Genomic DNA, 81168 nt, shown 5'->3' with positions numbered 1-81168 from the left:
CTCATTGATCGGTTTCGATCAATGAGGTTGGGTATTAACGTGTTTTAAAACGGATAATGGCGTTTACCGTTTTGAATGGTGATCCAGCGCATTTCGGTAAACTCATCAATTGATGCCTTGGCACCAAAGCGGCCATAGCCACTGGATTTAACCCCGCCAAACGGCATTTGCGCTTCGTCATGCACGGTTGGGCCATTGATGTGGCAAATGCCGCTTTCAATTTGCCGGGCAACCTGCATGGCGCGTGAAATATCGCGCGAGAATACGGCGGATGACAGGCCATATTCGCTGTCATTGGCAATGCGGATGGCTTCGTCTTCGTCGCCTGCGCGCATTACGCACACCACGGGGCCAAAGCTTTCCTCGCTGTAAATCCGCATCGATGATGTGACATGGTCCAGCAATGTGGCGTCCATCAAGGCACCATCGGCTTTGCCCGATCCTGCCATTAATTTGGCCCCCTTTGATACGGCATCAGCGACCAGTTCCTCGATCCGGCGGGTGGCTTCAACATTGACAACACCGCCTAAAATATGGTCGCCCTTGGCCGGGTCGCCTGCGGTCAGGGTTTTGGCCTTGGCGGCCAGTTTGGCGACAAAATCATCGCCAATGGCATTATCCACAATCAACCGTTCGGTCGACATGCAAATTTGGCCCTGGTTCATATAGGCCCCAAAGGCGGCCGCATTTACCGCTTCGTCAATATCGGCATCGTCAAGCACCAAAAATGGTGCCTTGCCGCCCAGTTCTAACAAAACCGGTTTTAAATGCTGTGCGGCCAACCCGGCAATGATGCGGCCCACCCGGGTGGAGCCGGTGAAATTAATGCGGCGTACAGCAGGATGGGCGATCAGGGTTTCAACAATTTCCGGCGCGTCTTCGGGGGCGTTGGTAATCACGTTAACCACGCCTTCGGGCGCACCGGCTTCGCGCAAACATTCGCCAATCAAATGGTGAATGGCGGGGCAAAGCTCGGATGCCTTTAAAACAACGGTGTTGCCGCACGCAAGCGGCATGGCAATGGCGCGGGTGCCCAAAATAACCGGCGCATTCCAGGGCGCGATGCCCAAAACCACACCGGCGGGCTGGCGAATGCCCATGGCAAAGCTGCCCGGCACATCGGATGGAATAACATCGCCGGTGATTTGCGTTGTCATGGCACCGGCTTCGCGCAGCATATTGGCGGCCAGATGGGCATTAAACCCGCCCCACATGGCGGTGCTGCCGGTTTCGGCCAGCACCCGGCGGCCAAATTCATCGGCTTTGCTTTCCATAATGTCGGCAGCCTTTAGCAAAATGGCCCGCCGGGCACCTGGCCCCGTTTTTGACCATGCCGGAAAGGCAGCGGCAGCGGCATCGGCGGCGCGCATGGCATCGGCACTGCTTGCGGCGGCGGCTGTGGAGGCAATGTCGCCGGTAACCGGGTTTTTGCGGCTAAAGGTGCGGTTTTGGCTGGCGGGCGTGTCGGTATTATTGATCAACAGGGGGATATCATACATGGCGACGGTTCCTCGCTGGCGGCGGGCGGTTTGTGGCCTGCCGGTTTGTTTGTGATGCGCGATCTGGCGTCGCGCTGGTGTGGTGTAACGGCGTTTGGGCCGGTTGATGTGCCCGGTTTGCGGGCGACAGGGTTTGTCGGTTCGCGGTCCGGGTTCAGTAAGCGGCGGAACCGGCGCGATGTAAAGATTGCTAAATTGACCTTTTAAGACAAAAAATTGTACAATTTGACCTATTCCAAACTGTTATATTTGAGGGCGAAAAAGGAATGGTTGCGAACCGCGAAGCCCTGAATAGCCCAATGCCCGCCGATAGCCCCGCAGACGTTTCACCAAGTCTGACGCCGTCGCCGCAAATAACGGTTAACCGGTTTGACGGCGGGCTGGGGCCGCGAAAATGGGTGATGGAAACATCGGCCCGGCGCGAAAGATGCCATGCGGTTTTGCTGCAAGCCGGGCAGGCCACGGCGACATTGCGCCACGGCACCCTGGCGGGCGACGGCCCGGCCCTGTTGTGGTTGCCGGTGGGGGAGGGGCGCGGGCTTGAGGTGTCGGCCGGGGCGCGGGGCTATTTTTTATCGGTGCCCGATGATGTGATAGCCCGCCATCTAAGCCAGCTTGCCCCTGTTGAAACGATGGTACTTGCGCCAGAAGTGCCATTGGCCCGTGGTGCCGCGCCCGATGGCGGGTTGGGGTTACGGTTTGTTGCCGATACCGTACATGGTGTGGATTTGCAACATCAGCCCGATAATTTACGGGTGGCAGAACACGCCTTTGGCGTTATCGCAAACGAAGTTCGCAGCAATCAGCGGGGGGCGGGGCTGGTGATTGGCGCGCAGATGCTGGCGGTGTTAACCATCATTGCCCGCCTGGCCGAGGACTGGATGGACCATCGCCACCCGCACGGGTCGGGGTCGGTAACGTTGCAACGGTTTTTACATGTGCTGGAAACCCATTTTCGCGAACACTGGAACGTGGCAAATTATGCCACGGCATTGGCCACCAGCGAAAAGCGGCTGGCATCGGCGACCCTGCGGGCCACGGGCAAACCGCCGTTGCACTTGATCCATGACCGGGTCATTCACGAAGCCTGTTTGCGGCTGGAGCAATCGCCGCTGGCCGTGGCCCAGATTGCCTATGGGCTGGGCTTTCGCGACCCTGCCTATTTCAGCCGGTTTTTCAAACGGTATACGGCAATGGCCCCCGGCGCGTGGCGGCGGCAAAAACGGGCCCGTCAGCGCCCCGATGATACCAGCTTTGCCGCGTGGCCCTGAAGGTTGCGGGCGTTCTGACATTATTGTGAAATGGCAATAAACCGGCAACGCGGTAATCTGGCATTAAATGCAGCACAGCAGCACAGCAGCAAACGGGATGAAACATTTGAAACGTAGAACGACATTGTTATTGGGCCTGGCAATGGTGCTGATTTTGCCGTTTGGCATCAGCCTGGCGCAAAACCCGCCCGGTGCGCCCGATGCAAGCCAAAGCTGGCGCACCGCCCCGCGCCATTCCGCCGGGCTGGCCCCCGACCCGGTTGCCAATGCCGATACCGCCATTATCGAGGTTTACGCCGCGCCAACTTATAGCTGGCGGCGGTATTTTGCCGTTCACACCTGGATTATTGTCAAACATAGCGGGGAAACCGCCTTTACCCGCTATGACGTTGTGGGCTGGGGCGGCGGCAATGTTATTCGCACCAATTACGCCCTGCCCGACGGATTATGGTTTGGCGCGCAGCCGCAAATGCTGGTGGATCTGCGCGGCAAGGGCGTGGATGCCATTATTGATGATGTCAAAAAGGCAGTGCAAAGCTATCCCTATCCGCAGCAATATCGCAGCTATCCCGGCCCCAACAGCAATACGTTTATTGCCCATATTGGCCGCGAAGTTCCCGCTCTTGACCTTGATATGCCCGCCAATGCCATTGGCAAGGATTATCGCGATATTTCAAACCCTGTTGGCCTGTCGCCATCGGGTACCGGGGTGCAGGCCAATTTGTTTGGCGTGCTGGGCTTTACCGCCGGGCTGGAAGAAGGTTTGGAAATTAACTTTCTGGGGCTGAATTTCGGCATCGATTTTAACCGGCCCGCCATTCGCCTGCCCTCTATCGGTCGCCTGGGCCTGCCCAATACCGGGTCGCTGGCGGCAAATGCCGATACCCCATAATATTCACCTGAAACAGTCATGGGTGCAGCAAGCAGGCCACCTGGTATGAAAAACAGCCGAAACATTGGACGTTTCGGCTGTTTTTTATCGCGTCTAACCATCTCTCCATGAGTTATGCTCGTAGAAAGCCGTTATTATTCTGCCAGTTTAACCAGCATTTTGCCGGTATTTTTGCCGTCAAACAGGCCGATAAAGGCATCTGGTGCCTTTTCAAGGCCCTCATAAACGGTTTCGCGCCATGTCAACGCGCCGGAACGGACAAGCTCAATCCCTTCGCGAACAAATTCGGGATAGGTGGCCCAATGGTCGGTAACGATAAAGCCTTCCATGCGGGCGCGCTGGGCTGTCAGGCGGAACAGGTTGCGTGGCCCGGTGGCCTTTTCCCTGTTGTTATAAACTGAAATCATGCCGCAGACGGCGATGCGCCCGTTGATATTAATGTTATCAAGGGCCGCTTCAAGATGAGCACCGCCAACATTTTCATAATAAACATCAACCCCGTTCGGGGCCGCGTCCGCCAGTGCGGCAGACAGATCGCTGGTGTCGCGGTAATTGATAACAGCGTCAATGCCGATGGTATTTTTAAGCCAGTCGGCCTTTTCGGGGTCACCGGTGCTGCCAATAACGCGGCATCCCTTGGCCTTGGCCAATTGACATACGACCGAGCCAACGGCACCCGCCGCGGCCGAAACAAACACTGTTTCACCGGGCTGGCATTGGGCAATTTTGTTTAATCCGATCCATGCCGTCATGCCGGGCATGCCAAGCGGGCCAAGAAATGCCTGGGCAGGAATATCGGGGGCATCGGGCAGGGAATGCAGATAGTCGCGTTCGAGCAAGGCGTGGCTGCGCCAACCGGTCATGGAGGTAACCAGATCGCCCTCGGTAAAGCGCGGATCGCGCGAGGAAATCACCCGGCCAATGGCGTGGCCTTCCAGCGCAGCGTTAAGCGAAAAGGGCGGAACATAGCTTTTGCGCGGGCTCATGCGGCCACGCATATAAGGATCAACCGACATCCAGGTATTTTCGACCAGAACTTCCCCGTCCAGCGGTTTTAACACCGGCACATCGACAATGGAAAAGTCATCAGGGGTGGGAACGCCATCGGGATAGCGCAGTAAATGAATTTCCCGGGCTGTTTCGGGAATTTTTGAAAAATGGCTGATATCGGTCATGAATCCTCGGCAGGTTTTCGGCGTTTTGTCGGGATGCGGTGTGTAAACCGGCATCCGGCCTGCATCGGACCTAGGGAATTTAACCGCTATGCGCAACCGTTTTTCCCGGCAAAGAACAGAGATTTTTTTACCGGTTTAGCCACCAAATCGCCGAATTTAGCATGGTCGCATAGCCCACCCAAACGGCATAAGGCACCATTAACCAGCCTGCCAGCCGGTCTATCGGCCAAAAGAGGACGATATTGGCAATGATCAGCATCAGTAATGGAACGATATCGATCAATCCTGCCAGCGGGGATTGCGCGCCGAAGAACAAAAACGACCATAGCAGGTTTAATACCAGTTGCGCGCCATACAGGGTGAAAACCGCGCGCCCGCCGGTGTTTGCCTGCAAACCCACCTTGCACCACACCCGCCAGCCGGAAATGGCGATCAGGGCGTAAATGAGGCTCCATGCCGGGCCAAACAACCAGTTGGGCGGATTGAAAAACGGTTTGATCAGGGTTGGGTACCAGTCGCTAACGCTGGTTGCCGTGGCAGCCCCGCCGGCCGATGAAATGATCAGGCACAAAACCAGAAACGCAATCAGGGCAAAGAATTTGGTGCGATGGTTCGGGGCGAAGCCCGCCGTGGTCCGGGGTGTTTCCGGATCGGGGGTGGGGGATGGGAACGACATTTGCAAACCCTGCGCTGTGGTCAAAACACGAACGGCAACCTGATGTTTTTCAGGTTGCCGTCAAGTATAACGCTGCAAACGATGTAACAGGGTAAACAATTTCACGGCTGTTCGCAGGCCGTGAAATTAAAACTGTTCAATTTCGGCTCAGGCCGCGACGGTGGCAGGCACATCTTCCATCAGATCAAAGGCGACAATCGCGGCCATCACATCTTCATACATATGCAAATGATGAATTTTGCCGTCGCTGATCACCAGATGAAAGGCAACATCGCGCACTTTGCGTTTCGATGACGGTGTTGCTTTTTGCGCGATCTGACCAAACAGGGCGACATGGCGATCGCTGATCATAAGGCGTGTTCCCATCGACCGGCTTTCGACCGGCGCACCATTGGGCCACAAGCTGCTAAAAAGTGCGGATCGGGCCGAAATATTATCGACCGGTTCGGCATGGTCATAGCTGTTGTCGCCGGGCAGGTTCCACTGCATATCGGCAGATAAGATATCAACGACTGTTGGATCCTGGGCAGCAAGCCGGTCAAAAAAGGCTTCTGCGGTTTCTTTAGCATTCAACATGGCAGCCTCTGCGCATGGGTAAAATTGGTATCACTGATTATGTGCATCATAATGATGGAGAAATAATGGTGATAGCAGGCAATATCGTGACAATGCGTTCTGTAGCGTGAACGCTGCCATGGTTTGATCTGCAAATTTCCCAAACGCGCGCGGTTCTGTAAACCGGGTGCCGCCTTAATCCAGTGTGGTTAACACCATATCGACATAATCGCGCATTGTGTCTTCATCGGCGGCGCGGCGGGCCATTAATTGCACGCCCTGGACGGACCCGGCAAGAAACCGCGACATGGCACGAATGTTTTTGCTGCTATCAATGGTTTTCTGGTTTTGCGCACGGATCAGTGCTTCGGCAAACATCACTTCGATCCGTTTAAAAGACTGCCGGGCAATGGCGGCGGTTTCGGCATCGTGCGGGGCCAGTTCCATGCCGGAATTCACCATCAGGCAGCCCATGCTGCGTCCTTCGGCCAACCCGTTGCGCATGACATTGCGAAATGTTTCGCAAATCGCCTGCCGCCCGTCTGTCGTTTCAACCAGTTTTGCAAAACGTGCGGCCGAAATCGTTTGCACATAATGATCGAGAACCCGCAGGAACAGGGCCTTTTTGTCGCCAAAACTGGCATACATGCTGGCCCGGTTCAGGCCGGTTTCCGTCACCAGATCCTGCACCGAGGTTCCTTCAAACCCCTTGTGCCAGAACACGTTCATGGCATTTTCAAGAACGCTTTGTTCGTCAAAGGCACGAGGGCGGGCCATGTTTGCTGTTTCTCACATTTGGAATGAATGTTCCGGAAAAACTATACATAAGATGCCCGCCTGTCAGGATCAAGCCCTCAGCCAGTTCTTACAACGCTTTGCGCGTGTTTCTTTCCCATGTGACAAAGCTGTATGCGGGGCCGGTATCGGGGGCCGTATGGTCTTCGCGGTTAATTTCCTGCCAGTCGCTGGCGGGCAGTTGTGGCAAAAACGCATCGCCGTCAAATTCGCCGTGAACTTCGGTAATTTCATAGCGGGTGGTAAAGGGCAGCGCCAATTGGTAAATTTGCGCGCCCCCGGCAATAATCACTTCATTCACGCCATCGCGACGGGCAATGTCGTCGGCGGTTTGGATGGCACTTTCAATATCGTGGCAAACAATCACCCGCGCATCATCAAACGACCAGTTTTTATCGCGGGTTACCACAATCGATGTTCTGCCGGGCAACGGTTTGCCAATGGCATCAAACGTTACCCTTCCCATCACCATCGGCTTGCCCCGTGTTAGCGCCTTGAAGCGTTTCAGATCCTCGGGGATATCCCACGGCATCCAGCCATTGCTGCCAATGGCCCGGTTTTGCGAAACGGCCACAACGGCAACGCGGTTGATTGTCGGGCTGGGGGCTGTGCTGGTCATTATACCGCAACCTTCCCGGCAATATGGGGGTGCGGGTCATAACCGGTCAGCGTGAAATCATCAAATTTGAAATCAAAAATCGATTTTACATCCGGGTTGATCTGCATGTGCGGCAGGGGGCGCAATGCGCGTGACAGCTGCAATTCAACCTGTTCAAGATGGTTGGTGTATAAATGCGCATCGCCCAGCGTATGGACAAAATCGCCCGGTTCAAGGTTGCACACCTGTGCCACCATTAATGTCAGCAGGGCATAGGATGCAATATTGAACGGCACGCCGAGAAAAATATCGGCACTGCGCTGGTAAAGCTGGCACGACAATTTGCCATCGGCCACATAAAACTGGAACAGGCAGTGGCACGGCGGCAACGCCATGTGGGGCACATCGGCCACATTCCATGCCGATACAATCAGGCGGCGGGAATCGGGCGTGGTTTTGATCTGGTTGATCAGGGTGCTGATCTGATCAATGGTTTCGCCGTTCGCGCCGCGCCACGAGCGCCATTGCCCGCCATAAACCGGGCCAAGGTCGCCCTTGTCGTCGGCCCATTCATTCCAGATCCGAACACCATTGTCTTGCAGGTATTTAACGTTGGTGTCCCCGGCCAGAAACCACAGCAATTCGTGAATGATCGATTTTAAATGCAGCTTTTTGGTTGTCACCATCGGAAAACCTGCCGACAGGTCAAACCGCATCTGATGACCAAAAATGGAGATCGTGCCAGTGCCGGTGCGGTCTTCCTTGCGGGTGCCGGTGTCGCGCACCAGACGCATCAGATCAAGATATTGCTGCATGCTGTGTCTATCCTGGCTCGTGGTATTTTGGGGGACTCTATTTTGGCGCAGGATAGACACGACCGCGCCCATGTGCAACGCCTGAGCGACCATATATATCGCGCCTTTGATTGTTCCATGTTTGTGACAAAAACTTTTCGGCCAAACCCCCTTGTGAAGCAGGGGGTGTTTCCCCTATATATGGGCTGTCGGCGCAAGCTGACTATGGCGTTACACGACTTGACAGAATAGACATTACGGACCCGGGGGCGGTACCCGGCGGCTCCACCAACTTTTCGACTTCGCCCAACTCAGGCGGTGTTCGTGGGGCCGAAATAGGATCGACGTGTGTAGTAAAAGTCTTTGTTGGCGCTCGGCATGGTACCACCGATATCGGGCCAATGTTTGTAAACGCAAACGATAATAATGCTCAGGTTGCTGTTGCTGCGTAAGCGGCACTAGCACCAAAGCGAAATTCCGGTTGCCGGGAGCGGTAATTTGGTGGGGGACGGGGCACCTAGCAACAGAACGCCCCATTTTTCCCCATTTTGAATTGTTGATTGCGTGAAGTGATTGCCACGCTCTTGTAATTCTCTCACGCTTGTTTATGAATAGAAGCTGACAAATGCCCCATTGGGAATAATGGCGCATAGGAGTGACGGGCGGTGGCCCGCCAGCAACAGGATTTTCGATGCACGAACCGGAAGAATTCCGATATGATCTGATGGTCGATCAGGCGCTGCGCGGCGTGGTAAAACAAATTCTGAACCGCGTTGCCAAAGAAGGCCTTTTCGGCGAGCATCATTATTATGTCACGTTTCAAACCAATCATCCCGGCGTAGAGCTGCCGATAAACCAGCGCAATGCGCACCCCGATAATATCACCGTGGTTGTGCAGCATCGCTTTTGGGATATGACCGTTACCGACGATTATTTTTCTGTCGGAATGAGCTTTGATGGCATGCCCACCGTGGTGGTTGTTCCGTTTGATGCCATGCTGGCCTTTGTCGATCCCTCGGCCAACTTTATGCTGACCTTCAGCGTTGAAGAAGAAATGGACGACGAGGATTTCGAAGACGCCGAAGAACTTGAAGAACCGGCACAATTAAGCGCCGAACCGTCTGCCCGATCCAAGCCTGCACCCGAATCGGGTGAAAGTGGCGAAGTGATCGCGCTTGATGCGTTTCGTAAAAAATAACCAGACATTATCGCAAGGGCGGGCCATCGGGTTCGCCCTTGTTGTTTTGGTCCCGGTTAATTCTGTCAGTCTGCGTTTCCCGCCATCGGTCAAAAGTCGCATGACGCTTTGTTGTGCTTCTATTTGCGACCAAAAAATCCTATGGTCGCAGCCAAACCCGCTACCCATCTAACCAAAATATAAACAATCCCACCTTGTTTTGAGAGACGGAAGCCTTCCATGAGTGATTTTGTCTATAAAGCCATGTTCGAGCAGGGCAAGGATGCCACGCCATATCGCAAGATTGGTGATGAAGGCATTGAAACCCTTGATGTTAACGGTGAAACCTTTTTGAAGGTGGCCCCCGAAGCAATTGAAAAGCTGACCCTGCAGGCGTTTTTTGATTGTTCGCATTTGTTGCGCCCTGGCCATCTTGAACAGTTGCGTAAAATTCTGGATGACCCGGAAGCAACGGAAAATGACAAATTTGTCGCCATGGATTTGCTGAAAAACGCCAATATCGCCTCGGGCGGGGTGTTGCCCATGTGCCAGGATACCGGCACCGCCATTGTCATGGGCAAACGCGGCGGCCGCGTTATTACCGATGGCAATGATGAAGAAGCAGTTTCAAAAGGCATATGGCGGGCTTATCAGGAACATAACCTGCGTTATTCGCAGGTTTCCCCGGTAAATATGTTTGAAGAAAAAAACACCGGTTCCAACCTGCCAGCCCAGATCGATTTATACGCAACCCCGGGCAATGAATATAAATTCATGTTCATGGCAAAGGGCGGTGGGTCGGCCAACAAAACCTTCTTGTTTCAGCAGACCAAGGCGCTTTTGAACCCCGAAAGCCTGCGCAAGTTTCTAGACGAAAAAATCCGCACGCTTGGCACCTCGGCGTGCCCGCCTTACCACCTTGCCATCGTTATTGGCGGCACATCGGCCGAAGCCACCCTTAAAACCGTTAAAATGGCATCGTCACACTATTACGATAACCTGCCGACCGAAGGTGGCACCGACGGCCAAGCCTACCGTGACCTTGAATGGGAACAGAAGGTTTTGCAAATGACCCGCGAAATGGGCATTGGCGCGCAGTTTGGCGGCAAGTATTTTTGCCATGATGTGCGGGTTATTCGCCTGCCGCGCCATGGGGCCAGTTGCCCGGTGGGGATCGGCGTTTCGTGTTCTGCCGACCGTCAGGTGCTGGGTAAAATTACCGCCGACGGGATTTTCATCGAGGATCTGGAACATAACCCGGCGAAATATCTGCCGGAAGTTTCCGACGAACATCTTGATGATAATGTTGTCCATGTTGACCTTAATCGCCCGATGGACGAAATCCGCAAGCAGCTGTCGCAATATCCGGTTAAAACCCGTTTGGCCTTGACCGGCAAAGTGATTGTGGCGCGCGATATTGCCCATGCCAAAATCAAGGAACGCCTTGATGCCGGTGAAGGTATGCCCGAATACCTTAAAAACCACCCGGTTTATTATGCCGGTCCGGCCAAAACACCGGCAGGGATGCCGTCTGGCTCGTTCGGGCCGACCACGGCGGGGCGCATGGATGCCTATGTTGACATGTTCCAGGAACATGGCGGGTCATTTGTAATGTTGGCCAAGGGCAACCGGTCCAAACAGGTTAAGGATGCCTGCCAGAAATATGGCGGTTTCTATCTTGGCTCCATCGGTGGTCCCGCTGCCCGTCTGGCACAGGACTGCATTAAAAAGGTCGAAGTGCTGGAATATCCGGAACTGGGCATGGAAGCCGTTTGGCAGATCGATGTTGAAAATTTCCCGGCTTTCATCGTGATTGATGACAAGGGCAATGACTTCTTCGCCGAATTTGGCATCTGATAACGCCGCTTTCGCGACATGTATGATCAAACGGGGCAGAAACATTTTCTGCCCCGTTTTGTTTTCAGGCCGCAGCGATTTGGGCGCGGGGCCAGCCCCGTGCTGCTGCACGTTCAAGGTTTGATTTAATCACCAGCTTATGGAACGGGCTGATCGCCCTAAGGTAAGACCGCCCCAGCAGGTTGTGGCAATGAACAACGGTGGTTGCCACTAGTTCGGTGTGACGGGTGCCAGGGCTGGGACGTAGCAAAAGCGATGCCTGAAAATCAAGATGGCGATCCTTTTCCCCCAGAACCAGTTCAGTCTCCGTTTGCTGCAGGATCGCGAAGAAATCGATTTGGCCTGTCGCGGTCGACGAATGATTTTCTGTTGTCTGGCGGATGGTTCGCGATGTTTTAAGGCCAAGCGGCCCCACCACGCCATCGCGTATCGCCAGTAAACCTCTAAACCACAAAGACGGGTTTCCCATCACCTCGCGTGCCAATGTTCCGATGTCGGTTATGCTGTCATCGGGCAGGGCAATGGCAAAGGCATCAACCAGATTTGCCCCGGTGTAGGATGAAACCAGCACGCTTTCGCCCGGTGCCGAAACGGCGGTGGCGCGGCGCATGTTAACAGGCATTATCTTGTCCTTTGTGCGGGGGCGGGGGGATGTTGATATCCGTTATCCGTGTTCAAAATGGTTGCCGCGATCATTTGCCATTTTGCCCCGGCGGGCAACAGGGATTACCGGTTTGGTGATTGGGGTGGCTTTTGGCTGCAATGTTTGGGCCGTTCTCGTGCAATTGCAACCATAAGTCTGTCTGTGATACTTGCCTTGTGCCATGCGCCATGATTTGTTGGCCGCCATTCATTATTTCAGGATACGCCCATGTCCCGCCTTTCTGCGCCACCAAGCCAATCTGGCCCATCCGTCACGCCCGCCCCTGCTGAAAACCGGTTGTTGGGAATCCTTTGCGCCATTGTCACGGTGACCATCTGGGCATCTTGGGTGGTGGCAACGCGCTATGCTGTGACAACGCGTTTTACCGCCGTTGATCTGGGGCTGATCCGTTTTATTGTGCCGTTTGTGGTGCTGGCCCCGGTCTGGATCAAGCGCGGCATATGGCCGCGCGGCTTGCCGGTTATAACCGGCTTGCTGATTGTTGGCGGCTCGGGCGTTACCTATTCGCTGGTGGTGGCAACTGCGCTTAAATTTGCCCCGGCATCGCATGTGGGCACGTTGTTGCCCGGCGTGATGTCGATCTGGGCGGTGTTAATTGGTGTCGCTGTGTTTGGTGAAAAGCCCGGTGTGATCCGCTGGGTGGGCTATGGCGTTATTGCGGTGGGCATTGCCATTTTAACCGCGTTGCAACCGGGCGAGGCCGACCGGGCATCTGTCATTATCGGTTATGCCTTGCTGGTCGGCGCTGCTTTGATGTGGGCCTGTTATACCCATGCGCTCCGCCGGTCCGGGTTAACCGCGATTGATGCCGCGGCCTTTACCGGCTTTTGGTCCTTTGTCAGCTTTGCTGTTATTGCGCTGTTTACCGGCACCACCATCGCTGACGCCCCGTTAAATGACCTGTTGGTGCAATTGTTGTTTCAGGGGGTGTTGTCGGGCGTGGTGGCGGTTGTCACCTATGGCATTGCGGTGCGCAATATTGGCTCTACCGGGGCGGCGGCCTTTGGCGCGCTAACACCGGCCTTTGCTGCGCTTGGCGGTGTTTTTCTGTTAGGGGAACTGGGCAGCATCAGCCTGATACTGGCGGTCGCCCTGGTTATTGTCGGGGTGATGATTGCCTCGGGCGTTGCAAGCAAGCTGTTGCGGCGTTAACCCGCCGATATAACCTTGGAAAACGTAAACGGCTGGCGCGGTGCCAGCCGTTTTGTTTTGCGGGCGATGTGATATCGCGATTGTCAGCTTTGCGGGGTAAAGCGCGCCACGGCCTTTGCCAGCGGCGGACCAATCAGCAACACCATAAAAAACCGCGCCGATTGCATCACCAGAATAAACGGCAAATCGACATGGGTGCTTGCAGCAATAATGGCAACGGAATCAAGCCCGCCGGGGCTGGTCGCCAGATAGGCGGTTAACGGGTCCACGCCAAGGTAATGCACCAGAAACACCGAGATACCGGCGCAAAACCCGATCAGCACCACAATGGAAAGCAGAATTTTGGGCAGGGCATGGGCCGCATGATGCAGCACAGAGGGGGTAAATTTTAACCCGATGCTCCAGCCGATCATGGCATAGGTTAACCCTAAAAACCATTCGGGCAATTCCACATCCAGCCAGCCATTGATATGGAGCACCATCACCACAATAATTGGCAACAGCAACGCGCCCGACGGGATGCGCAACAAAACGCCAATGGTGGCGGCGGCCCCGGCCACCAGCAATGTCAGGCCGAAATTACCCAGGTCAAACGCCGGGAACCACTCATGCACCGGCACCGTTGCGCCGGGCGGCAAGCTGCTGGTAACCCAGAAATTCGCCACCATCGAGGCCACGGTAACCACGCACACCACGCGCACATATTGCATAAAGGCCACCAGCCGCGCATCGGCACCAAAGGCCTCGGCCATAATCACCATGGCCGAAGCAGCACCGGGTGATGAGCCCCAAATACCGACCGTGCCGGGCAATACCCGGCGAATGCATAAAATCCAGCCCAGAAAACTGCTGGCCAGCAGGGTTAAAAAGGTAATGCCAATCACCAGCGGCCAGTCATCGGTAAAGGATGTAATGATCGCCGCCGTCATTGACCCGCCAATCATCGCACCTAAAACCGATTGCGCCGATAAAAAGCCAATTTTCGGAATGCGGATGGTGGCGCTGTTAGTACCCATCACAATGCCGACAATCATCGGGCCCAGCAGCAATGCCGCCGGAATATGCGCCTGATGCAAAACAATGCCGACGATAACGGAACTGCCCAGCAAAATTGCCCATTGCGCGGCATCGGGCAATTTCCCCAGCCGTTTTATCGGCGACGGGTGGGGCTGGTGGGGCTGGTGAGGCGGATGGGGGGCATCGTTCCGGGGGCTGTTCAGGTTTGGGGCCGGGTTTTCGGGCGGTTCCTGGTTCTGCGTTTGGGCGGTGCCGGGCGTAGGCGATGGTGTGGGGGCGGCGGGGCGCGCTTGCGACGGGTCTGTTAAACCGGGCTGGTGCGGGGGATGGGGCGGCTTTGACATATCGTGGGGCAATTTCATATTCCGTATTGGGGCGCAAATCGGGTGGCCTTTGCGCAGTGATATCGGACAATTGTTTTAGCCGGTCTCTGTCATGGGCTGACAGGGCAGGATGTTCAAATTATGTGATGCACAATGCCATAAAAATTGGCAAAGCCCTTAGGGGTAATATGCCAGATAACATATCGTCGGGCGTGTAAGTATAACCATTATTTGGCCTTTGCGACCTATGCCGGTGCAAGAGGGGGCCATTGCCCAATCCGGTCTCGCAATGCAAAATTATAAAAAGGTAAAGTTCCCGATATGGGGGCGTTGTTATCTTTGCTGCCGCGCGCGGGCAAAACCGTGCGGGTTGGCGGGGGTAAGCCCGCTGCCGATATCCCCCAACGCCACATGGTGGTCGGGTGTGCATTGCCGTGGCATTGGGGAATACCGGGCAAGGTGATGTGGGGTGATGTCGGGTTATGCCGGATGATGGCATACGGCCTCAATGTTGTTGCCATCGCGATCGCGGATAAAGGCGGCATAATAGTTTTCATGGTAATCCGGGCGCAGGCCGGGTGCGCCATTATCCGTGGCACCTGCGCTTAGGGCTGCATGATAAAATGCGTCAACCGCAGCACGGCTTTGGGCGGAAAATGCAATATGTGTTGTGGTTGTTTCGGCCATGGTGGCCGCCCGCCCGCTGATCCAGAAAAACGGTTTGCCCTGATTGCCAAAGCCCGTATGGGCGGTATTGCCGGTTTGTTGTGCGGTCACTTCCATAACAATGGAAATGTCCAGCGGAGCCAGGGCAGACAGGTAAAACCCGCGCGATTTTTCATGGTTGCCCACGCTTATGCCGATGTGGTCAATCATTGCATTCCTCCTGTTATTTTCAAGGTGATGCCAGATATTACCATACCCCTCCTGACAGGAGCCTGTCAGGAGGGGTATGGTAGCGTGATGTCATGTTGATCAATAGCGGATACCCGATATGAGACGCGCCGACAGATTGTTTCGCCTTGTTCAGATTTTACGCCGCCGCAAACTGAGCCGGGCGCGTGAGCTTGCCGAGGAACTTGAAGTTTCCGAACGCACCATTTACCGCGATATCCGCGATCTTGCGGCATCGGGGGTGCCGGTGGAGGGCGAGGCCGGGGTTGGCTATATCCTGCGTGATGGCTATGATTTGCCCCCGCTGATGTTTGATGCCGACGAAATCGAGGCGCTGGTGGTGGGCGCGCGCATGGTGCAAAGCTGGACCGACCCGCAGATGGCGCGGGCTGCCAGTGATGCGCTGTCGAAAATCGAAGCCGTGGTGCCCGAACGGTTGCGCGGGTTGATTGGCGGTATTCCCATTGCGGTTGCCGATATTCCCCAGGAACCGATCTCGGTGTCGATGCCGGTTTTGCGCCGTGCCATTCGCGAACGCAGCATGATCAATATTGATTATGGCGATGTTAAAGGTGATTTGACGCAACGACGGGTCTGGCCGCTGGGAATGTTGTTTTTTGGTTCGGTCTGGTTGTTGGCGGGCTGGTGCGAATTGCGCAATGCCTTTCGGGTTTTTCGCGCCGACCGTATTTTAAAGATGGATGTGTTAACCGAACGCTATCGGCCCACACCGGGGCGCACATTGCGCGATTACCTTATTTCCGAAGGTGTCGAAGGCGAGGTGTTAAATGGCCTTGGTCGCTAATGAATTTGTCACAATGGTTGCCGATTTGTTGTCGCCTTTGGGGCAAATAACGGCAAAACGCCTGTTTGGTGGCTGGGGGCTTTATTGTGATGGCACGGTATTTGCGCTTGTTTTCAAAGATGTGCTGTTTTTAAAAGCCGATGATTTGTGCCGCACCCGGTTTGAGGCAAAAGACCTGCCCCCGTTTCGTCCGCACGGGCCCGATGGTATTTGCATTGCCTATTTTGAAATACCGGGCGACTGGCTGGAAGATGGCGACGATATTTTGCCATATGCCCGCATTGCGCTTGATGCCGGGTTGCGGGCATTGGCAGCAAAAAACGCCAAAGTGAAAAAACCGCGCAAAAGAAAAGCGGCGAAAATCAGCGAAAATTCGCGATAAAACTTTATAACGGCGCGCCTTTCTTGCCACAGCACCTCTCCTGTTTGTCTCCCATATCCGCCGGTGTTTTCCTTTAACGCTGCCACGGTGTTGCCTGCGGCGGCATCCCCTCCCCCGGCGCGGAGCAGGCCCTTGTCTGGCGGGCCGGTATGGCGCGTGCCTTCTTTCTTGGGTATAGGTTGACCTGTTCTTGATGGTCGTGATCGGGGCGTGGTGGGGCAATATGGGGGCATCCGCGCGCGAAAACAGGGCGTTTCCGCTGTTTTTAGGGCGGGAATGGATTATTTTGTTGGGGGAAAAGCTGGCAATCCTTATGATCGTAACTATTGCAATGAAGAAATGTGGCAGTGCGACGAACAACGATGACTGCACTGATAACGTGTTTATGAGTGCCCATAAAATGAAAGCAAATCGGTGCGACTGACGGAGCAGGTTAAAAGCTTTGTTGATTTATTTCGGTTGCATCGCGATCGTCCGGAACTTTTACGGGCGCAAGTCACCGGGCTGACTCAACAAATACCAATGATGTATTTGCTGCTGGTCATTAATTCATTGGCCCTTAGCTATACCCATTACGATCAGGCACCCGCATTCCTGACGCTTGTCTTTCCCGGCATTTTGACCGTTATTTGTGTGGTTCGATCGATCCACTGGATCCGGGCGCGGAACCAACTTGACGATACCGATGCCGCCATCCGGTTGCTGCAGCGCATTCGGGTTGTGGCTGTGGCCGTCAGTGTTCTATTTACCGCCTGGTGGCTGGCTCTTTATTCCTATGGCGATGATTTGCACCGCGGGCATGTGGCCTATTTTGCCGCGGTAACAGCGATTGGTTGTGTTTTTTGTTTGTTGCAGTTTCCCGCTGCCGCACTCAGCGTTGTTATTGTGGCATTGGGCAGCAACGTGATCTTTTTTGCGTTTAACGGGACGCCGGTTTATTTTGCCATTGCCCTTAACCTGGCCACCGTTTTTGCCGTTATTATCTATTTCATCCGCAATTATTATACGACCTTTTCAGGGCTGTTATCTTCGCAACTGGTGCTTGAAGAAAAACACCGCCAGACGCTTGAACTTAGCCAGCAAAACGAAAAACTGGCCCATTGTGATGCGCTCACTGGCCTGGCCAACCGCCGGGATTATTTCAACTGCCTCAATAACATGATTGTCGCGGCGGAAAAGCTTGCCGGGAAAATGGCGGAAAATATCGCCGTGGATGCATATAAATCGACGCGCTTTGCCGTGTTCCTGATTGATCTGGACGGGTTCAAACCCGTCAATGATGTGCATGGCCATCTGGTGGGCGACGAAATCCTGATCCATGCCGGAAAACGCATTTGTGATGTTTTGGGCGAGGAGGGATATGTTGCGCGGTTGGGGGGCGACGAATTTGGTGTGATTTTGCGCAACTATGACAGTGAAACCACGCTGGAAACATTGTCCGCCCGAATTTGCGAGCGGTTAAACGCCCCGTTTGAAAGCAAGGGCGGCCCCGTGCAATTGTCGGGCACTGTGGGCATTGCAACCTTTCCTGCCGCAGCGCGCACCGCCAATGGCCTGTTCGAGCGGGCCGACTTTGCCCTGTATCATGCCAAGCGAAACGATCGCGGCACGGCTGTTTTGTTTGCCGCCCGCCATGAAACCATCATCCGCCAGGAATCGCGTATCGAACAGGGGTTGCGCCAGGCTGATCTTGAGCGCGAATTATCGCTGGTTTTTCAGCCGGTTTATGATTTGCAAAGTGGTGAAATATATTCGGTCGAGGCGCTGGCACGCTGGAACAGCCCCGAACTTGGCCTGATTGCCCCCGATATATTTTTCCCCATGGCCGAAAAAACCGGCCGGGTAAACGGTTTGACGCGGGTGTTGTTTAACCGGGTTTTGCAAGACGTTGCCACCTGGCCTGCCCATATTGGCATTTCGTTTAACCTCTCGGCCCGCGACCTTGCCGTGTCCGAGATGGTAAACTGGCTTATCACCCGGATCGGGCAATCGCATATTGAACCGCGCCGAATTACATTTGAAGTCACCGAAACCGCAATTTTGCGCGATTTCGATGCCGCCCGCGAACATATCGATTTGTTGCGCCAATGCGGGGCGCGGGTGGCACTGGATGACTTTGGCATCGGCTTTTCCAGCTTGCGCTATATCCACGAGCTTGAAATTGACTGCCTGAAAATTGACCGCAGCTTTATCAACCCGATTGTTACCAACCCGCGCAGCCAAAGTATCGTCAAGACGGTGTTTGATATGTGTGAAAATTTCGGGATCGATTGTGTTGTCGAGGGGGTGGAAACCGCAGAACAATGCGATGTGCTGCGATATTTCGGCGCCCGCTATGCCCAAGGTTACCTGTTTGCCCGTCCCGCTGCCGATTTCTCGTTCGATCCGCTGGCCGATATCGGGAGCCAGCCCGTTCTTTTTTCGCGCTAGAGCATATTTCCTTTCATAAGACCCATTCTGCCCGCGCATTTTGCTGCTCGGCAAGGAGAAGTCCGCAGGGCGTAACGGGGTTACGGACAAGGATTTCGACGTAGCCGAGCAGCAAAATGCGCGGGCCCGGAGGGTTCAATTTTGACGGCGTTTGACGGCGTTACACCGCTTGCCCGATGCGCCGCCTCGCGCGGCGCGCTGTGCCTTGCCAAACGGCACGTCAAAATTAAACAAAATGGGTCTTATTAAAGGAAACATGCTCTAGATGATAAAGACTGATCGGGGCGGCTTTTGTGCCGGGTGGATTGCCTGTGGGTGGAGAGAACTGCTTTTTTCAGGCGCGCTTGGGAGCATTATATAAAAATTTGAATAAAATTTGAATTTTGGCGGGTTTTGCCGATGCGCTGTCGCGTCGTTTTGCTTTTGGTCGAGGGCGGCCCGACCCGCACGGTATAAGGTGTTGATACGACTCGCTGATTTTTTCGTGGTTGCTTGATTTCTGCCGAGTCGTTACGATCCCACATCTTTCTTTGCATGCGGGAAGCCTGACGCAATGGCGTATATGCAGCCGGTTGTTCCTTCAATTTCAACCCCCACCATGGCACAGATGGCCGATCTGGCACCGGAAACGCTTGGGCGTTTGCGACAGATGATTGGTGCCTTGCCCGATATCCCGGCCCGGTTGCGGGTTATGGGGCATGGTTTGCTTGATTTGGGGCTGAACGATCTGGCGCGGGATTGTTTTGGTCGGGCGTTGCTGGCCGACGACCTTGACAGTGCGACCCATCTTGGCCTTGTGCGGGCCTATTTGCAAAAAAACGAACGTGCCCCGGCAATGGAACATTTAAAAATTGCCATTGGCCTGCGCCCGGAAATACGCGATTTGCGCGTGGTGCTGGCCGATTTGCTGCGCGACGGGCGGCAATTACACCGCGCACTGGACCAACTGGCACAGGTTTTAACCGACGAACCGGCCCATGCAGGGGCCCGTCGGGGCCTGGCCGATTTGTTGCGCAGCGCGGTTTTAAAACCGCAAGCCGCGCCGTTAAATCAGGTGTTTGCAGCAACCAGCGGGGATGCTGTTGTTATTCCCGCGGGTAATGAAGCCGCAAATCACGCCACCATAAATAATGGTGCCAAAAGCGCGCAGAGTGCGCCGCACCCGCATCAGCCGGATCAATTTCCCGCCATGGTATGGGGCCGCGACACAGGCCAAGCTGGCGCAACACTTTATGATGCCAGCATGACGATGGCGCAAAACTGGTATTGGATGGAGCCGAACCATCCGGCGCTGCAATAGGTGCCAACAGGTGCCAACAGGTACGAAGACGTTTGGTTTATATGGCGCGATTGCCCGTCACGGCTATGCTTCTCGCTGCGATTGCAAGGTTACCAGGGTAAAGTCATCGCCAAGTTCGCGCGGGGTGTGATCGTAAAAATAGTCGGTCACCTGGGATGCAAGGTCGCTATTGCCGCCGGGCCGGGTCATGATGTTGCGCAAGACATCGCATAACCTGTCGGGGTCGAGCATATTGCCGTCAGTCAAGGGCGTTTCAATCAGCGCGTCGCTGTAAAGCATCAGGAAACAGTCATCGGTAAAGGCCGTTTCGCGGGTGTCATAATGTGCATCTGCCGTCACCCCCAAAGGCACGCCAGAACCGTCGAGAAATTCAAAGCTTTGGCCATGGTTGCGGCCAACGATCGGGGCGGTCGAGGCGGCACAGGCATATTGAAAACGCGCATTTTTGCGGTCAATAATGCCATACATCATGGTGGCATACTGGCCCACCGGCAAAAGCCGTTTAAGATGCACATTCAACGCTGCCAGATAAGCGCCCGGATCATTCAGCACATCGCCGTCTGACCACATCAGCGAATGCAGGCGAAAGGTGTTAAGGGCAGCCCCGATGCCATGCCCGGCAAAATCAACCAGATAAACCGCCAGCCTGTCCTTATCAAGCGGGGCCAGCCCCCACATGTCCCCGCCCAGTTCCGACGACATTTGAAACGCCGCACTGATTGACAGGCCATAATCACGGCCGATCGGGCGGTAATAGTCAGGCCGCGGGATTAGCATTTCTTGCATGTCATGGGCCAGAATAAGTTCAGACTGGGTTCTGTCACGATAGGCGCGCAGCTGTTTGACCAGAATTCGATGTTCAAGATGGATTTTAACCCGCGCCAGCAATTCGGATTTGTTGAGCGGCTTCAAGATCAGGTCGGTGGCACCATCCTGAAAAATGCGGGTGCGGCCTTCGTTTTCTTCAAGGGCTGTCTGGGCAATGATCGGAAGGTCAATATAGGCCGGGTCGCTGCGCAATTCCTTGCATACGTCGTATCCATCCATTCCCGGCATGATGATGTCGAGGATCAGCAGGTCGACCTGATGGCGGTGGACCTGTTCAATGGCGTCGTTGCCATCGCGGGCAAAAAGCAAATTGGTAAACCCGGCAGCCCGCAAATAGGATGCCACGATTTCACGCGAAATCATGGTGTCGTCAGCAATCAGGATATGGGCCTGATGGACTTCGTCAGGGGTGTCTTGCGGGCTGTCTTCAACAGGGGAGGCCGCAGGTTCGGCCGCCGATGCCGCCAAGGAAGGACGGGCCGAGGTTTGGCTGCGTTCCTTGTCCGCTGCGCGGGGCAAGGGGCGGGGCTGGGCTGTTTCAAGCGAATTTGACAACGAAATTTGCGCACCGGTGCCTGAGAAGCGCATGCGAATGGTGCGACCCTCACGCTCGAATTTAAGGTCATGGCATAAGGTTTTTATCAACGACAGGCCCCGGCCAAAGGTGGATTCACCGCCGGGCATTGTTGCCAGGTCGGTTTTGGCGGGAATGGCAAAACCGCGCCCCTGATCGTGGATGAAAATTTCAACGCCGCCATCGTTTAACCCGCGTGCCGCCAGAATAATGGCGCGACGGCCATAGGTGGTGTCAGCCAGGCGGTCCCGGGTTTTTTGCTCCAGCGCATGGAATTTTTCCATCGACAGGTGGCCCGATGTGTCGATTTCCATATTGCCGTGCAGCAATGAATTGGAAAAGGCTTCCTGAACCGCAATTTCAAGGGTGGGGGCAATTTTGTCGTCCAGCACATTGCGGCGGCGCAATGCCGTGACAAATTTGCGCGCGATTGGCAAATGATAGGCGCTTTGTGTGGAAAGGCACGCCAACAAATCCCATTGCGGGCCGGGATAGGGCCTGCGAAGCGGGCTAAGATCGCCCAGATCAAGGCCTTCATAGGCCTCGATGAAATAATTGCAGTTCAGGCGCGTTAACGCACCCAACCAGTCCGGCGTCACCAGACTGGGCAAAAAACAGGCTTGAAACCGAACGTCTCTGGGAAAGTCCTCAATGCCCGAACCATGCAAGAACCGGACTTCCGCATCGTTGTCCGGGGTGAACAGGTCGGGGCCAGCGGTAATGCGCTGTGCGGTGCGAAGGTCGGCACTGCCGGCAATGGCAACACGATGAAAAAGGGGCATCTGTGCGGTCAAGTCGGCAGAAGCTGGCATGGGTCAGTCTTCCATCTGAAACAAGGTGTCAAAACGGGCAACTTCCAGCATCCGTTTTACCTGGCCTTTGGCACCGCGTAGCACCACGGTGGTCCGGTTTTTTTCGCCTTCGTCACGTGCCAACAGCAACATGCCCAAACCGGCTGAATCAATAAATTCGATGCCAGCCAGGTCAAATATCTGGGTTTCGGCGGGCAGGGCGGTGATTTCGTCAATCAGTTTGCGAAAAACGGTATGGTCGCTAAATGTAAAGCGGCCTGCCATTTCGGTGGTGATGGTATTGTCTTCCTGCCGGGTTTTGTAGTTCACACTGTTGTCCTCCTGATCGGATCACGCTACGAAAAACGGGTTCGCAAGCTTTAAGACGGGCTGTTTTGTTTTAGCCGACTTTCGCCTTGCCGCATACAGTCGCCCGTATGAAGATTTGGTTCACGCGGGATCAAGATACCAAAATCGCAGATTGCCAGAATTTAAGGCGGACAGGTATATGATTTTTATCAATTTTTGCTGCAAAATATCCCCGTTCGATGTTGCTGTTTGATATTGTTGTGCTCAACCCTGCCTGACAAGGATGTGATTAAAAGGATGGTCGAAAACAAGGCGCGTATTCTGGTCGTGGAAGACACCCTGTCATTGGCGCGGGTCTATCAGGACTATTTGCGTGCCGATGGCCATCATGTTGAACATGTTGGGACCGGGCGCGATGCGATCAACCATTTGCGGCGAAATTCCGTTGATATTGCCGTTGTTGATTTGCTGCTGCCCGACATGGATGGCCGCGAAGTTTTGCGTGTGGCCCATGAAGCATCGCCGTCAACCCAGGTTATTGTTATTACCGCGCACGGCTCGGTTAATGTCGCGGTCGAGGCGATGCGCGACGGGGCCTATGACTTTTTGTTAAAGCCGTTTACGGCTGAAAAGCTGCGCTCCACCGTGATTGATGCCCTTAAAGGGCGGCTTGTTGCCTCAAAACGTCATGATCTGGTGGTTTCAGAGCCAGCCAGCGGAACGCCATCGGCCAGCGGGGCCGAGGCGGATGATCGTAAATATTTCGATATTATCGGCGGCTCCGATACGATGCGCAGTATTTACCGCATCATTGAATCAGCCGCCCCCAGCCGCGCCACCGTCTTTATTACCGGCGAAAGCGGCACCGGCAAGGAACTGGCGGCCGAGGCCATTCACATGCGCAGCGAACGGACCAATGCGCCGTTTATTCCGCTAAACTGTGGTGCAATCCCCAAAGACCTGATGGAAAGTGAAATTTTTGGTCATGTGAAGGGGGCGTTTACCGGGGCTGTGGTTGACCGCGAAGGGGCCGCGCACCGGGCGGCCAATGGCACGTTGTTTCTCGATGAAATTTGCGAAATGGACCTGGAACTGCAAACCAAGCTGTTGCGGTTTATCCAGACCGGCAGTTTCCAAAAGGTTGGTGGCAGTTCGCTGGAAACGGTGGATGTGCGCTTTGTGTGCGCCACCAACCGTGATCCGCTAGAAGAAGTGCGCGGCGGCCGTTTTCGCGAGGATTTGTACTATCGTTTGCACGTAATCCCCTTGCATATGCCGCCCTTGCGCGATCGCGGGTCGGATATATTGCAGATCGCCAATTTTTACCTGCATCGCTTTACCCGTGAAGAAGGCCGCGATTTTACCCGCTTTGCCCCCGACGTCGCCAACCTGTTTACCCGCTATTCCTGGCCCGGCAATATTCGCCAATTGCAAAACATTATTCGCAATGTCGTGGTGTTAAATAACGGCCCCGAAGTGGTGATGTCGATGGTGCCTCGACCGGTCAGCAATTTTGATTTCGAGGATGGCCAGTTCGCCAGTGGCTCGATCGAGGCACCGCCCCCGCATCCGGTGATATCGCGCGGCATGCCGGAACAAGATCGCATGTGGCTTGATGACCCCGAAGCCCTGGCGTTTCTTTCGGGCAAGCAATCGACGGGGGGCTTGGGTATTTTTGCCGCTCGGCCCCTGCGCTCGCGTGAACGGCATGGCGCGATATCGGACCAAAGTGCCGAAAACATCCGCCCGTTATGGCTGGTCGAAAAAGACGCAATCGAAGATGCAATCGACCGTTGCGACGGCTCCATTCCCCGCGCCGCCGAGGCGTTGGGGGTCAGCCCTTCGACCATTTATCGTAAAAAACAGTCGTGGGAAGAAATCGGCTAGTGCTGTCGTCTGGGGTTTATCGTGTTGCCGGGCTAAATTCGTCTAAGGCGGATTGCAGCCTGTGCCAATCGGTTTCGCTGCCGGGTAAACCAAGGCGAAGCCAGTTTGGTGTGCGGTGAAACCGCCGTCCCCAAATGCCGTTTGTTGCCAAATGGTGATGAAGGGCAGGCAGGCACGCCCCGCTATAAAGCTGCAGCAGGCCGGTGCCGCCAACCAGATGGCAATCAGGCAACGCACAAATCAGGCGATCCAGGCGGCTGGCATCGCGGGCCAGTCTGGTGCGGGTTGCGGTTTGCCAACTGGTATCTGTCAGCGCCCGTGTGGCGATGTGCAGGGCCGGGCCCGGTATGGCCCACGGCCCCAGCCGGTCGCTGATCTGGCGAGCAAGGGGGGCAGCGGTAATGGCAAAACCAACCCGGGCGCCCGCCAGACCAAAAAACTTGCCAAAGGACCGTAAAACAACGGTATGGGTCAACACGTTGATCTTTGAGCATAGCGATATGCCCGGCACGGTATCGGCAAAGGCCTCGTCAATAATCAGATATTTCCCCTGATCTTGCAGTCGCTTGGCAAAATCAAACAGGCTGGTGGCATCGATCATGCCGCCATCGGGATTATTGGGGTTAACGATGACGAAAACATCATGGCTGGCAATGATATCGCCCGATTTGTCGTGGCTTTGAACAAGGCTTAGCCGGGTGTGGGCGGGGTAAGATATTTCGGTGGTTTTAACCCCGGCACGTTCCCATGCGCGTGCATGCTCGCCATAAGTCGGGCCGAAAATGACGGCTGTTTTGACGCTGCCGGTTTGTGCCAGCAAAAAAGGAACCAGCTGGATCAGCGCCTGTGTCCCCGGTGCGCTGGCAATATGGGCCGAGGATGGCACGTTATAGCAGGTTTGCGCGGCATCGACCAGGGCGTCATTATCGCTTTTTAACGGCAGGCGATGCCAGCTTTCGGGCGACGGCGTGCCAACCGGATATGGCACAGGGTTGATCCCGGTTGACAGGTCAAGCCACTCATCAAGCGCGATGTTGTAATGCGCAGCCGCCAGATCGATAGCCCCTCCGTGATGAAAGATATCATCCGACATTTGCGTGTTGCTCCGTTTCTGGCAGTCACATCCATGGTATGCCCCTTGCCTATCCTGCCTTGTGGCGACTGGCAAGGGGATGTGGCACGGGGAGGGCTAAAGGGATAGATGAAGGGATATGACACGGCGCATATCATTGCATATCATTTGCCCGCCACGCCAAACCCGGTTTCCCCGCCTTATGCTGGTTGCGTGTAATTCTTGCGCGCGTGCGAAACCAGCCGTATCGTCCGCCGCAGCTTGATTTGCGACAGATTAGGATGCACGGCAATGATTTCGCCTGAACAGGCACAAAAAGCCGATTTTTGGCGCCAACTTAACCCCGATCTGCATATAGACGGGCACGCCGGTGCGGCAAACGGGCATGACACCGGCCCTATGGCCGCAGGAATGCTGTTTGACCCTGCCAAAATCGATTTTTCCACCTTGTCAGACCGTTTCTGGGATGAAGGTTATTTTTTGTTAAGTGACGTTCTGGCGGTCGATGTTCTTGCTCGCGTGCGCAATGCCATTGAACGGCTGGTGGCGGCACGCTTGCCACCGGCGATGATATATTTGTATGACGAAGCCTGGCAGGTATTTGCCGCCCTGAGCCCGTTGTTAAGCCATTTTCTGGGCGATCGGGTTGCGTTGCTGCCCCATTTCTGGGCGTGGCATATTGATCCGGGTGCGCAGGGCAAAGGGTGGCCGCCGCATCGCGATTATCAGGGCGAAAGTGTGATTGGCGATGACATGCTGATCAGCCTTTCGCTGTGGGTGCCCTTGTCTGATGCAACACCGGAAAACGGCTGTATGTATGTGTTGCCGCGCAGTTTTGAACGGTGGTATAAATCACCGGTAAGCAAACCACAGGATGTGCTGTTACAAGATGTGCGTGCCCTTCCTGCTGTGCCGGGGGCCGTTATGGGGTGGCGTCAGGATGTGTATCACTGGGGCGGGCGGGCATCCTCTTATGCCGCATCGCCGCGGATCAGCCTGTCGCTGGAATTTCAAAATGCGGCTTTTGATCCGCTGGGGGAACCGTTACTTGATATGACATCACCCCCGCAGTTTAAAACACGCCTGGCCTTGATTGGCGCGCAATTCGCCAAATATCAGCATATGCAGGATATGGATAAGGATGTGCTGGCGTGGGCAGAAGGGCTTGTGTCGATTTGACGGGTTTGGCCGGTTTAACATGTGCCGGGCCGATGCTGGGCGGGCATCAGGGGCAGGTTTGATATCTGGTGGTGCCAGGTATGATTTGAATAAAACGCGCTGTATACAGCTGGTTTGTATCCACTTTGTTGTCGGGCGTTGCTGGCGGCAAAAAGGCTATCTTTAGGGCGACAAGGCCGAATATCACTATTCCGGGGGTGGATTAAATGCTTCGATTGGCTGTGATTTGCGTCGTTGCGTTTGGATTTATCGCCGGTGTTTATTCTGTGCTTCCGGCTGCTGTGGGGTCCCTGTCGACCGAGCTTTCCTTTGCCATCGCCTTTGTTGTTGAGTTTATGGCGATTTTTTCTGTCGCCATCGGCTGGGTTATTTATGACACCACCCGACGCCAGCAGCTTTTATATATCGCCCTGGGACTGCTGACCCTGTTTATTGGCGACGGGGTGGGGTTAATTGCTCCGGTCATAGTGCCTTATGCCAGTGACGGCTGGTGGCGGGTGCTGTTGTCCGATATTTCGTGGTTCGGCATGTTGACCCGCGTGGTGGCGGGGTGCTTTTTTCTGGCCAGTGTGGTGCGTGCCAACTGGCGCGATAACCTTTGCCGAAACGAGCAGATCTGGGTTGCCATGCCTGTGGTTTTTGCAGGCGTTGTCGTGCTGCAGTTCGGCCTGTCGGTTTTTTCCCCGTTATTTGGTCTTGATGTGTCGCATGTCTTTGAACATGCCATGATGCTGCCCTTGCTGATGAGCACACTTTTGATGATTGCCGTGCTGTCGGGGTATCTTCAGCGCATGATCCGCCGCCCGACGGCGTTTGAAGTGCTGTTCACCGGATTTTTGATCAATTCGGTTTATCATCACATGGCATTTGTTGTTTTTGATGTCGGTGGCCGCGATATTACCCGCGATTTTTTAATGCCGTCCCGCCTGCTTAGTTACGGGTTGGTGCTTGTGGCGATGGTGGCGGCATTGCGCGATCTTTATCGTTCCGCCTCGCAATCAAGTTCCGCCAAAAGCGCGTTTCTGGCCACCATGAGCCACGAAATAAGAACGCCGTTGAACGGTGTTTTGGGGATGGCGCAATTGCTGCGCCAGTCAAATCTTGATGGTATTCAACGCGAACGGGTCGATGGCATTTTGTCATCGGGGCGGGCCTTGATGTCGCTGTTAAATGACATTCTTGATATGAGCAAAATTGAAGCAGGCCACGCCGAAATTGAAAACCGGCCGTTTCGCCCGTTCGATATTACTTGTGATCTTTCCAATGCCATTGTTGCCCTGACCCAGGAAAAGAATTTGAAACTTGTCTGGGATGACAAGGTGCTGCGCAACAAGGTGTTTATTGGCGATGAAGTGCGGTTTCGCCAGATATTATGGAACCTGCTCTCAAACGCGGTGAAATTCACCAGCAAGGGCTCTATTCATCTGGTTGTTGAGCATGATTCCAGCAGGGCCGGCGGGCGGATTGGTGGCAATCGCAACAGTGAAGTGTACCGGTTTTCCGTTATTGATACCGGTATCGGCATTGCGCCGGAACGTCAGGCGCGGATCTTTCAGGCCTTTACCCAGGGCGATAATTCGACCATGCGCCAGTTTGGTGGCACCGGGCTTGGCCTGTCGATTTCGCAAAGCCTGATTGCCATGATGGGCGGGCATATTGGCCTGCATAGTGTCCCGGTGCAGGGAACCCGGTTTGATTGCTGGTTACCGTTTGATGTTCATACGGTCAGCGACGGTGAAACGGGGCAGGATCTGGAACAGGCCGATGAAAATACCGGTGGCATTTTGGCCGAAAAGCGGGTTCTGGTGGTCGAAGACAATGAAATAAACGCCAATGTTATTCAGGCGTTTCTTGAGCGGTGGGGGTTGCAGGTTGATATTGTTGGCAATGGCCGACTGGCCGTGCAGGCGTTCGAGGCGCAGGATTATGATGCGATTTTGATGGATGCCCACATGCCGGTTCTCGATGGTGAAGGGGCAACCCGCCACATTCGCGAGCTGGAACGCAGTGCCAGTGGCGGGCGTATTCCCATTATTGGTGTAACAGCCGATGCCTTTGCTGACCGCCAGCGCGATTTTCTGGCCGCCGGTATGGACGAAGTTTTGACCAAGCCGATTGAAGAACGCCGGTTATATGCCAGCCTGATCCATCACTTGCGGGGCCGGGAAAGTTTGACAAGGGGGCTTAATGGTCTGAACGGCGGCAATGGTCGCAATCGTGCGCTGGGCGATCTGGCCCGTGCCGAACCCGTTGCTGACGACAAGGCGGATATCGGCGGGGCAGCGTCTGACCATCGCCATATGGCACAACCTGCATTTGCCAGTGCCCGCCCGCTTGATGAAAGCCGGGTAATATCAGGCGCAGAAGGAAGCAATTCCCCGGAAAAACAGCAACAAATCACCCCCGGCGGAGCGGCAGAGGCGGACCAGCCCCGCCGCAGTCCGAGTGCAGAGCATCCGCAGGGCCCTGATTTTGACCATGGGGACGGGGCTAAATTCCCGTCGGGGGCGGAGGACATGCCAGTGAACACAGGCCCGGTCGATATAGGGGGAAATGTCCAGCAAGCGCGCCCGCAACGGCATTTTTCAGCCGAAAAACTGGTTAATCTGGTGCGATTGCGTGAAATGCAGGATGCCTTGGGGACGGATCAGATGGTCATGCTGATCGAAATGCTGCCCGGTTCATATCAGGATGAACGAACCCGCATGGTTCACGCGATAGAAAGTAACGACACAGAAAGATTTCGCCGCTCGGCCCATTCGCTCAAGGGGATGGCGGCCAATCTGGCGGCTGATGAACTGGCCAAAAAAATGCGTGAACTGGAAAAATTCGACGGCGACCTAAACGATATCATGCACGAAATAGCCCCCCTTGATGAGTTGATGCATCAAAGTGCCGATGCGTTGTTGTCATCATTGCAATAAGTCATTGTTTGTAAAATATGTCGGCGATATTTGACCCAATTTGGCTTTGATTGATTTGAAATATTTCGGGTTTTATTTTGAAATTCGTAATCCAAGGGTGGTTTTGTTTCAAATATCGCAATGTTGATCGTGTAATATTTCTCGTGTTAGGTGGGCAAGGTTGAGGGGCCATAACAGGAGAAGTAATTTATGATACGCGTTCTGTCCCGGTCTGTTTTATGTGCCATTGCTGCGACGTTTATGTTGTCGGGCGGTGCCATGGCCGAAAATTCTACCGCAGCTTCATCTGATGATGCTTCTAGTGCCGCCGCACCGGCGCGCAAGCAGGTGCAGATCCTTGATACCCGGAAAAATATCAAGGTAAGCGGCCAAAAAGGCCAACTGGCCCATTTGACCAACCCCGATACCGGTATGAAAGAAACGGCCGTGGTTATGGAAACGGCCGATCTTGAAAGCAAACCGATTATGATCGCGATGCGGCTTGCGCACCCGCTGGGGGAAGCCGAGCTTGAATATTTTGATAAAAACAAACCGGCGGCTGTCGCTTTGTCGGCGAAATGCGACGAAGTGCTGGTGGCGAAAATGCCCAGCGGGCGGCACATTGCGCAGGGCAATCACTGCAGTCTTGTCGATTTCAAGTGATCGATTTGTGCCGGGTTTAAAGAACCCCGGCAGGGTTTCCCATCGGCGGCGGCAATTTTTTTGCCGCGCCGACGGGGTTTGGTCTGATTGTTTCTGAGATATGCTGCGTTAACGCGATATCAGGTCCAGCGTGTGGCGCGATACGGCCTCGTTGCCATTGTCGGTAACAATGACCGAATGACCGGGGCACATGGCAAAGCCGGTTTCGCTGTCCATCAGGATCATATGGAGGAAAAACACCATGCCGGGCTGCACAATAACCGGGTTGGCATGGTAAAACATCGGCCAGTCCATCCAGTTCGGGGCAAAGGTGGTGCCCATCGAATAACCACAGGCATTAAGGCGGTGGTTGAACATATTGTTGTCATCACAGACCCTGGCATAGGCATCAAATACCGCGCCAACCGGCTCGCCGGGTTTTAAGGCCGACCGGCAGGCCTGCATGGCGGCGGTTGCGATCTTGTGCATTTCAATATGGCGCGGCGTTGCCCCACCCACCGGAATGGTGCGCATCATGGCGGCATGATAATGGCGATAGGCCCCGGCCCATTCCAGGGTGATCTGGTCTTTTTCGGCAATGTGTTTGCGGCCCGAAAAATACCGGCACAACAGTGCATCCTGCCCCGCGCCGATGATAAACTCATTGCCGGGATAATCCCCGCCGCCCGCAAAAACAGCCCCTTGCATGGCGGCCAGAATATCGCCCTCAAACGCCCCGCCATGCACGGTGTTAAGGGCGGCATCCCATGCGTCATCGGCCAGTTCCCCGGCGCGGCGAATATATGTCAGCTCAGCCGGGCTTTTCACCACGCGCAATTCCGATACCAGGCGCGAGGCATCCCACAAGGTGCAAAAACCATCCAGTGCCCCATCCAGCTTTTTGCCATTGGCAGCGGTTAAGCCATAGGCATCATATTCAACACCCAGCTTTTTGTTGGCCATGCCAAATTCGGCCAGCATATCGCGCAATTGCAAGGCCGGGTTCACATCAGGCCCATCGACCCAGATGCGGATGTCGTTGATATCGGATGTATGGCGCGCCTGGCGCAGGTCGGGCGCGCGGGTGATCAGCGCGACAGTGCCATCCACACCCAGATACAGGCACTGAAAAAAGACATAGCCAAATGTGTCATACCCCGTCAGGTAAAACATGCTTTCCTGGCGAAACATCAACAAACCATCCAGCCCTGCGGCTTCCAGCCTGGCAATGGTGTTGGCCCGGCGTTGCGCCAGTTCGGCGCGTTCAAAATGCAAGGCCATCTGGCGGCTCCCGTCCCTGATAAACATATGAAAATGATGGTGTAACGCTATCAAGTTTCTACAATCGGGCACAGGATATTTTATAAAATCCGCACCAGGAATGATGTGCCAGCCGTGGCTTGTGGTTGATCAGGCGTGTGTGTCGGGATTGGGCGGGCATCATCGGCATCCAGGGTGCGTCGTGGCGCGATGTTTTTGGGAACAGCCGGGTACCGGGTTCGTTATAATTATATCGCAACAATTGACGGAGGATATCATGGTTCAGGACCACGGACCGTCGATAAAAGATGATGAAACCTATCAGCGGCTACGCGAAGACGGGGCCAGCAAGGAAAAAGCCGCCCGGATCGCCAATGCCGGGTCAGAAGCCAGCAAAAAAGGTGGCAAACATCCGCCTTACGAAGACTGGACCCGTGACGATCTTTATGAGCAGGCGCAAAAAGTGGGCATCGAGGGCCGGTCTGACATGACAAAAGACCAGCTGATTAAGGCATTGCGCAATCACTAGAGCATATTTCCTTTAATAAGACCCATTCTGCCCGCGCATTTTGCTGCTCGGCAAGGAGAAGTCCGCAGGGCGTAACGGGGTTACGGACAAGGATTTCGACGTAGCCGAGCAGCAAAATGCGCGGGCCCGGAGGGTTCAATTTTGACGGCGTTTGACGGCGTTACACCGCTTGCCCGATGCACCGCATCGCGCGGCGCGCTGTGCCTTGCCAAACGGCACGTCAAAATTAAACAAAATGGGTCTTATTAAAGGAAATATGCTCTAGCGCCTGCTATCGGGCTGATTTCCCGTCCCGTTGTTTCCCGCTGGTCTGAAACCTTTTGGCTGATGTGGCAACGAACCTGCGGCGATGGCGCAGGTTCGCCTTTGTTGTCGCGATTTTTGCCTGACGGGTTGGAATCTTGCAGATTTATTACCACATCATGTTTTCGCCCTTGTGACACGGGGATCACGAGACGGTTTTTTAATGCCTTGAACATGTCACTGTTTTTGAAAGGAGCACAAAATGGCAAGTTACAATGACCCCAAGCGTTATGCGACCTCCCCAAACGATTCAAAAATGGCAGGTCCGCGTTACGAAAAATGGAACCGCGACGACCTTTATCATCTGGCAAAAATGCGGGGCATCAAAGAACGCGCCGGCATGAGCAACGAAGAGCTGATAGAGGCCCTGCGCACGCACGCCTGATGACGGCTGCTTTGCCAGTTTATCGATGCAGGATGTATCGATTTGCCCGAACAAGATGTGACGGGCCCCGTCGTGTTGGGGCAGGCAGTTTCAAGGAAACAGTGTTTTCATTGCCTGCCCGGTTATTTTCGTGCTGCAACTTCCCTGATTTTTTGACATATGAAACCGGCTTCCGGGATGTGCATCTTTTTGGCTGCCCGGTGCAAACTACATCCTGGTGCTCTGGTTGCGAACTGTCAGACCCCATACGGGTGGGGAGATTTTTGTCCTTCCTTGCCATGAGCGCGAAAACAGCAATAGCAGACCTGATGGTCTGTGGGGAATGTCGCCAGAGCCGATAGTGATGGCATGACAGCAATGTATTATATTTTGGTTGAAATTTAAGATAAAATCACAACTTGCAATGTCGACCTATTCGATCGTCTGATGGTACGTTTACGGGAAAATATCGCGAGTAATTCTTAAAATTATTCCATTATTAACGCGCGGTACAAGGGGTTTACAGGGGGTGGGGTTGTTTTTGGACAGGGCCTCATTCCGGCATTTCGCCCGTGAATGTTGATTGATCCCACGTCAGGTTTAGGTCGCACTATTCTAAAGAAGGGTTTAACCGTGTTTGACCCGGGGATCGGAATTGATTAAGGGCTTGGTGGCCGTTTGTTGGGACGGGGAAATCTCTGTGAAAACAGGGTTGCAAATGGGACGGGCCGGGTGAAGTTAATACGACGGACAGCACATTTGATGGTGGTAACGTTTTTGGCGCTGGGCAGCGGGCAGGCATGTGCCGCGCCCGACAAGCAGCCACGCGTGGCCTTTATCAATCCGGGATACGGAACGCATGGCTTTTGGAAAGATGTCAGCGACACCATGCACGCCGCCGCCCGGCAGTTTGGTTTTGATATCGTTGAATTTGACAGTGACCGGCGGTGGCCTTTGATGGCCGAAAATGCCAACCGTGTTTTCATGATGGACCCGCCGCCCGATTATATTATTGCGGTGAATGAACACCAGCAGGGCGGCCGCATTGTGATCGAGGCCAATGCCCGCCATATTCCTATTTTCATGTTGCTAAATGATCTGACCGAAGAACAGAAAAGCCGACTGGGGCGCGCGGGGCATAATTTGCCCTACTGGATTGCGACATTGACGCCCGATAACGAAAAAGCCGGGTTTGATATTGCCCGTTCGCTGGTTGAGGCAGAACAACAGCTTCATCCCGGCACGAAAAAACGTGATATCTGCCTGCTGTCGCTGGCGGGGGATAGCAATACCCCGGCCTCGCTTGACAGGATGGAGGGGCTGGACGTTGCCTTGGGTAAATTCCCGCAATTGAAGGAAAAACGGCGTCTGGTGGTTAACTGGTCCTATGACGAGGCCTATAAACGAACGGCAACATGGTTACAGGATGGCTGCCTGGACGCGGTGTGGGCCGCAAATGATGATATTGCACGCGGCGCAATCGCGGCCATTGTGAAGGCGGGCAAGGTGCCGGGAAAAGATGTTGTCGTCGGGGGCTTGAATTGGTCGGCCAAAGGCCTGAAACTGGTGAAAGACGGCCAGATGACCATGACCCATGGCGGGCATTTCCTTGCCGGGGCGTGGATCATGGTGATGTTGAATGATTTTCATCACGGGATTGATTTGCAGGGCAGGGGGCCAAATTATTCTTTTCCAATGCAGGCCCTGACCCGTGATAATGTTGACAGGTTTGAAGCCGTATTTGGCCAGCGAAACTGGGATGTCGTGGATTTTTCCAAATTCGGGCTGGTCGGGCAGAAAGATAAAAACGCAGGTTATCATTTCGATCTTGATCATTTGTTTGCGGCGGTCAAAAATTGAATAAACCAAAAATGACAAGGACAATTGCCTGTGCATTCGACACCCCCGACACGGGAAAATGATGAATTGGCCAAACTGAAGCTTGGGAGTTCGCTTTTTGCGCGCCAGCTAAAGTGGGGGCTTTTAATCGCGTTGTTGTCGGGTTTGCTGATTATGCTTTATCAGGGGGTGTCTGATTATCGCTCGTTGCTGACAATATATAATCAAACCAATCAACGGGTGATCAATTCGGCGTTGCTGGTGGCCAATTCTGCGGTATTGAACCGCGATGTGGAATTGGCAAATGCCGTGGTCGGCAGTGCGCTGGTGCAGCGTTCTGTGGCATCCGCCCGCCTGATCGATGCCAACGGGGATGTTCTGGTCGAACAGCGCCGCAATCTTGATGAATTGCCGCAAAGCATTTGGGTCGACCGGTTGTTTGGCGGCATTTCGACACAGGAAGTCGCGCTGCATGTTCCCGGTGGAAATTTGGCTGATCAGCGTGTGATTGGCGAATTGCAAATTACGTTTTCACCACATGTTTATATCGCAGCACTTTATCGGCGCATGGAAATATCGTTTTTTGGCGTCCTTGTGTTTGCCTTGGTCATTACCTGTGGCCTGGTTGGTGTCACTTACCTGATTGTGACCAAACCCATTTTGGAACTGTCGGCCTATATGGTGACGGTCAACCCGGTGGATGTGGACAAACATTTGCCCATGCCGCCGCCTTACCGCCACGATGACGAAATTCAGTTGCTGGGATCAAGCATGATCGGCTTGTTTGGTCTTATTCGCAACAAGGTGCAAAAACTGGGCAGGGCGACCGATGCCCTGCAGGCCGCCAACCAGACGCTTGAAATGCGGGTTGAGCAACGAACCCATGAATTAAATGAAGTGGTTGAAAAACTGGAACTTCTGGCCGCGACCGACCCGTTGACCGGCCTTGCCAATCGGCGAGCCCTGATGGGCCGTCTTAAAAACGCCATTGCGGTCTGGAAACGGCGCGGGACGCGGGTCGGGGTTATCATTCTTGACCTTGATCATTTTAAAACCCTGAACGACACCTATGGCCATCAGGCTGGCGATACGGTTTTAAAATCGCTGGCCAGTGTTTGTCACAAGGTGCTGCGCGAAACCGATCTGCCGGGCCGTATGGGCGGCGAGGAATTTGCCGTTCTGGTCAATGACGAAGACGAAAAGGGCATGATGGTTGTTGCCGAGCGGCTGAGAAAGGCGATTGAAGCTGACACGATCAGTGCCAATGGCCAGACCATTCACTATAGCGCCAGTCTTGGCGTTGCCTGTTTGCCCGCAGTCGGCGATATGGCACTGTCGGATGGCGAGGGGATGGAAGCCTTGTTACGTCAGGCCCGCGAAGTCGAGGCCATTATCGACATGCTTTATTCCGTTGCTGACCGGGCATTATACAGTGCGAAGGAAAACGGCCGAAACCAGTGTGTTTTCGGGGCATTACCCGCGTCTTTTTCCAAGGCTGGTGAATAACTTCACCCGATGGCCTTCGGAATGGCTGTCTTAAAAAGCGGCGCATTTTTGTATCACGCGGAACTCCTTTCCCAAAAAAACAGAAAACTGCCGTATGCGCGTTGCTTGCGGTTCATTACACCACCCGTTACACCGCGAAGCGAAAAGGTTTGCCATGAATTCGATTGATCATAATTCGTCTGGCACCGCCGACCCGTTTGGCAATATTTTGCTTAATGTCGACAGCTACAAAGCCAGCCACGCCTTTCAGTACCCGCCTGGCACCCAATATGTGTACAGCTATATTGAAAGCCGGGGCGGGAAGTGGAACCAAACGGTTTTCTTTGGCTTGCAGATGTTTCTCAAGCAATATCTTTGCACCCCGGTCACACGCGACATGATCGACGCGGCAGAAGCCTTCTGGAAGGCGCACGGCGAGCCGTTTTATCGGCAGGGCTGGGAGCATATTGTTGATGTGCATACTGGTTATTTGCCGGTTTTGATCAAGGCGGTGCCTGAGGGTGAAATTGTGCCGGGTCACAATGTGCTGGTGACCATCGTTAATACCGACCCCGAATGTTTCTGGCTGACATCGGCCCTGGAAACCGCGTTGTTGCGCGCCGTGTGGTATCCCACAACGGTTGCGACCAATTCTTGGCATTGCAAACAGGTGATCGCACAATATCTGGATTTAACCTCGGACGACCCGGCGCAGATCGCGTTCAAGCTGCATGATTTTGGCGCGCGCGGGGTTTCCAGCCTGGAAAGTGCCGCCATTGGCGGTGTGGCCCATCTGGTTAATTTTTCGGGCACGGATACGGTTAGTGGTGTTCTGGCTGCGCGTAAGTTCTATGGCGAAGACATGGCCGGGTTTTCCATTCCTGCCGCAGAACATTCCACCATGACCGCCTGGGGGCGCGACCACGAGGCCGATGCCTATCGCAACATGATCCGCCAGTTTGGCGGCACAGGAAAGCTGGTGGCGGTTGTTTCGGACAGCTACGACCTGTTTAACGCTGTCGACACCATCTGGGGCGAACAATTGCGTCAGGAGGTTATCGATAGCGGGGCCACCATCGTTATTCGACCGGATTCTGGCGACCCTGCGGTGGTGCCGGTGGAATGCGTTGTGCATCTGGGCGAAAAATTCGGCTATCGCGTTAATGCCAAAGGTTACAAGGTTCTTGCCCCGTGTGTGCGGGTTATTCAGGGTGATGGCATTAACATTGATACCATCGGGCTTATCTTGCGCAATCTGGCCGACAAAGGCTGGGCCGTAGACAATATCGCCTTTGGCATGGGCGGTGGCCTGTTGCAGCAGCTAAACCGTGATACCCTGAAATTTGCCATGAAATGTTCGGCCGCACAGATTAACGGGCGCTGGGTCGATGTTTACAAAGACCCGGTTACCGACCCGGCAAAACACAGCAAGCGCGGGCGACTGGCGCTGATCTGTGAAAATGGCACATACGAGACTGTTGCCCTTGAAACCGCCGGATCGCGCGACTTGTTAGAACCGGTCTTTCGCGATGGTAAGTTGCTGCGTGACTGGACATTCACCGAAATTCGCGAACGGGCCAACCGGCCCGCCGGTGCTTGATGGCGATGTCGTATGGCACGTAAATGTAAGCCAGACGAAGCCGGTGCGGTTTGCGGGGAAAGCCGATAATTTATACCAGTTCTCTATGAGGAAGACTCATGGGGAACTGGTTAGGCGCGACGGCGCCGCGCGGCTTGTGAAGCGATTGGCAAGGGGTTCAGAGAAGCCCGCCCGCCGACTGAGGGCCTCATTGATCGGTTTCGATCAATGAGGTTTGGTATTACGGGCGACAGTGGCACCACAAAAGAAAAAGGCCTGGGCAATGAAGCCCAAGCCTTTGAATTCTTGGTGGGCGCACGGGGATTCGAACCCGGGACCCGCTGATTAAGAGTCAGCTGCTCTACCAACTGAGCTATGCGCCCATCATAAGATGGCACACTTGATGGTACGTGTATTGTTCAAGTGCGGAGCGGGTTATAGCGTTGTCGTAGTGGGCTTGTCCAGATTAAATTGGCCGCAATGCCATTTTTTACGGTTTTGTTAATGGCGCCCGTCATCATTTCCCTGCCGCGAGATGCGAACATCGCGGTGGATGCTGATGCTCATCAGCAGGCCAAAGCTGACCAGAATGGTCATCATCACCGTGCCACCATAAGACACCAGCGGCAAAGGCACGCCCACAACCGGGATCAGGCCCATCACCATGGCAATGTTAATAAACACATACAAAAAGAAGGTGGTGGTCACCCCGATGGCAACAAGGCGGCCAAACTGGTTCGCACAGCGCAGAGCGATGACATAGCCATATACAATCACCAGCGTGTAAAGCAGCAGGAGTGCAATGCCACCGACCAGCCCAAATTCTTCGCCGAGCATGGTGAAAATGAAGTCGGTTTGTTTTTCGGGCAGGAAGTTAAGGTGGCTTTGCGAGCCCAGCATAAAGCCCTTGCCAAACAGCCCGCCCGAGCCCAGCGCAATTTTAGACTGGGTAATATGATACCCGGCGCCCAGAGGGTCGTTTTCCGGGTTCAGGAAGATCAGAACACGGTTCTTCTGGTAATCACGCAGGAATTGCCAGCCGACCGGTATCGCCGCCAGACAGCCCCCCAGCACCAGGCCGAATTTCCACATCCGAACCCCCGACAGCCAGAATATCACCCCGCCCCCGGCGACAAGCAGCAAGGCCGTGCCAAGGTCAGGCTGGCGCAAAACCAGTGCGGCGGGTGCCATCACCATCAAAAGGGGCGGAATAAGCAAGGGAATGCGCCCGGTTTCCTCGATTGTCAGGCCGTGAAAATAGCGCGCCAGCGATAATACCAGCGAGATTTTCATTAATTCGGAGGGTTGGAGCTGAAAAAAGCCAAGATTGATCCAGCGTTGCGCGCCCATGCCGATATCACCCTTGATTTCCACCGCGATCAGCAAAATCAGCGAGATGACATAGGCCGCATAGGACATGCGCAGCCAGATGCGGATGTCGGTAAGGGCAATCAGGATCATAAGGACCATGCCCGCGGCAAAGCGCATCATTTGCCGTTCCGCCCACGGCTGCAGCGACCCGTTGGCAGCAGAATACAACATGGCAAAGCCAATGCCCGACAAGATCGACAGCAAAAGCACCAGCGTCCAGTTCATTAATAATAAACGACGCCCCAGCGGCACATAATCGGGGTCCTGGCCGATGCGATAGCGGGCTGCCATTTAGCTTTCCTGTTTTTTCGTTGTCGTGCGCAAGATTTGCGAGGCCGACTGAATGTTGACGGCCGAAACCCCGGGCCGGCTGGATTTAAGTTCCTGGGCCTTGGTTAAAAGGTCGCGCGCAATGGGGGCGGCCACGCCAGAGCCCGATCCGCCATGTTCCACCACCACAGCACAGGCATAGCGCGGGTTGTCGACCGGGGCAAAGGCAATGAACAAGGCATGGTCGCGGTATTTCCACGGCAAATCATCGTTGCCGATAATGCCGGTCTGGCGTTCATGCATGGAAATACGCCGCACCTGGCTGGTGCCGGTTTTACCCGCCATTTCCAGACCTTTTATTTTGATGCGCGACCGGTATGCCGTCCCGCGGACCTCGTTGGTCACCCCGTTCATGCCATCATGAATATGTGCCAGATGGGCGCGCGCCACCCCCAGATCGGGGAAATCATCATCGGTGCGGGCGGCAACGTCATCCGGGGCGACACGATCGCGTGTCAGATGCGGCTTTACCGCCTTGCCCGATGCCAGACGTGCGGCCATGGTTGCCAGTTGCAATGGTGTGGTCAGCACATAGCCCTGACCGATAGAACAAATAAGGGTTTCGCCGCCCTGCCAGCGTTTGCCAAGGTTGGTTTCCTTCCATTCGCGGGTCGGGATCAGGCCGCTGCGCTCGGAAGGTAAATCCACCCCGGTTACATCGCCCAGCCCCAAACGACGGGCCATGGCGGCAATTTTGTCGATGCCCAGTTTTTGCGAAACCTCGTAATAATAGACATCGCAGGAATGTTTCATCGAGTCATGCATATTGACCCAGCCATGCCCGCCGCGTTTCCAGCAGTGAAACCGCGAATTTCCCAAATCCAGATGCCCCGGGCAAAAGAACCGCTGTTCGGGTGTAATTACCCCGGCCTCAAGGGCGGCCAGTGCCACGCAGGTTTTAAAGGTGGAGCCGGGGGAATAAGACCCGTTGATGGCCTTGTTCGATAGCGGTGAATATTCGTTATTAATCAGGCTGTCCCATAATTTATGGGAAATGCCGTTGGTAAAACTGTTGGGGTCATAGGTCGGATGCGAGGACATTGACAATACATCGCCATTGTAAACATCCATCACCACCGCTGCGGCACTTTCATAATCGGAAAGGCGCTGATTGGTATAGCGTTGCAGTTCAATGTCGAGGGTCAGAACCACGGTTTCGCCGCTTTGGCCTTCTTCGCGGTCCAGTTCGCGAATAACCCGGCCCAGCGCATTGACTTCTACCTGGCTGGTGCCGGCACGACCGCGCAGGGACATGTCGTATATTTTTTCAATGCCGCTTTTGCCAACACGAAACCCCGGTAATTCCAAAAGCGGATCACCGGTCAGTTCCTTTTCGGAAACGGCGGCAACATAGCCCAGTGTATGGGCCAGATGTGGCCCTTCGGGATAATCGCGCGACCGGCCCGCATCAATGATAATGCCCGGCAAGTCGGGCGCGTTGACGCCGACATGCGCGACTTCATCCCATGTCAGATTGTCACGCACGGTAACGGGCACAAAGGACCGGCGGCGTTTGACATCATTTTCCACCCGGTCGATGGTTTCGTCATCAATTTCGATAATTTGCGACAGGATGGTCAGGGTTTTACGCACATCGGGGCTTTGTTCGCGCACGATCAGAATATGGTAATTCTGCTTGTTAACAGCCAGTGGTGCGCCGAAACGGTCGGTGACGATGCCGCGTGGCGGCGGCAACAAACGATGTGAAATGCGGTTTTCATCTGCCAGTGTCGAATAGCGGTCACGTTCCATAACCTGCAGATAATACATCCGCGCAGCCAGTCCGGTCAGCAACACGCCCTGACCGGCGCCCAGCATGATGGCGCGGCGGGTAAACATGCGGTATCTGTCTGAATCTCGGTGCCACATCGGTTGGTCAATGTCCGTATTGGGCTGCCATCGGTCGGAACCGGTGGCGTGGAAGGGATTTCATTTTATCGTTAGCAATGCGCGATGGAAACCGTCTTGTCCGCAATGGGCCGGCTTTTTCGCGGTTATCTTTTTTGTCGGTTTGTGTGGCGATACGCGCCGTTGCGCGCATGCCACGATAGCGGGGTCTTTTGCCGCGTTGTGCCTTGCCTGTCCCTTTTCCCTGTTACGGCCTTTATGGTGGCTCTGTTCGGGGAATGATCCCGGCGACAGGCGGGCATGCGCCCGGCCCTGAACGGCCTAAAGGTTACGTAGCAGACTGTTTTGAAGGCGCACCAGCAACCACGCCACCAGCGGAAAGACTGCAGCTGTGATCAGATAACTAATCACCAGCGGTTCAAATGGCAACAGGGCACCTGTCAGCGCCGAGCTAAAAAGCCATTGAAGCAAAAATGCCGGACCCGAAACAATGGCAAAGCCCCACCACATCACCGTGAAGGCCTTGTTATGAAAAAAACGGCCCTGATTGGCGCTGGCGGCCTGCACCAGCAAGAACACCAGCGAACTGACACCCAGCGGCAGGCCGGTGAGCAAGTCCTGTATCAGCCCCAGCATAAAGGCCGCCAGACCGGTCATCAGATCAGGGCGATTAACCGACCAGTAAAACACCGCCATCAAGGTTAATGCCGGGGTGACATCGGCCAGCTTGGGAATGCTGTAGGGCAAAAGACCAATCAGCAGCAAAACAAAAACGCTAAACGCTGGAACCGTCGATCGTGCGATGACGTCAAGCCGTTGCCATACGCCAGGTTTCACGGTCGGGCGTCCGGCGTGGCGGCGGGCGAAGAACTGAAGGTGGGCGGTTCGGCCATGTCTGGTTCGGCCGGGACGGGGCCAACCCCGACGCCGGTGGGCAAATTATTGTCGCTGGTCGCGTTGCCCTGATCAAGATGGGGCATGTTATGCAGGGCGTCCGGGTCTTTGAGGATGCCCGCCAGCCCGTAATTGACAACCCGCAAATATTCCACCTGATGGCGGCGAAACAGCGGCGCAACGCGAACGGCGTTTTCCGAAACCGACGACACAACCCCGACCGGAATACCTGGCGGAAATGCGCCGCCGTGGCCAGATGTCAAAACCCGGTCGCCCGGGGCGACGGTGGCATCGGCGGTTAAAAATGTCAGAAGCGGTCGGTCGGTATTATCGCCCGACAAAAACGCACGGTCGCGACTGCTTTCAATCATGACCGGGATGCGGGAATTTATGTCGGTAATCAGCAAAACGCGTGATGCCTGATATCCGGCATCGGCGACACGGCCAATCAGCCCTTCATCCGATAACACAGCCTGACCTTTAAGCACACCATCACGGGTCCCGGCACTGATCATCATGCTGTGCGCAAAGGCACCGCCCATATCGGCAATCACGCGGGCACTGACTTCGTGCTGGGATGGCGGGTTGGCATAGTGGCTTAATTCGCGCAACCGGCTGTTTTCATAGGTCAGATTACGGGCGACTTGCTGCCATGCCAGCAATTCACGATTTTCCTCGTGCAGGCGGAGGTTTTCTTCGTAAAGGCTGGCAAAACTTTCGATCCGGTTGGTAACGTCGTCAATGCTGGCTGCCGGGCGCGAGGCCAGGTTCATGAAGGGTGAAACCAGATCAACAGCTGCTCCGCGAATGCGCTCAATCAAAACTGTGTCGGCTTTGCCCAGCAACATCAGGGCGAAACACGAAACAATCAGTAAAATGAACGCAAAACGATGAAGCGCCGTACGGATCGGCGAAAAAATGCGTTGTTGTGGGCCACCGTGCTGAGCCACTCTGTTCCCCGTATTCGCCGCGTGTCGTCGAAAAAATCTTTGTCACGAACAATAGTAATAAAAACGCCGAGTCGCGTCCAGTAAGGATGCGGCCCGGCGATGATTTTCTCACACAAACCTTAATAGGCGGTGTGTAACACGTTCCGCAGCATTTTCTTTTCTTCCAGTGCGCGGCCTGTACCAAGCGCAACACATGAAAGCGGATCGTCAGCAATTGAAACCGGAAGGCCGGTTGCATGACGCAGAACGTAATCAAGATTACCCAGCATCGCGCCACCACCGGTCAGAACAATGCCCTTGTCGACAATGTCGGCGGCCAGTTCAGGCGGGGTCTGTTCCAGGGCAACCTTAACAGCCTCGATAATGGCTGAAACAGGTTCGGCAAGGCTTTCGGCGATCTGTCGTTCGGAAATCAGAAGTTCCTTGGGCACGCCATTCATCAGGTCGCGACCACGAATTTCCATGGTTGCGCCATCGCCATCGTCAGGCGCACAGGCAGAACCGATTTCTTTTTTAACCCGTTCAGCCGTGCTTTCGCCGACCAGCAGGTTATGGGTGCGACGGATATAAGCGATAATCGCTTCGTCCATCTTGTCGCCGCCAACCCGTACGGATCGGGCATAAACAATACCACCCAAAGACAGAACAGCGACCTCGGTGGTGCCGCCGCCAATATCAACAACCATTGAACCTGTCGGTTCGGTAACCGGCAGGCCTGCGCCGATGGCGGCAGCCATTGGTTCGTCGATCAGCCATACTTTGCGGGCGCCGGCACTTTCAGCACTTTCCTGAATGGCGCGGCGCTCAACAGCGGTGGACCCTGAAGGAACACAGATGATGACTTCCGGGCTGGCAAAGCTCCGACGATTATGCACTTTGCGAATGAAATGTTTGATCATTTCTTCGGCAATGTGAAATTCGGCGATAACACCGTCCCGTAACGGGCGAATAGCCTGAATATATCCAGGGGTACGGCCCAACATCAACTTGGCTTCTTCGCCAACCGCGAGAACCTGTTTTTTACCTTTCTCGTCGGTGATTGCAACAACCGATGGTTCGTTCAGGACGATGCCGCGTCCTTTGACGTAAACCAACGTGTTGGCGGTACCAAGATCGACCGCCATGTCGGAGGATAATAGCCCAAGCAGCTTGGAAAACATTCCTGCCCTATGCCCCGGTAATAGAAAACTTTTAAACGCGAATGTATCGCTCTAGATAGCGCAGCGAGAGCGCCTATGCACGAATAAACTGCAACGGATTGCGGAATAGTTAAGGTCGCCTCTGCCTTTGGTGTGCTTAACGTGAATTTGCAGCAATTGACCAGCCCAAAGGTGGATAACAGATCGACCTTGCAGTGGTATTCAACTTTTAGTATGCATCGCTCGGGCGGTGTCGCGAGGGCTTCATTCCAAAAATGTGACAGACTCGCAAAAAACCGGCGAATCGTCATTTTAGACCTGGTGACCGGGGCGACAAAAGCGACCGGGTGGTGAAATTGCGGTCCGGATTTAATCGGTACTGGTACGGCAGGCAGCAGAAAATTGCGATTTTTGGGATCTTTCCAAACAGATCTGATGGACCGGGATCCTTATCCCTGAACGTGCTATCTGGGTGTTGAAGGCATTTTGCGAACGGCACCCGGTGCGCTTGAAAAAGGCACCTGACCAAATTTTTCTGGCCCCCGTGTTCGTTTGCGGGCAGGAGGATTTATTGGCGAAAGGTTTTTATTTTCAACTTCAGGTCGTTGCACTTTAATTTGATCTGGTCGTGGGGAAAACGGTGTTGATCCCGTTGTGACATGTCCGGGTCGGGGCAAGGTTTTTCAACTATCACACAGGGTTGCGTGCTTGAAAAAAGGGCATTGCCGGGGCCATCACAAATCAGCAGGCCTTGTTTCCAGCCTTTTGAACTCTGTGGCGAATCGCACTGTTTGGGCAGGTGTGGGGGAAAATTCTGGTGCGCTATGTGCGGGTTTTATAAAAAAGGCCTCAAATTTTCGCGGACCATTGTTTGTTTTCGTTTTGATATCGATGCGCTGTGCGCGCCGGGGTTGTCGTTACGCGCGGACAACACGTAAATATCACCGGAATGGTGGCATATAATATGCGATTCGGCGGTGCGCGGTTTTGGGTCATACAAAAGCAGACGTGGCCCGATTGCGTGCAAAGGGGGCATTCTGAAAACATGTGCGCAAAAATTCGCCCCGTGTCGCCCCATAACGAAAAAGGGAGAGCCCGCTGGCTCCCCCTGATCGCACAAGATTTGGTAATGCTGTGTGTTTTTGCTTATGACGCCATGGCGTCGGGTGCGGTTTTCTGGCTTTTGAGGATCAGTTTATTAACGGCGGTGACATAGGCCATGCAGGACGCGACCACGGTATCGGTGCTAGACGCATTGCCAATAACGGTGCGGCCATCACCTTCCAGTTTAACGGTAACCTGTGCCTGGGCATCGGTGCCTTCGGTTACAGCGTGAACCTGATACAGTTTCAACTGCCATTCAGTATGCGGATAAATTTCCTGAATGGCGTTAAAGGTAGCATCAATCGGCCCGTCACCAGTGGTTTTGGCGGTTTTGGTTTCGCCATTTACCGTCAGTTCCAGTTCGGCCACCTGCGGGCCTTTTGACCCGCAAATAACGCCCAGCGACACAAATTTAATGTGTTCATTGTCGCGCAGGCCGTCATCGACCAAGGCGACGATGTCGTCGTCATAAACTTCTTTTTTCTTGTCAGCCAGTTCCTTGAAACGGTCAAACGCATCCTGAATGGCGTTGTCGCCCATTTCGGCAAAGCCCAGTTCTTTCAGCTTTTCCTTAAAGGCATGACGGCCGGAATGTTTGCCCATCACCAGGCTGGATTTGTTCAGCCCGATGCTTTGAGGTTTCATGATTTCATAGGTTTCGGCGTGTTTCAAATAGCCGTCCTGATGAATGCCGCTTTCATGGGCAAAGGCGTTGGCACCAACAATGGCCTTGTTGGGCTGCACAACAAAACCCGATACCGCCGATACCAGGCGCGACGCATTCATGATTTTGGTCGAATCCAGCCCGGTCGAATAGGGCATAACGTCGTTGCGGGTTTGCAGCGCCATCAGAATTTCTTCGAGTGCGGCATTGCCAGCCCGTTCGCCCAGACCGTTAATGGTGCATTCAATCTGGCGGGCACCGGCCTGAACCGCGGCCAGCGAGTTTGCAACCGCCAGCCCCAAATCATTGTGGCAATGAACCGACAGGATCGCTTTGTCGATATTGGGCACCCGGTTAAACAGCATTGTCATGATGGCGGCATATTCGCCGGGCGTGGTGTAACCCACCGTGTCGGGAATATTAATGGTGGTGGCGCCGGCATCAATCGCGGCTTCGACGCAGCGACACAAAAAGTCATGCTCGGTGCGCGACCCGTCTTCGGCGGACCATTCAACATCATCGGTAAAGCGCCGCGCAAAGGCGACACTTTCGCTGACCTTTTCCAACACCCGTTCCGGTTCCATCTGCAATTTGTATTTCATATGCAGCGGGCTTGTGGAAATGAAGGTATGAATACGTTTGTTTTCTGCCGGAACCAGGGCTTCGCCTGCGCGTTCGATATCGCCCTTGGTGGCACGCGCCAGCGAGCAAATGGTCGGGCCTTTGATTTGTTTGGCAATTTCATTGACCGAACGGAAATCGCCGTTCGAGGCAATGGCAAAACCGGCCTCGATCACATCGACCTTCAGTTCGGCCAGTGCATGGGCAACGCGCAGTTTTTCATCGAGTGACATGGATGCGCCGGGAGACTGTTCACCGTCACGCAAGGTGGTGTCAAAAATGATGACGCGGTTGTCTGAACTTACCATGGCTTCGTTTCCTGTCTTGGTCGGGCCTGAACGCCCTTGAATAATCTGGTGATTTTTGGAAATTCAATGCGGGCCTGAAGTGCGGCGCGACTGGTTCCCCTGAGCTGCGAGGCGGCACATACCTGTTTCAGGTTGCGGGGGCCTCGGGTGGAACGCTCAGGGGCGGGTAAGTCGTAGCGACCCGCGAGCGGCACAACCTGGAAGACCCGATAGGAGAAGCGCATCAGACATAATCGCACGACCAAATGCCGCAATAGCCGAAACGGCCATGGCATCTTGTGCGCGATTAATGTGAATGGTCTGATTTGCGAACATCGGTCTTCGATCAGGTGAAAGCACAGTTGGTTTGAAGCCCTAATCTTGACGTCATAGGCGTGCAGGTCAAGTAATTTTTGTACCCGCATCGGGTATTTTTTAACTGTTTTTGCCAAAAGGCTACGCTCGGCACGGGGCAAACCGGTTTCCCCGCGTCAATTTCAGCGGGCCGGTTTGGCGTTGGCGGGGCCGTTTAACACGCTTGGCGATGGGCCAGCGCCGCCGCGACATAATTGTTATAACGTATTTTTGCGCCGTGTGCGTGCTGGTCTTGGGCAGTGTGAAAAAGTTCATCGCGCTGTGTCATGCAGGCAATTGGCGAATGGTGCGAGTTGGTATATGCGGGGGGCTGCGTGTTTTGTTAAAATGGATAAAAAGATGGAACTGTCGCTTTTGGCAGCATTTGTGCCGACTGCCTTTTTTGTGTCGATCACACCCGGATTGTGCATGACCCTGGCCCTGACCATGGGCATGACCATCGGGGTGCGCAAAACGATGTGGATGATGGCCGGGGAACTGATGGGGGTGGCGATTGTGGCTGTTTCCTCGGCCCTCGGGGTCGCGGCGATCATGCTGCAATATCCGGCGGTTTTTGCCATTTTCAAATATGTCGGCGGGGGGTATCTGGCGTATCTGGGGGTGCAAATGTGGCGGTCGCGCGGGCGCATGGCCCTGTCATTTGATGCCGCGGCCAGCATCGCACCTGGCAAAACCGCAACCCCGGCGGCCCTTGCCACCCAAGGTTTTGTGACCGCCATTGCCAACCCCAAGGGCTGGGCCTTTATGATTTCGCTGTTGCCGCCCTTTATTCATATTGGCCAGCCGGTAATGCCGCAATTATCGGCTTTGGTGGCAATTTTGCTGGTGATGGAGCTGATCTGTTTGATCCTGTATGCCTCGGGGGGGAAATCTTTGCGGCACTTTCTGGAAAAAAGCGGCAATGTCCGTATTTTAAACCGGATCGCCGGAACGTTGATGATTGGCGTCGGCATTTGGCTTGCCACCAGCTAAGCCAGCCTTCGCGGGCTCTTTCCAGGACATGCGAAAGGTTTGGCGGTAAATTGTCGCCGGGATAGCGGTGTTTAAGCTATCGGCGGGACGTTGAAATAGTTTAAGCTTTTCAGCTGGTTGATTTTTCGATGCGGGAATTGCATCGTTTGATGATGCTATGCCTGCTTCATCTTGCGCCGCCATCACGAAGGGTGGGCAAGGGCAGGTTTCCCGGTGCCGGGATAAAACATTACCGCCGATAAGGGCTGCAAACGCCGCATCCGTTATCCAAAAGCCCGGAAAGAGCAAAGCATATGCGTGAATTGCGCTGTATTATTTTTGAAAATGTCGAAATCATCCGGGCCATTACCGGGCATCGTCGCAAAACGGGCAAACCCTTGCCGCCCGGCCAGATCGGTAAGCTGACCATCAGCACCAGCCCCGACATTGTCGTGACACTGGAACTGGTTCCCGACGATGGTCATTCGTTATTCATCCCTTCGTCGGGGGCTGAACTGGCGGCGTCATTAATTTCCTATTGTATCGAGCTGCGCGTACCCATGCCCGCATCGGCGAAAAAGGCCCTGACGGTGCTCGATGGCCATATCGCGCTTAAAATCACAAAATCCTGAGATCCTGAAAATTTGAAAATCCGGTTATAGCCGGGGCGGGCGTTTTAAAAAGACGCGCTTGAAGGCATGACGACATGATGCAGCAATTACCACTGCATCATTTTGCCTTTCAGGGCATTCATGCGGTCTTTTTCATCCTTGAAATGCTGGCCCGAGGCAATGCCATCCTGCACCTTGGTCATCAGCAGCCATTCCTTAACCTTCATAAAACGCGGTGCCAGAAACTGGTAGGTTTCGCGCACCAGTTTTACCGTCTCGGGGTCGCGTTCCGGGGTCAGGGCGCTCCATTGCTCAAACAAGGGTTCCCACGCGCGCAGCCGACGAAACAAATCGTCGCGTTTGGTGCGAATATATTGGCGCTGGGTGGTAAAGTTACGCAGAACCGACATGATTTCACCGGTATTGGCGTCAATTTCGTCAAATGATGTTTCAAACCGTTTCATGGCATCGTCAATCAGGCGGATAACCTGGGTAACGGTTTCCAATACGCCTTTTTCATGGGCGTATATCCGGCGCAATTCCTGCAATTTACTGTCTACCATCTGCACCAGACGGTATTTTTCGCGCAAGGTTTCAATATAGGCCAGTTCATCGGCGACCTGATGCACCAGATTGATCACTTCTTCGCGGTTTTCCTTGCCCATGCCCAGCTTCTCCGAAACCTCGTCAAAGGCTTCGTTGATTTTGCGTTTGGTGCCGGGGTCTTCGGCAATTTGCAGCAGTTTTTCCGGGTCCGTGATCAGCTCTTCGCTGCCCGACATCCAGGTGACAAGCTGCATGGTGACGCGGTTATAGGCGATCTGGCGGTGATTGTTGTCTACCGCCCAGGATGCTTCACCGGTCAAAACTTCTAACGGCAAATCGTCACCGGGGCGCAGGACATTGATAAAATCCAGTGCCTTGTCAACCAGCCCGATCAGTTCGCCATCGTTGGAATCTTCGTCAATTCCAAATTCGCGACAGACTGCCCGCAAAGGCAGCGACACGGTTGATCCTTCGCTCATTTGCAGGACAAATAACGATTCTTGTGAAATGTCCGATTTTTGAAAATGGCATTCATCGAATGTGCGAAAAATTTTGTGCTGCAGGTCCAGTTTGCGTTCGCGTGTCTGCTTGTTCATTTTGCTGGCTCCGCCCATTCAAGGCCCGTCATCGCAGATATTGCTCTTTATATGGTTCTGCCGCTAACGGCATAATGTTTTTAACTGTCGTCGCGCGTGACGTCGTCTGCAGTATCGAAACGAAAATAGCTTGTTCGCGCGAAGTATTGCAATCGCCATATTCGCAAACCTGCCCGTTGATGATGCCGGGGCTATCGGGGCAGGCCATGACACGGCATTTGTATGGATGTGGGAACGTTATGCCGCGCAACAACCACTTCGGGCGGTCTAATTTGGAAAAACACAAGCATAAACCCGTTTTCCTTAATGAAAACCGCGATGTGACTACGTTGTCATCATCGCACGGGGAACTGCCGAAATAAAACTGGCCATCGGTATATGGTTGTCAGGTGTGGTTAATCCAGCCGGATGCAGGTGTTTCGTCCGGCCTGCTTGGCGCGGTACAGGGCTTCGTCGGCGCGATCAATGAATTCCAGAATGTTTTCACCCAGCTTCAGGCCGCTTAATCCGATCGATACGGTAAGCTGGCCAAAATCCTTGCCGGTTTTTTTGTTGCGAATGCGGCGAGACGACACATTCTGACGCAGCTTTTCAGCCAGTTTTTCGGCATTTTCCGGCGTGGTGTCGGGCAGAATGATCGAAAATTCCTCGCCGCCATAGCGCGCCACCGTATCAGCACCTTTGGTCGAATTAACCAAAACCCGTGCGACTTCTTTTAACACGCCATCACCGGCACGGTGGCCGTAATTGTCGTTAAAATGTTTAAAACGGTCGATGTCAATCATCAGCAAGGTCAGGGGCTCGCCGGTTTCCATACTGTTGGTAACCGCTTCGCGCAAGGACGCATCAAACATTTTACGGTTGGCAATGCCGGTTAAGGTGTCGGTCAGGGCGTCGCGGCGCACCAGTTCAAGTTCATTGCGCACGCGGCGAACTTCGCCGTGATATTGTTGCAAGGATCCCTGAAAATCAACACAGCGCTGGCGCGTGCTGTTGGTGGTGTTCACCAGGCTCGTCGTGATACCGCGCACTTCCTCAATCGAGATTTCCTCATCCTCGAAACGGGTGGCGGCATCGCCCAGATGGCCGCAGAAATCCTCGGTTTCGCGTAAAACCTCGTCCACCGCATCTTCAACCCGTTCAACTGCCGCCTGCAGCCCGGCAACACCCGCCGTCAGTTGCCGGTCAACCGCGCTAAGACCAAAATATTTATGGTAAAGCCGGTAAACGGTTTCCTCGTTCAGGTCCTGGGTGTTACGCACAAGAACACGGATGATCTGGCTGAGTTCAGAAATCTCGTCGGCGAGATAGGCATAGAAAACGTGAAAAACCTGTGGCGTTGGCTGCAAGTTCAAATCCGTGATCAGGGCCATGGCATTTTGAGCGATTTCACGCGGGTTGGCTATCTTGGTCGCTGCGGTCACTTGCTAATTATCCGATCCGGTATCGTAAAAATCCAAACTGGTTCTAAATCCCGCAGCGCTCGTGTGGTGCGCGTATCTGTTCCGTCGCGGTCGATATGTAAAATTTGCAAAATGTGCAAAAAAACAACCGCAGAACTTATTATTTCTTCGTACCAGAAACTAATGCACGCTTATTGATCTTATTGCAATTGCCGATCACCAGATTGGGCGGGGGTTTGGCAGCAAGATGGCGTTCTTATTATGCAAAGGTAGCACATATGGTTTCGCAAGGGGGATGTGGCCCATCGCTAAGTCTATGATTTCGTATAGGGACTTTTCGCTGACCTGTTCTAAAGAATAATCAGCCGATAAAGAATCCTTAATATATGATTTCGTTGCGCGGGCGGCGTTTTTCGCGTAATTATTGAAACAATGCAGCATTTCAAGGGCCGGGCTGATTGCCTTGTGGTTGAGGGAAGGAAGCCCGTATCGGGGAATCGTTGCAGAGACTTGCAGTAGTGCCTTTCCGAGACGAAAGGCATGCATATCAAACTTAAGGACGACTATTGATATGGCTACCGGAACGGTTAAGTGGTTCAACGCGACCAAGGGATATGGCTTCATTACCCCGGACGAAGGTGCAAAAGATGCATTCGTGCATATCACCGCGGTTCAGCGCGCTGGCCTCCAGGGTCTTGATGAAGGCCAGAAGATTCAGTTCGAGCTGATTGAAGGTCGCAATGGCCGCCTGTCGGCAGAAGATCTTGCTCTCCTCTGATATCGATTTGGATTGCAGCATTGCTGACAAACCGTTAACGCGCCGGTCACCGGCGCGTTAATCGTTTCCGGGTGATTTTATCATTTCTGTTTCACGTCACGAGTTTCCTGAATGCCGCACGACAATTGCGATAATAATTGCGATGACAATCGCGACGCAAGTGACCTGCCAACCGCTGCCGGTGTGCCGCAATATCGGGCCGGGGCGGGGGACGAGGCCGCCATGGCAAACTGGCGCGGGCAAGCCCGCAAGGCTTTGTTAAAGGCCCGCATCGATATGCCGCTATCAGGCCGAATAGAGGCCGAACGCAGCATTTGCCAGTTTTTAACCAAAACAATTGCACCATCCCGGCGGCCCCGGCAAAGCTGTATCGGGTTTTATTGGCCAGTGCAGGGCGAAATTGATGTGCGTGGTGTGATGGCCGATCATATTGCCAAAGGCGGTGCGGCATGCCTGCCAGTGGTTGTCGCCCGGCACCAGCCCATGGTTTTTCATTCCTGGACGCCACAAACCGAAATGATGCCGGGGTTTGCCGGAATTGCCGTGCCGGCGGCATCGGCCGCAGGTGTGCCCGTTTTGCCGGTTTTACCTGATGTGATCATCGCCCCTGTGGTCGGGTTTGATGAAAAGGGATACCGTCTTGGTTATGGCGGCGGTTTTTTTGACCGCACCCTGGCGGCCTTTGATCATCGACCGCTTGTGGTCGGGGTGGGCTTTGCCCATGCCGAACTGAAAACCATTTTCCCCCATCGTTACGATGTGCCGATGGATGTGTTGATCACGGAAAAAGGCGTGCGGCATTTTTCATGAGATCAAAATGCCGTTATGGGCGGGTACAAGGGATAAAATAAAGGCGCGCCGGTAAAAGCCGCCGCGCCCGATATGAAACTGGTGTCTATGTGTTTGCTGTTATTCAGCAGCATGTAAATGCCGCGCGGTGCGGTGGGGTTTTTGGCGAATGGGGCGAATAGAGTCCCGGGTTGCCAGAAAATCCGGTCGTGGCGATTTCGCGGCAAAGGGGGCGACCACCCTGTTTTCCATGCTGTTATAAACGAAAAACGCATTGGAACGCGGGAAGGGCGTAATGTTGTTGCCCGATCCATGCAATGTATTGCAATCAAATATCAGCACCGACCCGGCCGGGCCGGTGGGGGCCGCCAGGCCGTGTTTCTGGATCATGGCGGTCAGGCTGTCTTGATCAGGCGTGCCGTATTCCTGCGCTTTTAGCGAGCTTTTGTAATTGTCGTCCGGGGTTTCACCAACACAGGAAATGAATTTCTTGTGCGAACCTGGCACCAGCATCAACGGCCCGTTATAGGGCGTGTTTTCCGACAGGGTAATCGACATCGACAGGGCGCGCATCCGGGGCATGCCATCTTCAGTGTGCCATGTTTCAAAATCGGAATGCCAGTAAAATTCCTTGCCCTTGAAGGCCGGTTTGAAATTGACCCGCGACTGGTGAATGTAAACCTCGTCATTGAGGATATGTTCGGCAATCGCGGCCAGCCGGTCGTCTGCCATCAAATCCAGATAGGTTTGGTTCTTTTCGTGAACCCGAAAAACACTGCGCACCGCATTGCTTGACGGTTCCTTGATCACGTCTTCTTCCGATTGACCATTTTTGCGCAGGGTTTCTGCTTCCTCGCGCAGCTTTGCAATTTCATCGGCGCTAAAAACATTTTCGATGAACAAAAATCCGTTTTGCTCATAAAAATCTTCCTGCGCACGGCTCAGCACACCATTGCTTTCTGTGCTTCCGGTTTTAGACCAGATCACAGGGTCCTTGCGTTCGGAAATGACGGGTTTGTTGTCTTTTCGGGATCGGTACATGTCGTTTAGCATCGTATGCTCCTTTGCTTTCGCACTCTCTGCATTCGTTGCAATCAGGGATTGCCCTTAACCAACGATCACGTCCGGCATGTGTTCCATTTATTTTTACAACTGGCTGTAGCGTGCGGTTTTAAAAGGAAAAAAGGTGGGGGCTTGTCGGGCACCGCGAGGGCCGTTATTTCCTGGCGGATTTAACCGCATCTGGCAAAGGAAATGGCTGGGGAACGTGGATTCGAACCACGACTGACGGAGTCAGAGTCCGTAGTTCTACCGTTAAACTATTCCCCAGCAGAACTTTTATCGCAGCGTATTGCACGCTGTGCGCAGTGAGTTACCCGAGCCCGCCTTGCTTGTCAATATGGCAGCGCGCAAAGCGGCGTCTTTATCTGCCTTGTTGAATTTGCCCTTGGGGTTTTGTCGCACAGTGGTATGACTATAAACGTGATGAAATTGTCATATCGAACCCGTCATTCGACTGTGCCGCAAGATACGAGAACCTGATGCCTGTGCTGTTTTATGGTGATCCGCACCAGAATTTTGATCCGCTGTTTGATGCCGTTGCCCGGCATCGGCCTGAACATGTGGTGATTGCCGGGGATCTGGATTTGCAGCGCCCGTTTCGCGACGTGCTGGCCCCGGTGATTGCGCAGGGAGTGCATTGCTGGTGGATTTTGGGCAATCATGATTGCACCGATGCCGCCCAGTATGACTTTTTGTTTGAAGATTATCCCCAGGGCAATCTGGGAAGCCGTGTTGTTGAAATGCCGTGCCGCGATGGCACGTTATCGGTTGCCGGGCTGAGCGGTATTTACCGGGGGCGGGTCTGGTATCCAATTTCGGGCAAAAAGCCGGTTTTTCAATGCCGCGAAGATTTCCTTGCTGTAACCCGGCCCCATGTGCGCTGGCGCAAAGGGCTGCCATTGCGCCAACGCGACACAATTTTCCCCGAAGATCACGACATTCTGGCGCGCCTGAAATGTGACGTTCTGGTCAGCCACGAAGCCCCGTCCTGCCACGAATTTGGCACCGCTGAAATTGACCGGCTGGGGCAGAAAATGGGGGCAAAATTGCTGGTGCATGGCCATATGCATCACCCCTATCGCGGGCACAGCAAATTTGGCACCCCCGTGCGCGGCCTTGATGGCGCCGAGGTTTTTGTGCTGTCACCGCAGGATCTGGCGACTTAGACCGGGCGCCGGGTACGCGTGTTTCAGGTAACAAGGTGCAGCGTCGGCCCGGTGCCGGTTTTCAGCTTGCGCTCTTGCATGCAGGCACAAAAAAACCGCACAATGTGCGGATTGTCTTGCCGGGCGTATTTTGGGAAAGAGTGGCTGGGGGACCTGGATTCGAACCAGGACTGACGGAGTCAGAGTCCGTAGTTCTACCGTTAAACTATCCCCCAGCAGAACTTTATGTCACGCCGTTTGGCGTGGAGCGGTGTTTATAAAACCGGCCGGGCTTTGGCAAGTGTTTTTTTGGCAATTTGTCGTTTTCTGATGCGAAAATGCGAAAGACACCATATATGAAGCAACACAACGCGCGAGAAAGACCGACGCAGTTTGCCCTGTGATTTAACCACAAAATGAATGGGGGATTTGCGTTATTCTGCATTCTCGTTAAACTCATGTGACAGATTCGGCGTTTTTGTGTTCAAACTGTTTCCAATTGACCCGGTTGTTTTGGGGCAAACGGGATGTTATCGCAGGGAAACACAGCAAACAGCCGGGTTGGCGCAGCAAAGATTAAACTGGCAAAGGACAAGGCAACGGTGACACACAGCTTTCCTCATAACACATCCGGTGGGCCTGTGCGCCTGGACGCCGGGCATGTTGTGTCCGGGGATGCCGTGCTGGAAGTTCCGGGGCGTCACAATGCCGGTGCATCGTCCAATGATCCGCGCGGGCTAAGCAGTCATCCCGCCCTGTATGGGGCGATTGATCTGGGCAGTTCGAATTGCCGTTTGCTGGTTGCACGCCCGTGTAATAACGGTTTCAAGGTGGTCGATGCCTTTTCCCGGGTGGTGCGCCTGGGCGAAGGGGTGCGCGAAAAGGGTTATTTATGCCAAGGGGCAATGGACCGGGCGATTGAAGCCCTGCGCATTTGTGCCAAAAAACTGCGCAAGCATCCGGGTATAAAAATTCGGGCCGTTGCCACCGAAGCCTGCCGGTCGGCCGATAACCGCGATGAATTTATGCGCCAGGTGCGCCATGAAACCGGTATTTCGCTTGATATCATCAACCCCGAAGAAGAAAGCCGTTTGGCGCTTCAGGCCTGTTCGGCCCTGCTTGACGAGCGGCCCTATGCCATTGTGTTTGATATTGGCGGCGGCAGTACCGAAATTTGCTGGATCAAGGTTGCGCAAAGCGGCGAAACCAAATGCGTTGAAACATTATCGATGCCATGCGGTGTTTTGTGTTTGACCGAACGTTATGCCGGTGTTGAAAACCGGCGTGACCGGTTTGAAGCCATGCGCAGCGAAATTCGCGAACGCCTTGAAGATTTTGCCGCGCGCAATTGCTGTTCGGATATTCTCGACGATAACAAGGTTCAGATGATTGGCACATCGGGCACCGTCACCACGTTTTGTGGCATTGCCCTTGGCCTTGAACGCTATGAACGCCACAAAGTCGACGGGTCCGATTTGCGGTTTGACGATGCTGAACGGGTCACCGAGCTGTTGTTGCGCATGGAAGCCGACAAATGCAAAGGGCACCCGTGCATTGGCAACCAGCGCGCCGAACTGATGGATGCCGGAGCCGCCATTTTTGCCGCCATTCGCGATATTTGGCCGCTGGCGACCCTTAAAGTGGCGGACCGTGGTTTGCGCGAAGGCATTCTGGTCGATTTGATGCGCGCCGATGGCCATGCTATTGACCCGTGCGAAGCGCGCCGTCATACAGGGGCGAAAATACCGGCATCGGTCTGATCGACCTTTGATATCAACGCCGGTTATTCCATAATTTTATGCATTTTAATTTCAGGATATTCTTATGACCGATCAACGCAGCGGAAAAGGTGGCGGACGCCGCCGCAAGGGTTCGGCCATTGCCGCCATCGATACCGGTGCCCGCCGTGGGCTGCGGACCCGGGTAAAAAGTGCCAAGGGGCGCAAAATTTCGTCCACGCGCTGGCTCGACCGGCAATTGAACGACCCCTATGTGCAGGAAGCCAAACGCCTTGGCTATCGTTCGCGCGCGGCGTTCAAGCTGATTGAAATCAACAACCAGTTCGATTTGCTGCGTTCGGGCATGCGCGTGGTTGACCTGGGTGCCGCGCCGGGCGGCTGGACACAGGTGGCTGTCGACATGGTCGGGTCCAAACAGGGCCGTGGTCAGGTTGTCGGGCTTGATATTCTCGAATGGGAAGGGGTGCCCGGTGCAACCTGTTTGCAGGCAGACTTTCTTGATCCGGCGGCACCGGCTTTGATCAAGCATGCCCTGCAAGGGCCGGTTGATGCCGTGATTTCCGATATGTCGCCCGAAACCACCGGCCATCGCCAGACCGACCATATCCGCATTATTGATCTGGTCGAACATGCCTTGCTGTTTGCCGAAGAAGTTTTGGCACCCAATGGTATTTTTATTGCCAAGGTGTTTAAGGGCGGTACGGAAACCGACCTTTTAAACCGGGTTAAGCAGCATTTTCGCATTTCCAAACATGCCAAGCCGCCGTCATCGCGCGCCGAAAGCCCGGAAACCTATCTGATTGCCACCGGCTTTCGCGGTCAGAACAATGCCGAAGCCGATATTGCAACGGCTGAGCTGATTGAAGATGACAATTGGTCGCCGGTTGAATAATTGCCGCCTTGTGGTGCGGTAAGGACGCGATAACAACCAGCCTTCAAGATTTAACGCGCCGAAGAATTTATCTTCGGCGCGTTTTTTCTATTTTTATTTCCGGCCCGGTTAACCCGCTTTGTTTTGGCAAAATTCAAAATTGCCGTCATTTTTTTGCGCTAAGTCAAGCCGGGAGGGGAAAAGCACAGCTATACATTTCCTAGACCATCGTATGGGGTGCCGGTTGGGCGGCTCTGTTGCGACCGTGGGCACCTTCCTGACTGCGCAGGGTGATGCCTGCAAAGAACATGGGAATGGGCCGTCAGAGCCCTGCATGTTGGAAATTTGGGGGTTTCTGATGAAGCAGGAAAATCTGCACCTGACCGGTGTTGAGCGCCATTTTGATGATGATGAAATCATTGTCAGCAAAACCGACCCGAAGGGCCGGATCACCTATGCCAATGATGTGTTTTTACGTATTTCCGGATACAGCGAAAACCAGTTGCTGGGGCAACCTCACAGCATTATCCGTCATCCGCATATGCCGCGGTGCGTTTTTGCCCTGATGTGGGACACCATCATCAAGGGCCGCGAGATATTTGCCTATGTCATCAATCGTGCGGCCAACGGCGATCATTACTGGGTGCTGGCCAATGTAACCCCCACCCTGAATGCCGATGGCACCATCCGCGGGTATCATTCCAACCGGCGAAAACCCCGGCGCGAAGCCATTACAGCGGTTTCGGCCCTTTATGCCCAATTATGCCAGGAAGAAGCCGCTGTGCAAAATCGCCGCGATGGCATGGCATTGGGCACGGCCAGTCTGACCGGTCTTCTTAGCACCCAGGGGGTGGATTATGACCAGTTTGTTTTCACTTTGTAAAATATGTATCGGCCTGGCTATCGGGGCTGTGGTGCAACTGGCCTTGTTTGTGGCCTTGCTGGTGCAAGGCGGCAAGGGCGGGGTGTGGTCGCTCGAAACGGGGGCGGCGGCGTTCGGGTTTGTTCTGTTTGCCGTGGCCGCCATTTTGTTGTTACGCCACGAAAAGCTGTTACGCCGCGCGATAGACGCCATTAACGCCGCTGCCAGCGGCCAAATGGATATTCGCATTACCCATCGCGCCGCCACGGGCCATATGCGCCCGCTGATGACTGCGATTAACGATTTGTTGGACCTGACCGAAGCCTTCACCCGCGAAGCCGCCGGGGCGATGACCCATGCCGCCGCCGGGGCCTATTATCGCAAAATTCTGCCCAAGGGGTTGCAGGGCGATTTGATCGAATATGCAGCCAAGGTCAATGCGGCCCTGAACGCGATGGACGATAAAACCCGCACCTTTACCTATAGCGCCGGGGCGATTGGCGATAATATTCAAAGTGTGGTTACGTCTGTTTCGGTTGCGGCGGGGCAATTGTCGCAAAACTCCAACGCGCTGTCGCAACGGGTGGAAATTATAGCCCTGCAGGCACGCGATGTGGATGCCGCCGCCGCCGAAAGTGCCGCCTCGCTTGATGGGATCGCCGAGGCCACGGAACGGTTTATTTCCTCCATCCGCGATATCGGCACGCAAATGAGCGGCGCTGTAAATTTGGCGGAAAACGCGGTTGAAAATGCCGATCAGGCCAGCCGTCATGTCGGTGATCTTGATAATATGGCGCGGCGGATTGCCAATGTGATTGAACTGATCACCGATATTGCCGAACAAACCAACCTTTTGGCCCTGAATGCAACCATCGAAGCCGCGCGTGCGGGCGAAGCGGGCAAGGGGTTTTCGGTGGTGGCGACCGAGGTGAAAAACCTGGCCCGGCAAACCGCGCGCGCGGCCGAAGATGTGGCGCGTGAAATTGCCGATATGCAAAATGTCACCCGTGCTGTTGTGCAATCGGTGCATGGCATTAATGGCAATATTGGCGAAATCAATGCAAATGCCCGTCATGTTTCCGATACGGTAAACCAGCAATATGAGATGATCGCCGAAATTGGCCGCCGGGTGGATGGCGCCGTGGAGCAAATGCGCAAAATTACCGTGATCGTGGCCGATGTCGCCACCGGAACCAGGGATGCAGGCGGCGACGTGTTGCAAATTAACGGTGCTGCAGATGACCTGCAACGCCAGTCCAGCGTGCTTGACGGCGATGTGCGCCAGTTTATCGGCAAGGTTTTAACCGCGGCCTGAACCGAAATCAGACGGTGTTGCTGTGCGATGCTGTCTGGTTTTAAGGCCGGGTGTGGTTTTGGGCAGCGCGGTGGGGTGCAAACGCCCGGGCTTGTGGTTGGGGCGGCGCATCCCCATTTTCCGATACAGGATCGTGCCGTGAAAACGGCATAAAAAAGGGGCTTTGCCAGATAGCAGCCCCATCGACCAGTATCTAACGGAAACCGCGAAACAATGCAGCAATAAAATTTCAGGGCTGTATTGTGACGCTAAACCTTGGCAGGCGCACCATAACATGTATAAGTTCCGCGCCAACTCAGATTAACGAGGTGGTGTAGATGACCCGTATCGAAGAAGCCCTGACTTTCGACGACGTCCTGATCAAGCCCGCGGCCAGTTCGGTCCTGCCAGCTCAGGTCCAAACCAACACCCGTCTTACCCGTGAAATCGAATTGCGTGTGCCCTTGCTGTCATCAGCAATGGATACCGTAACCGAAAGCCCGATGGCCATTGTTATGGCGCAAAACGGCGGTATGGGCGTTATCCACAAGAACCTTGATATTGCCTTGCAGGCCGAAGAAGTGCGCCGGGTGAAAAAGTTTGAATCCGGCATGGTCGTTAACCCGATTACCATCCACCCGGACCAGACTTTGGCCGACGCCCTTGGCCTTATGGACTCCAATCGCATTTCCGGTATTCCGGTTGTTGAACGCGAAACCAACAAGCTGGTCGGTATCCTTACCAACCGCGATGTGCGTTTTGCCTCCAACCGTGCGCAGCCGGTTTCCGAATTGATGACGTTTGAAAATCTCATCACGGTGACCGAAAATGTTAATACCGAAGAAGCCAAAAAATTACTGCATCAACACCGCATCGAAAAATTGCTGGTGGTGGATGATGCCTATCGCTGTACCGGCCTGATCACGGTCAAGGACATCGAAAAAGCCAAATTGCACCCCAATGCCTGCAAGGATGCCAGTGGCCGTTTGCGCGCTGCTGCCGCAACCGGTGTGGGCGAAGACGGTTTCCGCCGCTCCATGGCGCTGATCGAAGCCGAAGTGGACGTTCTGGTTATTGATACGGCACACGGCCATAGCGCAGGTGTTATTGCTGCGGTTGAACGGATCAAGGCGGTTGCTGGCCAAACCCAGATCATTGCCGGTAACGTTGCCACCCCCGAAGCCGTTCGCGCATTGATCGAAGCCGGTGCCGATGCGGTGAAGGTGGGTATCGGGCCGGGCTCGATTTGCACCACCCGCATCGTTGCCGGTGTGGGCGTGCCGCAGTTAACCGCCATTCTGGAATGTGCGGCCGAAGGCAACAAACATAACGTGCCGATCATTGCCGATGGCGGCATTAAATTTTCGGGCGATATTGCCAAGGCCATGGCCGCCGGGGCCAGTACCTGCATGGTCGGATCCCTTCTGGCCGGGACGGACGAAGCCCCGGGCGAAGTTATTTTGTATCAGGGCCGGTCTTACAAATCCTATCGTGGCATGGGTTCTGTCGGGGCCATGGCGCGCGGCTCTGCTGATCGTTATTTCCAGGAAGATGTCAAAGACAACCTTAAACTGGTTCCCGAAGGCATTGAAGGGCGCGTGCCCTATAAAGGCCCGGCCAGCCAGATCGTTCACCAACTGGTGGGCGGGTTGAAGGCAGCGATGGGGTATACCGGCTCGGCCACGCTGGCGGATTTCCGCGAACGGGCAACCTTTGTGCGCATCACCAATGCGGGCCTGCGCGAAAGCCATGCCCACGATGTGACGATCACCCGTGAAGCACCGAACTATCGCCCCGGTGCGTAATATTAAAGCGCGTTGATCAAACCCGATCAACGACGCCTGATAGAAGTGCTGGCCTGCCTTGCGTCCGAAACGGTTGGCGTGAGCGTGCAGGCATGTTATCAGCAGCGCAAATTAGGCCCTAAGCTTAAAGATGACGGCGGATGTTCTTTCCCGCCGTCATCTCCTTTTTATCTCCAATGGCAGTGACGCACTAAGGTGGCGCGCAGGCCATTTAACCAGGTCTGGAATTACGTTTTGAAACCCGGTGCACGTATAGCTGCCGTTATCGAACTTTATGATGGTTGGACACATACCCGCGACGACGCCGATCGCGTTGTTTCCGGTTATTTTGGCAACCGTCGTTACATTGGCGGCAGCGATCGCCGTGACATTGGCGAACGGTTTTATAACCTGATCCGTCATCAGGCCCGTCTGGGCTGGTGGCTGGCCGAATGCGGCTATGAATATCAGGATGGCCGTGCGCGCGCGATTGCGCAGCTGGCCTTGCAAAATGGCCGTTCTGTCGACGATATTTCCGATATGTTTAACGGTGAAGAGTTCTGCCCCGATGTGTTGCATCCCGCAGAACGCCACCTGATCAGCAAGCTGTCGGGGCAAACAATTGACCATGATGCCCAGCCAGGGGCGGTTAAAACCGAATTGCCAAAATGGTTGTATGCCGAGCTTTTGAAGCTGCATCACGAAAACTTGCAAGCCGAAATGGCGGCCTATAACCAGCCTGCCAAACTCGATTTGCGCGTCAATACGCTGCGCGGCAGTGTTGATAGTGCCATTCGCTCGCTCGAGCAGGACGGCATTCATAACATCGAAAAAACGCCTTATGCCCCCAATGGCCTGCGTTTGCCGCTGGGTGTTAACATGCTGGTGACGGCGGCCTATAAAGATGGCCTGATCGAAATTCAGGATGAAGCCTCGCAGATTTGCGTGCGTCTGGCCGATGCCCAGCCGGGCATGACGGTGCTTGATATGTGTGCTGGCGGTGGCGGCAAAACGCTGGGCATGGCGGCCGATATGCGCGGGCGTGGCCGAATTCTGGCTTGTGACACCCACGGGGCGCGGCTTGACAGTGCGCGCAAACGCGCCAAACGTGCCGGTGCGGGCGATTGCATTCAGTTGCGCATTATTGCCGACGAGCGTGACAGCTGGCTGCGCAGCAAATCGGGCTTTTTTGACCGTGTGTTGCTTGATGTGCCCTGTTCGGGCCTTGGCACGTTGCGCCGTAACCCGGCTTTGCGCTGGCGTATCGGGCAGCGCGATATTCGTGCTTTGTCCCTGCAGCAGGCCAAAATCCTTAAGGCCGGAGCCGGCCGTGTAACCAAGGGCGGGCGGCTGATTTATGCAACCTGTTCGATTTTGGGCGAAGAAAACGAACGCCTGATCGAAACCTTTATGCGTGACCGCAAAGACTTCAAACCGGTTCCGATCAATGAGATCTGGCCTGATGCCCCGGCTTCGGTCCCGGTGCCGGGGGGCAAGGACAAACCGTGGTTGCGCCTGTCGCCCAATGTGCATGGCACCGATGGTTTCTTTGTTGCGGTATTTGAACGCACCGCCAAGGGCAATAAATAATGGCGGGCGGCGGCATGGTGCTGGCATTTGCCGGGGCCTTTGCCGCCTGCCGGTCTGCTGGCGACCATCCCTTGCCACGTTATCAGCCTGAAAATAAAAACGCCCTGTCCCGTAAAGGGGCAGGGCGCAGTTTTTTCGGCCCTGGACAGGGCCGTGCGGGTGTTTTTTATCCCGCAGTTTGCTCTGCCGGTGTTTTCACCAGCGTTTTGTTTTTATTGTTATTCTTTTTTCATCAAGGTGCTGTCGTCGTCGGTTTTGCCACCGGCGGGCGGGGTCAGTTGAACCGGCGCACTGCCATCATTGGTGCGCGTATCGCCACTGTCTGTGCCCATCGGGGTGGTGGTAACGCCGCTCGACGCATTGCCATTTTCATCGGGGGCATTTGGTGCATTTGGCATCGGCGCTTCGCCGGTTTCAGCAGCGGGCGGATTATCGGTTTCGCCCTGTTGCGCCGAATTGTTGGTCAATGGCACCATGCCGTCCCTGGGCGCGTCGGCTTTATCCTGGGTCATGGCAATGGCAGTTGCAGCGCCGGCAATCAACAGAAGGCCCGCCACGGCAAGTGCGATTTTGCTGCCTTTATTGTCTGTCATAGCTTTTGGTCCTTTTTTCGTTTGCTCGCCGGGCGCGGTTGGTTCTGCGCTCCGTCAAATGTCAAGATAGGCGCGCTTTGCGCACAAAAAACGGACCAAATGTGCGAATTTGGCGATAAAATACGGCCAAATTGGCCGGTTTGCGTCGTTGATGGGGCCGCTGCCCCCCGCCGGGCATTGCGTGATCAAGCCGCCCGGCCTGCCAGTTCGGGCAGTTTGATCACGCAATGTTCAAATCGCAGCATTTTGACCGTTAAGCAGCCATTGCGCCGGGTTGCCCAAACGGCTGGTTTCGCGTATGTACGGCGCACCCCCTTGAGCGATGGAGAAACGGCCCGATGACAGATCGCGTGCTGATTATTGATTTCGGATCGCAAGTAACCCAGCTGATCGCACGTCGTGTGCGCGAAAGCGGCGTTTACTGCGAAATTCACCCTTTTAACAACATCTCGGACAGCCTGCTCGACGAGTTTGCCCCCAAGGCGATCATTCTTTCGGGTGGCCCGGCGTCCGTGCATTGGGAAAAATCACCGACCGCCCCGGTTCGGGTGTTTGACATGGGCATTCCGGTGCTGGGCATTTGTTATGGCCAGCAAACCATGGTTAACCAGCTGGGCGGCAAGGTTGAAACCTCGGAACATCGCGAATTTGGCCGCGCCTTTGTTGATGTGGTCGAAGATTGCGCTTTGTTTAGCGGTGTTTGGGCCGTTGGTGCGCGCGAACAGGTCTGGATGAGCCACGGCGACCGGGTAGACAGCCTGCCCGAAGGTTTCCGCGTGGTTGGCAAATCCGATGGCGCCCCGTGTGCCGCGATTGCCAATGACGATAAAAAATTCTACGCCGTTCAGTTCCACCCCGAAGTCATGCACACCCCGCATGGCGCACAGCTCTTGCGCAACTTCACCCACGATGTGGCCGGTTGCGTTGGCGACTGGACGATGGATGCCTATAAAGACGACGCGATTGCCAAAATCCGCAAACAGGTGGGCGATGGCAAGGTCATTTGTGGTCTTTCGGGCGGTGTTGACAGCTCGGTTACTGCCGTTCTGATCCACGAAGCCATTGGCGACCAGCTGACCTGCGTGTTTGTCGATCATGGCTTTATGCGCACGGGCGAGGCCGATCAGGTGGTGAACCTGTTTCGCGACCATTACAACATCCCGCTGGTCCATGTCGATGCCGCCAATACCTTTATCGACGCCATCGAAGGCGAGATTGACCCCGAAGTAAAACGCAAAACCATTGGCCGCCTGTTTATCGAAGTGTTTGAACAGGAAGCCAAGAAAATTGGCGGGGCCGATTTCCTCGCCCAGGGCACGCTGTACCCGGACGTGATCGAAAGCGTTTCGTTCACCGGTGGCCCGTCTGTCACCATTAAATCGCACCACAATGTCGGTGGTTTGCCAGAACGCATGAATATGCAACTGGTTGAACCGCTGCGCGAACTGTTCAAGGACGAAGTCCGCGATCTGGGCCGCGAACTGGGCCTGCCCGACAGCTTTGTTGGCCGCCACCCGTTCCCCGGACCGGGCCTTGCCATCCGCATTCCCGGCCAGCCGATCACGCATGAAAAACTCGATATCCTGCGCAAGGCCGACGCGATCTATCTCGAAGAAATCCGCAATGCGGGCCTGTATGACGCCATCTGGCAGGCCTTCGCCGTGCTGCTGCCGGTTCGCACCGTCGGCGTGATGGGCGATGGCCGCACCTATGACTATGCCTGCGCGCTGCGCGCTGTAACCTCCACCGACGGCATGACGGCAGACTACTTCGCTTTCCCGCCCGAAATCCTCGGCCGCATCGCCAACCGGATTATCAACGAGGTGAACGGTATCAACCGCGTCACCTACGACTACACCTCGAAACCACCGGGAACGATTGAGTGGGAATAATTTGCCATCTGGCAGCCGCAGGCAGCTGGTAGCATGAAATTACATCTAAGCCCGCTGAAATGCGGGCTTTTTTGTGTTTGAGGGTTGCAAGGTCTTGTGTCATCTTGCAACGGGAAGCAGCATTTTTTCATGGTGCCAAAAATGGCATTCTTTGCCCTGAAGACCTTCGCGGGAGGGTCCGACTACGTCACGCTATGATATCGACGCGCCGATGAGTGCCGCAACGCTCAACCAGGTGCTGACGCAGACCTACAAGGCCGCGCAGAAGGATGGCAAAGCACTGGCTAAGTTCGGCCTCCACGACCTGCGCCGCACCGCCAGCACTCTGCTGCACGAGGCGGGCTATAACTCCGACTGGATAGAAAAGAGCCTTGCCCACGAACAACGCGGCGTCCGCGCCGTCTACAACAAAGCCGAATATCGCGAACAGCGCGCCGAAATGATGCTGGACTGGGCGGATATGATCGATGAGTGGGTTGGAGGGGGCTAAGCTTTAAGGCCTGTGGTGGGTTAGAAGGTATGTTTTCCAGTCAAAGGAGTGGGTCGCTAACTGGTCTTACAAATAGTAGTTATCGCGCGAAGACGCCCGCTTTGCGCCCATAGCGGGCGTCAGGCGGCTGTCGCTCTTATCTGTAAAGTTGCCATTCGTTGCTCGACTGGCGAAGGTCTAGAGAGGGCGGAAATCGTCAAACGCCAAACCGGTTACTATTTATTCGTCTCTAAAACTTTCAATCTAGACAGAGAAAGAGATATATATATTTTCTTAAGATTATGAAATTAATTGGATAATAACTAATGATTGTATTGGGCTTTCGAAGTGATCCATTAACACCGCGCTATGCAATCGTCGATGGCGTCGCGACACCGCTCGTGCTTCTCAATGCGGACTCGGAAAGTCGCTTGCGTTTCCCTGCCGATTGTTCTGAGGAAGCCGCGAAAGTCACTTGGCTTTATCGTGAGTTCGAGCGGATTTTCCACACTCATACGGATATCGACCGCGTTGTCATTAAGAAGGGCGAATTCATGCAGGGTGATAACAACGCGAAACGTGTCGCATCATATCAGGAAGCCGCGCTGCTTCTGTATTGCGGTCTGCACAACAAGCCGGTCGTCACGAAGATTTACGCGTCTCTTGGCACGAGGAGCGCTCAGGTTCGCGACCATGCCATTGCGCGTGTTGGTCAGACGACACGCTACTGGGACAGCAAAATGGCAGACGCGGTCATCGCAGCATGGTGGGGGGCGACTAACCCATGAGCCTCGCCCCTGTCGCCCTACCGATCACAAACGGCACCACCTTCTATAATAAGTACCGCCTAATGCGGCCTATCGGGCGCGGTTCTTTCGGTGAAGTGTGGCTAGCACAGGACCAGGCAGTAAACCATGAATACGCAATCAAAGTCCTGAATGCAGGGATAGGCATCGATCAGCGGTTACGCGAAGCTCAGGTTGGACATGCTTTCACGCACAACAATCTTGTACGGGTACATCAGGCTGATGTCGCGACCGACGGAAAAGTGGTCATAGCAATGGACTATTTACCAGATGGATCGATTACGACACTCGCAAATCCTGGAAACTTCCTGCCTTTGCCGACTGCGTTGCGCACGGTTATCGACATGCTTCAGGGGCTGGAGCATCTGCATCTACATAACTTCTTCCACAATGACGTGAAACCGCAGAACATTTTGCGGGGTCCGCAGGGCCAAGCAAAACTCGCCGACTATGGGATCGTCGGCATATCCGCCAATGGCGCGCCCGTTCAGCCTTCGAGCTGGTATGTACTTCATGCCGCCCCGGAGACAGTTGCAGGAAACGGGATTGAGGCCCGCACCGACATCTTCCAAACCGGCCTTACCCTATTCAGATTGCTGGTTGGCCTTCCCGCTCTCGAAGCAAAGTTCAACACGCTTGGCGACGCTGCCTATGCTGATGCCCTTGCAAAGGGATCGCTGATCACCCGCGCAGACTTTCCGCCCTTCATCCCAAATGCAGTTTGCCGTGCGGTCATGACGTCCGTCGACCCTGATCCCAGCAAACGCTTTCAATCGGCGTTAGATATGAGGCGCGCGCTCGAAAAACTCTCGTTTGCGGGACACTGGACAGTTGATGCCACCGGAATGCTGTGCGGTGAAGATGCCCGGAACACCTACCGGTTTGAGCATACGTCTGCGGCAGGGTCGAACGCTTCCGTTTCCGCTTTCAAAACAAACAGAGCATCAGGCCGCGAAACGCGCATCTCGCAGTTTACTCGAAGGAACCTCGGTAATGCCGAAGCAAACCGGCTTGCCGACAGTTTCGTGAAGGCCGTGGTTGAAGGGAAGATCGGATGACTATCGAGCTCCTCGACTTCGAGCAGGCTATCAACAAGGCGGATGCCTACGGCAAAAAGCACCTTCTGCTTGGCAACGGTTTCAGCATTGCCTGCAAGCCGGACATTTTTGCCTATGGGTCTCTCTTCGAGAGGCCAAGAAGACCATGTCCAAGGAGCTCGCCGCCATATCTTTGCAGCGATGGGCACGCAGGACTTCGAGGAGGTCATTCGCGCGCTTCAGCACGCCGCTGCAATCGTCAGCGTCTATCGCCCCAAATTCGTATCGACCAAGAGGCTGCTTTTAACCGATGCCGAAAAGCTAAAGACCGACCTGATCAAACTGGGTCAGGGGTCGCTTGGCATGAGAGCTATCGTCTGGTTTATGAGATCAGCGGTGATGCTGTGTGAATATTGGCGCTGGTTCATACATCGCGCCAGTGGCCGTTCATTAGGGATTGATCAGAGCAGCGTCGCAAACAGCGCATATTGATAATGCGCTGTTTGTGAGGGCGGAAACGTTCAGGCGTTGCTGGTTTTAACTTGGCTCACCGGTTCCCAAATCGCTCAATCGCCGCATCCGACACAGGTTTAAACAGCGCGACAATCGTGCCTTCCGGATCGCGGATCATGGCGGCCTGGTTGCCCCAGGGCATCATTTTGGGTTCGTGGACGATGGTGACGCTGTCTTTGAGTTGATCAAACAGGGCATCCACATCATCCACCATCAGTTCGATGATGGCGGTGCGGTTGGCGGCGGGTTCGCAACTGCCGGGCTGGAAGATGGCGACGGTTTCGGCACTGCCAATGGCAAGAGTTGCCGCCGGGGTGACGATTTCGGCGAATTGCGGGGCGAGCCAGTCGGCGGTTTGCCCCATCACCCTTTCGTAAAAGGCCACCATGGCTTTGATATCGCGGGCGATCAGGCGGGTTGAGGCGAATTTCATGTCGGGTTCTCGTGCTGGGCCAGCCGGGGTAAGGTCTGGCCGGGGAATGCGGTGTTGCATCCCCTTTGTCGCAGATCGCTGCTGACAGCATTATGACAACAGCGTTTTTTGAAATTCAGCACGGCCTGATTTTAGGGGTGATCTGTTTTGTTGGGATGGGCCGTTCAGGCGGCTATTTGGCCGCCCTTGCCCCTGTTGGTGTGATTGCCATCAACGGGGCTGGTTTGGTGTTAACGCTGATATTTGATAAATGGCGTTAACGTGCCGATGCGATCATAAAGCAGGCGGGGGAAACATAAAGATCCTGAAGGTAGCACACATCTTCAATGCGCCAGTTATGGCTATGAAAGATGATATGAACAAGGCCGATCAGGGTGCCATCGGCTTTTTCGGCCACCAGTGCGCGCTGGTGCGAGCGGGCGGGGTCGCACAGGCGGTTAAATGTGGTTTTGTAAACCTCCGCCGGGACCGTTGATTGATAAAATTCCAGATATGCCTGCCACAGCATTTGCCACTGGGCTTCGTCTTGCGGGCGAATGTCGCGGATTGTGGTGTTTGTCATGGTGTGTCCCTTTGCGCTAGCGCCGTGTTTTCCGGTGTTGCTGATAAAGGACGGAGGCCTTTTGCATAAGGACCACTTTTCAAGATAAGGGCAGACCAATTTTCGGGGTTTGCATGTGGGCCCTAAATGCAAAAGCCCCGGTTTTACGCGGGGCTTTTGCGAGGGGTGCAAACATGTGTTTGTGATGTGCCGTGGTTCGGGGCGGGGTTATTGCGGGTTTTCTACCTGACCCAGATAATTGCCATACCCCTCGGCTTCCATATCATCGCGATGGACGAACCGCAGGGATGCGGAATTGATGCAATAGCGTAATCCGCCCCGGTCTTGCGGGCCATCGGGGAAGACGTGGCCAAGGTGGCTGTCGCCGTTTGCCGAACGGATTTCGGTGCGGACCATGCCAAGGGTGGCGTCGCGCAGCTCGCTGACATGCACCGGGTCTATCGGTTTGGTGAAGCTGGGCCAGCCGCAATGGCTATCGAACTTGTCGCTGGATGCAAAAAGCGGTTCGCCCGAAACGATATCAACATAAATGCCCGGTTCGCGGTGATCAAGATATTCGCCGGTGCCGGGGCGTTCGGTGCCGTTGTTTTGGGTGACGTGATATTGTTCTGGCGTCAGTTTGGCAATGGCATCGGGGTCTTTGCTATAGCGGGGCATTGGGGCTCCTGTGGTATTCAAAACGGGTTTTGCCCAATATAGGTCGGGATTGCTGTTTTTGCATCTCGCAGATGACACGTAGATGATTTGCGGATGATATTTCATCGCCGCCAAAATCCCGCTGCCGCGATTTGAGCTTAATTTACAAAATGCAGCAATTGTGATGCCACGCACAGGGTGGCGATGACACCCGCGAAATAGGCAATCGAGCGAATACCGGCGGTTTCGATGCCTGCGCAATAGGTGATGGCATGCACCAAACGGGCAACCAGAAACAAAACCGCGCCAAAAACCGTGACGAAATTTGAAATGCCGGTGAACCTGGCAACCAGAACCACAATGGCAAACGGAACCAGGTTTTCAAGCAGGTTGCGATGTGCGCGAAGCCCGCGTAACGCCGCCCCGCGCCGTTCGGGCAGGGTTTCGCGGTTGCCCATCAGGCCTTTGGCACCCACTTGCTGGCCATAATGCCAGTTATAGAAAAACGGAAATATCAGGCTTAGAATGGCGCAAATCACCAAAATCCATAATTCAACAGTCATACGATATCCTTTCGGGTGAAGTGCCGGTTTTCGCGGCCTGTATCATGGCCGCGAAAACAGCCTGTGATGCGGTATGTTCTATACGGGCAAAAACGGGTGCCCGATGACATAACGTTTCACAGGGGCCGAAGTTTGCCGCCCAGATGAAAAAACAAACGGCGTTACCAAAAGGCAACGCCGGATGTTCTGCCGCGCGGTGGGGCGGGCGATTGAAAGGGGGGATATTGGGGAGCGAGGATTAGCCGGTTTTATGCTCGGTCATGGCATCCCAGGCATTTTGCAGGCGGTTATTGGCCTCGCGAAAACGCTGGCGTTTTTCTTCGCTAACATTGCCCTGGCTGTCTTTAATATCGTTCCAGGCGGCATTCATGTCGTCCCATGCCTGCACAACAGCACTTGGCAGGGCTTCGATGCCGGTTTTGTTATCGGTGCAATAGCCGGTCAGGCCAAATTCCCAATCCTGAAACTCGCGCTGAATTTTGGCATGTTCTGGAATGTGACGGGTCATTTATGGCTCCTTGCTGCGGCGGGTGCCGGTTTATGGATCCGTATTAATCTAGCCCGCAAAGGTGGCATCACTGTGCCGGGTTGGGGCGATTGCGGGGCATAAGCAGGGCGATGCCCCAAAAAGAAAAGGCACCCTGGGGGAGGGTGCCAAAGCTGCGTGGGGGGACGCAGGGAGGAAACAGTTATGGACAACCGGGACTGGTTATTTGTTTATCATTTTGTCCCAAGCCTTCTTCAGTCGCTCGGAAGCGCTGCGATGTTTTTGGGCCGCGTCCGTGGCAACAGCATCGTCCTTGTGCCGGGTGTCCTCATAGGATGACGACATATCATTCCAGGCATCGGTGACTTCCGATGGTAAATTGCCGATTTCCATCTGGTTTTCGCGGCAATGGCCCTGAATGTTTTTTTCCCAGTCCGCATGGGCTTGTTGCAGCTTCATGCGGTCAAGTGCGGTTTGTTCCATCATGTCGCGGCTCCTTGTTATCTTTATCGAGCTCGTGTTCTGATAGGCAAACGCTGCGGGTTACAATCGGTTCCCGCAAAAAGCAGAATTATTTTAAAAAAATGCGGTTTGCCCGTTGATGGTACGCAATCGCGGACTATCTCCGTTGGGTTCACTGGGGGTGAACCTTAATTCCTTTATTTGAAATATGCTTTCAAAACGGCGATGTTGCGGTGCAAAATGCAGCCAGCACCGTTTTTGTGGTGCGTTTCCTTGACCGACCGGAGCCTTCGATATGCCCAGTTTGCCAGCAAAGGGCGGTGGCCGCGATGCCGCGCCTCAGCCTGCGCCCAAAACACCTGCGACAAATGCGACACATGCGACACCGGTTTCAGGCTGGTTAATTCTGTTTCTGGCAACCGCCTGCGGCTTGATTGCCGCCAATCTATATTATTCCCAGCCGCTGGTGGGGCCGATCAGTGCCGAGCTGGGGCTGTCGCCCCGTGCCGCCGGGTTGATTGTGACCATGACCCAGGTTGGTTATGGCATCGGCCTGCTGTTGATTGTGCCGCTGGGCGATCTGTTTGAAAACCGCAAGCTGGTAATGACCGTGATTGCCCTGGGGGCGGTGGCCCTGCTGGCATCGGGCTTTGCCGCCACGCCCGGCCTGTTTTTAACCGCCGCCCTGTTTATTGGCATCGGGTCGGTTGCGGTGCAAATTCTGGTGCCCTATGCAGCCCATCTGGCCACAGACGAAACCCGGGGCCGGGTGGTGGGCAATGTGATGAGCGGGCTGATGTTTGGCATTATGCTGTCACGCCCGGTCTCAAGCTTTCTGACGGAACTGACCAACTGGCGGGTGATATTTTTTGTATCAACCGCTGTCATGATTGCCTTGATGGTCGCTGTCCGGCTGGTTCTTCCCATCAGCCGCCCCACCGTGCGCCCGCATTATTTTGAACTGCTGGGCAGCATGGCGCGGTTGATGATTTCCAACCGTATTTTGCGCCGTCGGGCCTTGTATCAGGCATCCTTATTTGCAACCTTCAGCCTGTTCTGGACGACGGTGCCGTTATTGCTGGCCGGGCCGGATTTTAACATGTCGCAAGCGGGCATTGCCCTGTTTGCCCTTGCCGGTGCCGCCGGGGCCATTGCCGCCCCGATTGGCGGGCGCATGGCGGACCGGGGCTGGATGCGCCCGGCAACCGCCATTGCCATGGCATCGGTGCCTGTGGCGTTGATGCTGACCCATCTGGGCACCATGGGCAGTTCGTTTTCGCTGGTTGTGCTGGTGTTGGGCGCCATCATGCTTGATTTTGGCCTGACCTGTAACATGGTGCTGGGCCAGCGGGCGATTTTCTCGTTAGGCGCGGCGTATCGTAACCGCATAAACGGGGTTTATATGGCAACGTTTTTTGCTGCCGGGGCCATTGGATCGGCCGTAGGCGGCTGGGCCTTTGCCCATGGCGGCTGGATGTGGGCAACTGCGGTGGGAATGCTGTTTCCCGGCCTGGGGCTTTTGTATTACCTGAGCGAATATCTGCGCCCGCTTGAGATGCCAAAGGCACCTTGAAAACCGGACATTTCGTAAGACGCCAGTGCAGGATAAGTGCAGGATATCTGTGCTGGCGTTTTGTCTTTAGGGGCGGTTTTAAAGGCATGTCAGTCCGCCTGGGGAATACCGTTGCTGCCGCAATGGCGCGATGCCGCGCAGGCATTTGACAGGCTTTGGCGAATGCTGGCCTGCCAGTCTATGCCGCTGCACGCCGCCAGCATTGGTGCCGCGACGGCCAGTATAATCAGGATGCGCGATAATCGGGTGATGTTGCGGGCAATGGGGCGGGGCAACGGGAACATCCTTGTCGCAATGTGCGGTTTTTCGGCGCGGTTCATAACATGGTACGGCAAAACAGCGATCGCAGATGATCAGGGTTGATCACATTATTGCGACGGCTGTGGCACGAATTTGACAACATGCCTTGTTTTGCGACGTCATACGTGGAAAATAATGCCTATGGCAAACAGCAAAAATGCACACGAGCAAATGAGCGGTCAGTTAAAGGACGATATCGCCGTGCAGGATGCGGGCGCGGCAACGGCTGGCCACGCGGTAAAAGGGCACGGGCAGGAACATAACGATCGTGGCGATCCCGATGTTGCGGCCCGTCTGGGGCTAAGCCCGTCGCAAGGCGAGGCTGTTTTGCGCGATGCCTCCAGTGTGATTGGCCAGAACCTTTCGTTGCCCGATATCGAGGCCGCCGCGCGCATATTTGCCCTGTTGGGCGATGGCGGACGGCTGCAACTGGTGTTGCGGTGCATGGAGCGGCCCCAAACCGTGAGCGAGCTTGCCGAGGCCGCAGGCATGTCGCAATCATTGACCAGCCACCATTTGCGTCATTTGCGCGACCAACGCATTCTTGCATCCGAGCGTCGCGGACGGCATATTTACTACACCATCGATGATGCCCATATTTCCGGCGTGGTGCAGGATGTTTTCGCCCACGTAACGCACGATTAATTTAATTTGCGTTTGGCGGCTTGCCGATATTTCAGCCGTAATTTTTCAAAATGTTCAAGGTTGTCGCCGTCATCTTGTCGCGGCGCTGCGGAAGCTGCGTGCCAATATTCAAACGCTGGTTTGAATATTCCTTGACAAAAATACATGAATTGTTATTTGTATATTATACATGAATGATAATTTGAATGTTTGTGAGGCGATATGTCCATAACCCTTAACTGGCGCGATTATGCAGAGCTGGAAAATTGCTCGCAATGCCGCGACTATGTGCTGGAAAGCCTGCGCCACAAGCTAAGCGAAAATCAGATTGAAGCCAGCGCGCAGGGGGTGACGGTTGCCGGGCAAACCGGTGAGCCTGTGCGCAAAACCGTTGAAGAAACCCTGCAACAGCGTAATGGGGCCGTGCATCACCACCATTGGGCGGTAAGCGGCATGGATTGCGGGTCTTGTGTTGCCAAAATTGAAACCGCCCTGCGCCGTCGCAAGGAAGTGGACTGTGTTGATGTATCGATGATGCGCGAAACAGTGACGCTGGGCCTGCATGAAGATGGCAGCGAAACCCGCGACAACATTGCCAAAACGCTGGGTAAGCTGGGCTATCCGGCACAGGAACGCGCCGCCAAAGGCGAACGGGTGGAAAAGCCATCGTGCTGTGGCGGCCACGAACACGGCGAAAATGCCACACCGGACCATGGCCCAGATGACCATGGCCCGGATCACGGTCATGACCACGATCATGCGCACGGCAATGGTTTGCCGCATACCCATGGCGGTGGCCTGCCGCTGATGCGGCGGTTTGCGCCGTGGCCCAAGGCGGGCGATGAAATTGCCTGGGCGGCGATTTGCCTGCTGGTGGGCTGGGGTATTGGCGCGCTTGTGCCTGTGGCCGAGCCCTATGCGCTTTCGGTTGGGGCGATACTGGCGGCCTTGCCGGTGATGAAACGGGCGGGGCAGTTGGCCCTGAACGGGGCCGTGTTTTCAATTGAATGCCTTATGTCGGTTGCTGTTATTGGGGCTGTCGCTATTGGCGACCCGCTAGAGGCCGGCATGGTTGTGCTGTTATTTGCCATTGGCGAAAGCCTGGAAGGCGTTGCTGCCGGGCAGGCACGCAGCGGGGTGAAATCGCTGTTAAAACTGTCGCCCGAAAATGCCCGCCTTGTTGGTGCGAATGGCAGCCAGAATGTGCATCCGTCGCAATTGTCAGCCGATGATATTGTGGAAGTCCGCCCCGGTGAGCGCATACCGGCCGATGGTGTTTTGGTAAAAGGCCAGGCTGAAATTGATAACAGCCACCTAACCGGAGAATCAATCCCGGTTGCCAGTGTTGAAGGCAGCGAGGTGTTTGCCGGTGCCATTGTTACCGACCGCCCCGTTCAGGTAAAGGTCACCCGTGCCGCCGGGCAAACCATGCTGGACCGGGTTATTCAACTGGTGGAAGACAGCGAAAAGCACAAGGCACCGGTTGAGCGGTTTGTGGCCAAATTTGCCCGCATTTATACCCCGATCATTATGGGGCTGGCCCTGTTAACGGTGCTGGTGCCGCCGCTTGTGTTTGGTCAGGCGTGGGAAGAATGGATTTATCGTGGCCTTGCATTGTTGTTAATCGGCTGCCCCTGTGCGCTGGTTATTTCAACCCCGGCTGCGGTGACATCGGCGCTGGCCCGTGCCGCCCGGATCGGCTTGCTGATCAAGGGCGGGGCGGCGCTGGAGATTATCGGGGCGGTGCGCAAAATCGCCTTTGATAAAACCGGCACCCTGACCGAAGGTAAGCCGGGGCTGGTGGCGGTGATGACCATTGGGGATGTGGATGAAAACACCTTGCTGGCCCATGCTGCCGCCTTGGAAAATGTGACGTCGCATCCTTTGGCACGTGCCATTGTCGAGGCCGCCGAACACCGCGGGCTTTCCCTGCCCGAATTAAGCAATGGCCGCACCATTGCCGGTGCCGGTGTTGAAGGGCGGATCGATAACGTTCTTTATCGGGTCGGTGCGCCCAAACGGCTGGATATTGACTGTTCTGGCACGGTTGCTGACTGGATGGCGCAACAGGAAGATAACGGTTGCACCGCAATTGTTGTGTTGCGCGACGGGAAGATTATAGGCGCATTGGCCCTGCGCGATATGCTGCGCAACGATGCGCACGATGCCCTTAAAATGCTGAAATCCCTGGGGGTTGAACCCATTATGTTGACCGGTGACGCCAACCGGGTGGCGCAGGGTTTGGCAAATGAACTGGGTATGTCTTATCGTGCCGAATTGCTGCCGGAAGATAAATTAAACGCCCTTGCCGAGTTGCAGGGCCGGACGGGCAAGGGTGATAACCCCAAACAACGCGATATTGTGGCAATGGTCGGCGATGGCATTAACGATGCCCCGGCATTAAAGGCAGCCGATGTAGGTATTGCCATTGGCGGCGGGACCGACATTGCGCTAGAGGCCGCCGATGCGGTTGTGGTGAAATCACGGCTGACAGATGTAGCGGTATTGGTGAAATTGTCGCGCCAGGCGCGCCGGGTTATTCGGGAAAATATCGGCTTGGCACTGGGCCTTAAGGGGATATTCCTGGTCACCAGTATTTTCGGCATTACCGGCCTGTGGGTGGCGGTTCTTGCCGATACCGGGGCAACGGTGCTGGTAACGTTAAATTCCCTGCGCCTGTTGTGGGGGCGTAAAGACGGGTAAATTTACCCACTTTTGTCGATAAAAGGGCCGCCCGGCATAACCGGACGGCCCTTTATTTTTCGATGCACAAGTTGCAAAAGCTTAATGTTTAACCTTGTGTGGGTCGAGCGCATCGCGGAAGGCATCACCCATATAATTAACGCTAAGCACGGTTAGCGAAATGGCAAGGCCGGGCCACAAAACCCGCGACGGCGTGATTTGCAGGAAATTGGCCCCGTCATAGAGCAACCGGCCCCAGGTTGGAAAATCCGATGGAAAACCAAGGCCAAGAAAGCTAAGCGCTGATTCCGTGATAATGGCGGTGGCAATGCCAAGGGTTGCCGAGACCATGATCGAACTCATGACATTGGGCAAAAGGTGACGCAGGATAATGTTATATTCCCGTGTGCCGCCACTTTTGGCCGCCAGAATGAATTCCTGATTTTTGATCGATAACACATCGCCGCGCACAATGCGGGCGGTGTGCATCCAGCTGGTGATGCCAATCACGAACACAATCAGGATAAATATCCCGGTTTCGGGGCCAAATATCGCCCGTAATGTTTCGCGAAACAGCATGATAATCACCAGCAACAGCGGCAATAACGGCAGTGCCAGAAACAAATCGGTCAGCCGCATTAACGGGCCATCAAGCCATTTGATATAGCCCGATAACAAACCGACCACGGTGCCCAAAAACAGCGACAAGGCCATGGCGACCATACCGACCGACAGCGACAGCCGCCCGCCCGCCAACACCTGTGCCAGCATATCGCGCCCCAGATTATCGGTGCCAAACGGGTGCAGCATACTGGGGCCCTGGTTTTTGGACCGGATATCGAGAAATTGCGGATCAATGGTGTGGATATAAGGCCCGATGGTGACCGCGATGATAATGATCAGAAAAACCGCAGCGCCAATGATACCGCCTTTATGATCGCGAAAACGCCCCCATAACTGCATGGCGCGCGACCGTTCCTGCGGCAGGGTTTCGAGCTGCATATCGGGTTGCGAGGCATCAGTCATAGCGAATCCTCGGATCTAGTACGCCGTAAAGCACATCGGCAATCAGGTTGAACAGCACAATCAGGACCGCGAAAATAAAGGTCAGGGTTTGCACAACCGGTATATCCCCGCCCTGAATGGACGTAATCAGCAATTGCCCCAGCCCGTTTACCCGAAAAATCTGTTCGGTAATGATGGCACCGGAAAACACGGTGGGGACGCCAAGGGCGATCACCGTGACCACCGGGATCAGGCTGTTGCGCAGCACATGCACCAGCAGGATGGTTTTTTCCTTAACCCCTTTGGCGCGTGCGGTGCGGACATAATCCTGATTAAGGTTTTCCAGCATCGATGCCCGTACAAACCGGCTGATTTGCGAGGTGTTATACAGGGCCAGCACCATAACAGGCAGGAACATCTGTCTGATTTGAAAAACCAAACTCGACCAGTCGGTGACTTTGTGATTGGTGTCATAGATGGACGGAAACCAGTGCAGCTTGACACTGAAAATCACAATCAGCAAAACGCCGGTAAAGAAGGTCGGAACCGAAAAGCCAATCATGGAAACGAAGGTGCCAAGCTGGTCAAAGATCGAATATTGCTTGTGCGCGGAAATAATCCCGATCGGAATGGCGATAAGAATACCAACGACATAGGACATGCCAACCACCCACAGGGTTTGGGGCATGCGCTGCACAATCAGGTCGACCACCGGGCTGCGGGTTGCCCAGGAGCGGATACGCAACCGGTCGGCTGATTCAAAAATATCGGCGCCGGTGATCTGCGACAGGATATTAAGCGGTTCGTTGACGAAAAACTGGTGCAGCCATTTAAGATAGCGGATCAAAAACGGGTCGCCCAGCCCAAGGGACTGGCGAATTTGTTCGCGAACTTCTGGCGGAATGGTCAGGGGCAGGTTGCCCGTCGGGTCGTTCGGGGCAAGGTCAAGCAGGGCAAAGATGATAAAGCTGATCACCAACAGGGTCGGGATCGCAAACATCAACCTGCGCAAGGTGTAATTGAGCATGGGGGCGCTCCAGACTGGAGGGGACTAAAAGCAGCGCGGGCCTGTATTGCTACAGGCCCGGCCAGTCTGGGTGTTATTTCTTGCGCGACCAGGAAGCCACGTTCCACAGCTGCGAATCCCAGGAGTTCATGCGAACACCATCAAGATTTGCGGCACGGGCGGAAACGTCGCCCCGGTGGATAAGCGGGATCATGGTGCCAGCTTCGATCAGCATATCGTTCATTTCTTTGGCAATTTCGGCCCGGTCTGCCAGTTTGCCGGTTCCGGCCAGTTTGGCAGCAAGTTTGTCATATGCCGGGTCGCAATAACGCGAAATGTTTTCACCCAACCAGCCGTTTTCCGGGCTGGGGATGCGTTCGCAGGTCCGACCGGCAAGGTATTTTTCCGGGTCGGTGCCGTCGAAGTTGTTGGTGTACATTTCAACGTCGGAATAAAATTTCTGGAAGGTATCCGGGCTGGCCGGGTCGCCACCAAAAAAGACCGACGGGTCGGTGTTGCGCAGTTCGGTTTCAACGCCAATCTGCTGCCACATCTGCTTGATCAGGGCCTGGCTGCCTTGTCGGACCGAGTTGGTCGAGGTTTGGAAAATCAGCGACAGGCGGGCATCGCCCTTGGTGCGAACACCGTCTGATCCCATAACCCAACCGGCATCGTCGAGCAATTTATTGGCACCGGCGATATCCTGCTTCAGGCACCAGTTATTTTTGGTTGATGCGTAAATATCGGGCGCGGGAACGAAGTTACAGGTTGATCGGCCTGCTTCGCCGTATCCGGCTTCAACCAGCAAATCGCGGTCAATTGCGATGGACAGGGCCTTGCGTACTGCCGGGTCGGACAGGGCGGGGTTGGGGCCGGCCTGTTTGGTTGACCGGGCATCACCGGCAGCGGCACTGGCATCGTACGGGTTAACTTCAAGGCGTTCAACCTGGGTGCCAAACGATGAAACGATCACACCTTTGCCGGCCTGGGCCATTTGCGCCAGAATTTCCGGCTCGACCTGAAGGTTCCAGGCATAGTCATATTCGCCGGTTTCAAGAACGGCGCGTGCTGCCGATGCGGCATCGCCGCCGCCTTTAAGAACGGCCGTGGCAAAATGGGGTTCGTCAGCAACGCGGTAATACGGGTTGGCTTCAAACGAAATAACGTCGTTTGGTTTGAATTCGGTTACCCGGAACGGGCCGGTGCCATGCGGATGAAAGTTGGCATCGGTGCATTCGGGGGCTTTGGGGCCCATGCAGTCTTTGAATTGGGCCTTTTGCAGGATCGGCGACTGGCTGCCAACAAACGGCCCATAGGGGAACGGTTTGGCGACACCAAAGGTAACCTTGACCGTCAGCGGGTCAATGGCTTCGACCTTGGTCACATCGGAAAAATAGGCGCGCTGCTGGCAGCCGCCATCGGGCGCCAGGCAGTAATCGGCGGTAAAGGCAACGTCTTCGGCGGTGAAATCGGTGCCGTCAGACCATTTGATGCCTTTGCTGATTTTCCAGGTGATGGATTTAAGGTCTTTGGAAACGCCGCCATTTTCAACGGTCGGAATTTCGTCGACCAGTTCGGGGACCATGTTCCCTTTTTCGTCGTAACGGGCCAGAGGCTCGATCACCATTGAGGACCCGTGAAGGTCTTTGGTACCCCCCGAAAGATACGGGTTAAGGATGGAAACGGCTTGCCAGTAAAGGATCTTGAGTTCCCCGTCCGATCCTCGGGCGGCCTGGGCGCTGGTGGCAGCGCCAAGTGCCATAACGACTGCTGACGCTGTCAGCAGGAGGCGAAGTTTGGTCATTATTTTAATCCCTGATTGAATTGGCCGGTTAATCCGGCTCGGCCTTGTCTCTTCCCAATCGCCGCAGAAACCGGTTCCGTGTACGGAACTTCTTGTTTGCACTGCAAAAAAAAGAAAAACCACCAGTGGCGGTTCAGGAGGTAATCCTGGGTGGCGGTCCTTTTTGATTGAAATGCCGCGTTGGTAAGCTGATGAAATCACATGCACATTTTTTATTCAAGAAGGAAACATTTCTTCTTGCTGATCGAAGTTTGTGCTGCGTAACATTGTTTTGTCACGAAAAAAAAATCCCATAACATTTAAAATCAGCGAGGCCA

At 54.7% G+C, this 81168-nt stretch carries 73 protein-coding genes, 3 tRNA genes and 1 other RNA gene; 39 read left to right on the top strand and 38 right to left on the bottom strand.

All coding sequences use genetic code 11. From position 1 onward, the window contains the following. Positions 1-44: 44 nt before the first annotated feature. Positions 45-1499 (bottom strand): aldehyde dehydrogenase, encoded by a 1455-nt coding sequence (locus TMES_RS19160; RefSeq protein ID WP_085585541.1) that lies wholly within the window; start codon positions 1497-1499, stop codon positions 45-47. A gap of 266 nt (positions 1500-1765) precedes the next feature. Between TMES_RS19160 and TMES_RS19155 the strand changes: the two genes are divergently transcribed. Together TMES_RS19155 and TMES_RS19150 are read left to right on the top strand one after the other, a co-directional pair. Continuing rightward, positions 1766-2770, top strand: a complete 1005-nt coding sequence (locus TMES_RS19155; RefSeq protein WP_085585539.1) for a helix-turn-helix domain-containing protein — start codon at positions 1766-1768, stop codon at positions 2768-2770. A gap of 106 nt (positions 2771-2876) precedes the next feature. After that, positions 2877-3662 (top strand): DUF3750 domain-containing protein, encoded by a 786-nt coding sequence (locus TMES_RS19150; RefSeq protein ID WP_245835516.1) that lies wholly within the window; start codon positions 2877-2879, stop codon positions 3660-3662. A gap of 134 nt (positions 3663-3796) precedes the next feature. Here TMES_RS19150 and TMES_RS19145 read toward each other — a convergent pair whose 3' ends face one another. The 6 genes from TMES_RS19145 to TMES_RS19120 form a co-directional block, all read right to left on the bottom strand. Beyond that, complete coding sequence (locus TMES_RS19145; protein WP_085585571.1) at positions 3797-4837, bottom strand: NADP-dependent oxidoreductase; 1041 nt, start codon at positions 4835-4837, stop codon at positions 3797-3799. Positions 4838-4964: 127 nt separating this feature from the next. Further along, complete coding sequence (locus TMES_RS19140; protein ID WP_085585535.1) at positions 4965-5513, bottom strand: TspO/MBR family protein; 549 nt, start codon at positions 5511-5513, stop codon at positions 4965-4967. A gap of 147 nt (positions 5514-5660) precedes the next feature. Next, positions 5661-6089, bottom strand: coding sequence for a nuclear transport factor 2 family protein (locus tag TMES_RS19135; protein ID WP_085585533.1), 429 nt, complete (start codon positions 6087-6089; stop codon positions 5661-5663). Between the two features lie 174 nt (positions 6090-6263). Next, complete coding sequence (locus tag TMES_RS19130) at positions 6264-6845, bottom strand: TetR/AcrR family transcriptional regulator (protein WP_085585531.1); 582 nt, start codon at positions 6843-6845, stop codon at positions 6264-6266. 88 nt (positions 6846-6933) lie between these two features. After that, positions 6934-7482 (bottom strand): dihydrofolate reductase, encoded by a 549-nt coding sequence (locus TMES_RS19125; protein ID WP_085585529.1) that lies wholly within the window; start codon positions 7480-7482, stop codon positions 6934-6936. After that, positions 7482-8276 carry a thymidylate synthase gene (locus tag TMES_RS19120; RefSeq protein WP_085585527.1) on the bottom strand — a complete coding sequence of 265 codons (795 nt, stop codon included), beginning with the start codon at positions 8274-8276 and terminating at the stop codon, positions 7482-7484. The genes TMES_RS19125 and TMES_RS19120 overlap by 1 nt, the downstream gene beginning before the upstream one ends. 147 nt (positions 8277-8423) lie before the next feature. Here TMES_RS19120 and ssrA point away from each other — a divergent pair. The 3 genes from ssrA to TMES_RS19105 all read left to right on the top strand — a co-directional run bounded on the left by ssrA (position 8424) and on the right by TMES_RS19105 (position 11289). Continuing rightward, positions 8424-8793, top strand: a transfer-messenger RNA (tmRNA) gene (gene ssrA, locus TMES_RS19115). 153 nt (positions 8794-8946) lie between these two features. Further along, positions 8947-9453: an SspB family protein gene (locus tag TMES_RS19110; protein WP_085585525.1), complete on the top strand. Its 507-nt coding sequence runs from the start codon at positions 8947-8949 to the stop codon at positions 9451-9453. Between the two features lie 219 nt (positions 9454-9672). After that, entirely contained in the window at positions 9673-11289 is a 1617-nt protein-coding gene (locus tag TMES_RS19105; protein WP_085585523.1) for a fumarate hydratase, read from the top strand. Between the two features lie 64 nt (positions 11290-11353). Here TMES_RS19105 and TMES_RS19100 read toward each other — a convergent pair whose 3' ends face one another. Beyond that, positions 11354-11911: a DUF2867 domain-containing protein gene (locus tag TMES_RS19100; RefSeq protein ID WP_085585521.1), complete on the bottom strand. Its 558-nt coding sequence runs from the start codon at positions 11909-11911 to the stop codon at positions 11354-11356. A gap of 249 nt (positions 11912-12160) precedes the next feature. Here TMES_RS19100 and TMES_RS19090 point away from each other — a divergent pair, with 249 nt between their 5' ends. Further along, positions 12161-13105: a DMT family transporter gene (locus TMES_RS19090; RefSeq protein WP_085585517.1), complete on the top strand. Its 945-nt coding sequence runs from the start codon at positions 12161-12163 to the stop codon at positions 13103-13105. Between the two features lie 83 nt (positions 13106-13188). Here the strand turns inward: TMES_RS19090 and TMES_RS19085 are convergent, their stop codons facing one another. After that, entirely contained in the window at positions 13189-14478 is a 1290-nt protein-coding gene (locus tag TMES_RS19085) for an AbrB family transcriptional regulator (protein WP_245835515.1), read from the bottom strand. Between the two features lie 447 nt (positions 14479-14925). Then, positions 14926-15321, bottom strand: coding sequence for a VOC family protein (locus tag TMES_RS19080; protein ID WP_085585515.1), 396 nt, complete (start codon positions 15319-15321; stop codon positions 14926-14928). A gap of 118 nt (positions 15322-15439) precedes the next feature. Here TMES_RS19080 and TMES_RS19075 point away from each other — a divergent pair, with 118 nt between their 5' ends. The 4 genes from TMES_RS19075 (at position 15440) to TMES_RS19055 (ending at position 20256) form a co-directional block, all read left to right on the top strand. Further along, positions 15440-16144 carry a helix-turn-helix transcriptional regulator gene (locus TMES_RS19075; protein ID WP_085585513.1) on the top strand — a complete coding sequence of 235 codons (705 nt, stop codon included), beginning with the start codon at positions 15440-15442 and terminating at the stop codon, positions 16142-16144. Further along, positions 16128-16526, top strand: coding sequence for a TfoX/Sxy family protein (locus TMES_RS19070; RefSeq protein WP_085585511.1), 399 nt, complete (start codon positions 16128-16130; stop codon positions 16524-16526). Before TMES_RS19075 ends, TMES_RS19070 begins: the two co-directional genes overlap by 17 nt. 522 nt (positions 16527-17048) lie before the next feature. Beyond that, positions 17049-18956, top strand: a complete 1908-nt coding sequence (locus TMES_RS19060) for a putative bifunctional diguanylate cyclase/phosphodiesterase (protein WP_143589735.1) — start codon at positions 17049-17051, stop codon at positions 18954-18956. Positions 18957-19509: 553 nt separating this feature from the next. Then, positions 19510-20256, top strand: a complete 747-nt coding sequence (locus TMES_RS19055) for a tetratricopeptide repeat protein (protein ID WP_085585505.1) — start codon at positions 19510-19512, stop codon at positions 20254-20256. 63 nt (positions 20257-20319) lie between these two features. Here TMES_RS19055 and TMES_RS19050 read toward each other — a convergent pair whose 3' ends face one another. Together TMES_RS19050 and TMES_RS19045 are read right to left on the bottom strand one after the other, a co-directional pair. Beyond that, complete coding sequence (locus tag TMES_RS19050; RefSeq protein ID WP_085585504.1) at positions 20320-22470, bottom strand: SpoIIE family protein phosphatase; 2151 nt, start codon at positions 22468-22470, stop codon at positions 20320-20322. A gap of 3 nt (positions 22471-22473) precedes the next feature. After that, on the bottom strand, positions 22474-22779 hold the full coding sequence (locus TMES_RS19045) for an STAS domain-containing protein (RefSeq protein ID WP_085585502.1): 306 nt from the start codon (positions 22777-22779) through the stop codon (positions 22474-22476). 276 nt (positions 22780-23055) lie between these two features. Between TMES_RS19045 and TMES_RS19040 the strand changes: the two genes are divergently transcribed. Then, the gene (locus TMES_RS19040; RefSeq protein ID WP_085585500.1) at positions 23056-24645 is read left to right on the top strand and encodes a sigma-54-dependent transcriptional regulator; all 1590 of its coding nucleotides are present in this window, start codon (positions 23056-23058) and stop codon (positions 24643-24645) included. A gap of 16 nt (positions 24646-24661) precedes the next feature. Here TMES_RS19040 and cobD read toward each other — a convergent pair whose 3' ends face one another. Next, positions 24662-25738 (bottom strand): threonine-phosphate decarboxylase CobD, encoded by a 1077-nt coding sequence (cobD, locus tag TMES_RS19035; protein ID WP_085585498.1) that lies wholly within the window; start codon positions 25736-25738, stop codon positions 24662-24664. Between the two features lie 270 nt (positions 25739-26008). Here cobD and TMES_RS19030 point away from each other — a divergent pair, with 270 nt between their 5' ends. The 3 genes from TMES_RS19030 (at position 26009) to TMES_RS19020 (ending at position 30462) form a co-directional block, all read left to right on the top strand. Beyond that, positions 26009-26896: a phytanoyl-CoA dioxygenase family protein gene (locus TMES_RS19030; protein ID WP_085585496.1), complete on the top strand. Its 888-nt coding sequence runs from the start codon at positions 26009-26011 to the stop codon at positions 26894-26896. A 206-nt stretch (positions 26897-27102) separates the two neighbouring features. After that, positions 27103-29820: a sensor histidine kinase gene (locus TMES_RS19025; RefSeq protein ID WP_085585494.1), complete on the top strand. Its 2718-nt coding sequence runs from the start codon at positions 27103-27105 to the stop codon at positions 29818-29820. Between the two features lie 189 nt (positions 29821-30009). After that, entirely contained in the window at positions 30010-30462 is a 453-nt protein-coding gene (locus tag TMES_RS19020; RefSeq protein ID WP_085585492.1) for a hypothetical protein, read from the top strand. 108 nt (positions 30463-30570) lie between these two features. Here the strand turns inward: TMES_RS19020 and TMES_RS19015 are convergent, their stop codons facing one another. Then, positions 30571-31722, bottom strand: coding sequence for a M24 family metallopeptidase (locus TMES_RS19015; protein ID WP_085585490.1), 1152 nt, complete (start codon positions 31720-31722; stop codon positions 30571-30573). Between the two features lie 256 nt (positions 31723-31978). On the opposite strand from TMES_RS19015, the gene TMES_RS19010 reads away from it, so the two are divergent. The 5 genes from TMES_RS19010 (at position 31979) to TMES_RS18990 (ending at position 37821) form a co-directional block, all read left to right on the top strand. After that, positions 31979-32230 carry a DUF7218 family protein gene (locus TMES_RS19010; protein ID WP_085585567.1) on the top strand — a complete coding sequence of 84 codons (252 nt, stop codon included), beginning with the start codon at positions 31979-31981 and terminating at the stop codon, positions 32228-32230. Positions 32231-32735: 505 nt separating this feature from the next. Beyond that, complete coding sequence (locus TMES_RS19005) at positions 32736-32918, top strand: hypothetical protein (protein ID WP_085585488.1); 183 nt, start codon at positions 32736-32738, stop codon at positions 32916-32918. Between the two features lie 711 nt (positions 32919-33629). After that, positions 33630-34757 carry an ABC transporter substrate-binding protein gene (locus TMES_RS19000; RefSeq protein WP_245835514.1) on the top strand — a complete coding sequence of 376 codons (1128 nt, stop codon included), beginning with the start codon at positions 33630-33632 and terminating at the stop codon, positions 34755-34757. A gap of 30 nt (positions 34758-34787) precedes the next feature. Next, a complete protein-coding gene (locus TMES_RS18995; protein WP_085585484.1) occupies positions 34788-36242 on the top strand; it encodes a sensor domain-containing diguanylate cyclase in 1455 nt (484 codons plus the stop codon). A 154-nt stretch (positions 36243-36396) separates the two neighbouring features. Continuing rightward, positions 36397-37821, top strand: coding sequence for a nicotinate phosphoribosyltransferase (locus TMES_RS18990; protein WP_085585482.1), 1425 nt, complete (start codon positions 36397-36399; stop codon positions 37819-37821). A gap of 286 nt (positions 37822-38107) precedes the next feature. On the opposite strand, the gene TMES_RS18980 is transcribed toward TMES_RS18990, so the two are convergent. From TMES_RS18980 to TMES_RS22700, 8 genes are all read right to left on the bottom strand, one after another. Then, positions 38108-38183: transfer RNA gene (locus TMES_RS18980), tRNA-Lys, on the bottom strand. A gap of 118 nt (positions 38184-38301) precedes the next feature. Beyond that, positions 38302-39462: a rod shape-determining protein RodA gene (gene rodA / locus TMES_RS18975; RefSeq protein WP_085585478.1), complete on the bottom strand. Its 1161-nt coding sequence runs from the start codon at positions 39460-39462 to the stop codon at positions 38302-38304. Then, positions 39463-41370, bottom strand: a complete 1908-nt coding sequence (gene mrdA, locus TMES_RS18970) for a penicillin-binding protein 2 (protein WP_085585476.1) — start codon at positions 41368-41370, stop codon at positions 39463-39465. It abuts the gene before it with no gap. A gap of 300 nt (positions 41371-41670) precedes the next feature. Beyond that, positions 41671-42186, bottom strand: a complete 516-nt coding sequence (mreD, locus tag TMES_RS18965) for a rod shape-determining protein MreD (protein ID WP_085585474.1) — start codon at positions 42184-42186, stop codon at positions 41671-41673. Then, positions 42183-43193, bottom strand: a complete 1011-nt coding sequence (gene mreC / locus TMES_RS18960) for a rod shape-determining protein MreC (RefSeq protein WP_085585472.1) — start codon at positions 43191-43193, stop codon at positions 42183-42185. The genes mreD and mreC overlap by 4 nt, the downstream gene beginning before the upstream one ends. A gap of 119 nt (positions 43194-43312) precedes the next feature. After that, positions 43313-44353, bottom strand: coding sequence for a rod shape-determining protein (locus tag TMES_RS18955; protein ID WP_085585470.1), 1041 nt, complete (start codon positions 44351-44353; stop codon positions 43313-43315). A 1125-nt stretch (positions 44354-45478) separates the two neighbouring features. Beyond that, positions 45479-47029, bottom strand: coding sequence for a 2-isopropylmalate synthase (locus tag TMES_RS18950; RefSeq protein ID WP_085585468.1), 1551 nt, complete (start codon positions 47027-47029; stop codon positions 45479-45481). Next, on the bottom strand, positions 47023-47484 hold the full coding sequence (locus tag TMES_RS22700) for a hypothetical protein (RefSeq protein ID WP_143589733.1): 462 nt from the start codon (positions 47482-47484) through the stop codon (positions 47023-47025). The genes TMES_RS18950 and TMES_RS22700 overlap by 7 nt, the downstream gene beginning before the upstream one ends. Positions 47485-47722: 238 nt before the next feature. On the opposite strand from TMES_RS22700, the gene TMES_RS18945 reads away from it, so the two are divergent. Both TMES_RS18945 and TMES_RS18940 read left to right on the top strand, forming a co-directional pair. Continuing rightward, on the top strand, positions 47723-48355 hold the full coding sequence (locus tag TMES_RS18945; protein WP_211275961.1) for a LysE family translocator: 633 nt from the start codon (positions 47723-47725) through the stop codon (positions 48353-48355). A 293-nt stretch (positions 48356-48648) separates the two neighbouring features. Beyond that, on the top strand, positions 48649-48966 hold the full coding sequence (locus TMES_RS18940; protein ID WP_085585466.1) for a hypothetical protein: 318 nt from the start codon (positions 48649-48651) through the stop codon (positions 48964-48966). Between the two features lie 86 nt (positions 48967-49052). Here the strand turns inward: TMES_RS18940 and TMES_RS18935 are convergent, their stop codons facing one another. Both TMES_RS18935 and TMES_RS18930 read right to left on the bottom strand, forming a co-directional pair. Beyond that, positions 49053-50087 carry a hypothetical protein gene (locus TMES_RS18935; RefSeq protein WP_085585563.1) on the bottom strand — a complete coding sequence of 345 codons (1035 nt, stop codon included), beginning with the start codon at positions 50085-50087 and terminating at the stop codon, positions 49053-49055. 395 nt (positions 50088-50482) lie between these two features. Beyond that, complete coding sequence (locus TMES_RS18930; RefSeq protein WP_085585464.1) at positions 50483-51511, bottom strand: GGDEF domain-containing protein; 1029 nt, start codon at positions 51509-51511, stop codon at positions 50483-50485. Between the two features lie 550 nt (positions 51512-52061). Between TMES_RS18930 and TMES_RS18920 the strand changes: the two genes are divergently transcribed. Beyond that, complete coding sequence (locus tag TMES_RS18920; RefSeq protein WP_085585460.1) at positions 52062-52268, top strand: cold-shock protein; 207 nt, start codon at positions 52062-52064, stop codon at positions 52266-52268. Between the two features lie 111 nt (positions 52269-52379). Next, complete coding sequence (locus tag TMES_RS18915; protein ID WP_085585458.1) at positions 52380-53078, top strand: 5-formyltetrahydrofolate cyclo-ligase; 699 nt, start codon at positions 52380-52382, stop codon at positions 53076-53078. Between the two features lie 99 nt (positions 53079-53177). Here TMES_RS18915 and thpD read toward each other — a convergent pair whose 3' ends face one another. Together thpD and TMES_RS18905 are read right to left on the bottom strand one after the other, a co-directional pair. Beyond that, on the bottom strand, positions 53178-54110 hold the full coding sequence (gene thpD / locus TMES_RS18910) for an ectoine hydroxylase (protein ID WP_085585456.1): 933 nt from the start codon (positions 54108-54110) through the stop codon (positions 53178-53180). Between the two features lie 202 nt (positions 54111-54312). After that, positions 54313-54386: transfer RNA gene (locus tag TMES_RS18905), tRNA-Gln, on the bottom strand. Between the two features lie 212 nt (positions 54387-54598). On the opposite strand from TMES_RS18905, the gene TMES_RS18900 reads away from it, so the two are divergent. Beyond that, a complete protein-coding gene (locus TMES_RS18900; protein WP_085585454.1) occupies positions 54599-55285 on the top strand; it encodes a metallophosphoesterase family protein in 687 nt (228 codons plus the stop codon). 141 nt (positions 55286-55426) lie between these two features. On the opposite strand, the gene TMES_RS18895 is transcribed toward TMES_RS18900, so the two are convergent. Beyond that, a tRNA-Gln gene (locus TMES_RS18895) sits at positions 55427-55500 on the bottom strand. Positions 55501-55791: 291 nt separating this feature from the next. Between TMES_RS18895 and TMES_RS18890 the strand changes: the two genes are divergently transcribed. The 6 genes from TMES_RS18890 to TMES_RS18865 all read left to right on the top strand — a co-directional run bounded on the left by TMES_RS18890 (position 55792) and on the right by TMES_RS18865 (position 63404). Continuing rightward, positions 55792-57024: a Ppx/GppA phosphatase family protein gene (locus TMES_RS18890; RefSeq protein ID WP_245835513.1), complete on the top strand. Its 1233-nt coding sequence runs from the start codon at positions 55792-55794 to the stop codon at positions 57022-57024. A 64-nt stretch (positions 57025-57088) separates the two neighbouring features. Beyond that, positions 57089-57895, top strand: coding sequence for an RlmE family RNA methyltransferase (locus TMES_RS18885; RefSeq protein ID WP_085585452.1), 807 nt, complete (start codon positions 57089-57091; stop codon positions 57893-57895). Positions 57896-58232: 337 nt separating this feature from the next. Then, complete coding sequence (locus TMES_RS18880) at positions 58233-58757, top strand: PAS domain-containing protein (protein ID WP_085585559.1); 525 nt, start codon at positions 58233-58235, stop codon at positions 58755-58757. Continuing rightward, entirely contained in the window at positions 58732-60051 is a 1320-nt protein-coding gene (locus TMES_RS18875) for a methyl-accepting chemotaxis protein (protein ID WP_085585450.1), read from the top strand. Before TMES_RS18880 ends, TMES_RS18875 begins: the two co-directional genes overlap by 26 nt. 317 nt (positions 60052-60368) lie before the next feature. Then, positions 60369-61835 (top strand): IMP dehydrogenase, encoded by a 1467-nt coding sequence (gene guaB, locus TMES_RS18870; protein ID WP_085585448.1) that lies wholly within the window; start codon positions 60369-60371, stop codon positions 61833-61835. A gap of 234 nt (positions 61836-62069) precedes the next feature. After that, complete coding sequence (locus TMES_RS18865) at positions 62070-63404, top strand: RsmB/NOP family class I SAM-dependent RNA methyltransferase (RefSeq protein WP_085585446.1); 1335 nt, start codon at positions 62070-62072, stop codon at positions 63402-63404. 218 nt (positions 63405-63622) lie between these two features. Here the strand turns inward: TMES_RS18865 and TMES_RS18860 are convergent, their stop codons facing one another. Next, the gene (locus TMES_RS18860; RefSeq protein WP_085585444.1) at positions 63623-63997 is read right to left on the bottom strand and encodes a hypothetical protein; all 375 of its coding nucleotides are present in this window, start codon (positions 63995-63997) and stop codon (positions 63623-63625) included. A gap of 338 nt (positions 63998-64335) precedes the next feature. Here TMES_RS18860 and guaA point away from each other — a divergent pair, with 338 nt between their 5' ends. From guaA to TMES_RS18830, 5 genes are all read left to right on the top strand, one after another. Then, the gene (gene guaA, locus TMES_RS18850) at positions 64336-65889 is read left to right on the top strand and encodes a glutamine-hydrolyzing GMP synthase (RefSeq protein WP_085585440.1); all 1554 of its coding nucleotides are present in this window, start codon (positions 64336-64338) and stop codon (positions 65887-65889) included. A gap of 211 nt (positions 65890-66100) precedes the next feature. After that, entirely contained in the window at positions 66101-66379 is a 279-nt protein-coding gene (locus TMES_RS18845; RefSeq protein ID WP_425444062.1) for a tyrosine-type recombinase/integrase, read from the top strand. Positions 66380-66684: 305 nt separating this feature from the next. After that, a complete protein-coding gene (locus TMES_RS18840; RefSeq protein ID WP_085585438.1) occupies positions 66685-67146 on the top strand; it encodes a hypothetical protein in 462 nt (153 codons plus the stop codon). Beyond that, positions 67143-68222 (top strand): serine/threonine-protein kinase, encoded by a 1080-nt coding sequence (locus TMES_RS18835; RefSeq protein ID WP_085585436.1) that lies wholly within the window; start codon positions 67143-67145, stop codon positions 68220-68222. Before TMES_RS18840 ends, TMES_RS18835 begins: the two co-directional genes overlap by 4 nt. Before the next feature lie 114 nt (positions 68223-68336). Continuing rightward, positions 68337-68693: a hypothetical protein gene (locus TMES_RS18830; protein WP_085585434.1), complete on the top strand. Its 357-nt coding sequence runs from the start codon at positions 68337-68339 to the stop codon at positions 68691-68693. Between the two features lie 55 nt (positions 68694-68748). Here TMES_RS18830 and TMES_RS18825 read toward each other — a convergent pair whose 3' ends face one another. After that, complete coding sequence (locus TMES_RS18825) at positions 68749-69147, bottom strand: VOC family protein (protein WP_085585432.1); 399 nt, start codon at positions 69145-69147, stop codon at positions 68749-68751. Between the two features lie 92 nt (positions 69148-69239). On the opposite strand from TMES_RS18825, the gene TMES_RS22835 reads away from it, so the two are divergent. Beyond that, entirely contained in the window at positions 69240-69407 is a 168-nt protein-coding gene (locus TMES_RS22835) for a hypothetical protein (protein ID WP_158091274.1), read from the top strand. On the opposite strand, the gene TMES_RS18815 is transcribed toward TMES_RS22835, so the two are convergent. The 5 genes from TMES_RS18815 to TMES_RS18795 all read right to left on the bottom strand — a co-directional run bounded on the left by TMES_RS18815 (position 69404) and on the right by TMES_RS18795 (position 71881). Then, positions 69404-69709, bottom strand: a complete 306-nt coding sequence (locus tag TMES_RS18815; protein ID WP_211275960.1) for a GNAT family N-acetyltransferase — start codon at positions 69707-69709, stop codon at positions 69404-69406. The two genes, TMES_RS22835 and TMES_RS18815, sit on opposite strands and share 4 nt — an antisense overlap. Before the next feature lie 207 nt (positions 69710-69916). Beyond that, the gene (gene msrB, locus TMES_RS18810; protein WP_085585428.1) at positions 69917-70366 is read right to left on the bottom strand and encodes a peptide-methionine (R)-S-oxide reductase MsrB; all 450 of its coding nucleotides are present in this window, start codon (positions 70364-70366) and stop codon (positions 69917-69919) included. Positions 70367-70503: 137 nt separating this feature from the next. After that, the gene (locus TMES_RS18805; protein ID WP_085585426.1) at positions 70504-70908 is read right to left on the bottom strand and encodes an MAPEG family protein; all 405 of its coding nucleotides are present in this window, start codon (positions 70906-70908) and stop codon (positions 70504-70506) included. Positions 70909-71146: 238 nt separating this feature from the next. Next, complete coding sequence (locus TMES_RS18800; RefSeq protein ID WP_085585424.1) at positions 71147-71416, bottom strand: hypothetical protein; 270 nt, start codon at positions 71414-71416, stop codon at positions 71147-71149. A 201-nt stretch (positions 71417-71617) separates the two neighbouring features. After that, entirely contained in the window at positions 71618-71881 is a 264-nt protein-coding gene (locus TMES_RS18795) for a hypothetical protein (protein ID WP_085585422.1), read from the bottom strand. A 271-nt stretch (positions 71882-72152) separates the two neighbouring features. On the opposite strand from TMES_RS18795, the gene TMES_RS18790 reads away from it, so the two are divergent. Beyond that, positions 72153-73430 (top strand): MFS transporter, encoded by a 1278-nt coding sequence (locus TMES_RS18790; protein ID WP_085585420.1) that lies wholly within the window; start codon positions 72153-72155, stop codon positions 73428-73430. A gap of 89 nt (positions 73431-73519) precedes the next feature. Here TMES_RS18790 and TMES_RS18785 read toward each other — a convergent pair whose 3' ends face one another. After that, positions 73520-73705 carry a hypothetical protein gene (locus TMES_RS18785; RefSeq protein ID WP_143589732.1) on the bottom strand — a complete coding sequence of 62 codons (186 nt, stop codon included), beginning with the start codon at positions 73703-73705 and terminating at the stop codon, positions 73520-73522. A gap of 166 nt (positions 73706-73871) precedes the next feature. Between TMES_RS18785 and TMES_RS18780 the strand changes: the two genes are divergently transcribed. Beyond that, a complete protein-coding gene (locus TMES_RS18780; protein ID WP_245835512.1) occupies positions 73872-74375 on the top strand; it encodes an ArsR/SmtB family transcription factor in 504 nt (167 codons plus the stop codon). A 201-nt stretch (positions 74376-74576) separates the two neighbouring features. After that, the gene (locus TMES_RS18775) at positions 74577-77057 is read left to right on the top strand and encodes a heavy metal translocating P-type ATPase (RefSeq protein WP_085585416.1); all 2481 of its coding nucleotides are present in this window, start codon (positions 74577-74579) and stop codon (positions 77055-77057) included. Positions 77058-77138: 81 nt separating this feature from the next. Here TMES_RS18775 and TMES_RS18770 read toward each other — a convergent pair whose 3' ends face one another. The 3 genes from TMES_RS18770 to TMES_RS18760 all read right to left on the bottom strand — a co-directional run bounded on the left by TMES_RS18770 (position 77139) and on the right by TMES_RS18760 (position 80851). Continuing rightward, entirely contained in the window at positions 77139-78062 is a 924-nt protein-coding gene (locus tag TMES_RS18770; RefSeq protein ID WP_085585414.1) for an ABC transporter permease, read from the bottom strand. Then, complete coding sequence (locus tag TMES_RS18765; RefSeq protein WP_085585412.1) at positions 78055-79068, bottom strand: ABC transporter permease; 1014 nt, start codon at positions 79066-79068, stop codon at positions 78055-78057. Before TMES_RS18765 ends, TMES_RS18770 begins: the two co-directional genes overlap by 8 nt. Before the next feature lie 73 nt (positions 79069-79141). Further along, complete coding sequence (locus tag TMES_RS18760; protein WP_085585410.1) at positions 79142-80851, bottom strand: peptide ABC transporter substrate-binding protein; 1710 nt, start codon at positions 80849-80851, stop codon at positions 79142-79144. Positions 80852-81168 lie beyond the last annotated feature (317 nt).

The sequence above is a fragment of the Thalassospira mesophila genome, from assembly GCF_002115755.1.
GTDB classification, from domain to species: domain Bacteria; phylum Pseudomonadota; class Alphaproteobacteria; order Rhodospirillales; family Thalassospiraceae; genus Thalassospira; species Thalassospira mesophila.
Note: the sequence above shows the minus strand (reverse complement) of the source record. Positions and strands in the feature narration are given on the sequence as shown.

Coding starts and splice junctions, on each gene's coding strand:
- TMES_RS19125 (WP_085585529.1), bottom strand. CDS start 7,482: ATGACCAGCACAGCCCCCAGCCCGACAATCAACCGCGTTGCCGTTGTG.
- TMES_RS18815 (WP_211275960.1), bottom strand. CDS start 69,709: ATGACAAACACCACAATCCGCGACATTCGCCCGCAAGACGAAGCCCAG.
- TMES_RS18765 (WP_085585412.1), bottom strand. CDS start 79,068: ATGCTCAATTACACCTTGCGCAGGTTGATGTTTGCGATCCCGACCCTG.
- thpD (WP_085585456.1), bottom strand. CDS start 54,110: ATGCTAAACGACATGTACCGATCCCGAAAAGACAACAAACCCGTCATT.
- TMES_RS18775 (WP_085585416.1), top strand. CDS start 74,577: ATGTCCATAACCCTTAACTGGCGCGATTATGCAGAGCTGGAAAATTGC.
- TMES_RS19155 (WP_085585539.1), top strand. CDS start 1,766: ATGGTTGCGAACCGCGAAGCCCTGAATAGCCCAATGCCCGCCGATAGC.
- TMES_RS18915 (WP_085585458.1), top strand. CDS start 52,380: ATGCCGCACGACAATTGCGATAATAATTGCGATGACAATCGCGACGCA.
- guaB (WP_085585448.1), top strand. CDS start 60,369: ATGACCCGTATCGAAGAAGCCCTGACTTTCGACGACGTCCTGATCAAG.
- TMES_RS18770 (WP_085585414.1), bottom strand. CDS start 78,062: ATGACTGATGCCTCGCAACCCGATATGCAGCTCGAAACCCTGCCGCAG.
- guaA (WP_085585440.1), top strand. CDS start 64,336: ATGACAGATCGCGTGCTGATTATTGATTTCGGATCGCAAGTAACCCAG.
- TMES_RS18860 (WP_085585444.1), bottom strand. CDS start 63,997: ATGACAGACAATAAAGGCAGCAAAATCGCACTTGCCGTGGCGGGCCTT.
- cobD (WP_085585498.1), bottom strand. CDS start 25,738: ATGTCGGATGATATCTTTCATCACGGAGGGGCTATCGATCTGGCGGCT.
- TMES_RS19105 (WP_085585523.1), top strand. CDS start 9,673: ATGAGTGATTTTGTCTATAAAGCCATGTTCGAGCAGGGCAAGGATGCC.
- TMES_RS18780 (WP_245835512.1), top strand. CDS start 73,872: ATGGCAAACAGCAAAAATGCACACGAGCAAATGAGCGGTCAGTTAAAG.
- TMES_RS18795 (WP_085585422.1), bottom strand. CDS start 71,881: ATGATGGAACAAACCGCACTTGACCGCATGAAGCTGCAACAAGCCCAT.
- TMES_RS19055 (WP_085585505.1), top strand. CDS start 19,510: ATGGCGTATATGCAGCCGGTTGTTCCTTCAATTTCAACCCCCACCATG.
- TMES_RS22835 (WP_158091274.1), top strand. CDS start 69,240: ATGACAACAGCGTTTTTTGAAATTCAGCACGGCCTGATTTTAGGGGTG.
- TMES_RS18950 (WP_085585468.1), bottom strand. CDS start 47,029: ATGGTAAGTTCAGACAACCGCGTCATCATTTTTGACACCACCTTGCGT.
- TMES_RS18945 (WP_211275961.1), top strand. CDS start 47,723: ATGGAACTGTCGCTTTTGGCAGCATTTGTGCCGACTGCCTTTTTTGTG.
- TMES_RS18790 (WP_085585420.1), top strand. CDS start 72,153: ATGCCCAGTTTGCCAGCAAAGGGCGGTGGCCGCGATGCCGCGCCTCAG.
- TMES_RS19130 (WP_085585531.1), bottom strand. CDS start 6,845: ATGGCCCGCCCTCGTGCCTTTGACGAACAAAGCGTTCTTGAAAATGCC.
- TMES_RS18825 (WP_085585432.1), bottom strand. CDS start 69,147: ATGAAATTCGCCTCAACCCGCCTGATCGCCCGCGATATCAAAGCCATG.
- TMES_RS19030 (WP_085585496.1), top strand. CDS start 26,009: ATGATTTCGCCTGAACAGGCACAAAAAGCCGATTTTTGGCGCCAACTT.
- TMES_RS19120 (WP_085585527.1), bottom strand. CDS start 8,276: ATGCAGCAATATCTTGATCTGATGCGTCTGGTGCGCGACACCGGCACC.
- TMES_RS18845 (WP_425444062.1), top strand. CDS start 66,101: ATGAGTGCCGCAACGCTCAACCAGGTGCTGACGCAGACCTACAAGGCC.
- TMES_RS18940 (WP_085585466.1), top strand. CDS start 48,649: ATGCGTGAATTGCGCTGTATTATTTTTGAAAATGTCGAAATCATCCGG.
- TMES_RS18760 (WP_085585410.1), bottom strand. CDS start 80,851: ATGACCAAACTTCGCCTCCTGCTGACAGCGTCAGCAGTCGTTATGGCA.
- TMES_RS19140 (WP_085585535.1), bottom strand. CDS start 5,513: ATGTCGTTCCCATCCCCCACCCCCGATCCGGAAACACCCCGGACCACG.
- TMES_RS18840 (WP_085585438.1), top strand. CDS start 66,685: ATGATTGTATTGGGCTTTCGAAGTGATCCATTAACACCGCGCTATGCA.
- rodA (WP_085585478.1), bottom strand. CDS start 39,462: ATGGCAGCCCGCTATCGCATCGGCCAGGACCCCGATTATGTGCCGCTG.
- TMES_RS18880 (WP_085585559.1), top strand. CDS start 58,233: ATGAAGCAGGAAAATCTGCACCTGACCGGTGTTGAGCGCCATTTTGAT.
- TMES_RS19020 (WP_085585492.1), top strand. CDS start 30,010: ATGATACGCGTTCTGTCCCGGTCTGTTTTATGTGCCATTGCTGCGACG.
- TMES_RS18805 (WP_085585426.1), bottom strand. CDS start 70,908: ATGACTGTTGAATTATGGATTTTGGTGATTTGCGCCATTCTAAGCCTG.
- TMES_RS19110 (WP_085585525.1), top strand. CDS start 8,947: ATGCACGAACCGGAAGAATTCCGATATGATCTGATGGTCGATCAGGCG.
- TMES_RS18875 (WP_085585450.1), top strand. CDS start 58,732: ATGACCAGTTTGTTTTCACTTTGTAAAATATGTATCGGCCTGGCTATC.
- mrdA (WP_085585476.1), bottom strand. CDS start 41,370: ATGTGGCACCGAGATTCAGACAGATACCGCATGTTTACCCGCCGCGCC.
- TMES_RS19100 (WP_085585521.1), bottom strand. CDS start 11,911: ATGCCTGTTAACATGCGCCGCGCCACCGCCGTTTCGGCACCGGGCGAA.
- TMES_RS18990 (WP_085585482.1), top strand. CDS start 36,397: ATGAATTCGATTGATCATAATTCGTCTGGCACCGCCGACCCGTTTGGC.
- TMES_RS19025 (WP_085585494.1), top strand. CDS start 27,103: ATGCTTCGATTGGCTGTGATTTGCGTCGTTGCGTTTGGATTTATCGCC.
- TMES_RS18835 (WP_085585436.1), top strand. CDS start 67,143: ATGAGCCTCGCCCCTGTCGCCCTACCGATCACAAACGGCACCACCTTC.
- TMES_RS19135 (WP_085585533.1), bottom strand. CDS start 6,089: ATGTTGAATGCTAAAGAAACCGCAGAAGCCTTTTTTGACCGGCTTGCT.
- TMES_RS19090 (WP_085585517.1), top strand. CDS start 12,161: ATGTCCCGCCTTTCTGCGCCACCAAGCCAATCTGGCCCATCCGTCACG.
- TMES_RS19005 (WP_085585488.1), top strand. CDS start 32,736: ATGGCAAGTTACAATGACCCCAAGCGTTATGCGACCTCCCCAAACGAT.
- TMES_RS19160 (WP_085585541.1), bottom strand. CDS start 1,499: ATGTATGATATCCCCCTGTTGATCAATAATACCGACACGCCCGCCAGC.
- TMES_RS18935 (WP_085585563.1), bottom strand. CDS start 50,087: ATGAACAAGCAGACACGCGAACGCAAACTGGACCTGCAGCACAAAATT.
- TMES_RS18830 (WP_085585434.1), top strand. CDS start 68,337: ATGGGTCTCTCTTCGAGAGGCCAAGAAGACCATGTCCAAGGAGCTCGC.
- TMES_RS19060 (WP_143589735.1), top strand. CDS start 17,049: ATGATGTATTTGCTGCTGGTCATTAATTCATTGGCCCTTAGCTATACC.
- TMES_RS19070 (WP_085585511.1), top strand. CDS start 16,128: ATGGCCTTGGTCGCTAATGAATTTGTCACAATGGTTGCCGATTTGTTG.
- TMES_RS18955 (WP_085585470.1), bottom strand. CDS start 44,353: ATGTTTTCCAAGCTGCTTGGGCTATTATCCTCCGACATGGCGGTCGAT.
- TMES_RS19145 (WP_085585571.1), bottom strand. CDS start 4,837: ATGACCGATATCAGCCATTTTTCAAAAATTCCCGAAACAGCCCGGGAA.
- TMES_RS19080 (WP_085585515.1), bottom strand. CDS start 15,321: ATGATTGACCACATCGGCATAAGCGTGGGCAACCATGAAAAATCGCGC.
- TMES_RS19050 (WP_085585504.1), bottom strand. CDS start 22,470: ATGCCAGCTTCTGCCGACTTGACCGCACAGATGCCCCTTTTTCATCGT.
- TMES_RS18900 (WP_085585454.1), top strand. CDS start 54,599: ATGCCTGTGCTGTTTTATGGTGATCCGCACCAGAATTTTGATCCGCTG.
- TMES_RS18885 (WP_085585452.1), top strand. CDS start 57,089: ATGACCGATCAACGCAGCGGAAAAGGTGGCGGACGCCGCCGCAAGGGT.
- msrB (WP_085585428.1), bottom strand. CDS start 70,366: ATGCCCCGCTATAGCAAAGACCCCGATGCCATTGCCAAACTGACGCCA.
- TMES_RS19015 (WP_085585490.1), bottom strand. CDS start 31,722: ATGGCCTTGCATTTTGAACGCGCCGAACTGGCGCAACGCCGGGCCAAC.
- TMES_RS19040 (WP_085585500.1), top strand. CDS start 23,056: ATGGTCGAAAACAAGGCGCGTATTCTGGTCGTGGAAGACACCCTGTCA.
- TMES_RS18920 (WP_085585460.1), top strand. CDS start 52,062: ATGGCTACCGGAACGGTTAAGTGGTTCAACGCGACCAAGGGATATGGC.
- TMES_RS18800 (WP_085585424.1), bottom strand. CDS start 71,416: ATGACCCGTCACATTCCAGAACATGCCAAAATTCAGCGCGAGTTTCAG.
- TMES_RS19010 (WP_085585567.1), top strand. CDS start 31,979: ATGGTTCAGGACCACGGACCGTCGATAAAAGATGATGAAACCTATCAG.
- TMES_RS19075 (WP_085585513.1), top strand. CDS start 15,440: ATGAGACGCGCCGACAGATTGTTTCGCCTTGTTCAGATTTTACGCCGC.
- TMES_RS18890 (WP_245835513.1), top strand. CDS start 55,792: ATGTTATCGCAGGGAAACACAGCAAACAGCCGGGTTGGCGCAGCAAAG.